General features: G+C 57.4%; 116 protein-coding genes and 2 pseudogenes (1 of these 118 only partly in view). 65 read left to right on the forward strand and 53 right to left on the reverse strand.

Annotated elements, in window-relative coordinates:
* Positions 1-130, forward strand: a pseudogene (locus EKL29_RS23340) (GNAT family N-acetyltransferase); the annotation flags it as partial.
* 252 nt (positions 131-382) lie between these two features.
* On the opposite strand, the gene EKL29_RS15765 reads toward EKL29_RS23340, so the two are convergent.
* Entirely contained in the window at positions 383-856 is a 474-nt protein-coding gene (locus tag EKL29_RS15765; protein ID WP_126690154.1) for an NUDIX hydrolase, read from the reverse strand.
* 564 nt (positions 857-1420) lie between these two features.
* Here EKL29_RS15765 and EKL29_RS15770 point away from each other — a divergent pair.
* Positions 1421-2197, forward strand: coding sequence for a hypothetical protein (locus tag EKL29_RS15770; protein ID WP_126690155.1), 777 nt, complete (start codon positions 1421-1423; stop codon positions 2195-2197).
* Between the two features lie 89 nt (positions 2198-2286).
* Here the strand turns inward: EKL29_RS15770 and EKL29_RS15775 are convergent, their stop codons facing one another.
* Complete coding sequence (locus EKL29_RS15775; protein WP_126690156.1) at positions 2287-2805, reverse strand: GNAT family N-acetyltransferase; 519 nt, start codon at positions 2803-2805, stop codon at positions 2287-2289.
* 88 nt (positions 2806-2893) lie between these two features.
* Positions 2894-3439 carry a helix-turn-helix domain-containing protein gene (locus EKL29_RS15780; RefSeq protein ID WP_376785402.1) on the reverse strand — a complete coding sequence of 182 codons (546 nt, stop codon included), beginning with the start codon at positions 3437-3439 and terminating at the stop codon, positions 2894-2896.
* Positions 3440-3541: 102 nt separating this feature from the next.
* Between EKL29_RS15780 and EKL29_RS15785 the strand changes: the two genes are divergently transcribed.
* Both EKL29_RS15785 and EKL29_RS15790 read left to right on the forward strand, forming a co-directional pair.
* Entirely contained in the window at positions 3542-4207 is a 666-nt protein-coding gene (locus EKL29_RS15785) for an AzlC family ABC transporter permease (RefSeq protein ID WP_126690158.1), read from the forward strand.
* Positions 4204-4527, forward strand: a complete 324-nt coding sequence (locus tag EKL29_RS15790; protein WP_120455929.1) for an AzlD domain-containing protein — start codon at positions 4204-4206, stop codon at positions 4525-4527. The genes EKL29_RS15785 and EKL29_RS15790 overlap by 4 nt, the downstream gene beginning before the upstream one ends.
* On the opposite strand, the gene EKL29_RS15795 is transcribed toward EKL29_RS15790, so the two are convergent.
* The 3 genes from EKL29_RS15795 to EKL29_RS15805 all read right to left on the reverse strand — a co-directional run bounded on the left by EKL29_RS15795 (position 4509) and on the right by EKL29_RS15805 (position 7054).
* Complete coding sequence (locus EKL29_RS15795; protein WP_120455932.1) at positions 4509-5054, reverse strand: GNAT family N-acetyltransferase; 546 nt, start codon at positions 5052-5054, stop codon at positions 4509-4511. The genes EKL29_RS15790 and EKL29_RS15795 overlap by 19 nt on opposite strands.
* Positions 5055-5124: 70 nt before the next feature.
* Positions 5125-5961, reverse strand: a complete 837-nt coding sequence (locus EKL29_RS15800; RefSeq protein ID WP_158618937.1) for a capsular polysaccharide synthesis protein — start codon at positions 5959-5961, stop codon at positions 5125-5127.
* Between the two features lie 139 nt (positions 5962-6100).
* Positions 6101-7054 carry a glycosyltransferase family 32 protein gene (locus EKL29_RS15805; RefSeq protein ID WP_126690160.1) on the reverse strand — a complete coding sequence of 318 codons (954 nt, stop codon included), beginning with the start codon at positions 7052-7054 and terminating at the stop codon, positions 6101-6103.
* Positions 7055-7342: 288 nt separating this feature from the next.
* Between EKL29_RS15805 and EKL29_RS15810 the strand changes: the two genes are divergently transcribed.
* The 9 genes from EKL29_RS15810 (at position 7343) to EKL29_RS15850 (ending at position 17135) form a co-directional block, all read left to right on the forward strand.
* Positions 7343-8239 carry an alpha/beta hydrolase-fold protein gene (locus EKL29_RS15810; protein ID WP_311779034.1) on the forward strand — a complete coding sequence of 299 codons (897 nt, stop codon included), beginning with the start codon at positions 7343-7345 and terminating at the stop codon, positions 8237-8239.
* A 46-nt stretch (positions 8240-8285) separates the two neighbouring features.
* Positions 8286-8978: a DJ-1/PfpI family protein gene (locus EKL29_RS15815; RefSeq protein WP_120455941.1), complete on the forward strand. Its 693-nt coding sequence runs from the start codon at positions 8286-8288 to the stop codon at positions 8976-8978.
* Between the two features lie 476 nt (positions 8979-9454).
* Positions 9455-12166: a cation-transporting P-type ATPase gene (locus EKL29_RS15820; RefSeq protein ID WP_126690162.1), complete on the forward strand. Its 2712-nt coding sequence runs from the start codon at positions 9455-9457 to the stop codon at positions 12164-12166.
* Between the two features lie 107 nt (positions 12167-12273).
* Entirely contained in the window at positions 12274-12552 is a 279-nt protein-coding gene (locus EKL29_RS15825; protein ID WP_126690163.1) for a cupin domain-containing protein, read from the forward strand.
* 320 nt (positions 12553-12872) lie between these two features.
* Positions 12873-14072: a M20 family metallopeptidase gene (locus EKL29_RS15830; RefSeq protein ID WP_126690164.1), complete on the forward strand. Its 1200-nt coding sequence runs from the start codon at positions 12873-12875 to the stop codon at positions 14070-14072.
* Between the two features lie 10 nt (positions 14073-14082).
* Positions 14083-14931, forward strand: a complete 849-nt coding sequence (locus EKL29_RS15835) for a transporter substrate-binding domain-containing protein (protein ID WP_269950472.1) — start codon at positions 14083-14085, stop codon at positions 14929-14931.
* Positions 14932-14937: 6 nt separating this feature from the next.
* Positions 14938-15663: an ABC transporter permease gene (locus EKL29_RS15840; protein ID WP_269950471.1), complete on the forward strand. Its 726-nt coding sequence runs from the start codon at positions 14938-14940 to the stop codon at positions 15661-15663.
* Positions 15664-15672: 9 nt separating this feature from the next.
* Positions 15673-16356 (forward strand): ABC transporter permease, encoded by a 684-nt coding sequence (locus EKL29_RS15845; protein WP_120455949.1) that lies wholly within the window; start codon positions 15673-15675, stop codon positions 16354-16356.
* Positions 16356-17135 (forward strand): ABC transporter ATP-binding protein, encoded by a 780-nt coding sequence (locus tag EKL29_RS15850; RefSeq protein WP_126690165.1) that lies wholly within the window; start codon positions 16356-16358, stop codon positions 17133-17135. Before EKL29_RS15845 ends, EKL29_RS15850 begins: the two co-directional genes overlap by 1 nt.
* 99 nt (positions 17136-17234) lie before the next feature.
* Here the strand turns inward: EKL29_RS15850 and EKL29_RS15855 are convergent, their stop codons facing one another.
* Genes EKL29_RS15855 through EKL29_RS15865 form a run of 3 tightly spaced genes read right to left on the reverse strand, consistent with a single transcriptional unit; the run spans position 17235 to position 19362 of the window.
* Positions 17235-17648 (reverse strand): ASCH domain-containing protein, encoded by a 414-nt coding sequence (locus tag EKL29_RS15855; protein WP_120455954.1) that lies wholly within the window; start codon positions 17646-17648, stop codon positions 17235-17237.
* Positions 17648-18445, reverse strand: coding sequence for a molybdenum ABC transporter permease (locus EKL29_RS15860; RefSeq protein WP_120455956.1), 798 nt, complete (start codon positions 18443-18445; stop codon positions 17648-17650). The genes EKL29_RS15855 and EKL29_RS15860 overlap by 1 nt, the downstream gene beginning before the upstream one ends.
* A complete protein-coding gene (locus tag EKL29_RS15865; RefSeq protein WP_126690166.1) occupies positions 18445-19362 on the reverse strand; it encodes an extracellular solute-binding protein in 918 nt (305 codons plus the stop codon). Before EKL29_RS15865 ends, EKL29_RS15860 begins: the two co-directional genes overlap by 1 nt.
* Before the next feature lie 302 nt (positions 19363-19664).
* Between EKL29_RS15865 and EKL29_RS15870 the strand changes: the two genes are divergently transcribed.
* From EKL29_RS15870 to EKL29_RS15880, 3 genes are all read left to right on the forward strand, one after another.
* Positions 19665-20189, forward strand: a complete 525-nt coding sequence (locus tag EKL29_RS15870) for a phenolic acid decarboxylase (protein ID WP_120455961.1) — start codon at positions 19665-19667, stop codon at positions 20187-20189.
* Positions 20190-20785: 596 nt separating this feature from the next.
* A complete protein-coding gene (locus EKL29_RS15875) occupies positions 20786-21193 on the forward strand; it encodes a DUF2382 domain-containing protein (protein WP_120455963.1) in 408 nt (135 codons plus the stop codon).
* A 23-nt stretch (positions 21194-21216) separates the two neighbouring features.
* Positions 21217-22215, forward strand: a complete 999-nt coding sequence (locus EKL29_RS15880) for a YsnF/AvaK domain-containing protein (protein WP_126690167.1) — start codon at positions 21217-21219, stop codon at positions 22213-22215.
* Positions 22216-22699: 484 nt separating this feature from the next.
* Here EKL29_RS15880 and EKL29_RS23345 read toward each other — a convergent pair.
* Positions 22700-22813 (reverse strand): annotated as a pseudogene (locus EKL29_RS23345) (thioredoxin); the annotation flags it as partial.
* A 276-nt stretch (positions 22814-23089) separates the two neighbouring features.
* Between EKL29_RS23345 and EKL29_RS15890 the strand changes: the two are divergent.
* The 3 genes from EKL29_RS15890 (at position 23090) to EKL29_RS15900 (ending at position 25100) form a co-directional block, all read left to right on the forward strand.
* On the forward strand, positions 23090-23359 hold the full coding sequence (locus EKL29_RS15890) for a hypothetical protein (RefSeq protein ID WP_120456570.1): 270 nt from the start codon (positions 23090-23092) through the stop codon (positions 23357-23359).
* Between the two features lie 114 nt (positions 23360-23473).
* On the forward strand, positions 23474-24055 hold the full coding sequence (locus EKL29_RS15895; protein WP_126690168.1) for a flavin reductase family protein: 582 nt from the start codon (positions 23474-23476) through the stop codon (positions 24053-24055).
* A 28-nt stretch (positions 24056-24083) separates the two neighbouring features.
* Positions 24084-25100 (forward strand): NAD(P)-dependent alcohol dehydrogenase, encoded by a 1017-nt coding sequence (locus EKL29_RS15900; protein WP_120455969.1) that lies wholly within the window; start codon positions 24084-24086, stop codon positions 25098-25100.
* A 33-nt stretch (positions 25101-25133) separates the two neighbouring features.
* Here the strand turns inward: EKL29_RS15900 and gstA are convergent, their stop codons facing one another.
* Complete coding sequence (gene gstA / locus EKL29_RS15905; protein WP_126690169.1) at positions 25134-25736, reverse strand: glutathione transferase GstA; 603 nt, start codon at positions 25734-25736, stop codon at positions 25134-25136.
* A 247-nt stretch (positions 25737-25983) separates the two neighbouring features.
* Here gstA and EKL29_RS15910 point away from each other — a divergent pair, with 247 nt between their 5' ends.
* Positions 25984-26517, forward strand: coding sequence for a sterol desaturase family protein (locus EKL29_RS15910; RefSeq protein ID WP_120455973.1), 534 nt, complete (start codon positions 25984-25986; stop codon positions 26515-26517).
* On the opposite strand, the gene crtB is transcribed toward EKL29_RS15910, so the two are convergent.
* The 7 genes from crtB to EKL29_RS15945 form a co-directional block, all read right to left on the reverse strand.
* Positions 26456-27385 carry a 15-cis-phytoene synthase CrtB gene (crtB, locus tag EKL29_RS15915; RefSeq protein WP_120455975.1) on the reverse strand — a complete coding sequence of 310 codons (930 nt, stop codon included), beginning with the start codon at positions 27383-27385 and terminating at the stop codon, positions 26456-26458. The two genes, EKL29_RS15910 and crtB, sit on opposite strands and share 62 nt — an antisense overlap.
* A complete protein-coding gene (locus EKL29_RS15920) occupies positions 27378-28859 on the reverse strand; it encodes a phytoene desaturase (RefSeq protein WP_126690170.1) in 1482 nt (493 codons plus the stop codon). Before EKL29_RS15920 ends, crtB begins: the two co-directional genes overlap by 8 nt.
* Complete coding sequence (gene crtY / locus EKL29_RS15925; RefSeq protein WP_120455979.1) at positions 28856-30019, reverse strand: lycopene beta-cyclase CrtY; 1164 nt, start codon at positions 30017-30019, stop codon at positions 28856-28858. The genes EKL29_RS15920 and crtY overlap by 4 nt, the downstream gene beginning before the upstream one ends.
* A complete protein-coding gene (locus tag EKL29_RS15930; RefSeq protein WP_126690171.1) occupies positions 30003-31292 on the reverse strand; it encodes a glycosyltransferase in 1290 nt (429 codons plus the stop codon). Before EKL29_RS15930 ends, crtY begins: the two co-directional genes overlap by 17 nt.
* The gene (gene fni / locus EKL29_RS15935) at positions 31289-32323 is read right to left on the reverse strand and encodes a type 2 isopentenyl-diphosphate Delta-isomerase (RefSeq protein WP_120455983.1); all 1035 of its coding nucleotides are present in this window, start codon (positions 32321-32323) and stop codon (positions 31289-31291) included. The genes EKL29_RS15930 and fni overlap by 4 nt, the downstream gene beginning before the upstream one ends.
* A 34-nt stretch (positions 32324-32357) precedes the next feature.
* Positions 32358-33266 carry a polyprenyl synthetase family protein gene (locus EKL29_RS15940; protein ID WP_120455985.1) on the reverse strand — a complete coding sequence of 303 codons (909 nt, stop codon included), beginning with the start codon at positions 33264-33266 and terminating at the stop codon, positions 32358-32360.
* 223 nt (positions 33267-33489) lie between these two features.
* Entirely contained in the window at positions 33490-34074 is a 585-nt protein-coding gene (locus EKL29_RS15945; protein ID WP_126690172.1) for a YtfJ family protein, read from the reverse strand.
* A 184-nt stretch (positions 34075-34258) separates the two neighbouring features.
* On the opposite strand from EKL29_RS15945, the gene EKL29_RS15950 reads away from it, so the two are divergent.
* Positions 34259-34471 carry a hypothetical protein gene (locus EKL29_RS15950; protein ID WP_120455988.1) on the forward strand — a complete coding sequence of 71 codons (213 nt, stop codon included), beginning with the start codon at positions 34259-34261 and terminating at the stop codon, positions 34469-34471.
* A 147-nt stretch (positions 34472-34618) separates the two neighbouring features.
* Here the strand turns inward: EKL29_RS15950 and EKL29_RS15955 are convergent, their stop codons facing one another.
* The 5 genes from EKL29_RS15955 to EKL29_RS15975 all read right to left on the reverse strand — a co-directional run bounded on the left by EKL29_RS15955 (position 34619) and on the right by EKL29_RS15975 (position 40094).
* Positions 34619-35326 (reverse strand): pirin family protein, encoded by a 708-nt coding sequence (locus tag EKL29_RS15955; protein WP_376749689.1) that lies wholly within the window; start codon positions 35324-35326, stop codon positions 34619-34621.
* 129 nt (positions 35327-35455) lie between these two features.
* The gene (locus EKL29_RS15960) at positions 35456-37183 is read right to left on the reverse strand and encodes a DUF2534 family protein (protein WP_126690173.1); all 1728 of its coding nucleotides are present in this window, start codon (positions 37181-37183) and stop codon (positions 35456-35458) included.
* A 47-nt stretch (positions 37184-37230) separates the two neighbouring features.
* Positions 37231-37680: a DUF2946 domain-containing protein gene (locus tag EKL29_RS15965; RefSeq protein WP_126690174.1), complete on the reverse strand. Its 450-nt coding sequence runs from the start codon at positions 37678-37680 to the stop codon at positions 37231-37233.
* 122 nt (positions 37681-37802) lie between these two features.
* On the reverse strand, positions 37803-38723 hold the full coding sequence (glsB, locus tag EKL29_RS15970) for a glutaminase B (protein ID WP_126690175.1): 921 nt from the start codon (positions 38721-38723) through the stop codon (positions 37803-37805).
* 165 nt (positions 38724-38888) lie between these two features.
* Positions 38889-40094 carry an MFS transporter gene (locus tag EKL29_RS15975; protein ID WP_126690176.1) on the reverse strand — a complete coding sequence of 402 codons (1206 nt, stop codon included), beginning with the start codon at positions 40092-40094 and terminating at the stop codon, positions 38889-38891.
* 454 nt (positions 40095-40548) lie between these two features.
* On the opposite strand from EKL29_RS15975, the gene EKL29_RS15980 reads away from it, so the two are divergent.
* The 3 genes from EKL29_RS15980 to EKL29_RS15990 are packed head-to-tail and all read left to right on the forward strand — an operon-like array spanning position 40549 to position 42560.
* On the forward strand, positions 40549-41025 hold the full coding sequence (locus EKL29_RS15980; protein ID WP_120456000.1) for a ferritin-like domain-containing protein: 477 nt from the start codon (positions 40549-40551) through the stop codon (positions 41023-41025).
* A 59-nt stretch (positions 41026-41084) separates the two neighbouring features.
* Positions 41085-41591, forward strand: coding sequence for a ferritin-like domain-containing protein (locus EKL29_RS15985; protein ID WP_179256409.1), 507 nt, complete (start codon positions 41085-41087; stop codon positions 41589-41591).
* 60 nt (positions 41592-41651) lie between these two features.
* Positions 41652-42560 (forward strand): manganese catalase family protein, encoded by a 909-nt coding sequence (locus EKL29_RS15990; RefSeq protein ID WP_120456004.1) that lies wholly within the window; start codon positions 41652-41654, stop codon positions 42558-42560.
* A gap of 94 nt (positions 42561-42654) precedes the next feature.
* On the opposite strand, the gene EKL29_RS23350 is transcribed toward EKL29_RS15990, so the two are convergent.
* From EKL29_RS23350 to fucO, 4 genes are all read right to left on the reverse strand, one after another.
* Positions 42655-42828, reverse strand: coding sequence for a hypothetical protein (locus EKL29_RS23350; protein ID WP_167456974.1), 174 nt, complete (start codon positions 42826-42828; stop codon positions 42655-42657).
* A 138-nt stretch (positions 42829-42966) separates the two neighbouring features.
* A complete protein-coding gene (locus EKL29_RS15995; RefSeq protein ID WP_120456006.1) occupies positions 42967-43140 on the reverse strand; it encodes a GhoT/OrtT family toxin in 174 nt (57 codons plus the stop codon).
* Positions 43141-43358: 218 nt separating this feature from the next.
* Entirely contained in the window at positions 43359-43871 is a 513-nt protein-coding gene (locus EKL29_RS16000; protein ID WP_120456007.1) for a 5' nucleotidase, NT5C type, read from the reverse strand.
* Between the two features lie 198 nt (positions 43872-44069).
* Positions 44070-45218 carry a lactaldehyde reductase gene (fucO, locus tag EKL29_RS16005; protein ID WP_126690177.1) on the reverse strand — a complete coding sequence of 383 codons (1149 nt, stop codon included), beginning with the start codon at positions 45216-45218 and terminating at the stop codon, positions 44070-44072.
* A gap of 244 nt (positions 45219-45462) precedes the next feature.
* Here fucO and EKL29_RS16010 point away from each other — a divergent pair, with 244 nt between their 5' ends.
* The gene (locus EKL29_RS16010) at positions 45463-46497 is read left to right on the forward strand and encodes an NADP-dependent oxidoreductase (RefSeq protein WP_240629465.1); all 1035 of its coding nucleotides are present in this window, start codon (positions 45463-45465) and stop codon (positions 46495-46497) included.
* A 35-nt stretch (positions 46498-46532) separates the two neighbouring features.
* Here EKL29_RS16010 and EKL29_RS16015 read toward each other — a convergent pair whose 3' ends face one another.
* Both EKL29_RS16015 and EKL29_RS16020 read right to left on the reverse strand, forming a co-directional pair.
* On the reverse strand, positions 46533-47600 hold the full coding sequence (locus EKL29_RS16015; RefSeq protein WP_126690178.1) for an SDR family oxidoreductase: 1068 nt from the start codon (positions 47598-47600) through the stop codon (positions 46533-46535).
* 80 nt (positions 47601-47680) lie between these two features.
* Entirely contained in the window at positions 47681-52276 is a 4596-nt protein-coding gene (locus EKL29_RS16020; protein WP_126690179.1) for an ATP-dependent helicase, read from the reverse strand.
* Between the two features lie 280 nt (positions 52277-52556).
* On the opposite strand from EKL29_RS16020, the gene EKL29_RS16025 reads away from it, so the two are divergent.
* Positions 52557-53114 carry a YbhB/YbcL family Raf kinase inhibitor-like protein gene (locus tag EKL29_RS16025; RefSeq protein WP_120456017.1) on the forward strand — a complete coding sequence of 186 codons (558 nt, stop codon included), beginning with the start codon at positions 52557-52559 and terminating at the stop codon, positions 53112-53114.
* Between the two features lie 146 nt (positions 53115-53260).
* Here the strand turns inward: EKL29_RS16025 and EKL29_RS23125 are convergent, their stop codons facing one another.
* Positions 53261-53500, reverse strand: coding sequence for a biofilm development regulator YmgB/AriR family protein (locus EKL29_RS23125; protein ID WP_158591261.1), 240 nt, complete (start codon positions 53498-53500; stop codon positions 53261-53263).
* Positions 53501-54211: 711 nt separating this feature from the next.
* On the opposite strand from EKL29_RS23125, the gene EKL29_RS23130 reads away from it, so the two are divergent.
* The 3 genes from EKL29_RS23130 (at position 54212) to gap (ending at position 56331) form a co-directional block, all read left to right on the forward strand.
* On the forward strand, positions 54212-54373 hold the full coding sequence (locus tag EKL29_RS23130; RefSeq protein ID WP_158618938.1) for a hypothetical protein: 162 nt from the start codon (positions 54212-54214) through the stop codon (positions 54371-54373).
* Between the two features lie 450 nt (positions 54374-54823).
* A complete protein-coding gene (locus EKL29_RS16035; RefSeq protein ID WP_120456021.1) occupies positions 54824-55135 on the forward strand; it encodes a hypothetical protein in 312 nt (103 codons plus the stop codon).
* A 194-nt stretch (positions 55136-55329) separates the two neighbouring features.
* Entirely contained in the window at positions 55330-56331 is a 1002-nt protein-coding gene (gene gap, locus EKL29_RS16040) for a type I glyceraldehyde-3-phosphate dehydrogenase (RefSeq protein ID WP_126690180.1), read from the forward strand.
* Positions 56332-56346: 15 nt separating this feature from the next.
* Here gap and EKL29_RS16045 read toward each other — a convergent pair whose 3' ends face one another.
* Positions 56347-57234: a LysR family transcriptional regulator gene (locus EKL29_RS16045; protein WP_120456025.1), complete on the reverse strand. Its 888-nt coding sequence runs from the start codon at positions 57232-57234 to the stop codon at positions 56347-56349.
* A 124-nt stretch (positions 57235-57358) separates the two neighbouring features.
* Here EKL29_RS16045 and EKL29_RS16050 point away from each other — a divergent pair, with 124 nt between their 5' ends.
* Complete coding sequence (locus EKL29_RS16050) at positions 57359-58084, forward strand: pirin family protein (RefSeq protein ID WP_120456027.1); 726 nt, start codon at positions 57359-57361, stop codon at positions 58082-58084.
* A 102-nt stretch (positions 58085-58186) separates the two neighbouring features.
* On the opposite strand, the gene EKL29_RS16055 is transcribed toward EKL29_RS16050, so the two are convergent.
* Positions 58187-58891: a hypothetical protein gene (locus tag EKL29_RS16055; protein WP_126690181.1), complete on the reverse strand. Its 705-nt coding sequence runs from the start codon at positions 58889-58891 to the stop codon at positions 58187-58189.
* Between the two features lie 387 nt (positions 58892-59278).
* On the opposite strand from EKL29_RS16055, the gene purB reads away from it, so the two are divergent.
* From purB to EKL29_RS16090, 7 genes are all read left to right on the forward strand, one after another.
* Positions 59279-60649: an adenylosuccinate lyase gene (purB, locus tag EKL29_RS16060; RefSeq protein WP_126690182.1), complete on the forward strand. Its 1371-nt coding sequence runs from the start codon at positions 59279-59281 to the stop codon at positions 60647-60649.
* Positions 60646-61149 (forward strand): GNAT family N-acetyltransferase, encoded by a 504-nt coding sequence (locus tag EKL29_RS16065; protein WP_120456035.1) that lies wholly within the window; start codon positions 60646-60648, stop codon positions 61147-61149. Before purB ends, EKL29_RS16065 begins: the two co-directional genes overlap by 4 nt.
* A gap of 28 nt (positions 61150-61177) precedes the next feature.
* Entirely contained in the window at positions 61178-61981 is an 804-nt protein-coding gene (locus EKL29_RS16070; RefSeq protein WP_311779037.1) for an amino acid ABC transporter substrate-binding protein, read from the forward strand.
* Between the two features lie 62 nt (positions 61982-62043).
* Positions 62044-62715: an amino acid ABC transporter permease gene (locus tag EKL29_RS16075; protein ID WP_120456040.1), complete on the forward strand. Its 672-nt coding sequence runs from the start codon at positions 62044-62046 to the stop codon at positions 62713-62715.
* Between the two features lie 7 nt (positions 62716-62722).
* Positions 62723-63484 (forward strand): amino acid ABC transporter ATP-binding protein, encoded by a 762-nt coding sequence (locus EKL29_RS16080; protein ID WP_120456042.1) that lies wholly within the window; start codon positions 62723-62725, stop codon positions 63482-63484.
* 50 nt (positions 63485-63534) lie between these two features.
* Positions 63535-64686, forward strand: a complete 1152-nt coding sequence (locus EKL29_RS16085; RefSeq protein WP_120456044.1) for an amidohydrolase — start codon at positions 63535-63537, stop codon at positions 64684-64686.
* Between the two features lie 164 nt (positions 64687-64850).
* Complete coding sequence (locus tag EKL29_RS16090; RefSeq protein ID WP_120456046.1) at positions 64851-66803, forward strand: methyl-accepting chemotaxis protein; 1953 nt, start codon at positions 64851-64853, stop codon at positions 66801-66803.
* 51 nt (positions 66804-66854) lie between these two features.
* Here the strand turns inward: EKL29_RS16090 and EKL29_RS16095 are convergent, their stop codons facing one another.
* Positions 66855-67496: an HD domain-containing protein gene (locus EKL29_RS16095; RefSeq protein WP_126690184.1), complete on the reverse strand. Its 642-nt coding sequence runs from the start codon at positions 67494-67496 to the stop codon at positions 66855-66857.
* Positions 67497-67609: 113 nt separating this feature from the next.
* Between EKL29_RS16095 and EKL29_RS16100 the strand changes: the two genes are divergently transcribed.
* Positions 67610-68581, forward strand: a complete 972-nt coding sequence (locus EKL29_RS16100) for a GlxA family transcriptional regulator (RefSeq protein WP_126690185.1) — start codon at positions 67610-67612, stop codon at positions 68579-68581.
* A gap of 9 nt (positions 68582-68590) precedes the next feature.
* Here the strand turns inward: EKL29_RS16100 and EKL29_RS16105 are convergent, their stop codons facing one another.
* The gene (locus tag EKL29_RS16105; RefSeq protein ID WP_120456052.1) at positions 68591-69799 is read right to left on the reverse strand and encodes a zinc-dependent alcohol dehydrogenase; all 1209 of its coding nucleotides are present in this window, start codon (positions 69797-69799) and stop codon (positions 68591-68593) included.
* A 342-nt stretch (positions 69800-70141) separates the two neighbouring features.
* Between EKL29_RS16105 and fdhF the strand changes: the two genes are divergently transcribed.
* Genes fdhF through EKL29_RS16125 form a run of 4 tightly spaced genes read left to right on the forward strand, consistent with a single transcriptional unit; the run spans position 70142 to position 75903 of the window.
* Positions 70142-73114 carry a formate dehydrogenase subunit alpha gene (fdhF, locus tag EKL29_RS16110; protein ID WP_126690186.1) on the forward strand — a complete coding sequence of 991 codons (2973 nt, stop codon included), beginning with the start codon at positions 70142-70144 and terminating at the stop codon, positions 73112-73114.
* Complete coding sequence (locus EKL29_RS16115; protein WP_126690187.1) at positions 73114-73602, forward strand: DUF1641 domain-containing protein; 489 nt, start codon at positions 73114-73116, stop codon at positions 73600-73602. Before fdhF ends, EKL29_RS16115 begins: the two co-directional genes overlap by 1 nt.
* A complete protein-coding gene (locus EKL29_RS16120) occupies positions 73595-74962 on the forward strand; it encodes a cytochrome ubiquinol oxidase subunit I (protein ID WP_126690188.1) in 1368 nt (455 codons plus the stop codon). The genes EKL29_RS16115 and EKL29_RS16120 overlap by 8 nt, the downstream gene beginning before the upstream one ends.
* The gene (locus tag EKL29_RS16125; RefSeq protein WP_126690189.1) at positions 74959-75903 is read left to right on the forward strand and encodes a cytochrome d ubiquinol oxidase subunit II; all 945 of its coding nucleotides are present in this window, start codon (positions 74959-74961) and stop codon (positions 75901-75903) included. Before EKL29_RS16120 ends, EKL29_RS16125 begins: the two co-directional genes overlap by 4 nt.
* On the opposite strand, the gene clcA is transcribed toward EKL29_RS16125, so the two are convergent.
* Complete coding sequence (gene clcA / locus EKL29_RS16130) at positions 75900-77291, reverse strand: H(+)/Cl(-) exchange transporter ClcA (protein WP_126690190.1); 1392 nt, start codon at positions 77289-77291, stop codon at positions 75900-75902. The genes EKL29_RS16125 and clcA overlap by 4 nt on opposite strands.
* Before the next feature lie 103 nt (positions 77292-77394).
* Positions 77395-78072, reverse strand: coding sequence for an SOS response-associated peptidase family protein (locus tag EKL29_RS16135; protein ID WP_126690223.1), 678 nt, complete (start codon positions 78070-78072; stop codon positions 77395-77397).
* Positions 78073-78378: 306 nt separating this feature from the next.
* On the opposite strand from EKL29_RS16135, the gene EKL29_RS23355 reads away from it, so the two are divergent.
* Both EKL29_RS23355 and EKL29_RS16140 read left to right on the forward strand, forming a co-directional pair.
* A complete protein-coding gene (locus EKL29_RS23355) occupies positions 78379-78552 on the forward strand; it encodes a hypothetical protein (RefSeq protein WP_167456975.1) in 174 nt (57 codons plus the stop codon).
* A 30-nt stretch (positions 78553-78582) separates the two neighbouring features.
* Complete coding sequence (locus EKL29_RS16140) at positions 78583-78930, forward strand: hypothetical protein (RefSeq protein WP_120456064.1); 348 nt, start codon at positions 78583-78585, stop codon at positions 78928-78930.
* A 38-nt stretch (positions 78931-78968) separates the two neighbouring features.
* Here EKL29_RS16140 and EKL29_RS16145 read toward each other — a convergent pair whose 3' ends face one another.
* Positions 78969-80162: a zinc-dependent alcohol dehydrogenase gene (locus tag EKL29_RS16145; protein WP_120456067.1), complete on the reverse strand. Its 1194-nt coding sequence runs from the start codon at positions 80160-80162 to the stop codon at positions 78969-78971.
* A gap of 288 nt (positions 80163-80450) precedes the next feature.
* Between EKL29_RS16145 and EKL29_RS16150 the strand changes: the two genes are divergently transcribed.
* Complete coding sequence (locus EKL29_RS16150; RefSeq protein ID WP_167456976.1) at positions 80451-81158, forward strand: phage antirepressor KilAC domain-containing protein; 708 nt, start codon at positions 80451-80453, stop codon at positions 81156-81158.
* Between the two features lie 70 nt (positions 81159-81228).
* On the opposite strand, the gene EKL29_RS16155 is transcribed toward EKL29_RS16150, so the two are convergent.
* Positions 81229-81513, reverse strand: a complete 285-nt coding sequence (locus tag EKL29_RS16155; protein WP_120456069.1) for a DUF1330 domain-containing protein — start codon at positions 81511-81513, stop codon at positions 81229-81231.
* Positions 81514-81516: 3 nt separating this feature from the next.
* Entirely contained in the window at positions 81517-82194 is a 678-nt protein-coding gene (locus EKL29_RS16160) for a GntR family transcriptional regulator (RefSeq protein WP_120456071.1), read from the reverse strand.
* Positions 82195-82651: 457 nt separating this feature from the next.
* Here EKL29_RS16160 and EKL29_RS16165 point away from each other — a divergent pair, with 457 nt between their 5' ends.
* The 8 genes from EKL29_RS16165 to aroD all read left to right on the forward strand — a co-directional run bounded on the left by EKL29_RS16165 (position 82652) and on the right by aroD (position 90044).
* A complete protein-coding gene (locus EKL29_RS16165; RefSeq protein ID WP_120456075.1) occupies positions 82652-83254 on the forward strand; it encodes an amino acid synthesis family protein in 603 nt (200 codons plus the stop codon).
* Positions 83226-84071 carry an alpha/beta fold hydrolase gene (locus EKL29_RS16170; protein WP_126690191.1) on the forward strand — a complete coding sequence of 282 codons (846 nt, stop codon included), beginning with the start codon at positions 83226-83228 and terminating at the stop codon, positions 84069-84071. The genes EKL29_RS16165 and EKL29_RS16170 overlap by 29 nt, the downstream gene beginning before the upstream one ends.
* Positions 84058-84543 (forward strand): flavin reductase family protein, encoded by a 486-nt coding sequence (locus tag EKL29_RS23360; RefSeq protein ID WP_311779035.1) that lies wholly within the window; start codon positions 84058-84060, stop codon positions 84541-84543. Before EKL29_RS16170 ends, EKL29_RS23360 begins: the two co-directional genes overlap by 14 nt.
* A 63-nt stretch (positions 84544-84606) precedes the next feature.
* The gene (locus EKL29_RS23365) at positions 84607-84978 is read left to right on the forward strand and encodes a hypothetical protein (protein ID WP_311779036.1); all 372 of its coding nucleotides are present in this window, start codon (positions 84607-84609) and stop codon (positions 84976-84978) included.
* A 20-nt stretch (positions 84979-84998) separates the two neighbouring features.
* Positions 84999-86036, forward strand: a complete 1038-nt coding sequence (locus EKL29_RS16180; protein ID WP_120456081.1) for an LLM class flavin-dependent oxidoreductase — start codon at positions 84999-85001, stop codon at positions 86034-86036.
* Between the two features lie 11 nt (positions 86037-86047).
* Positions 86048-87514 (forward strand): aldehyde dehydrogenase, encoded by a 1467-nt coding sequence (locus tag EKL29_RS16185; protein ID WP_126690192.1) that lies wholly within the window; start codon positions 86048-86050, stop codon positions 87512-87514.
* A gap of 208 nt (positions 87515-87722) precedes the next feature.
* Positions 87723-89111: a cytosine permease gene (locus EKL29_RS16190; protein ID WP_126690193.1), complete on the forward strand. Its 1389-nt coding sequence runs from the start codon at positions 87723-87725 to the stop codon at positions 89109-89111.
* Between the two features lie 90 nt (positions 89112-89201).
* A complete protein-coding gene (gene aroD / locus EKL29_RS16195; protein ID WP_205685233.1) occupies positions 89202-90044 on the forward strand; it encodes a type I 3-dehydroquinate dehydratase in 843 nt (280 codons plus the stop codon).
* A 189-nt stretch (positions 90045-90233) separates the two neighbouring features.
* Here the strand turns inward: aroD and EKL29_RS16200 are convergent, their stop codons facing one another.
* Positions 90234-90656, reverse strand: coding sequence for a DUF2000 domain-containing protein (locus EKL29_RS16200; RefSeq protein ID WP_120456086.1), 423 nt, complete (start codon positions 90654-90656; stop codon positions 90234-90236).
* A gap of 146 nt (positions 90657-90802) precedes the next feature.
* On the opposite strand from EKL29_RS16200, the gene EKL29_RS16205 reads away from it, so the two are divergent.
* Positions 90803-91276 carry an Lrp/AsnC family transcriptional regulator gene (locus tag EKL29_RS16205; RefSeq protein ID WP_126690194.1) on the forward strand — a complete coding sequence of 158 codons (474 nt, stop codon included), beginning with the start codon at positions 90803-90805 and terminating at the stop codon, positions 91274-91276.
* 38 nt (positions 91277-91314) lie between these two features.
* Here EKL29_RS16205 and EKL29_RS16210 read toward each other — a convergent pair whose 3' ends face one another.
* Positions 91315-91905, reverse strand: a complete 591-nt coding sequence (locus tag EKL29_RS16210) for an ABATE domain-containing protein (RefSeq protein WP_126690195.1) — start codon at positions 91903-91905, stop codon at positions 91315-91317.
* A 208-nt stretch (positions 91906-92113) separates the two neighbouring features.
* Here EKL29_RS16210 and EKL29_RS16215 point away from each other — a divergent pair, with 208 nt between their 5' ends.
* Entirely contained in the window at positions 92114-92995 is an 882-nt protein-coding gene (locus tag EKL29_RS16215; protein WP_126690196.1) for an alpha/beta fold hydrolase, read from the forward strand.
* Positions 92996-93067: 72 nt separating this feature from the next.
* A complete protein-coding gene (locus tag EKL29_RS16220) occupies positions 93068-93283 on the forward strand; it encodes a hypothetical protein (RefSeq protein ID WP_120456093.1) in 216 nt (71 codons plus the stop codon).
* Positions 93284-93335: 52 nt separating this feature from the next.
* Here the strand turns inward: EKL29_RS16220 and EKL29_RS16225 are convergent, their stop codons facing one another.
* Positions 93336-94541 carry a diguanylate phosphodiesterase gene (locus tag EKL29_RS16225; RefSeq protein ID WP_126690197.1) on the reverse strand — a complete coding sequence of 402 codons (1206 nt, stop codon included), beginning with the start codon at positions 94539-94541 and terminating at the stop codon, positions 93336-93338.
* Between the two features lie 508 nt (positions 94542-95049).
* Positions 95050-96000 (reverse strand): LysR family transcriptional regulator, encoded by a 951-nt coding sequence (locus tag EKL29_RS16230; protein ID WP_126690198.1) that lies wholly within the window; start codon positions 95998-96000, stop codon positions 95050-95052.
* A gap of 96 nt (positions 96001-96096) precedes the next feature.
* On the opposite strand from EKL29_RS16230, the gene EKL29_RS16235 reads away from it, so the two are divergent.
* The 3 genes from EKL29_RS16235 (at position 96097) to EKL29_RS16245 (ending at position 98086) form a co-directional block, all read left to right on the forward strand.
* On the forward strand, positions 96097-96531 hold the full coding sequence (locus EKL29_RS16235; protein WP_120456100.1) for a DMT family transporter: 435 nt from the start codon (positions 96097-96099) through the stop codon (positions 96529-96531).
* A 1-nt stretch (position 96532) separates the two neighbouring features.
* Positions 96533-96991: a DMT family transporter gene (locus tag EKL29_RS16240; protein WP_120456101.1), complete on the forward strand. Its 459-nt coding sequence runs from the start codon at positions 96533-96535 to the stop codon at positions 96989-96991.
* 108 nt (positions 96992-97099) lie between these two features.
* Entirely contained in the window at positions 97100-98086 is a 987-nt protein-coding gene (locus EKL29_RS16245; protein WP_126690199.1) for a UV damage endonuclease UvsE, read from the forward strand.
* Here the strand turns inward: EKL29_RS16245 and EKL29_RS16250 are convergent.
* The 7 genes from EKL29_RS16250 to EKL29_RS16280 form a co-directional block, all read right to left on the reverse strand.
* Entirely contained in the window at positions 98058-98591 is a 534-nt protein-coding gene (locus tag EKL29_RS16250; RefSeq protein ID WP_120456105.1) for a hypothetical protein, read from the reverse strand. The two genes, EKL29_RS16245 and EKL29_RS16250, sit on opposite strands and share 29 nt — an antisense overlap.
* Before the next feature lie 33 nt (positions 98592-98624).
* Entirely contained in the window at positions 98625-98918 is a 294-nt protein-coding gene (locus EKL29_RS16255; protein ID WP_120456106.1) for a hypothetical protein, read from the reverse strand.
* Between the two features lie 170 nt (positions 98919-99088).
* Complete coding sequence (ycgZ, locus tag EKL29_RS16260; RefSeq protein WP_033791039.1) at positions 99089-99328, reverse strand: regulatory protein YcgZ; 240 nt, start codon at positions 99326-99328, stop codon at positions 99089-99091.
* Between the two features lie 263 nt (positions 99329-99591).
* Positions 99592-99921, reverse strand: coding sequence for a multidrug/spermidine efflux SMR transporter subunit MdtI (mdtI, locus tag EKL29_RS16265; RefSeq protein WP_126690200.1), 330 nt, complete (start codon positions 99919-99921; stop codon positions 99592-99594).
* Positions 99908-100258 (reverse strand): multidrug/spermidine efflux SMR transporter subunit MdtJ, encoded by a 351-nt coding sequence (mdtJ, locus tag EKL29_RS16270; RefSeq protein ID WP_120456110.1) that lies wholly within the window; start codon positions 100256-100258, stop codon positions 99908-99910. The genes mdtI and mdtJ overlap by 14 nt, the downstream gene beginning before the upstream one ends.
* Positions 100259-100760: 502 nt before the next feature.
* Entirely contained in the window at positions 100761-101090 is a 330-nt protein-coding gene (locus EKL29_RS16275) for a DUF1471 domain-containing protein (RefSeq protein WP_120456112.1), read from the reverse strand.
* Between the two features lie 291 nt (positions 101091-101381).
* Positions 101382-102182 carry a MetQ/NlpA family ABC transporter substrate-binding protein gene (locus EKL29_RS16280; protein ID WP_120456114.1) on the reverse strand — a complete coding sequence of 267 codons (801 nt, stop codon included), beginning with the start codon at positions 102180-102182 and terminating at the stop codon, positions 101382-101384.
* A 263-nt stretch (positions 102183-102445) separates the two neighbouring features.
* On the opposite strand from EKL29_RS16280, the gene EKL29_RS16285 reads away from it, so the two are divergent.
* The 4 genes from EKL29_RS16285 to EKL29_RS16300 all read left to right on the forward strand — a co-directional run bounded on the left by EKL29_RS16285 (position 102446) and on the right by EKL29_RS16300 (position 106642).
* Positions 102446-103447 (forward strand): zinc-binding alcohol dehydrogenase family protein, encoded by a 1002-nt coding sequence (locus tag EKL29_RS16285; protein ID WP_120456116.1) that lies wholly within the window; start codon positions 102446-102448, stop codon positions 103445-103447.
* Between the two features lie 35 nt (positions 103448-103482).
* Positions 103483-104136: an oxygen-insensitive NAD(P)H nitroreductase gene (nfsB, locus tag EKL29_RS16290; RefSeq protein ID WP_126690201.1), complete on the forward strand. Its 654-nt coding sequence runs from the start codon at positions 103483-103485 to the stop codon at positions 104134-104136.
* A 719-nt stretch (positions 104137-104855) separates the two neighbouring features.
* On the forward strand, positions 104856-105308 hold the full coding sequence (locus EKL29_RS16295; RefSeq protein WP_126690202.1) for an acyltransferase: 453 nt from the start codon (positions 104856-104858) through the stop codon (positions 105306-105308).
* Positions 105309-105526: 218 nt separating this feature from the next.
* Positions 105527-106642 carry a metallophosphoesterase gene (locus tag EKL29_RS16300; protein ID WP_126690203.1) on the forward strand — a complete coding sequence of 372 codons (1116 nt, stop codon included), beginning with the start codon at positions 105527-105529 and terminating at the stop codon, positions 106640-106642.
* An 89-nt stretch (positions 106643-106731) separates the two neighbouring features.
* On the opposite strand, the gene EKL29_RS16305 is transcribed toward EKL29_RS16300, so the two are convergent.
* The 3 genes from EKL29_RS16305 to EKL29_RS16315 form a co-directional block, all read right to left on the reverse strand.
* Positions 106732-107712 (reverse strand): VOC family protein, encoded by a 981-nt coding sequence (locus tag EKL29_RS16305; RefSeq protein ID WP_126690204.1) that lies wholly within the window; start codon positions 107710-107712, stop codon positions 106732-106734.
* A gap of 43 nt (positions 107713-107755) precedes the next feature.
* Entirely contained in the window at positions 107756-109135 is a 1380-nt protein-coding gene (locus EKL29_RS16310; RefSeq protein WP_126690205.1) for an aromatic acid/H+ symport family MFS transporter, read from the reverse strand.
* Positions 109136-109370: 235 nt separating this feature from the next.
* Positions 109371-110600 carry a LysR family transcriptional regulator gene (locus EKL29_RS16315; RefSeq protein ID WP_126690206.1) on the reverse strand — a complete coding sequence of 410 codons (1230 nt, stop codon included), beginning with the start codon at positions 110598-110600 and terminating at the stop codon, positions 109371-109373.
* 126 nt (positions 110601-110726) lie between these two features.
* On the opposite strand from EKL29_RS16315, the gene galB reads away from it, so the two are divergent.
* Together galB and EKL29_RS16325 are read left to right on the forward strand one after the other, a co-directional pair.
* On the forward strand, positions 110727-111467 hold the full coding sequence (galB, locus tag EKL29_RS16320) for a 4-oxalmesaconate hydratase (RefSeq protein WP_120456577.1): 741 nt from the start codon (positions 110727-110729) through the stop codon (positions 111465-111467).
* Positions 111464-111981: the 5' portion of a 4-carboxy-4-hydroxy-2-oxoadipate aldolase/oxaloacetate decarboxylase gene (locus EKL29_RS16325; protein ID WP_120456133.1), read on the forward strand. 199 nt of this gene lie beyond the right edge of the window; the window shows 518 of its 717 coding nt (coding positions 1-518); the start codon lies at positions 111464-111466; the stop codon falls past the right edge of the window. Before galB ends, EKL29_RS16325 begins: the two co-directional genes overlap by 4 nt.

Consider the following 111981-nt stretch of genomic DNA (forward strand, 5'->3'; position numbering starts at 1 on the left):
TTCTCCAGTGTGCTGTATTATTGATGAAGATAACAAACGTTCAAATTATCTGGCTGAGCGTTTTGGTTTCCAGTTCCAGGAGTACGTTAACTATCGTGGCAAGCAGGTACGAATGCTTGTACGGCAGTAAGCTAACAAACTATCCTTTTCGCTCATAGCAGACTAAGTGCACCACGGTTCCTGTCGCTCTTACCCACCTCGGAACCGCCCTTGAATCGCATAGCCTGTATCAGGTATCGCGTTTACACCACCCTGTGGCGCTCTGCTCAGCTTGCTCTTATGTCCCTCATCAAGCCGCAGAGCCAGTTTTCGGTCTCACTGTGCCTGCATGCTTAAAGGAACGGCGAAGTCCGCTTTGTGCCAAAAGTGGACGTTCAGGATATCATGATGCAGTTAACCTCGAGGATCCGGCTGACTTGCTTTCAAGTATGTTAATGATTAAATCGCGTGGGAAAATTGTCTCATTGGTGTGTATGAGCTCTTCTATTGTCCACCAACGATGATCGCGAATGACTTCCTTTTCATTGCTACTCCACCCAGAGCGGTCGAGATCTACTGTATTTGCATTAATCATAAAAAAACGCTCTTCAGCAAGCACGGTCTCCCCACCTGGTAGCATCATTGTGAAGGTTCGGGACGCTATTTGTGGTCCTGCTAAAGTTCTTGTCAAACCCGTTTCTTCAAATAATTCGCGTATAGCGGCCTGTTCGAAAGATTCATTTTTTTCAAGCCCACCACCCGGCGTTGCCCAGTATGTTTTTCCTCTCAAAGCATCATCTTTATGACAGAACTTAAAGAGCAAGACGTGATTTTCAGGCGAAAGAATGATCAATCGAGATGATGGCCGAATGCGCATATATCCCCCTTATACAAGCTTAAATACTCATCCTCGATATTTATATAAACATAAGTTGCAGCCTGAATCGCCCTATAGGTCTGCATTTTCTTACACTTCTAATCTCACTCAACGTCCGCTTTTCGCTTAAAGCGGACTGTTCATTAGTGTCATACTGACGAGTACATGAAGCGGACATCGCAAATATAGAGTGCTTCAATAAGCATGCAGCGGTTCATAACATTTATCGGCTACGCCTTAAAAGTGGAGCATCCGCGCTCAACGGCGGAGCATACCCGCTCCGCCTACGAATGACAGAGGGCCGCCAGGACATTAAGTCTTTAAATGCTGATTAGCGCATTTTTAATACAGCGCCAGGCTCTCTGTTCTTTTCATACGGTTTCAGGGCAACACAGCGCCCGTCGCTCATGTTTATTACTTACCTTTCCGCTGACCCACAAATAACGGGCAGAGCCAGAACGCAATTTTTTCAATACATTCATCCTGCTTAATCTTTGCTTAAGAATATTCCGATAATGTGCAATCTGCGTTAGCCCATTTCGGGCTTTTCCGGAGCCTACCACTATGCAAAATAAGAGCACAGACTCGCTGTCCCTGAGTAAAGTCCCGGCTGTTACCCTTACGTTCTGGTTAATCAAAATCGCTGCAACTACGCTGGGTGAAACCGGCGGCGATGCGGTGACCATGTCGATGAATCTGGGATACCTAACCGGCACACTGATTTTCGCCATTATCTTTTTAGCCGCTGTCGTAGTGCAGATTAAAAGCCATAACTTTAATAAATGGATCTACTGGTTTACTGTGGTTGCCACTACCACCGTCGGCACCACGCTGGCGGATTTTGCCGATCGCTCATTAGGGGTAGGTTATCTGGGCGGTACGCTGCTGCTGAGCACGCTACTGATGCTCTCTCTGTTTATCTGGCGCATTGCCTGCGGCACCATCGCGGTGAGTTCTGTGAACAATGGCGTAACGGAAATCTTTTACTGGGTCACCATTATGTTCTCACAAACGCTGGGTACTGCATTAGGTGACTGGACCGCAGACAGCGAAGGACTGGGCTATGACGGCGGAATTTTGCTGTTTGTTGGCGCCCTGACTATTATCTGGGCCGTCAGCCGCTTTACTTCATTTTCGCGTACTGCGCTCTTCTGGGCCGCCTTTATTTTAACCCGCCCACTGGGCGCGGTAGTCGGCGATTTTCTGGACAAGCCCATTGCAGCAGGCGGACTTGCGCTGAGCCGCTACAGCGCCTCACTGACTCTGGCGCTGGCTATCATTGCTTTTCTCTGGCTGCTGCCACAGCGTCCGGCAATGAAAACCGCGACGGCAGATTCATAAAAAGCGCCAGCGGCAGATGTGCAGCTATAAAAGAATTTAAAGGCCGCCAGCGATGGCGGCTTTTATTTTAGTCTTCGGTTAAAGCAGGATTACTCCGGCGACGTGCTGTCGCCTTCACCAAGCTCACGCTGCATAAAGTGAGTATCCAGCCAGCGGCCATGCTTAAATCCTACTGCTTTCAGCACGCCGGTTTCGTGAAAGCCGAGCGCGCGATGCAGCCCAATCGACGCCTGGTTGCTGTTACCTGCGATCACGGCAACGATCTGACGAAACCCGCGCGCTTCGGCGAGACGGATCGCTTCCGTTAAAAGCGCACGGCCTGCGCCGCGACCGATGCATTCAGGATCGAGATAAATAGAATCTTCCAGCGTAAAACGGTAGGCGTAACGCGGTCGATAGGGCGCAAGATAGCAGTACCCAATCACTTCATTCTCTTCCAGCGCCACTAGCCAGATCCCGCCTTTTTCCAGCAGCGCGCTTAACCGGTTTTGCATCTCTTCGACGTCGGGCGGCTCGGTTTCAAAGGTGGCGCTGCCGTGAAGAACATGCCAGGCGTAAATATGCTGAATAGCGGGAACATGGTGGGCTGTGGCGGGAATGATGTGCATAGCACCCTCGAAATCGACCTTGATTGCGCCATATTACACCTGCGACAGCTTGCTGGCAGCAGAGCGGGTCAGAGGAAAAAGTAATGGCTCAGCTGTGCTCCATCACCAGCACCGCCAGCGTATCCGGCTCCAGCGCGCGAAAGATATGTTCTTCATCGCCGGCGTAACAGATGTAATCGCCCGGGTGCAGCTCGACAGGCGACGTTTTTGGTCCGACCAGCGCGCGGCCCTGCGTAACGATCAGGTGTTCGATGGTGCCGGGCGAGTGCGGCTGTGAGCTACGCTCGCTGCCAGGCTGCGTATTGAGCAGATAGATATCGCGCCGCGCGCCAGGCGGGCAGGTCGCCAGCAGTACGGCCTGGTAGTCCGCCAGCTCCGCCGTAACGGTCGGCCCTTCGCCGCGGCGGATAATCTGCATCCGCTTCTCTTCCGGCTCCATCAGGCGCGCAAACGGAATATTCAACGCGACGCACAGCGCCCAGAGCGTTTCTATGCCGGGATTGCCATTGCCTGCTTCCAGCTGTGAGAGCGTAGACTTTGCAATACCGGCGCGTCGGGCGACTTCAGCCAGTGAAAGTCCGGCGCGCTGACGCTCACGCACCAGGCTATTGGCAATAATTGTGATCGGGGTCACGTTCACTCCTGTTTTCTTAATCGAACGAATCGTTCGCATTGTAAAACGATCCTGCAGCGTTCATTATAATGGAAAACTCGTTCGTTATAAGAAGGATTTGTTATGCAGAAGCGTCGCATCCCCTTAAGCCGGGAAGTGATTAAAGCCATTATTCTGGTCTGTCTGGCCGATGGCATTGTCGGCTTATCCTACGGCTCGCTGGCCAGTGCTGACGGGTTCCCGCTCTGGGTGCCGGTGGCGCTGTCGACGCTGGTCATGGCGGGCGCTTCGGAATTTCTCTTTATCGGCATTGTGGCGGGCGGCGGCAGCCCCATCACCGCAGCGCTGGCGGGGTTGCTGGTGAATGCGCGCCACCTGCCGTTCGGCATAGCGGTCAAAGATCTGGTGGGGTCAGGCGCGCGCGGTCTGTTCGGCTGCCACATTATGAATGACGAAAGCGTGGTATTTGGCATTTCTCAGTCAACGCTGGCGCAGCGCCGGACCGCATTCTGGCTGTGCGGTCTTGGTATTGCATTGATCTGGCCGTTTACGGTTATTACTGGCGCCGCCATCGGTCAGTTGATTCCCAATGTCTCTGCCATCGGCCTTGACGCCGTTTTTCCAGCTATTTTGATTGCGCTGATCTTCCCGGCGCTGCGTCAACGCCGGACGCTGATCCCGGCGACAGGCGGCGCGCTGCTGTCGATAGCGGCGACGCCCTTTGTTCCGGCGGGCATGCCGGTGCTCTTTTCACTGCTGGGATTACTGACGTGGAGGATGCGCAAATGAGTCATCAGGCGCTGATTATTGCGGGTATCGCGCTGCTGGCGTCGGGGACTTATCTGATCCGACTGGCAGGCGTTAAGCTCGGCAATCGGTTGCCGATCGCCGAACGGACGCAAACCATGCTGTCGGATGCGGCGACGATACTGTTGCTGGCGGTCGCGTCGACCAGCACGCTGTTTGAAGGCCCCCATTTTGCCGGCATGGCACGCGTGCTGGGCGTGGCTTTCGCTGTTTTTCTCGCCTGGCGTAAAGCCCCGCTTATCGCCGTTATCATCGGCGCGGCCCTGATGACAGCCGCGTTACGCTACTTCGGCGTGCCCTGAGCGGCGCGCCATTGCGCCAGCGTGATTTGAAAGGTCAGGCTGGCGGGGGCATCGGGCACATCGTAAACGTGCCCGTTTACCGCAAACCCCGCTTTTTCCAGTACGCGCTGCGAGGCGAGATGGTCTGGCCGCACCGCGGCGTCTATCACTTCTAAACCGCACTCTTCAAAGCCATAACGCACCATAGTGCGCGTAAACTCCGTTGCCAGGCCTTGCCCCCAGGCGTGCGTCGCCAGCCGATAACCCAGATTATTAACCGGTTTGCCGCCAAATTCGCGCAAGCTAAAACCGCCAAAGCCGATAGTCTCATACGGCGCATACCGCAGCGTCAGTGCCATATTGCCAAAGCCGTGCTGCTGCCAGTGCATAATCCAGCGCGCCAGCAGCTGCTGCGCCTCGTCCAGGTTAGCCAGCGGCCCGGCGGGATTAAAGGTATTGGTGGCCGGATCGCCATAAATACGCATCAGCATATCCCTGTCCTGCACGCTAACAGGGCGCAGGACTAATCGTTCGGAAATTAACTGCATTTTTTAACCCTGTAACGGCGATGACCGGCTGTCATCCGCACATCAGCATAGCCTGTTATAACGCGCTGCGTTAAGGGGTGCTGCGCTGCAGCAGCAGTTTGCCCATCACGCTGTCGCGCTCAAGAATATTCAGCCTGCGCACCAGAGGCAAAAAGCGACGATCGTCGTTGGTGAGTTTGATCAGTCTGGGATGCGTAGCCGGTTCGCGAACGCAAAGCAAAAACAGCGACATCTTCAGGCTATCCCACTGGAAAACGTCCTGATAGAAGAAGGCGGAACTTTCGCACTTTTTCAGGTAGCAGCTGAAGCCGGGCTGCTCGCGCATCACGATCTGACAGAGAAAATTAATAATGATATAGCTGCCGCGATTGATGCCCTGGCGGATTTGCGCAAAATCGCTGCGCCGGGTGATTTGCGTATAGTACTCATCAATGCCAATCTGCGTAAGCGGCATAATCAGCTCCAGCCAGCGGGTGATAAAAGCATTGCCCGGCGGGGAGGCGAGGAACCAGGCTTCCACCACGGGAAAGGCTTTATCCACTGTAGTGCCGTCGCTGTAATAGCCGACGATATCGTAACCGCCGCGCTGATGCACCCATGAGAAATCCTGATAAACCAGCGTCGAGCTGTCTACCCAGATGCCGCCATACTCCTTCAGCAGGGCGAGGCGGATGACATCGCCTTTATGAGACATGCCAATCTGCGCGTAGTCAAAGCGCAGCCACGGCAGAAAATCTTTTACGGATTCACGGTTCAGCAGATGAATCTGGTGGTCAGGGTTCATCTGCGCCATCCTGGCGTGAAACGCCTGGATAAAGTCAGGCGGGGTAATGTCGTCCCAGTACATCCAGATCACTTTCGGAACAGACGGAGCATTCACGTTGTTCTGCCGACCAATATCCTTCACGTCGTTTTCATGCGCCTCTGAATAGGCGAGATCGGGAAAACGAAAAAGGTGAAGTTTATATAAAACATAAAGCAGAAGAAATTTCGCTGTCCTGAGATGTCGTTTCAGCTTTTCCATTTTTTATTATCCTGCTTATGGATTAAGAATTTTGCTGTTCCAGCATTAATTTCCCCAGGATGCTTTCCGCATCCAGGATACGCAGTTTACGAGCCAGCGGTAAAAACTGGCGATCGCTGTTGGTCAGCTTAATCAGTTTTGGATGCGTCGTCGGCTGGCGCGTACAGAGTAAAAACAATGACATCTTCAGGCAGTTCCACTTAAAGACGTTCTGATAATAGAAGGCCGAGGTTTCACACTTTTTCAGATAAAGGTTAACGCTTTCCGTTTCACGCATGGCTATCTGACAGAGATAATTTGTCGTCAAATAGCTGCCGCGCGGGATGCCCTGTTTAATGCGCTCAAAGTCTGGGCGATCTTTAATACGATTGTAATAGTCATCGACGCTGATTTTCGTCAGCGGCATGATCAGCTCCAGCCAGCGGCTGACAAAGCCATTTTCAGGCGGGGCGCACATAAACCAGGTTTCGATCACCGGGAAACGCGCATCCTGCGTGTTCGCCTCGCTGTAGTAGCCCACCATATCGTAGCCGCTGCGTTCATGCACCCAGCTAAAATCCTGATAGACCAGCGTCGAGCAGTCGACCCAGATGCCGCCGTAGCGTTTAAGCAAAGCAAGACGAATAACGTCGCTTTTATGCGCCAGCCCGATACCCTGAAAATCAAAGTGCAGCTCAGGAAGATATTTTCTCAGGCTGTGACGGTCGAGCAGAATTATTTCATGCGCCTGATTTATCGCCTTCATTTTTTTATGGAAGGCCATGATATGGTCAGGCGGATTTGGACTGTCCCAGAACATCCAGATTATTTTTGGGATAATGGTTTTATCGCTGTCATGTCTGGTGAGAATATCTAATGCCTCATTCTCATCCCTGTCTGAGTAGGCGAAGTCGCTGAATTTGAATAATCTCAGGCGAAACAACGCGTAAAGACATAAAAAGCGCACAACCCTTATCTGGTATTTAAGGCGATCCATTTCACAACCTCTGATTAATGGCCTTGCTGGTGTCGGTTGAAAGGAACGTCGGCGCACGCGTGCTGACAAACGTCCGGCATCAAAATAAATAAAACTCTGGTCGAATGCTGAAATTTAACGATCTGTGAAGTCGATTCGCAATCCCCGACCCGGTAAATCAGAGTTTAGCTATCGGCTCTTATAAGCAGGGATAAAGCAATGCTGCGCGGGTTATTGAGAAAGTTTCTCATTAGCATAGTTGATTTGTTAGTATGGCGAATCATTTTAACCGCTCAGGAAGGCATTTACTTGAATATCCCCTCGACGTTTTTCTCTGCTGCGCTACTGGCGATCGGCGTCAGCTTAATCCCGGCGATGCAGGCGAACGGCAGACCGCTGATGGAACCTCTGGGCGACAATATTGCCGATCGCGGCTCGGCGTTTTACCGGTTCAGCATAAAGACTTTTAGCTCTGCCGACGGTCTGCGCCACTATAAAGTGTGGCTCGGCGTGCCAAAACAGACGCCACCGCCGAAAGGCTTTCCGGTACTGTTTATGCTGGATGGCAACGCGGCAATGGCGCGCCTGAGTGAGGATCGCCTGAAGCAGTTAGCGGGCAACAGGCCGCCGATGCTGGTCGCAGTAGGCTATGACACCAGGCTGCCGTTCGACGTGCGGGCGCGGGCGCTGGACTACACGCCGCCCGGCGGGCAGCCGGGCGATCCAGGGCAGGAACGCTATCCCGGCGGCGGAAGTCATGCTTTTCGCAATCTGCTGCTGAACCAGATTATCCCCTGGACAGAGAAACAGGCGCCAGGCGATCCGCAGCGACGCGCGCTTTGGGGCCACTCTTATGGCGGCCTGTTCGTACTGGATACGCTTTATCACGCCAGCGGATTCACCCACTATTTCAGCGCGGCGCCGTCGCTCGGCTGGCGGCATCAGCGCATTGTCGAACTGGCGCAGCAGGTGCCGCCTGGCGCTTTAAACGGCAAAATCCTCTACCTGATTGAGGGTGACGGGCAGAGCGATCGCGGCAAGGAGCGTAACGCTGCACAGATTGACAAGGCTCACCGCACGCTTATCGCCAGGCTACAGAAGAGCGGCGTCAGGCTGCATCAAATACGTTATCCTGGTCAGACGCACGGCGAGTTGTTGCCGTCATCGCTGGATGCGACGCTGAATATTATCTCCGGCGCGGAATAAATCGCGCATTGTTCTTATCATCCGCTCTCTGCTAAGGATCGCGATCATGACAACGCCTCTGCATATCGGTTTACTGCTTTTCCCGGACGTGACGCAGCTTGACCTCACGGGTCCTTTCGAAGTTTTCGCCCGCACGCCTGGCGTGGTGTGCCATCTGATCTGGAAAGAGATAAAGCCGGTGCGATCCGATCGCGGTCTGATGCTGGTGCCTGACTGCACGTTTGACAACTGCCCGCCACTTGATGTGATCTGCGTACCGGGCGGACCGGGGCAAATCGCGCTGATGTCTGATGAGGAAACGCTGAGCTTTTTGCGGCGGCAGGCACAGCACGCGCAGTTTATTACGTCTGTTTGCACAGGATCGCTGGTACTGGGCGCCGCAGGTTTGCTGCATGGTTATCGCGCGACTTCGCACTGGAGTTCACGCGATCAGCTGGCGCTGTTAGGTGCCGAACCGGTCGAGGCGCGCGTCGTGCGCGACCGCAACCGGCTGACCGGCGCGGGCGTCACCTCCGGCATCGATTTTGCCCTGACGCTGGTGGCGGAGATACGCGGAAACGACGTCGCTCAGGCGATTCAGCTGCAAATGGAGTACGACCCCGAGCCGCCGTTTCATGCCGGATCGCCGCAGTCAGCCACGCCTGAGCAACTCACGACCGCCCGCTCGCAGATGGCGGATTTCATCGCCACCCGACGTCGCGCAACGGAACGCGCGGCACAACATCTCTCACGGGATTAGCAAATAAAAAGAGGAGGGTTAGCCAGCTGGCTGGCCCTTCTGTAAATAAAACGCTGAGTTTTAAAGGTTGTTTATCTGCTGTTTATCCGGCAATAAATTCCCGCCCGTTTAAATACACAAAAGCAGTGTGGTTATTTTCCCAATAGTCTTTGCGCCGGTAAAATAAACGGCGATCAGAAATAAAATATCTGGCTCACAAAAAATGATCAACGACGTAATACGTCAGCCATCTTTCGTCGACGTTGACGACATCTTTTAATATTAAAAAATTGATTTTTAAGTAATTTATCAAATTAAACGCGAATGAATTTCTGTGTGAACCGGATGTGGTTGAAAAATTAATTCGCCACCCGTGTCACGACATTAAAACTACAAAAATATGACCTGAATCAGTATCAGATTATTTAACCTGTCGCACTATGCTGGCCCATTAATTTAACTGCGCCCATATCGCCGGTTTCCTGTACGGAGTGAAAATGAATAACGACCGCAAGACATTGCAAAATGCCGCTGCAAAAGCGCGGCCGTGGTATCAGCATCAAAGCGAAGACGTTTTCGCCGAGTTTCAGAGTTCTCCGCAGGGGCTTTCCACAGACGAGGCACAGGCGCGTCTGGCGACGCACGGCCCTAACACGCTGCCGCTAAAGAAAACGCAGCCGGCCTGGCTGAAGTTTCTGGCTCACTTCAACGATATGCTGATCTATATTCTGCTCGCCGCGGCGGTGATTACGGCGTTGATGGGCCACTGGGTCGATACCTTTGTCATTCTCGGCGTTGCTGTCATTAATGCTTTTATTGGCTTCATTCAGGAAAGCAACGCCGAGAAGTCATTGAAGGGCATCCAGAATATGCTCTCGAACGACGCCGTGGTGATGCGAAGCGGCGAGATTATGCGGGTGCAGGGCGAGGCAATCGTCCCTGGTGATGTGGTTATGCTGCGGCCCGGCGATCGCATTCCTGCGGATCTCCGGCTGTTTGAGGTCCATAACCTGCGCGTGGAGGAGGCGATTCTGACCGGTGAATCCACCGTGGTCGCGAAAAGCAGCGATGCGCTTGAGGGCGAAAAAGCGCTGGGCGATCGGCTGAACCTGGCTTTTTCCGGCACCACCGTTAGCTCGGGCACTGCCGCCGGCGTGGTTATTGCCACCGGACGCGACACCGAGCTGGGGCACATTAACGATATGATGAGCCATATCGAAACGGCAAAAACGCCGCTGCTGCAGCAAATCGATAAGCTGGGCAAAGCGATTTTTGCGGTAATTCTGCTGATGATGGCCGGACTCTTTATCTTCGGTTACCTGCTGCGCGATATTCCGCTGGCCTCGCTGGCGCTGTCAGTTATCAGCCTCGCGGTCGCGGCGGTGCCGGAAGGGCTGCCCGCCATTATCTCCATTATCCTTTCGCTGGGCGTGCAGTCGATGGCGCGCAAACAGGCGATCATTCGCAAGCTACCGACGGTCGAAACCCTGGGCGCAATGTCGGTGATCTGTTCTGATAAAACTGGCACGCTCACCATGAATGAGATGACGGTGAAAGCGGTCGTGCTGGCGGAAAGCCAGTGGCGCGTCAGCGGCGACAGCTATGAGCCTGCGGGGGAGATCCTGGCCGAAGCACCGCACAGCGCGCTTTCCGCAGCGCAGCATCCGGTTATGGCGCGCTTTCTCGCTACTATCGACATCTGCAACGAGAGCCAAATCCAGCAGGATGCGGCAGGACGCTGGCGCATCGTCGGCGGGCCGACCGAGGGAGCGTTGAAGGTGCTGGCGGCGAAAGGGGGCGTGGCGGCGCAGGGGCAACAGCTCGTCAGCAAGCTACCCTTCGACTCACTCTATAAATATATGGCGGTAAGCGGCGAAGCGGACGGGGAGGCCTGGGTATTGATGACGGGTGCGCCGGACGTGCTGCTGTCGCTCTGTGCGCATCAGCAGACTTTAAGCGGTCCCGAGCCGCTGGATCGTGCTTACTGGGATGCCGCCATTACCCGCTACGCCAGCGAAGGGCTGCGCACCGTGGCGGCGGCCTGGAAGCGCGTGCCGAAAGCGATCGCCTCGCTGGATCACAACGATCTGCGTCAGGACATGGTGCTGCTGGGCCTCGCCTGCATGATGGATCCGCCGCGACCGGAAGCCGTTGCGGCAATTGATGAGTGCCAGCAGGCGGGCATCCGCGTCAAGATGATCACCGGCGATCATCAGGAAACCGCGATGGCGATAGGGAAGATGCTGGGCATCAGCAACAGCGACAAAGCCCTGACGGGTCACGATCTGGAACATATGAGTGACGGCGAGCTCTCCGAGGCAGCGCGCCAGTACGACATTTTCGCGCGTACCAGCCCGGAGCATAAGCTGCGCCTGGTAAGGGCGCTGGCCGCCAGCGGCGAAGTGGTCGGCATGACCGGCGATGGCGTAAACGATGCGCCTGCGCTGAAACAGGCCAGCGTCGGTATCGCGATGGGCATTAAAGGGACCGAGGTGACCAAAGAGGCCGCCGATATGATCCTTGCCGACGACAACTTCGCCACTATCGCGGCCGCGGTAAAAGAGGGACGCCGGGTCTACGATAACCTGATAAAAACGATCTTGTTTATTATGCCGACCTGCCTGGCGCAGGGACTGCTCATTATTATCGCTATCCTGATGGGGAATTTGCTGCCGCTGACGCCCGTCCAGATCCTGTGGATGAATATGGCGACCTCCGCCACGCTCTCTTTTGGTCTGGCGTTCGAAGCGGCGGAAGCGAATGTTATGCGGCGACCGCCGCGCGACGTTAGCGCGCCGGTAATGGACGGGTATGCTATCTGGCGCATGGTCTTTGTCGGGCTGCTGATTTCAGTTAGCGCTTTTCTACTCGAAGCCTGGCTGCAGGTGCGCGGCTATGAGCCGGAATTTATCCGTACCGTTTTATTACAGACGATGGTGACCGCGCAGTGGGTCTATATGTTGAACTGTCGCAGCAACGACAGCTTCTCGCTTGATTGCGGCGTGCTGAAAAACCGCGGCATCTGGCTGGTAAGCGGCGTGCTGGTAGCGTTACAGGCGCTGATTATCTATCTGCCGCTGATGAATACGCTGTTCGGTACGCGTCCGCTGCCGTTTAAATACTGGCTAATCGCCTTTATTGTCGGCGCAGCGATCTTTGCTGTCGTCGAAACCGAAAAGCAGCTTACCCGCCGCTGGCGTCGCGGCTGAACCTCGCTGGAAACGCCCTGGAAACAGGGCGTTTTACCGACTGGCCTGAGCGGGATGCCGCAGTTATGCTTGTTTCAGCGCATTTTCACTACCTTAAGGGTGATCCCATGCAAGAACAAATATTCCGTGAGCAGCTTAAAGCGGCGGGCTTTACCGAGCTGATTATCGTGAAGCGTGAGCCGCACGGCGTGCTGGAACGTCATTGCCATCCGTTCGAAGCCAGGGCGCTGGTGCTTGACGGCGAACTGACCATCCATACTGATGCAGGTGAGCAACGTTATCAGCAGGGCGACGTTTTTCATCTTGCGCTGAATCAGCCCCATTCCGAGATCTTTGGCGCGCAAGGCGTACGTTATCTGGTGGGCCGCAAACCGGTCATTCTTTGAGGCTACACTGCTATCGCACCGTGCCGCGTTCGTCAGCAGAGCACTGTTGGCTGGAAATCAGCGGCTTTGTGCAGTAACAACATCAGGCATTGTGATGACCGGCGAGGGATTATTAATAATCTTTCTGATCCGCTGCATTCACATCCATATTTGCCACTTTTTGTTTTAAGTTATTGAAAGTAAATCGTTTTTCATAAAAAGCCGCGCGTTGCTTTCTGCTTTGTGCTGTGAATAAATAAAGCCAGCAAACACAACAACATAGCCAGCGGCCCGATCCGCTGAGCCCACAGCCCGCCAAAAGGGCACTCTGCAGGCGAATCATGACTGATAAAAAAGCAATGCTGGCCGGGGACATTAGCGCCAGAGTGGCAGATATTGAGCCGCACCTGATCGCCATACGGCGTGATATTCATGCCCATCCAGAGCTCGGCTTCGACACGGTGCGTACCGCTGACATCGTCACGGCCTGGCTGCGGGAGCACGGATTAACGCCGCAAACGGGCGTCGGACGAACCGGCGTGGTGGCCGATATTATCGGCGCGCAGCCGGGTAAAACGCTGCTGCTGCGTGCCGATATGGACGCGCTGCCGATCCAGGAGCAGACCGGCCTGCCTTTCAGCAGCACTATTCCAGGTAAAATGCACGCCTGCGGACACGATCTGCATACCGCGACGCTGCTTGGCGTCGCCGCCATCCTGCCACATTACCGCCAGCAGTTAGCAGGCAGGGTGCGGCTGATCTTCCAGCCGGCTGAGGAAACGCCGGAAAGCGGCGCGGAAGCGATGATCGCCGACGGCGCCGCTGAGGGCGTTGACTGGGCCGTCACGCTGCATAACAAACCGGAACTGATGACCGGGGAAGTGGCCCTGACGCGCGGCGGCAGTACCGCGTCGAGTGACGAGTTCGACGTGCGGGTGTATGGCGTCTCTACGCATGCCGCGCGGCCCCATATGGGCGTCGATCCTGTCGTTGCTACGGCGTATCTGATCGGCCAGCTGCAAACGCTGATCTCGCGTGAACGCGATCCCGCTCACTCTGCCGTGCTGACTATCGGCCATATTCAGGGCGGCACCACCCATAACATTATTCCTGACAGCTGCCTGTTTCAGGGCACCATTCGCACCAAATCGCCGCAGGTGCGCGCTGATATGGAAGCCTCCTTCCGACGCGTATGTGAAGGGGTCGCGCTGGCGATGAACGTGCGCATTGAGGTTGACTATCTGCGCGGCGTGCCGCCGCTGATGAATGACGATCGACTGATTGATGCACTGGAAAACATCCTTTCCCATCAGTTTGGCAAACCCATTGTCGCGAAACCGAGCGACAGCTTCGGCGCGGAAGACTTTTCACTCTTTACCGAGCGCGCGCCGGGCTGCCAGATCCATATCGGTTCTGCCACGCCGGGCCGTAACGATCATCTGCATAACTCCGACTATCAGCCGGATGAGCGCAGCATTGCCGTCGGTACGCAGGCGCTGGTGCGCCTGGCCGTCGATCTGCTTACTAACAATAACAATTGAGGATCTCACTATGATGATGCGCAAAGGCCTGTTCGCGGCCACGCTGGCGCTGGGTTTACTGGCGGTGCCGGCGCTCAGCCAGGCAAAAGATTTCGGTACCCTGAAGTTCGCCACCGAAGGCAGCTATCCTCCGTTTAACCAGACCACGCCGAACGGCAAGATCGTCGGTTATGAACCTGACATCGTGGCTGAGCTGGCGAAGCGCGTCGGCTTTAAATATGAAATCAGCGCCCAGAAGTGGTCAGGTCTGATCCCTGGCCTTATTGACGGCAAATATGACGCCGTTATCGACGCGGTGACGGTCACGCCGAAACGTGCCGATGCCATCGACTTTACTCAGCAATACACCGTCAGCATCTCCAGCTTCGTTACGGCCAAAAGCTCGCCGCTGGCGACGCTGCCCGGCAGCGGCGTCGTGGTGAAGGCTGATGACGCGGCGGGAATGCAGAAAGCGATCGATGAACTGAAAACTACGTTTAAAGGCAAGACCATTGCGGTGCAGGTCGCCACTATTCAGGCGGATTTCCTGCAAAAGTATCTGGGCGACGTCGCTACTATTCGTACCTATCAGGCGGGGCCAGAAACGTTTGCCGACCTGATGAATGGCCGCGTAGACGCGGTGATGGCGTCACGCACCAACCTCAACGCCTTTGTGAAGAAGCATACGGATGCGATCAGCAGCAGCGGTTATGGTTTTAGCGGCGGCCTGCTGGGCGCGGGATCGGCAATTGGTCTGCGCAAAGGCAATGCTGAACTGAAGGGGGCGCTGGACGAAGCGCTCTCTGCGATGATCAAAGACGGCACGCTGAGCAAGCTCTCCGTGAAGTGGTTCGGCGAAGACGTCGCGCCGAAAGCCTGATAGCCCATGTTTATGCAAATAGACTGGCAGCTGATTGGCTTCGGCGACGAGGGCTGGGGCGGCGTGCTGCTGAGCGCCGCCACGGTGACGGTGACCGTTTCGCTCTGCGCCTGGCTACTGGGCGCGGTATTGGGCAGCCTGCTGTGCTGGATGCAGATTGCCGGTTCGCGCTGGCAGCAGCGTCTTGCGGCAGGCTATATCACGGTGTTTCGCGGCGTACCGGAGCTGCTGGTGATCTACCTGTTTTACTTCGGCGGTCGGCAGGTCATCTCCTCAGTCGGTACGGCGCTGGGCATGCAGGGGCCTTTTGATATCAACGGCTTTATCGCCGGCGCTATCGCCATTGGCCTGATCTCAGGCGCCTATCAGAGCGGCGTGTTTCGCGGCGCGTTTTACGCCATTCCCGGCGGCACGCTGGAGGCGGCAACGGTGACGGGCATGGGGCGGCTAATGCTGTTCCGCCGCATGATTGTGCCACAGGCGCTGCGCACCGCGCTGCCGGGAATGGGCAATCAATGGCAGTCGGTGATCAAGGAGTCGGCACTGGTGTCGGTGACCGGGCTGGTGGAAACCATGAATCAGATCACCACGGCCGCCAACTCCACGCAGATGTCTTTTTTCTTCTACAGCGTCGGCGCCGTGATCTATCTGATTATTACTACCTGTTCCGACTGGGTCTTCCGCGCCGTCGAGAAATTCGCTATGCGCGGCCAGCAGCGCGCCAGTGTGTAAGGAAAGCCAATGGATATCCCTTTTTTGCAGGAAACCCTGCTGGCGCTGCTCAAAGGCTTGCCGCTGACCATTAACCTGGCGGTGCTGTCGCTGCTTGGCGGCGGCCTGCTGGCGCTGGGGCTGAACCTGCTGCGTCAGACGCGCGTCGGCAGCTACTTCGCCCGACTTTACGTCTGGCTGTTTCGCGGCACGCCGCTGCTGATTCAGATTTTTATGATTTATTACGGGCTGGGCAGCCTGCCAGCGGTGCGGGAAAGCGTGCTGTGGCCGTTGCTGCGCGATCCTTACTGGTGCGGGTTGCTGGCTCTCATCCTCAACGATGCGGCCTATACCTCGGAGATCCTGCGCGGCGGCCTGAATGCAGTCAGTCGCCAGTCGCTGGAAGCGGCCAGAGTATGCGGCATGCCTTCGCATAAGATTTTTACCCGCATTACGCTGCCCATCGCCATCCGTCAGGCGCTGCCCGCTTACAGTAATGAAATGATCTCTATGCTTAAGTCTACCTCTCTGGTCAGCACCATCAGCCTGATGGAGATGACCGGCATCGCCGATTCCATTGTCTCCTCTACCTTTCGCGCGCTGGAAGTATTCCTCAGCGCTGCGGCGATCTATCTGCTGCTCAGCATGCTGGTGAGCAAAGGCGTCTCGGTGCTGGAGCGACGCCTCTCCCCCTATTATTTCGGAGCACGTTAATGAGCCAACCAACCATCATGCTGAGCCATCTCAGAAAGAGCTATGCGGGACATGAAGTGCTGCACGACATCAGCCTGACGGCGCAGGATGGCGATGTTATCTCTCTGATCGGCGCCAGCGGATCGGGCAAAAGCACGCTGCTGCGCTGTATTCCTTTTCTGGAAGTGCCGCAGGCGGGCGTTATCGCCGTGGGCGAGAACAGCGTAACGCTGGATAATCCCGACGAAAAACTTAATCGCGCGCAGCGCCAGCGTATCAAGCTGATGCGCATGCAGCTCGGCTTTGTGTTTCAGAGCTTTAACCTCTGGCCGCATAAGACGGTGATGCAGAACATTATTGAAGCGCCGGTGCATGTACAGAAGCGAAACCTGAAAGAGGCGACGGAAGAGGCCGAGGCGCTGCTGCATAAGGTCGGACTTTATGCCAGACGCGACGCCTGGCCGTCGCAGCTGTCGGGCGGCCAGCAGCAGCGCGTGGCGATTGCGCGCGCGCTGGCGCAGCAGCCGAAGGCAATTCTGTTTGATGAACCGACCTCGGCGCTCGATCCAGAACTGGTAGGCGAAGTGCTGCGCGTGATCCGCGGGCTGGCGGAAGAGGGCCGCACCATGATTATTGTGACCCATGAAATGGGCTTTGCCCGCGACGTGTCAAACAAAGCGGTGTTTCTGCATCAGGGGATGATTGAAGAAGAGGGCGCGCCGGAGCAGGTTTTTCTTGATCCCGTTTCGCCGCGCTGCCGTGCCTTTGTTAACAGCCATTTCCAGCGCAATGCAGGGTAGTCGTTGCGATCGGTTATAGCAAAAGAGACATAGCAGGCGAGGTCCGGTTATGTCTCTTCCGCTTTTATTTATCGGACTGCGCCGCAGGCGCTGTAACGACTACATCACCTCGATCAGCTGAAAAGTTTCAAACACCAGCTCCATCTCAGGATGAAAGGTTCCTTCGCTTTGGAAAAAGCGCTGATGCTCGCGACGCCAGCTTTCCAGGCTGAGATCGTCCTCCCCTTCCAGCATCGCCATTTCCGGCGTCACGCGGTCAAAGCGAGTTAAGAACAGGCCCGTCGTGCGGATGACGCAGCGCGGCTGACCCGCGCCATCCAGCACAATGCTGTAGCCGCCAGGCTGCGGCTTCGCCTCGTCCTCACTCCACGACTGCAGCGAGCCACAGCTCGCCACTTTTTTACCGGCAATCACCAGCGTAACCAGACGATCGGCCAGTTCGGACGAGTCGCCGAACGCCCATGCGTGCGCCTCAGGATATTTATCGGTTAACTGCTCCAGCGAAACGGACATCAGATCACTCCCGATCGGGTGCGCCGCGGTTGCCTGTCGCGCGCGTAACGGCGTACAAGCGCAAAGCAGGCCAGCGGCAAAGGTAAGGTAAACAACAACAGCAGCCACAGCAGCACGTAAACTGCATCGACGCCATCATTCTGCAAATTGTTGTAGAGCTTAACCGGAATGCCCTGCGGGAAATAGGCAAAGATCATCACAATGCCGAATTCGCCGATAGCGCGCACCCAGGCCAGCGCCACCGCCGACGCCAGACCTGGCGCGGCGAGGGGCAGAGAGAGCCGACGAAACCGCTGCCACGGCGACGCGCCCAGCGTACGGCCCGCTTCCAGAATGGCAACAGGCACGGCGGCAAAAGCCGAGCGCGCCGCCGTTATAAAGTAGGGCAGTGCGCCATACCACTGTGCCAGTACAAAGGCGGCAGGATTATTGACCAGTTCAATGCCCATACGGGCCAGCAGAGAACCAGCCGGCCCGTATGGGCCATAAGCGCTAACCAGAAGGATGCCCATCGCCAGCGGCGGCGTCAGCAGCGGGATCAGCACCAGAAGTTCTACCACTGCCCGCGCTTTACCTCGCGCCTGCGACAGCCACCAGGCGACAGGCAGGCCGCTCACGACAATCAGCAGCAGGGCAATAAGTCCCAGCCCGGTCGACGTTGCGATAGCGTCGCCGTCGCCCCAGGCCAGATGGAAATGTCGCCAGTGCGTGATGGCAATCAGCGTCAGAAAAGGCACTGCCAGCATCAGCAGTGCTGGCAGCGATAACCATAACGCTGAAGAAGGAGAGCGCTTCATTAGGGGTAAATCGCATCCCCTTTAGGCGCGGCGTAGCCATTCTGCTGGAAAAGCGCCTGACCCGGTTTGCTCAGCATAAAATCCACAAAGGCTTTACCCGCTGTTTCCCCGTGAGGCGCGTTTTTCAGCACCGCCGCATAGTAAACCAGCGGCTGAGTATGCAGGGTTTTCTCCTCGCCTTTGCTGTCTTTGATAGCAAAGCTGACGGTGTCGTACCATTTTTTGGCTTGCGCCGGATTGTACAGGTTGATCTCGTCCGGCAGCGCGACATAGGGCAGATGCGCAGAGATAACTTCGCTTTCGTAACCCGCGGCGGCATCTACCTGACCGCTCTCCAGCCGCGCCAGCAGGCCGCCTTCCAGATGCGTTTGCGCCGGATTCTGTACGCCGCCCATAATTTTGTCAGCCGCGCCCGGCTTGTTGTAGTACTTCTCCGCCAGCAGCAGGGTGAAGACGATATTCTGACCTTTAGGATCGTTGACCGGATCGGTGCGGCCAAACTTCAGGCCCGGCGTCGCCAGCACATCAAGCCAGCTGGCATCGCCCGCTTTCGCCGCGGCGGAAAATTTTTGCGCATAGAGACCTTTCGGGCTGTAGGCGATCACCATGCTGGTGCTGGCGACCGGCACGGCGTTGTCGATCAGGCCTGCATCCTTCAGGATCTGCATCGGTCCCGGCGTAATGGAGACAAAGACGTCAGCGGTCATTTTTTTGCTCGCCAGCAGGCGCGCCATACCGTAGGCGCCCTGGCCTTGCCCCTGATAGCTGCCGTTGTTCGCTTTGGCGAACGCCGGGCCTAAGCTCTCATCCATCACCTTACCCATAGAGCCCGCGTAGGTGACGCGGATATCGGTTGCCATCGCCGAGGCGCTACAGACCACGCCGCTAACCAGCGCTAAAAGCGCGAACTTTTTCATTTGCCTACTCGTTATAAAGAAAAATAGATAGCGATTATGGTAAGCCTGCCGCTGTCAGGCAAGCATCTGCCGTGCGGAAAGAGCGAAAAGGAGCAGGGCCTGAAGATAAAGTTGCGCTGCGTTGAGGGGCGGTTGAGTCTTTTTGCTGGCTGACCCCGCCTCCTTACGTGTGCTGAAGTGGTGAAGAGCTGATCCTCATCAATAATAAGTGAGCCGGTTAAATATTAGCATCCAGTGTTTCACGAGAACGCAGCTCTGCGTGCCGGGCCAGCGTTCTCCTTACTGATAACATGAGGTAAGCCATGACCATTGCTTCGATTAACGAGTCATCCCGCGATCTTTCGCAGTTTGTCGGTACGCATTTTGTCTACACCTACGATAACGGCTGGAAATATGAGTGGTATGCACGCAACGAAACGACCTGCGATTACCGTATCCATAAGGGGCTGGTAGGTGGACGCTGGGTGACGCATCAGAAGATGAATGCCGTACAGTTTGCTCCCGGCATCTTTAAGGTTGACTGGCATGAACCAACCGGCACCTGCGTCAGCCTGCTTTTTGATTTGAACCGCAAATTGCTGCACGGCACTATTTTCTTCCCGCAGTGGATTGCCGGTGAAGGTCAGCACCCTGAAAAAACCATCTGCTATCAAAATGAATTTATAGAAGATATGCATCGCTTCAGAGACGAAGGGCCCGCCTATCCTTATGTCATCATCCCTGAGTTCGCCGAAGTAACCTATATGAAAAATGAAGGGCCGGATAATGACAGCGTAATTGATCAGGCGCCAGGCCAGTTGCCAGAGAATTTCTTTGACGGTAAATAATTAATCCGCTCTGCCGCATACCGCCCTCCGGCGGCAGAGCATTTTGCTTTTTCTTTAAGCCGCTTTTATCTGCTGGATAGAAATCTGTACCGCAACGTATTCCGCACTTTATCCTTGAGCCCTGGCACTATTTCGGCCAGGAAAAATCACCCAGTCATTAATAAAGCCCCCGGAACAAGCGCAATATTCGCCTGCAGACGTAATTACTAACGCGCTGACATATTTTTACATCTTCTTTATTCGACTTATTTTACTTTAAATATAAATCATATAAATATCAGGTAGTTATATTGGGCTTGTTAGCAGCGTAGCTAAGTTATCTGTTTTAGGGGGTAGGAATTATCCTGAATTATCAGGGCGTACTCAAGAGAGTTAATCAGGCAATAAGTCGTTGGCTGGGCAGGATAAATTTTAACTGACGACAATTTTGCTTTTATATCCTCTGGTTCGAATTTTTAATTATTTTAATTTTTTTTGCCGTCTGGCTTGCAACGGCTGGGTTTTGATTCACACTTAAATTTCTTTAGTTGTAAATGCTTTTGATTTGATTATATCAGGGTGTTTATTTCAACCGGGCATTTCATAAAGGGTGAAATATGGCTTCTTCTTCAAACAATGACGAACATCCACATGCAAAAGAGGAAGTATTGCATCTGGCTGAAGAAAAGCTGACCGTATCGCGGGAAGAAGTTCTGGATGGTTATGTCACCGTTAAACGCCAGACTTCTACCCACAGCGAGCCAGTAAGTCTGATGTTACGCCGGGAAAACGTTGAGGTCACGCATGTGCCGAAAAACGAGCGCATTGTGACTATGCCCGATATCAGGGAAGAAGAGGGCGTCCTTATCGTTCCGGTGGTGGAAGAAGAAGTTGAAGTGATTCGCAGGCTGGTTTTGAAAGAGGAGTTGCATATCCGGCGAACGCATGAAGAGGTTCCCTGGGAAGAGACCGTTTCATTACGTAAACAGCATGTCGAGATTGACCGGAAAAAAGACGACACCTAAGCCATCATCACGCAGGAGGAATCATGGCACACGAAAAGATCGTAACGATGTTCAGTACCCTGGCTCAGGCAGAAGGGGCGAAGCGTAGCCTGATTAAAGCGGGTTTCGCAGAGCACGATATTGATGTGATTTCTGGCGAACGTCTGAAATCGGAAGGACACGAGGCCCGTCATCCTGGCTTCTGGCAGCGCCTGTTCGGCAGCACGGTGGATGAAGAGCAAAGCGGCGTGTATGAAGATGCGATTAATTCAGGCAGCGTGGTACTGACGCTGCGCGCTAATGAAGATCAGCTGCCGCGCGCTTATAGCGTTCTGGATGCGCATGACACAGGCGAACTGCCAACAGGCAATGGTCTGGGGCAGGATGACGGTTATACCGTTTCTGCCGCGCATAGCGCGCCTGGCGTAAACAGCGTTGGCGACAGCGGCGTGACTGAGCCGGTTCGCACCTCTCTGACTGGCGATGAAAGTGAAGAAGAAGTGCTGCGCCTTGCTGAGGAACGTCTGGAAGTGGGTAAGCGTCTGGTCAGTGAAGGGACCACGCGCGTACGCCGCTATACCGTAACCGATCAGGTATCGGAAGACATTTCGCTGCAGGAACAGCATGCTGATATTTTCCGCCGTTCAACTGGCGATCTGGCTGCAGCAGATAATGTCGACTGGGAAGAGAAAACCATCGAAGTTGCAGAAACGCATGAGCAGCCGGTCATTAACAAAACGGCGCATATCAAAGAGGAAGTGGTGGTTCGCAAAGATCAGAGCGAGCGCGTAGAAAACATCACTGATTCTGTCCGCCGCCAGGAAGTGGATATTGATCACGCGGATACCAACCTCTCAGCAGACGCGCCTTTAACAGGCGGTGCAACTGCCAGAACTGCGGGTACCCCTGGCACCCTGAACCAAACCGCGGGTACTTCTGGTGCCCTGAACGAAACGGATGCTGATGGCCGTATCGTCGAAAGAAGCGGCGTAGCAGGGGTTGAGGAAAAAGATAACGTTGATCCGCTCCTGAAACGTCCGTAACGCGTTTTTATTCAGCCTGTCGGGAGACCGTCAGGCCTGAATATGACAAGCTGCAGCGGGGAAGTCGACGCATTTGCCCTGGTGTTGGCTCGCTGCCGACCTCCCCGTCTGCACATATCAATTTATCGACATCTCAGCTAGTTTCAGTAGTTTATTATATTGCCAGATGTAACCGAAAACCCGCCGCGCGCTCCGTTGTTTATTTAATCTGGATAATTCCATGATCGGACAACAATTTCAGCAGACGAACGAAACGGCATAACGGCGAATTCCTGTGGTCTGACGCGAATTGTTTAAAAAGCGTCTGAAAGAAGCAGTGATGTAGCGATATGTTAAGTTTTTCAGCGGCGACAGCAGGAGGTAAAAAATGTCAGAACGCCCCGATACAGAACCCTTACCGGATGATGTAGAAATACCTGCTTACGAAGATGACGACACCGACCAGTCTTTTAATTCGCCTGCAGAATAAGCAGGCGACGCTCCCTCATGCCAGTAAGCGTCTGGCCCACGCGTTGACCTCATCGGCGCTGCCCATATCGGGTTGAATAAGCCCGTTAATCATAAAGCCAGGCGAGACGTGCACGCCGTTCCCTCTCGCATCAATGTCTGTGCGAAAACCGTTTAACCGCAGCTGACCAACGCGACGTTACAACAGCGGTATAAAGAAGCGCAATATGCCGCTGTTTACAGCGTAAACGCCCGCCTCTCTGAAAACGCTTTCACTGTGATAATCCCCCTATGTAAAAGTCGCCGAAAGCCCGGCGATACGACTATAGTTAATGCCAGATTAACATTAACTCATCCGTGGACGTTTTGTCTGCGCAGTAAAAGTTATAACAGCTCCCGAGCCGGAAAGGGCTAGAAGAGGTTGATTTTGCTTACTAATCTTTCCTGGAAGATAATCCACGACGTCATAAACAAGACTATCGAAGAGATGCTGGACGAGCAGCAAACGCTGAACGTACTCTCGCTGCGCTCGCGGCTGAGAGAGCTGGCAGAAAGCGAAACGGACGAAGTCATGGTGTTGTGTTACTGGCAGGCCAGTAAAGTCCTGATGCGGCTGCCTCCCACCGTGACGGCCGATCAGCTGATGACCGCAGCGCGCCACGCTTTTCGCACGCCGTTGAACCACGATCTCTTATAAAAATGGCCCGGCACGCAGCGGTAAACCTCGAAGAGCGAAAACGCGTAAAGTAAAACGTTTACAGTAATTTATGATGTGCAAAGCAGTGTGCGTCAATTTCAGTAAGGAACCGATATGTCGCATTTCCGCCCGGTGGCGCTTCAGCACGCCAGCCGCCTGCTCAATCATGGTCCCACCATTCTCATTACCAGCCAGCATCCGCAAACGCAACGCCGCAATGTGATGGCCGCCGCCTGGTCGACCCCGGTGGAGTTTACCCCGCCGCGCGTGGCTATTGTGGTGGATAAAGCGACCTGGTCGCGCGAGCTGATCGAGTCGAACAGCGCCTTTGGCGTCTGCGTCCCGGCAGCCGCCTTTGCCGATCTGACCTATGCAGTCGGCAATACCTCAGGACGCGATAACGATAAATTCGCCGCGTATAACATTCAGGCCATCAGTGGTCCGGAGCTGGGCGTGCCGCTGCTGGAAGAGAGCTGCGTCGCCTGGCTGGAGTGTCGGCTGTTGCCGGCGACAGAAGCGCAGCAAAACTATGACACGCTGTTCGGCGAGGTTGTGGCAGCGGCGGCTGACAGCCGCGTTTTTTATGAGGGTCGCTGGCATTTCAGCGCCGAAAACCGCGCGCTGCACACTCTGCATCATCTGGGCGGCGGGCAGTTCGTGACCGTAGCGGACACCTTTAGCGCCAAAATGCCCTGAGCGCATTCACTATATTAGCGAGGAAAGCATGAAATTTAAAAGTTACGCAGTGATGAAGGCTGGAGAAGCGCTTCAACCCTATGAGTACGATCCCGGCCCGCTGGCGGCGGAAGATGTCGAAGTAGAAGTCGATTACTGCGGCGTGTGCCACTCCGATCTGTCGATGATCGATAACGAGTGGGGCGGCTCGACCTATCCGCTGATCGCGGGTCATGAGGTGATTGGCCGCGTGGTCGCGCTGGGCGACAGCGCCAAAAATAAAGGGCTGAGCATTGGCCAGCGCGTGGGCATTGGCTGGACGGCCAAGAGCTGTCAGCACTGCGACGCCTGCATCAACGGCGAGCAGGTTAACTGCGTGAACAACAAAGTCTCTACCATCAACAATCATGGCGGTTTCGCCAGCCATCTACGCGCCAACTGGCAATGGGCGATCCCGCTGCCGGAAAACCTGGACCCTGCGACTGCAGGCCCGCTGCTGTGCGGCGGCATCACCGTCTTTAAACCGCTGCTGATGCACAACATTACCGCCACCAGCCGCGTCGGCGTGATCGGCATCGGCGGGCTCGGCCATATGGCGATTAAACTGCTGCGCGCGCTCGGCGCGGAAGTGACGGCGTTCAGCTCGTCGCCTTCTAAAACTGACACCATTAAGCAGATGGGTGCGGATTACGTTGTTAACAGCCGCGATCCGGAAGCGCTGAAAAAGCTGGCGGGTCAGTTTGACCTGATCATCAGCACCGTCGCGGTCGATCTCGACTGGCAGCCCTATTTCCAGGCGCTGGCGGCGAAAGGCAAGTTCCATACCGTCGGCGCGGTGATGAAACCCTTTGAAGTGCCGGCGTTTACGCTTATCACGGGCGATCGCGCGGTTACTGGCTCGTCCACCGGCTCGCCGGGGCAGCTGCGTTCGCTGCTTCGTCTGGCGTCGCGCGCAGATATCGCGCCAACCGTGGAATACTTTCCGATGTCGAAAATCAACGACGCGCTCGATCACCTGCGCGCCGGTAAGGCGCACTATCGCATCGTGTTGAAAGCGGATTTCTGATTGAAGAGCGCGCCCGTCGGGCGCGCTATTTTATTACAGCAGACCTTCCGACTTCATGGCGGCAATCACAGACGGGCGCTGCGCATGGGTCGCGGCAAAACGTTGCAGCGCTGGCCAGCGATCCAGGCTGAAGTCAACCACGCGGAACCAGCTCAGCACGTTGAAGAGATACGCATCGGCAATGGTGAAATGATTAGCGTAAAGGAAGCTGTTATCGCCCAGCGCTTCTGCCAGCCAGTCAAGGCGTTTGGTCAGCGTAGCGGTTGCCGCCGCCTTCCACTCTGGCGTTATGGCCGGATTGAAGAAAGCGCCGATGCCCTTGTGCAGTTCGGTTGAAATAAAGTTCATCCACTCCAGCACCGCATAGCGCGCTTCGCCGCTTGCCGCCAGCAAATTGCTCTCCGGCTTCAGGTCCGCCAGGTACTGCGCGATTACGGCGCCTTCGGTCAGTACGTGACCATTATCCAGCTGCAACGCCGGCACATAGCCCTTGCTGTTGATCGCCAGGAAATCTTCGCCTTCTGCGGTACGTTTGGTTTTCAAATCCACCGCGACGGAGGTATGCGGCAAACCGGTTTCGTGCAGAACGATATGGGTAGTCAGCGAACAGGCGCCCGCTTTGTAGAAAAGTTTCATCTCGTTGTAATCCCTGTTTTGTTTTTTTGCCGCCGCAGTCTACGGCAGCGCAGGCCGCTCGCGCCATTGCCTTTTGTGCTAATGCCGGGAATTCACCGATTTTCCGTCGCGCGGCAGAGCGGATAACGCGGTTAAACCCTGCGGCGAATTACAGGCCATAGCCTAGACTTAAGGTTCGCCTGCGGGATGCCGCAGCTGATGAGGGCCAGCCGGCGCTGGCTTGCAGGATGCACTGACGGGAGAGACTATGCTGTGGTTGTGGAATACTTTGATCGTGTTGCTGACCGTCGTCGCGATGGAAATTACTGCCGCGCTGTCGCACAAATATATTATGCATGGATGGGGATGGGGCTGGCATCGGTCGCACCATGAGCCGCACACCGGCTGGTTTGAAATCAACGATCTTTACGCGGTGGTATTCGCCTTACTGGCGATTGCGTTGATCTACCTGGGCAGCCGAGGCGTCTGGCCGCTGCAGTGGATAGGCGCAGGTATGACGCTTTACGGGCTGCTCTATTTTATCGTGCATGACGGCCTGGTCCATCAGCGCTGGCCCTTTAAGTACATTCCGCGCCGCGGCTACTTTAAACGACTCTATATGGCGCATCGTATGCACCATGCGGTGCGCGGCCGGGAAGACTGCGTCTCGTTCGGCTTCCTTTATGCGCCGCCGCTGTCAAAATTGCAGGCGACGCTGCGTCAGCGACACGGGCGCCAGACTAACGCGGACGCTGCCAAAGCTCAGCCGGACGCGACGGCGAAGCGGCCGCCCGAGATTTGACCGCCTGCGCCGCGCCAGCCGCCAGCAGCAGGAGCTTCTCCTGTTTGCTGGTGGACTGACGGCAATCCCAGGCGGTTTCCCCCGCGCGATAGACCTTCACCCCGATGCGCCGATAGACCTCTTTCGCCGTGGCGATCGCCCAGGCGGAGCGCAGCGGCAGCCCGGCCAGGCCCGCCGAGGCGGAGGCGTAGTAGGGTTCCGCCTCGCTTACCAGCCGACGCGCCAGCCCCGCCAGCGCTGGGCGATGGTGGCGATCGGCGAAGTGGAGCCGATCCAGTCCGGCCTCCTCCAGCCAGCTTTCCGGCAGATAACAGCGCCCGACCCGGGCATCCTCGACAATATCGCGCGCAATGTTGGTCAGCTGAAAGGCGATGCCGAGATCGCAGGCGCGATCCAGGATGGCCGCGTCGCGCACGCCCATAATTTGCGCCATCATCAGTCCTACCACGCCTGCGACGTGGTAGCAGTAGCGCAGCGTATCCTGAAAGGTTTCATAGCGTGCGCCACGCACGTCCATGGCGAACCCCTCCAGATGATCGAAGGCGTAAGCCGGGGAGATATCATGGGCGAGCGCCACCTCCTGAAAGGCGGCGAAGGCTGGTTCATGCATTTGCGCGCCCGCATAAGCCTGGCGGGTTTTTAGTTCCAGATGAGCCAGCCGCTGCTGCGGCGTTTGCGTTGAGGGGAGGTCGCCAGGAAACCCCAGCTGCTGATCGTCGATCACGTCGTCGCAGTGGCGGCACCAGGCGTAGAGCATCAGCACGCTGCGGCGCGTTTTCGCGTCAAACAGCTTAGACGCGGTGGCGAAGCTCTTTGAGCCCACCTCCATTGTCTCTACCGCATGGTGCAGCAGTGTCGGATTATTCATGCAGATCCTCCAGCATCAGGCTTGCGGTCGCTTTGGCTGAGCCGATCACGCCGGGAATGCCTGCTCCCGGATGCGTGCCTGCGCCGACCAGATAGAGGTTGTGAATGTGGCTGTCGCGGTTATGCGGCCGGAACCAGGCGCTCTGCCGCAAAATTGGCTCAACGGAAAAAGCGGAGCCCTGATAGGCATTAAGCTCGTCGCGAAAATCGAACGGCGTAAACATGCGGTGCGTCACCAGCTGGCTGCGCAAGCCGGGCATATAGTGCTCTTCCAGATAGGCGAAAATGCGATCGCGCAGACGCGGCCCCTCTACGTTCCAGTCAAGGTCGGCGGTGCCAAGATGAGGAACCGGCGCCAGCACGTAATAGCTGCCGCAGCCTGGCGGCGCAAGCGAAGGGTCGGTGACGCAGGGCGCATGCAGATAGAGGGAAAAATCCTCCGCCAGCCCGTCGTGGTTAAAGATTTCGTCAATCAGCTCGCGGTAGCGCGGGCCGAAGCAGACGGTGTGGTGCGCCAGCTGATCGTGATGATGATTCAGGCCGAAATAGAGCACGAACAGCGAGTTGCTCATGCGCTTGCCTTTCAGTTTTCTGCCCTGGGCCGCAGCGGCGGGATGCTGATCGAGCAGGTCGCTGTAGGTATGCACCACATCAGCATTGGAGGCAACCGCGCGGGTCTCAAATACCCGGCCATCTTCCAGATGCACGGCGGAAATCGCGGCATCCTTCGCTTCGATATGGCTGACGCGCGCATTCAATTCCAGCGTGCCGCCTAAATCCTGAAACAGTCGCAGCATGCCCTGTACCAGCGCGCCGGTGCCGCCGCGCGGAAACCAGACGCCCCATTCCCGCTCCAGCGCATGGATCAGCGTATAGATTGAAGAGGTAGCGAAGGGGTTGCCGCCAACCAGCAGAGAGTGAAAAGAGAAAGCCTGCCGCAGCTTTTCATCCTCAATAAAACTCGCCACCTTGCTGTAGACGCTGCGCCACGCCTGCAGACGCGCCAGCTGAGGGGCGGCGCGCAGCATATCGCGAAACGAAAGAAAGGGTACGGTGCCGAGCTTAAGATAGCCTTCGGCGAACACCGCGCGCGAGTAATCGAGAAAGCGCTGATAGCCTGCTACGTCGCGCGGATTGAATTTACGGATCTCCGCCTCCAGCCGCGCCTGATCGTTGTCATAGCTAAACACCTCGCCCGACTCCCAACAGAGCCGGTAGAAGGGTGTGACCGGCAGCAGCTCAACGTAGTCGCGCATCGATTTGCCCGCCAGCGTGAACAGCTCTTCGATGGCGCTGGGGTCGGTAATAACCGTGGGGCCCGCATCAAACGTAAAGCCCTGGTCCTGATAAACATAAGCGCGGCCGCCTGGCTTGTCGCGCTGCTCCAGCAGTCGCGTTGGAATGCCTGCCGCCTGCAGGCGAATCGCCAGCGCCAGTCCGCCAAATCCTGCGCCAATTACCGTGGTCTGCTTCATCGTGATGTTCTTCGTCCAGAAGGTTGAGTGAGAATAGCCTGTATCGCCGCCAGCACCGGCACCGGCGGTTTGCCGCTAAGAATGCGCGCCCGGTCGGCCCAGGTTAGCCGCCCGGCGTAAAATCGGGCAATCAACCCCTCCGGCAGACCATAAAAACGCTGCATGACGCGCCAGCGTTGATCCGCATCAGCGGCCAGAAACAGCATGCGGTTAAGCATGCGAAAGAAGCCCTGTTCCCGCCACGCCGCCTGGGCGAAGCGGTGAATACGCGGGGCAAGCGCGTCAGGCGAAAAATTCTGCTCCGTCGCCAGCGCGTCCGCCAGCGACGCCGCCAGCGGTAACGAATAGCCGGTGGTGGGATGGAAAAGCCCGGCGCGCAGGCCGACACAGGGCTGACGATGATGCCAGAAACGTTCGAAGTCGCCCGCCAGCGTAATCGGCAGCGCGCCGCGCTCTTCACGTATCAGCGTCGCCAGCTGCCAGCCCTGTCGGGCGGCGTAATCGCAGATATTCTGACGCGCCTGCGCCGCCGCCAGCGAGGCGTCGTCAATGTAGTGCGTATCTTCGATCAGCAGACGCGTCGGCGAGAGCGGCAGCGTATAGACGAAACGATAGCCGCCCTGCTGGTCGACGGTAGCGTCCATCAGAATCGGCCCTTCAAGCTGATGAGGCTGGCTCAGCGTCCACTCCTGACCCACAAAGGCCTGAAAGCCGATCTGCAGAGCGGCGTCGGGCTGATAGCCGCGACCGTCAATCACGGCGCGGGCGCGCAGCACTTCGCCGCTGGCGAGCTGAACGTGGTCAGGCCCGCAGCAGGCGACGGTCTGATTAAGCCGCAGCGCGTCGCCGAGCGCTGCGCGCAGCACCTCGTCAAAGCGCGATGAGGTTACGCAAAAATAGCCGCTGTCGAGCTGGCGCGTCAGCTGTGGAAAGCGCACTTCGTAGTGCGGCCAGTGGTGCGCCACCAGCGGCGCAATCCACTGATGCTGCTGGTCGCTGAGGTCGTCTGCGTGAAAGCACCAGGTATGATTGCCGCCCGCTCTGGCGTCGGCATCCAGTACCAGCACGCGCAGATCTGGCTGCTGCTGTTTAAGGCGCAGCGCCAGCAGACCATTCGCCAGCCCCGCCCCCAGCAACAGCAGATCATACTGCGATGTCATAATTTTTCTCCGCGCGAACTGGCTGGCGCGTCAGCAGCGCGCGCTCAGTGATATCGGCCGCGCGTTCAACGCCGCCGCAGGCTGCCAGCTGCGGCTGCAGCAGCGACATACGCTGTTTAATCGCCTGGTCTTCCAGCAAGCGACTCAGGCGGCGCGCAATCTGATGGCTGGTGGCGAAGCGCGAGGCGCGAATGCCCAGCCCATGGTGCGTCAGGCGCGCGGCGATGCCGGGCTGGTCAAAGGCGAGCGGGATCGCCAGCAGCGGCGTTCCCTGTGCTACAGCGTCCAGCACCGTATTCAGGCCGCCATGGGTGATCGCCACGTCCGCCTGCGCCAGCGCGGCGCGCTGATCGACAAAAGCGGCGACCTGTGCCGCCCCTGCGCGCACTAATTTGCGCGCCTGGAAATCGCTCAGGCCGCCGCAGTGGGCGATCAACAGCTCTGCCTGCAGTTCGCGGCAGGCTTTCGTCAGGGTTTTAAACAGCCCATAGCGGCCACCCTGCAGCGTGCCGAGAGAGGCGAAAATGCGCGGCTGTTTGCCGTCGCTAAACAGCGGCGTCGCGGTTGATGCCGCAGGATCGCGCAGCGGGCCGGTCGCATGAAAGTGCGCGGGCAGCTCACGGCGCGGAAAGTCGAGCGCGTGCGGCAGCTGGCTAATCTGCGCCAGCGGCGACAAACATTGATGCGGCTGGCGTTCGCCTGCGAGGCCAAAGGCGCGGGCATAGTGCGCCAGCACGCGATCGTGGCTGCGCATCAGCCAGTCATAGATTTTTTCGCTGGAGGCGAATCGCTCCCGCGCGGCGCTGCTGGTCCCCCACAGAAAAGGCATCACCGGCAGCGGGAAATGCGCTTCGCGGTTCACGGGCAGGGCGCAGGCGACCGACACGAAGGGCAGCTGCATCGCCTCCGCCACCAGCCCGCCGGCGGGTGCCATCTGGTCGACAATCAGGCCATCCACCGCCAGCGAACGCAGCGCGTCGGGCAGTTCGCGGCACAGCATATCGGTGCTGCTGGCCATATCGCCGATCAGACGCAGAATACCTAAACCGCCAGGGTGCGCTGCCAGCTGCAGCGTGCGATCGAGCGTGCCAACAGGGTGCGTTTCCAGCCCGACGGCGTGAAAATTGATGGCCGTATTGTTAAGCAGCGCGGCGGCATCCGCCTGCTGGATAAAGGTGACGCGATGGCCCCGCGCTATCAGCGTTTGCGCCAGCGCCTGCAGCGCGCGCATATGGCTGTAAAAGGGCGGCACGATCGCCGCGAAATGGCTCATTGCCTCTCTCCGCTGCGCTGCAGCGGCGCGAGGCGCAGCTCACGCAGGTTTGCGCTGCCGGTACAGAAGCAGACGACCCGCAGCTGTTCGATCAGCGTCTGAAAGTGCGTAATAACCGCGTCGGCAGAGTGCAGGGCGCTGCTGAGCACCGCCGCAGCCTGGCCGACGATATCCGCGCCCAGCCGCAGCGCTTTCGCCGCATCGATGCCGTCGCGAATGCCGCCGGAGGCGATAAGCGGCATAGCGGGCAGCCTGTCGCGCACTGCGCGCAGCGCTTCGTCGGTCGGGATGCCCCAGTCGGCGAAGGCCATCGCCACCGCGCGCTGCTGCGCGTTGCTGGCTCGCTCGCCCTCAACCGCCGCCCAGCTGGTGCCGCCTGCGCCCGCTACATCGATCATGCTGACGCCCGCTTCGGCGAGCCGCTGTGCGACCTGCGGCGAGATGCCCGCTCCCACTTCTTTCACCACCACCGGCACGGGCAGCGACTTCACCAGCTGCGCAATCGCCTCGAGCACGCCGCGCCAGTCGCGATCGCCGCCGCGCTGCAAGGCCTCCTGCAGGGGATTCAGATGGACGATCAGCGCATCCGCTTCAATCATGCTTACCGCGTTGAGCGCCAGTCGGCGGCCCTGTTCGCCCAGGATCTGCGCCGCGCCAAGGTTCGCCAGCAGCGGGATATCGGGAGCGATACGGCGCAGATCGCGCGTCAGGCCAAAGTTGTTTTCGCTTTCCAGCGCCACGCGCTGCGAGCCTACCCCGAGCGCCAGGCCAAGCGTCTGCGCCGCCTCGGCGAGATGGTGATTGATCGCGCGCGCACGCGTTGCGCCGCCGGTCATCGAACTGATAAGAAAAGGGGCCTGCATGCTGCGGTTGAACAGACGGGTGCGCAGATCGATCTGATCCAGATGCAGCTCCGGCAGGGCGCAGTGGGTGAAATGCCAGCGGGCGAAGCTGCCCGGTGCCGGCGTGGTGTTACGCAGAACAATGTCCAGATGATCGTTTTTGCGTTTCGTCAGGTCCGTGTCCTTCATTGCTGCTCCATATACTCAGACGGGAAACGCGCGGTCAGCCGACCATAGCGAGTTTTTTTTCGAACCAGGCCTGCACAAAATGCCGGGTGGAGTAGCCGCTGCTGCAGGCGGAGGCGAGATGGCGGTCGGCGCGCCGCAGATGATCGCGCAGGCGTTTTTCGACCACTTTGCTGCCCAGCATATTGACCAGCGTTGATTTCCCCACGTCCTGATGCGCATCTTTTCCGGTGTCGCTCTGTCCGTCGCTCAGATCGTCCAGCAGCTGAAACGCCTGGCCAAGATCCCGCGCGAAGCGGTGCAGCTTTTCACGCGACTCCAGCGGCGCGCCAGCAACAACGGAGGCCATCTGCATCGCCGCGCTAAACAGCGCGCTGGTTTTAAAATGATTGGTGAGCTGAATAGCGTCAGCGCTGCGCGGCTGTGCGCCTTCGGTCAGATCGCGGAACTGTCCCTGCACCAGGCCCTGAATGCCGACAGAGTGGGAGAGTTCAGCCACGGCCTGCGTCTTCGCCTGGCTGCTGATGCCGTCGGCCAGCGCAATCACGCCAAAGGCGCGGCTCAGCAGGGCGACGGCCGCAAGGATCGCGACCGGTTCGCCGAACTGACGATGAATTGTCGGACGACCGCGCCGCAGTTCGGCATCGTCCATACAGGGAATATCGTCGAGTATCAGTGAGGCGGCATGCACCATTTCAATGGCGCAGGCGAGGTCCAGCAGACCGCTGAGTTCATCGCGGTAGCCAAGGTCGTGAGCAGCCAGCATCAGCAGCACCGGCCGAATACGTTTACCCGGCGCCAGCGCGCCTTCGCGCATGGCGAGACCCACGCAGTCGCGTTCGCTTTCCACAGGCAGCAGCCGATCGAGACGCTGCTCGATACTGGTCAGTAATATCAGGGGATCGCTGGGGATGAGGGTAAGATCTCTTTCAGCAAAAATGGTCATGATGGCAGTCCTTACTTGCAGGTGAGCGTCGGCCTGTCGTGATTGCAATGAACAAAGTGGCGCTAAAGGAGCCATCATTAAAAAGCAGTGCGATTATTTTTAGAGCCGCCGCGAACTTAGCGTGGTTGTTTTGTTTTGACGCGGCGGTGAAATAAAGCGTAGTCGAGAATTTTCGGGCTGAAAGGCAAAACGGGAATAAGTGGCAATAAAACAATAATTTTACTCACGAACTAAGTGCGGTCTCGGAGGGTGACGGCTCGCTGGTAAGCAGCTGATTAAGCAAAGCGACAGCCTGTTGAACCTCCTGCGGCGTCAGGGCGCCATCTTTGGCAAAGCGAACGATTCCTTGCCTGTCCAGCAGAACGACGGCGGAGCCGTGCGGCGTCAGTTGCCAGCTGTTTTGCGCTACGCCGCTGCTGTCGATAACAAAGTGTTGCCAGGGCGCGTCACGTTTACTCGATTTGATGCTGCGCTCGACGAAAATGGCGCTGCCGGGGATCGCGTCGTCGGTATTGACGATGGTGGTGGTCTGAAAGCGGCTGCGCGGAAAGTTTGCCTGCTGGATCGCAGCGATCAGCGGCGCGTTTTGCTCTTTGGCCGAAAGCCGTCCCGCAACGTGAATGACCATGCGCACTTTGCCGGTCAGCGACTGGCTGCTCCAGCGCTGATAGCCCAGCATTTCATGCTGCAGCACCAGTTCGCCTTCGTTAGCGATAAAAACCGGGGGAAGGGGTTTTCCCGTTTCAAAAGTATGCGCGCCGGCAAGGCAGGGGAAAAGCAAGGGGATAAGCAGCAGGAAGGGTTTCACGTATCCTCGCAAGCAGAAGAGAAGAGCCTCAAGCCTGGGCGAAGAAGCGCCGCTTCGCCAGTCAGGAAAATATGAATTTTTACGCCTGGGTCAAAAATTAATCACTTGTTCACTGCGCCAGATCAAACAACTCGCTCTAAAAGGAATCGAAGATGCAGATATACATTCGCAAAAGGAGACGGATATGAAAAGTGAGTTAATGACGCTTTCAGAATTTGCACGTTACCTTGGCGTATCGCCGCTGAGGCTGGTTCGTGCCTACTGTAATCGGGGATCGCTGGAGGGTGTGCCGCTGCCGGAACCAATGGAAAATGTGGCGTTCAGGGAACGCTGCTGGTCGCGTGAGGAGGTGCGCCAGTTCAGACACCGGCTGCAGCGAGTTCAACACCATACATAACAAAAAACAGATAGCGCTGAGGTTGATCCGCGCGGTAATACGGGCAGCACAGCCGGTTGCAAAAAGGCGCAGGGCCTTTCGGCGCGACCGGCCATGCTGCCCGTATTTTATCAAGGTGCCACAGGCTGTAGAAACGGCCGCGCGGTTTCAACTGCCGCTGATGGTGCCGCTCATCACGCCGGTCGCTTGCGCATCCACCAGGAAACAGATTAGCGTGGCGTCGCGCTCGGCGGTCACAGCGGGTAGCGCTTCGGTATCGCCAGCCACATCCCCTTTATGCAGACGCTGACCATCCAGGTTCACCACGCCGTTCAGCACTGCCAGCCAGGGCGCGAAGCCCGGGATAGCGGGCACATCAAGGGTTTTACCCCGTTCCAGACGAATATCGTAAATATGAATCGCCTGGCGCAGCGTCAGCGGCGCGGCGCTGCCTTCCGGGCCCGCCAGCCATGTCCAGGCATTGTGGGTGATGCCGTCAGCACGTTCCAGCAGCTGAGTTTTCGCTGCGCCGCCAGCACGGGCCGGGCGGATAAACGCCTGCAACACTTCCGCTTCAATCAGCGGCGCAGACTCCTCGTGTCGCAGTCCTTCACCCGCATTCACCACCATGACGCGTTTCGCCGACAGCGGCGTACGTTCGCCGCTGGGGTCGGTATGCTGCACCGATCCGCGCCAGACGTAGCTCAGGATGTCGTCATTAACGTGCTCATGCATCGGGATGCGTGCCCCGAGTTTTAGCGTCGTCATATCGACAATCGCCAGCGGCCCGAAGCGTTCACCCGGACGCAGGCGGCGAATGGTAAAAGGACCATATTCAAATAGCTGGCCGCGATGGGCACGTACGACGTTCATCATCTTCTCCCGTTATAAGGTTACAGAGGGATAATAAACCCGCTGGAAAAGATGAGAAGGGGGGAGATTTGCCGAGAGAGTTCAACTTTTTTGAACAAGCTGCCCGCCCTTGCGGACGGGCAGCCTGCGGTTTTATTTGCCCTGCTCGTCGCTTTCGCCGAGGAAGAAATACCACAGCGGAATCGACATCAGACCGGTAAAGACCGAGGTATAGAGGAGCACCATCAGCGCCTGAGTAACGTACATCATCAGCGACCAGTCGCTAAAGGCGATATGGTACTGATCGACCACGCCGCTGATAATGGCTTTACCCATCACCGTGCCGACAATCAGCCACAAAATCACCACGCTGCGCAGGAAATAACGCATCTCTTTCTGTTTGGCGGCAAAGCGACCGCGCACGATACCGAGCGGGGATTGTTGATCCAGCGGCGTCTCCGGCTGCGGCAACGCGGCGCGCTGCGCCCGCCGCCAGCGCAGCAGATCGAGCCCGATAAAGACCAGCAGGCTGGCACCCATCACCGGCAGCGCCCAGCCCAGCGCCAGGGCCAGGATCAGCGACGCGCCCTGCGCATAGCGCGGCATCGCCAGCCAGGCGGTGAAGAGCGTCTGCGCGGGATTCTGCACGGGCAGTGCCGGACGGCGAATCCACCACATGCGGTAGCCCAGCGCGATCATGGCGCACAGCCCAAAGCCGAACAAGGCCAGCAGCAGCTGATTTGGCAAGCCGAACAGCACGCCCATATGCGCATCGACACCCCAGCGCGTCAGCTTCGCCACCAGCGGGAAGTGCGCGAATTCAACGCGATCGACGATAGCGAAACTGGCAGGGTCTACGGAAACGGCATCAACCTGACTCGGCCAGCTGCGATCGATCTCGCTGACCGTCCAGGCCTGGCCGCTCTCTTTCGGCTGGCGCATTTCGACTCTGGCGGCATGAATATCATTGCGGCGCGCGGCGTTTAGCACGCTGTCCCAGTCGGCGTCAGGGGCGTTCGCCGCTTTGGCCGGCATGGCGGGCATCGCCATATTGCTCATATCCATACCGTCCATCTGCGGCATTGCATGATGATCGGCATGCGGATCGGCGGTGGCAGCGGGCGCGCTATCGTCCAGCGCGGTGCGTACCTGCGGCGTCAGCCAGCCGAAATCGCTGCGCATTTTATCAATATTGCCGCCCGCCCACTGCGACCAGGTCAGGCCCGTGACGGAGAAGAACACCAGGCCCAGCGCCAGCACGAGGCCGAGCGTGATATGCCAGTGACGAGCAAAGGCAAAACTGGAAGCGCGTTTTTTCGCCTGCCGGCGCGGTCGCGTGCCGAGCCACAGCACCAGTCCCCCCAGCGCGGCGACCCAGAGCCAGGAGGCGGCCAGCTCGCTGTAGAGGCGGCCAAAGTCGCCCAGCAGCAGGCCCCGATGCAGCTCATCCAGCCACATCCGCAGCGGCAGCACACCGCTGGTGCCGTAAACCGTCATATCGCCCTTAACCTGTAAGGTATAGGGATCGATAAACACCGATCGCGACTCTGACGGGCCGAGATCGCTCTGGCTGAACTGCACGCGCGTGGTGTCCTGCGCGCCGGGGGCCGGACGCACCGCATAAATACGCGCGCCCTCGCCAATATAGCGACGCGCCGCCGTAATCTGCGCCGAAAGCGGCTTCGCCACGCCCTGCGCCTCGGTGGTCAGCGCGGAAGAGTAGAGGACATTCTCAATCTGCGGGGTCAGTACATACAGCGTGCCGGTTAGCGCCGCGATAAAAATAAAAGGGGCGATAAACAGCCCGATGTAAAAGTGCAGGCGGCGTAGCAAATTAAACAGCGAGCCGTGCGGCCGTGCCGTTTCCCGAATTGATGACATAGCACATCCATTTTTATTCAGTTAAAGACGAACCCGTTTCCGCCGCGTCACACAGCAGAAAAGCAGGCATTCTGATTAAAAAAAGCGCAGCGGGAAGGCGGGGCGCGAGGCCGGTAAACGCGGCGTTCTCGTCGGCGTAGCGGCGGCTCTGCGCGCCGCGTCGGTGGCGGCGCACGCGAGATCAGCATCATGAGCCAGAGCAGGGGAACCGCGTTCCAGATCATCAGCGGCACATGCACCAGCAGATCGCAGTAGCCGCAGGCGAAACCCTCGTCGGTGGAAATCATATGTCCTGAGGGCATCATCATGTCGCCGTCCATGTGATGCATCATGGGCATAGCATCGTCGCTGTGCGACATCATCATCTGGGCGGGCATCGCGCTGTTGTGGCGCGCCATCAGATCCTTAGACACCACAGGCGCGACGAACAGCAGCAGCACCGCCAGGATAGCCAGGCAGGCGCTGAGTCGCTGTTGCAACGGGGTGAAAAAGGTCATGAAAACATCACTGGCTGGTAAACGTCAGGCGCTATTTTACCGCGTTACGGCCCTGAACGGGGCTAAATCTGTAAAAAATCTTACGGCTGCTGTTTACACCTGTAACATCCGCGCCGGCTGCGTCAGAAAACCGAGCTGCCGAGACGCTCGCTGAGCAGCTCCAGCGCGGCCGTTCCCGTCAGAGAGTTGCCGATGGCATCCAGCCCTGGCGACCAGACCGCAATGCTCATTTTGTGGGGAATAATCGCGATAATGCCGCCGCCGACGCCCGATTTGGCTGGCATGCCGACGCGCCAGGCGAATTCGCCCGCGCCGTCATACATACCGCTGGTGATCATCAGCGCGTTAATCTGTCTCGCCTGTCGCGGGGTAATAAACGGCGAGCCATCCGCTGCTTTGCCCTGATTCGCCAGATAAACAAAGCTGCGCGCCAGCTCGACGCAGCTCATAGAGAGCGAGCAGTAGTGAAAATAGGTCTGCATCACCTCGCTGACGTTGTTATGGAAGTTGCCGAATGACTTCATCAGCCAAGAAATAGCGGCGTTGCGCGCCGAATGTTCATACTCAGAGCGGGCCACCTGTCGGTCATAGTTGATATCGGGCTGACCGCTCAGCCGGCGCACAATCTCCAGCATCCGCTGGCGCGGCGCGGTCAGGCGCGTTTCCAGCATATCGCACACCACCAGCGCGCCCGCATTGATAAAAGGATTACGCGGCTTGCCCTGTTCCAGCTCCAGCTGCACCAGCGAGTTAAACGGCTGACCGGAAGGCTCTTTGCCGACGCGCTGCCAGATTTCGTCGTCGCTATAGCGCGTGAGCGCGACGCTTAGCGACAGCACTTTGGAGATGGACTGAATAGAGAAGCGGGTCTGCGCGTCGCCCGCCTGCCAGGTCTGACCGTCGGGGGTAGCGATGGCGATCCCCAGCGCGTGCGCAGGCACCTCGGCCAGCGCCGGAATATAGCTGGCGACCTTGCCGCGTGCGGTAAGCGGACGAACCTGCTCCAGAATCTCTTCCAGTAGCGCATTGCTGAGTTCGGGCACGAGTGAATCTCCTTTTCTGAGGCGTCTGGCGCCGGATAATGAACGCGTGCCGACGCCGAATCAATGCAGCGGATGCAAATTTTGTGAAATCTTCCACGCAATCCTGCGGCCGCGACGTTAACTCACCTGCTCAACGCCGGTCCGCAAGCCATCGGACGCGGCGACTCACTGCATTTGCCTGGCGCTGCCAGCCAGCGGCGCGAGCAGCATTTGCATAAAACTCAGGGCCGCCAGAAGCGTGAGCGGTAGCGTCCAGTCACCGCTCTGCTCATGCACGATGCCAAAGAACAGCGGGCCAAGCGCCGCCAGCGCATAGCCTACGCACTGCGCCATACCCGAAAGCTGCGACGCCTGGCGATGATCGCGCGCGCGCAGGTTAAACAGCGACAGGCAGAGCACCAGTGAGGCACCTGCGCCCAGACCGGCAATAATCAGCCACAGCGCGGCTAAACGCGGCAGAAGCAACAGCCCCAGCACGCCGCAGAAAATAGCGGCTGAGGCGACGAACGCCGTCAGACGCGCATCGCGCAGACGCTTCAGCGCCACCATACAGCCGAGGTTGGCAAGGATCGCAATCGCCTGATAGAGAAACAGCAGCCAGCCAGCTTCCGCCTGGCTGTAACCTTTCGCCTGCGCGTAGGGGGTAAACCAGTCGATCAGGGTATAAAACGCCAGCGACTGCAGCGCCATAAACAGCGATACCTGCCAGCCGATGCCTGAGCGCCAGGGCGTCGCGCCGACAGCGGAGAGGGCGTGCGTCGCACCTGACCGATGCGCCGCGCGCGGCGTCAACAGCGGCAGCCAGGCGAGCAGCGCCACCAGACCTGGCACCGCCCAGACGCCGAGCGAAAGCCGCCAGCCCGCTTCAGACCAGGTCGCGAGCGGTACGGCAACGCCCGACGCCAGGCTGGCGGTCAGCGACATGGTGGCGGCATAAAGCCCGATATATTTTGCGGTATGGTGCGTAAAGTCGCGTTTGATCAGCGGCGGCAACAGCACGTTAGCAGCAGCGATCCCGGCGCTGAGCATAAACGTGCCGGTCCAGAGCGCGGCCTCATCAGGGAGCCAGCGCACAAGCGATCCCAGCGTCGTCAGCAGCAACGCCACCCACAGACTGCGCTCCAGCCCGTAGCGATTGCCCAGCACGGCGGCAACCGGCGCCAGCGCGGCGAACATCATTAAAGGAATAAAATTGAAAAAGCCCGCTGCCGCGGCGCTCAGGCCAAAAGCGGAGCGAATGTTTTCCAGCACCGGGCCAACGGCGGTTATGGGCGCACGCAGGTTTGCAGCGGTCAGTAGTATAACCAGCAGGAAAAAGCCAGGTTGGGAAAAGCGCGAAGCGCATACAGCAGAGATTTGTCGCAGGGTCATAAGATCCGCATCACAAAATGCGGCCAGGCCGCTGTGGTGCGTTGGTTGACGTTAACGCTTACGCACCGGCGAAGAGGGCCGGTGTCTGCGCGCTACTCTAATCACTGATGTCGCACCTGTAAAGTCGCTCCCGCCTGGCTATTCACGCCTGGCTGCGCCTGCATAGCGCAACGGCGGCAGGCGCGTCAGATTATTTGCTTCCCCCTGACGCCGCGCGGCGTAATAAGCGAGGCGATAATCCATTCGTGTTTTTTATAATGCTCAGGTCGTTTGTTCGCTATTTAACAGCGGCGGCCGTTCCGCCAAAATTAAGATTAATCCTTATTAATCAAACCATTTTTGCTCCGCGCTTCGTTTTTATTAAATTTGCGCAATTGTACTTAGCAACTATTATTAATTTCTGTAGCGTCCTGGCCAGGAAAACAATCATCTGATTTGATAAGAGGAACCTGTAATGGCGATTAAAACACTGGTAGATCTTTTTATTCACGATCTTTCCGATGTCTATAGTGCAGAAAAACAGATCACTCGTGCCCTGCCGAAAATGGCGCGCGCTGCATCAGACGAATCATTGAAAGCGGCGTTTGAAGCGCACCTGGAAGAGACGCGCGGACAAATTGAACGTCTGGACCAAATTGTTGAAAAAACTGAAGAACTGCGCATTCGCCGTATGAAATGCCACGCTCTGGAAGGCCTTGTTGAAGAGGCTCAGGAGATCATCGATTCCGTCGAGGCTGGCCCGGTTCGCGATGCCGGTCTGATTGGTGCCGCGCAGAAAGTTGAACACTACGAAATTGCTACATACGGCACGCTGGCCGCAATGGCGAAAAGACTGGGCTTTGACGAAGCGGCTAAATTGCTGGCCGAAACGCTGCAGGAAGAAAAAGCTACGGATGAAAAACTGAATATGATCGCTGAGAAAACCAGCTAATTATCTGACGTGATGAAATCCGTCTTTTGCAGCATTCTCATTTTTCAAAGAGGTGAATCATGACACACGAAGAGAATTATCTGGCCTGGCTGAAAGATGCTCACGCTATGGAAAAGCAAGCTGAAAGCATGCTGGAAAAAATGGCGTCTCGTCTTGAACACTATCCCGATTTAAAAGCGCGGATTCAGCAGCATATTGAAGAAACGCGCCAGCAGCAGACGTTGCTACAGTCCGTTATCGACCGTAATGATACCTCCCATTCCGCCTTTAAGGACGCCATGGGCAAACTTTCCGCGATGGGTCAGGCGATGGGCGGCATGCTCGCCGACGACGAAGTGGTGAAAGGCGCTATCAGCGGTTATGTATTCGAGCAGTTTGAAATCGCAAACTACACCTCGCTAATCGCCGCGGCGCAGCTGGTAGGCGACCAGGAAGGCGTGCGCATTTTTGAGCAGATTCGTGAACAAGAGATTGCGATGGCGGAATGGTGCCTGACGCATCTGCCAGACGTGACGCAGCAGTTTATGACGCGTGACGCGGCTGAAGGCGTTGAAGCAAAAAAATAACGCTAAAGCCAGGCCCTCTCCAGTCAGAGGGGGCTACATCCAACTGGAAAGGAATGAGCAATGTTCAGACACGTAAAGAAACTGCAATATACAGTCCGTGTTGAAAAGCCCAATCCAGGACTCGCCAATTTGCTGCTTGAGCAGTTTGGCGGTCCGCAGGGCGAACTCGCTGCGGCATGTCGCTATTTTACTCAGGGCCTTGGCGATGACGATCCAGGCCGTAAAGATATGCTGATGGATATCGCGACGGAAGAGTTGAGCCACCTGGAGATCATCGGCTCGCTGGTGGGGATGCTGAACAAAGGCGCGAAAGGTCAGCTGGCTGAAGGCACAGAGGAAGAGGGCGAGATTTATCGCAACATCACCGGTGCCGGTAACGACAGCCATTTGACCTCGCTGCTTTACGGCGGTGGTCCGCCGCTGACCAACTCTGGCGGTGTGCCATGGACTGCGGCTTATATCGATACCATCGGCGAAGTGACCGCTGACCTGCGTTCGAATATCGCTGCTGAAGCGCGCGCAAAAATCCTTTACGAGCGTCTTATCAATATGACCGACGACGTCGGCGTAAAAGATGCCCTGGGCTTTTTGATGACGCGTGAAGTCGCGCACCAGATCTCGTTTGAAAAAGCGCTCTACTCAATTCGCAACAATTTCCCACCGGGTAAATTGCCGCCAATCGAGCAGTATTCCAATGTCTACTACAACATGTCGGCGGGTGAAGGCGATATTCGCGGTAGCTGGAATTCTGACGAGAACTTTGAGTATGTGGCCGATCCGGCGCCAGCGGTTGATGGCGGCGACGGCGAGGCGACAGTGGTCACCTTGCCATCCGATCAGAAGACCGACCTGCTTAATATGGCTAGCCGTACCGCATCCGATCGCAGCCTGAACCCGACTACGGGCGCTGAACTGGGCTCGACGCTGGGTGAAGCAAACCAGATTAACCCGGATAAACCGCGTTCGTAATCCCCCTCGCGTCAGTCAGGCTGCTGACTGACGCGATTTCCCTCTCTTTATTGATTCTTCTGGACGGGCGTTACGCCGCTTCCACTATCTCGTATCAATGAAATTCCGGTTCAGGAAAATGACCACAGTCGTTCTGGCTAGGGGTGGTGCCTGGCTGGCAGGTTTGCTGTCGCGTTTCAGCGGAAGGCACCGGTTTTTCCGGCGCCATGGGGCCTGACCGACAGGCGCTAAGCAGGGTAACAAACAGGGCTAAAGCAACAAAACGCATATCCGCTCCTTGTGATGACATGAAGTAAGCAAACAAACGTCGGTGGTCAGCTACGGGACCAGAGGCGTACAGATAAGTGTAGCTGGCGGCAGGAAAAGGTCTATAAATCAGCATGAAGCCGCACGGCGGCTTGCAGGATCAGAACAGGGCGAACATCAGGGCAACGGGAAAGCTCATCGGCCAGGTGGCGCCGACCAGGAAGGCGCTCAGCGCCCGAATCGACAGCTTATCCTTTGCGATAAAAAAGGTGATTAGCGTGGCGATCGTTGCCATAACCGCATAGAACACCAGCATATGTTGATAGAGGCTCATAAATACTCCGCATCGTTATAGTGGTTTTGCTGCGCACTATGCGGAAAATAGTGATCCAGATCAAGCAAAAAGCCGTGACTTTCTTAAAGAAATTGATGGGGTTGCTCACAGCGGCTAAGCGCGAGCGATTTCAGGCTGAAATTTGGCAGGAAAAACGCGCCGGTTCCTTCAGGCGCGGGGGTTATAGACGCGAACGCGCGTGGCGAATTTAGCTTAAATCAGAGAAAGCGTTGCTCAATATCACGCCAGCTATCGACACGCGCGTAGCCAGTTTCCTGCTGATTTTGCGCAGTGGTGAACAGCACGCCTTCGCCCGTGAACTGCGCGAAGTGTTGCGGGTCAGCATCAATCAAATAATCCGCGTTCAGAATGCCTTTGCTGCTGCAACAAACGATATTCATTGGGTTGATAAACGGAAAGTTCGCTTTAAGCCACTCCAGCTTTGCGGCCAGCGAGCGCGGAAACTCCACCGCCGCGGTGGTGATAAAAATTTCATACTCCTGCGACAGGCGTTCTATTACCCGCTGCGCGTCAGGCAAGGCAGGCAGTCCGGCATAAAAACTCTCTTCGCCGATCAGTTCTTCAATCTCCTGAAACAGCGCCGGGCGCGACTGTTGTGGTTTTGCTGCGTCCAGTGAATCTGCCTGTGCCTCTTGTGAAGCGGCGTCAGGCGTAAATTTGTGGTTCAAGTCGATAATGACTTCATCCATCTCGATGGCGATACGTTTCATGGTTTCCTCTGGTCAATCGTCAAGCCAAGGCGGCTAGAATAACAGCAGTGCGGCTCCGCTTGTAGTCTCAGCAGAAATGCTGATCAGGCAGGTGGTTTAATCACCAATTGAAGCCTGTTATATCGCCAGTTACTGTGAGATGCGCCAGAAGCAGGAAAAAGAAAAGAGAAATGCCGCCCTGACAGGCGGCATTGCGGCTTAGCTTTGCAGATAAAGGGCTTTGATCGCCTCCAGGGTCGCTTCGCGCGGGTTACCGCCGGTACAGACATCGTCCAGCGCCGCCTGCGCCAGCGCCGGTACGTCATCCTGCTTAAGGCCGACGTCGCGCAGCGAAGCCGGAATGCCTACGTCGCGGCAAAGCTGTTTTACCGCCGCGACCGCTGCCTGGCGCGCCTGCGCGAGCGATAGCGTCTCCACGTCGGATACGCCCATCGCGCGCGCAATATGGCGATATTTCTCGCCGGTATAGTCTGCGTTCCACGCCATTACCTGAGGCAGCAGGATGGCGTTAGCGACGCCGTGCGGCACGTTATAAAACGCGCCCAGCGGGTGCGCCATACCGTGCACCAGCCCCAGCCCGACATTGGAAAAGCCCATGCCTGCCACGTACTGACCCAGCGCCATCTGCTCTACTGCTTCTATATCGCCTTTTACGGCATCGCGCAGCGACTGGCTGATGATTTCAATGGCGTTGAGATGCAGCATATCGGTCAGCTTCCATGCGCCGCGCGTAATATAACCTTCAATGGCATGCGTCAGCGCATCGATGCCGGTTGCCGCTTTGAGCGAGGGCGGCATGCTGGCCATCATTTCCGCGTCGATGATAGCTACCACGGGAATATCGTGCGGATCGATGCAGACAAATTTACGGCGCTTTTCTTCATCGGTAATGACGTAGTTAATGGTGACTTCCGCCGCGGTGCCGGCGGTGGTTGGAATAGCGATCAGCGGAACGCTGGGATTACGCGTCGGCGCGAAACCTTCCAGGCTGCGCACATCCGCGAACTCAGGGTTATTAATAATAATACCGATCGCTTTGCTGGTATCCTGCGGCGAACCGCCGCCAATGGCGATAAGATAGTCCGCTTCAGCGCGTTTAAATATCTCAACGCCGCGCTGCACGACGGCGATGGTGGGGTTCGGCACGACCTCGTCATAGAGCGCCCAGTGAAGCTGGTGCGCATCCATCAGCTCGGTCACGCGCTTCACGGCACCAGCGGCGACCAGCGCCTTATCGGTCACGATCAGCGCCTTCATCAGGCCGCGTCGTTTGACCTCCTCCGGCAGATGACGGATCGCGCCTGCGCCAAAAAAGGCGGTCTCATTCAGAATCATACGTTGTGTCATAGTCACATCCTTATTAGCAAAATTCCTCCTACCTTCCCGCTTAAGCGCGCTGCGATTCTGCCAGATACGTCACATTCCTGCCGGGATACAATTGATAAAAATCAACAAATTAGCAGTTGGCAGCCCGCGTCAGCGACGAGGCCGTGCTTTTACGATGCGACGTAAAGCCATTCCTGCCAGGCAACTTTCTCATCCTCTGTTAGCCTCAATGGGAGCATTAAGGATTTAACCAACGGAGGAAATGATGGCGAAACCGCAAAATCATGGCTGGAGACTGGCCTCGCGCCCGCACGGTAAACCTGTTCTGGAGAACTTCGAGTTCGGCGAATTACCTTTGCCGTCGCTGGAGGAGGGCGATCTGCTGCTGCGTACCATCTATCTGTCGCTCGATCCCTATATGCGTGGCCGGATGAGCGATGCGAAATCCTATGCTGAACCGGTGAAGCTGGGCGATGTGATGGTCGGCGGCACGGTCAGCCGCGTAGTAGAGTCGCGCCATGCTGATTTCCAGCCCGGCGACTGGGTGCTTTCCAGCGGCGGCTGGCAGGCTTATTCCGTTTCGCCCGCCTCGGCGGTAAGAAAGCTGGGCAACGATCTGGCGAACCCTTCCTGGGCGCTTGGCGTACTGGGCATGCCCGGTTTTACCGCCTATATGGGCCTGCTGGACATTGGCGAACCGCAACCGGGCGAAACTCTGGTGGTGGCCGCAGCGACCGGGCCGGTAGGCGCCACGGTAGGGCAGATCGGCAAGAAAAAAGGGTGCCGTGTGGTGGGCATCGCCGGTGGCGAAGAGAAGTGCCGACACGCGGTCGAGGTGCTGGGCTTCGATCTCTGCCTGGATCACCATCAGGCGGATCTGGCGGCGCAGCTGGAGCAGGCCTGCCCGGACGGCATTGACATCTATTATGAAAACGTCGGCGGCAAAGTGTTCGATGCGGTGTTGCCGCTGCTGAACACCAAAGCGCGTATCCCGGTTTGCGGTCTGGTGTCGGGCTACAGCGCGACCGATCTGCCTGACGGCCCGGATCGTCTGTCGCTACTGATGGGCGATATCCTGAAAAAACGTCTGCGCGTGCAGGGCTTTATCATTTTTGATGATTACGGCCATCGCTATGGCGAGTTTCTTGAGGCAATGGAACCCTGGGTAGAACAGGGAGAGATTCGCTATCGCGAACATATTATCGACGGGTTGCAGAACGCGCCGGAAGCGTTCTTCGACATGCTTGAGGGGAAAAACTTCGGCAAAACCGTGGTGCGCGTGGCGCAGGACGACGAGTAACAGGTTCAGGTCCCGCCCGCAGGCGGGACCGCTGTTTATGCCGGGATCAGCTTCTCCTGCTTCAGGCGATCGAACAGCGCGAAAAGGTCGTCGCGCGTGCTGTGATAGCCGGTAAAGCCCGCTTTGCGGCTCTTGCTCATATCCGTAAACACTTCCATCGGGCGGCCCAGGTCGGCGTCGGTGTGCCACCAGGAGACCAGGCGGTTAATATCCGCCTCGCGCAGCTGATAGTGCTGCGCTAACGCTTTCCACTGTGCTTCCGCATTCACCATGCGCTGTTCCAGCGGCTGGGTTTCTTCCGGCAGCGGCTGTGCGTCAATACCGAAGTAGCTGGCGATCTCGCCCCACATCCATTTCCAGCGGAACACGTCGCCGTTCACGGTGTTGAAGTCTTCATTCTGCGCGCCCGGCGCGCTGGTGGCCCATTCCAGCTGCTCCGCCACCAGCGTCGCGCTGCTCATATCGGTCACGCCGTGCCACTGCGCCGCCGAGCCGGGGAAGATAAACGGCAGGTTATGGAATTTGCACAGCGAGGCGTAAACCGCCAGCGTCTGCCCCATATTCATCGCGTTGCCCAGCGCATAGCCGATAACGGTATGGGGGCGATGCACGCTCCAGCGATAGCCATATTTTTCCGCGCCGGCGAACAGCGCATCTTCCTGGGCGTAATAGAAGTTATCGACCGGCTGACGACCCTGCTCTTCGCGGAACGGCGTCATCGGCACCGCGCCTTTGCCATAGGCGTCGAAGGGGCCAAGATAGTGCTTGAGGCCCGTGACCAGCGCGACATGGCTGCCGTTAAGCCGATCGCCCAGCGCATCCGTCACGTTGCGCACCATCGCGCCGTTAACGCGGATATTCTCTTTTTCCGTTTCCTGGCGCGCCCAGACGCTGAAGAAAAGAGCGTCTGGCCGCAAATCTTTCAGCGCTTCCTTTACCGATTCTGGCGCGGTCAAATCGGCGGTGAGCGCGTGGCAGCCTTGCGGCACCGGCGTGCGTCCTCGCGACAGGCCATAGACTTCCCAGCCGTTCGCCAGCAGACGCTCCGCCGTCGCGCTGCCGATCACGCCGCTAATCCCGGCAATAAGAGCTTTCTTCGACATGCTTTTCTCCCTTGAGCCTTACAACAATGCAAAAGGGGAGTGTAGTCCGTGATCGGCAGTTAAGCGCAGCTCCAGGGCGATCAGCCATACCAGCTATACCCTTTCGGCTCGCGGGAAAACCCGGCGCGGCGCAGCGCGTCGATAAGCGGCGACTGGCCTGCGGGCTTGCCGTCGATGGTTTCCAGCGTAAAGCCAGAGGCTCTTTCGCGGCGCAGCGCGACGGCCAGCGCAGCGACCGCGGCGTCGCGCCAGCTCTCCTCGCCATAGCTCAGCAGCTCTTTGCCGCCCTGCGCCAGATAGAGCGCCAGCTGCCCGTGGCAGATCACTACCCGCGCGCCGCTGCGGCGTACCGGACGCGTGGCCGCAGCGTGCGCAGGCCAGCGTAGCGTGACGCCGAAGGGAGAGGCGGGATCGATGGCGGAAAGCGCCACCGCCAGCGGCTCGCCTGCCGTCCGCTCGGCAATCACCCGCAGCCGCTCAATGGTGGCGTTTTCGGCAAACTGCGCGCCGCCCAGCCCGGCGACGAAGCGGCCGCGCAGTACGCGTCCGGCATCTTCCAGCCCGCGCATCACCGGCTGCAGCGCCGGAAACCCGCCCGGCACCTGTTCCGCTATCGCCGCGCCGCGCGTTACCACGCCCCAGCGGTCCAGCATATTCTCGGCAATCGCCAGCGCCAGCTGGGCAGGCGGCGTGGACGGGCGACAGAGGCGTGACCAGCGTCCGGGGAGAGCGGGCGTAGCAGGACGCCCCGTCGGAAGGCTAATCCGGCCGCGTCGCGTGCGCAGCGAACGTGTCGCTTTTGCGCGCGCGCTGCTCGCCATGCCGGTCAGCTGGCGCAGCGCCGCCCAGGTATCGGAAGTGATATAGCCAGCCCACGCCAGCTCCCACAGGGCGCTGTGGATCGCAGCGTCATCGACCGGTTGCGCTGCTGCGACAGCGGCGGCAATCTGATGCGCAAACCATGCGCCTCCTTCATCCAGCAGCGCCAGAATGGCGTTATGCAGCGGCGACAGGCGCAGCGCATCGCTGCCCTGTGCCAGCGGCAGCAAGGTTTCGGCGGTAAACTCGCGCAGATGCAGCGACACCAGACCGTCGTTATGCCCCAGCGAACGCTCGCCAACCCAGATCACCTCGCCTGCGGAAAGCAGCTCATCCAGCATGGCGGGCTGATAGTCATGCACGCGCGGCGGCAGAATTTGCGTCTGCCAGACTGAGGCCGGAAGTGCCAGCCCGGCGAGCTGCTCCACCACGCGCGCCACGCCGTTGACGCCTTCGTAGCTTCCCTGCGCCACCGGTGATGACGGCGCCTCGCCGGTTAAGCCTTGCCGCTCCAGCAGCAGCGAGACCCAGGCTTCCGGCGGTACGGGACGCGTCGCCTCACGCGCGGCCTGCAATGAGCGAATGCGCAGGCGCTTAAAGACCTCTTCGGCGACCCACTGGTCGCGCCAGGCGGCGGCATCATCTTCTTCAGACAGGCCAAAATCGCCTTTAAGCAGTTTGCCCTGCGCGCGCATACGCTCCAGCGTTTCGCTGACGACCGCCGGGCCAAGGCCGAAATGACGCGCCAGCTGGCCAGTGGTAAAAGGGGGGTGAGTGCGGGCGTAGCGGCTGAGCAGATCGCGCAGCGGATCGGCGACCGGCTGTAAAAAAGCGGCGGGAATAGCCTGCGGCAGCGCGATGCCGAGCGCATCGCGCAGGCGCGCGGCATCTTCAATTGCCGCCCAACGCCGCTCGCCGGCGATGGTCACCTCAACGGCGCGATGCGCCTCCGTCAGCTCAGCGACCGCGCGCGCTGGCGCATCGCCGTGAAATCGCGCCGCAAGCGCCTCTGCGTTCAATGGCCCCAGTTCGCGCAGCAGATCGGCAACGCCCTCTTTATCAGTAACCTTGTAGCGCGCGGTGAGGCGCTGCAGTTCTCTGCCCACGGTTGCCACCACTCCGGCGTCGAGCAGTTCGCGCATATCGACCTGGCCGAGCAGTTCGCTCAGCAGGCCGCTGTCGAGCGCCAGCAGCGATGCGCGGCGCTCAGCCAGCGGCGCATCGGTGGCGTAGATAAATTCCGCCACGTAACCAAAGAGCAAAGGCGCGGCGAAAGGTGACGGCACGTCGGTCGTGACCTCGGCAAACTGCACGCTGCCGTTCTGTATGCGCGTCATCAGCTGGTGCAGCGCAGGCAGATCGTAAACATCCTGCAGACACTCGCGCGCGGTCTCAATCAGGACAGGAAAATCGGCATACTCGCGCGCCACCGCCAGCAGTTCTCCGGCGCGCAGCCGCTGCTGCCAGAGCGGCGAGCGCTTGCCGGGGTTACGGCGCGGAAGCAGCAGGGCGCGCGCCGCGCATTCGCGAAAGCGGGCGGCAAACAGCGCCGAGTGGCCAATAGCGTCAGCGACCGTGCGCTGCAGGGTATCGGCATCGAACTGAAACAGCTCGGCGCCTGGCACGCGGCCTTCCATATCGGGAAAGCGCGCGACGATGCCGTCATCGCTCGCCACGATAGCGGGATCCAGCCCCATTCGGTGGCGGATGCGATCCGCGACCGCCAGCGCCCAGGGCGCATTCACCCGCTGGCCCCACGGCGAGTGCAGGATCACGCGCCAGTCGCCGGTCTCATCGCGGCAGCGTTCAATCAGAAGTGTACGATCGGTCGGCAGCAGCCCTGTCGCCTCGCGCTGTTCCGCTATCAGCGCCTGAATATTATGCTGTGCGCTGGCATCAAGCCCTGTCGCCTGACTCACGACGCCGGAACGCTGTTCAGCTTCCGTTTCGCGTAGAAAGCGGCCAATGCGTTCACCCAGCAGCGCCGATCGCCCCAGCCCGTCGCCGCGCCAGAAGGGCAGTCGGGCCGAACGGCCTGGCGCGGGCACCACCACCACCTGATCGTGGGTAATCTGCTGGATGCGCCAGGAAGTCGCGCCAAGCGTAATGATGTCGTTTACCCGTGATTCATAGACCATCTCTTCATCCAGCTCGCCAACCCGGCGCGATCCCGCCTGCTCTTCGCCTTCCGGCAGCATCACGCTGAAAGCGCCGCGATCGGGGATAGTGCCGCCGCTGGTAACGGCGAGATGCTGCGCGCCAGGGCGCGGGCTTAACAGGTTCGTTTCGCGATCCCATATCAGGCGCGGACGAAACTGGGCGAACGCATCGGAGGGATATTTACCCGACAGCATATCCAGCGTGGCGTCAAACAGGCTGCGCGGCAGGGTACGAAAGGGATCGGCGCGGCGTATGGTGGCGAACCACGCATCCGCAGAGAGGGTATCCATCGCCACGGCGGCTACCGTCTGCTGCGCCAGCACGTCAAGCGGATTGTGCGGCGGCGCGACAGGTTCCAGTTCGCCGCTCAGCATGCACTGCACAATGACGGCGGCGTCAACCAGGTCGCGCCGCGTGCGCGGAAAAACGATGCCGCTTGAAACGCCACCTACCTGATGACTGGCGCGGCCGACGCGCTGCAGTGCACTGGCGACCGAAGGCGGCGCGCCGATCTGGATCACCAGATCGACCGTTCCCATATCAATACCCAGTTCCAGACTCGAGGTGGCGACAACGCAGCGCAACTCGCCCGCTTTTAACGCATCTTCGATTTCCCGCCGCTGCTCTTTAGAGACCGAGCCGTGATGCGAGCGGGCGAGGGTGACCGGCGCGCCGCCGTCGCTGCGTTTCTCCGTACCGCCGCTGAAAGAACCCCTGGCATGAGCCGGTTCCTCAACGGCTTCTTCCGCGCTAAGACCTGCGGCGTAACGTTCGTTGAGCCTGGCGGTCAGCTTCTCCGCCAGGCCGCGCGAGTTGGCGAACACGATAGTAGCGCGCCGCGCCAGCACCAGCTCAAGGACGCGCTGTTCGATATGCGGCCAGAGCGATCCCGCCGCGCCGCCCGCTTCCGGCGCGCCGCTGGCGTCCGGGCGTCCCGGTATATCGGTCATATCCTCGACCGGAACGGCGATGCGCATCGCCAGCGCGCGCGAGGCGGGCGGATTGACGACCAACGTATCCTGTATCCCGCCGAGGAACTGCGCGACGCGCGCGACCGGCTGCACCGTGGCGGAAAGGCCGATGCGCTGCGCCGGTTGCGGCAACAGCGCATCGAGTCGTTCCAGGCTGACCGCCAGCTGCGAGCCGCGTTTGCTGCCCGCTACCGCGTGCACCTCATCCAGGATCAGGGTGGTGACGCCGCGCAGCGCCTCGCGGGCGCGAGAGGTCAGCATCAGAAACAGCGATTCCGGCGTCGTGATCAGGATATCGGGCGGCGTGCGCTGCAGCTTCGCCCGTTCGCCGCTGGGGGTATCGCCTGAACGCATGCCGACCGTTAGCGTGATTGGTTTTTCGCCGTGCTGGCGGCGCTGCTGGTAAACCCCCTCCAGCGGGAGCTGTAAATTGCGCTGCACGTCCGCAACCAGGGCTTTAACCGGCGAGATATAGAGGATACGTGTGCGGGTGGCTTTATCCGGCGGCTCCTGCTGCTCACGTTCGCGGAACAGCGCGTCGATCGCGTGCAAAAATGCCGCCAGCGTTTTGCCCGATCCGGTCGGGGCAATCACTAAAGCATGTTTACCGCTGGCGATGGCATCCCAGGCCGCCGATTGCACCGGCGTAGGCGCAGCGAAGGTCGACTGGAACCAGCGTTGGGTCGCGGGAGAAAAGCGTGCAAGCGCAGCAGCTTTGGCGGGCATAAGAGATTGAAATCACCATAGTTGCAGGGAATGCCTAAGCGTAGACCTTTGTGCTAAGCGCTGCGCGGTAAAAAGGGGTGCGCGGCGCAGAAATCCGCAGGTTTCGATCGCTTTCCATTCAGCGATGCCGTGGCGGGCCAGCTTTGTCGGCGCGGCCCTCTCTGCCTGCTGCTGCAACATCGTTTACGCCTCGGGCAATAAACTTATGCACTGTTTTCATGCTTATTCTCGCTCCGCCTTCCATACTCAGCTATCAGCCACCTGAACGGAGACAGAGGTTATGAGATTAGCAAGCGCCATTCTGCTGGCGATACTGCCCGCGGCCAGTTTTGCGGCTGCGCCGCTCTTTACGCTGCAGTCGCAGGATTTTACCGATAACGCTTTTTTAGCGAAATCGTTCGCAGGCAATAATAAAAGCAGCCCCGCCTGTACCGGCGATAACGTTTCTCCGGCGCTGAGCTGGTCGAACGCGCCGCAGGGGACAAAGAGCTTCGCGCTACTGGTCACCGATCCTGTCGGTGGCAAAGGGCTCGGCGTTACCCATATGGTCGCCTATAACATTCCTGCCGCGACGACCGCTTTCGCACAGGGCGATTTAACGAAAGGCAAAGGCTATACCGGCGGCAAAAACTCTCCCGGCACCACCGCCTGGTATGGGCCTTGTCCACCGGTCGGCAGCGGAATGCATCACTACAACTTTGTGATGATCGCCACCGATCTGCCGCCTGAACAGCTCAAAGCGGGATTAACGCATGATGAGTTGCTGAAGCAGCTTAAAGGCCATGCGCTGGGTGCTGCCTCGCTGGTAGGGCGGTTCAGCAACGATCCGCAGGAGTAAAGCGAAAAGGGCGCAGGCCTGACACGGCCTGCGCAACGGCCGTTTCAGCGCAGACGATAAAATCCATTAACAGCTGGTCCCGCTCGATGAAAAGCGGAACCGGGTAGGGTAGGGTAAAAAAGACGCAGGCTATATAAGGAAAACAGTTATTGTCGGCCAAAGAGCATGCGAAAAAGCCGGTAATAGATCCGTTCTTCCTCTTTATCTTGCGTCTGCTCCAGTCGCTTCAGTAATTTGCAGCATATTGACTTGCGACTCACCGGTTTTTCAGCGCGGATTAATTCACACACGATCATTCCGATAGTAAGGTAGCGGACCGCGGCTTCGTCGCTGAGCGCTTTCTCTTTCAGCGTGCAGAGGAGCATTTCGCTACTTTTATCTGACATTGGACCTCCCGGGACATAATGGCAATAAATAGCGTTGCTACATAAACGTTTCGCTTGTGATCCGGCGATGAAGGAGAAAGCCAGATAAAGCCAGCGGCACAGTATATAAAAGCATTGATGGAAATTGACCGGTTGTGCTGTACCCGCTTCCCCGGATAAAGAGCCAGGGCCGATTATCAGCCGTACTGTCTGCTTCAACTGCATGTTCACGCTTTTTTCAAAGCTGCCCGACTGAGCGCTTTGCGTTTCTCTTTCCGCGCTTTCAGCACCCTATCCGAAACGCCGCGTGATCCCGTTAGAGAAAAAACCTCAGAGACGACTGAACTATGAAATCAGAACGGCAATATATCAATAATAAATTTCATAACCTGCTTTTAATTCCTGTTGCGAATTAAGCGTAAAAGAGAAAGCCGCGCGCCTAATATATTCATATTAAATAGATAAAACATATTTTTTATACAAATTTCAACCTGGTGTACTGATTTGCCAAAAGTGCTGATTCGTGAAAGAAGTCACATTACATTTGGCAGGATTTCCAGCAGGTTGCGTTCATGTCAGTATTTATCCCTGCTGGCTATTCTGGTTAAACAGGCGAGTAAAACGCCCGCTTCTTTAGTAGGGCGTGAGCAGGCCGCGGAGCGCAACAGGCTGTTTTAGTCGCCTATACTTTTTATTAACCGAAGCGCGAAAGAGAGACGAGAAGACCTGAAGATGAATGAAGAGTTTGAGCGCCAGCAGTTTGAACGCTGGATCCGCAGCGATGAATTTTTTGAGGAGCGCTGGCTGAGACGAGACAGTTTCAGAGGCTATCGTTACCATCTGGTGGAGAATCGCTGGAAGGCGTGGCTTGCCCGTAGCAAACTGAGCCAGTAGCGCTTAGCCTTATTTAAGCCTTAGTAACCCCCTGCGCTGATGCAGACATCAGGTGTCCGGGAAGATTATTTGCGCTTTTATCTGCTTAAGAAAAACAGCTGGCCTTATAAGTGGGTCGGCTTATTAAAAAACGCGTCATAGCGCAGCAAAATTCATCAGTAAAAACTGACTTAATTAAGCGCTCACTCAATGCGTAAATTGCGCCGGGCAGCTGCGTCACAGGGTGGCGGTGTTCCGTACGGCCTGAGCCGGTAACAGCAGGACCTTTGCGGCCCTTTATCCTGCCTGATCACTGTATCACCCTGTCAGCGCGTTCGCCCCTGAAGAAACGGCGGGCTTAGCGGATCGTGTCATCGCTTAAGCGGCCGTTTGTTTACTGCTGCTTTCGTGCAACGCAGGCGTTTTTAAACGCTATGCTTATGGGTCAGGCCAGAAAGAGCAGAGGTAGGTTTGTACATAACAGAGATCGATATTGATCATTACGCGCTTGAGTTAAGGCGTATTGCAGCAGGGTATCAGACAGGCGAAAAACTACAGGATGTTAAAAAGCGAGTCGACGGGCTGATTGATACGCTTAAAATGACGCTGGCCAGCGATGCGCAGCTGCAGGTGCAAAAATGGAGCGAACTGGCGGAGGCGTTGAGCCACTATATGAAAAATACCGCCGATCCCGACTGGACCACCATCATGGCTTACGCCAAAAGAAAGGTAAACCGAAGTAAACAGAACGCCATGTTCCGGCGTAAACGCTTTAAGAATTAAACCGCCAGCGGCGGTTTTTTTCTGCCTGCCGCTTACCGCCCGCACGCCTCTTGCTGACAAGTTTCCCCAGGCCGCACAGGCTATACTCTCTCACTTCACCGCAGTGCAACGTTGTTATGCAGTAATGGTTCCATGCGCAGATTCACCCGTCATTAACCCTCAACACGCAGTGTTACCGGATTTGGGAGATCACCATGAAGAAAATTGGCATCAACGGTTTTGGACGTATTGGCCGTCTGGTTTTACGACGCATTCTGGAGCAGCAGGAGGCGGTGGAGGTGGTCGCGATTAACGATCTCACCTCGCCGGAAATGCTGGCCTATCTGCTGAAGTATGACTCCAACTACGGCGCCTTCCATGGCGACGTCAGCGTGGACGGCAATACGCTGCTGGTCAACGGTAAAAAAATTACGGTCTTTGCAGAGAAAGAGGCGAAGAATATTCCGTGGGGATCGCTGGGCGTCGACGTCGTCATTGAATGTACCGGTTTCTATACCTCAGCGGAAAAAGCGCAGGCGCATCTGGACGCTGGCGCAGGCAAAGTGCTGATCTCTGCGCCAGCAGGCGAGATGAAAACCATCGTTTATAACGTCAACCACGACACCATCAGCGCGGAGGACAAGATCATTTCCGTTGCCTCCTGCACCACCAACTGCCTTGCGCCGATGGCGAAAGCCCTGCACGACAGCTTTGGCATTAAAGTTGGTACCATGACCACCATTCACGCCTATACCGGCACCCAGGCGCTGGTGGATGGGCCGCGCGGCAAAGATTTCCGCTCATCGCGCGCCGCTGCGGAAAATATTATCCCGCACAGCACCGGCGCGGCGAAGGCGATCGGGCTGGTGATCCCGGCGCTGACCGGCAAACTGAAAGGCCACGCGCAGCGCGTGCCGACCAAAACGGGTTCGGTCACCGAGCTGGTGTCGATTCTGGAGAAAAAAGTCACGGTCGACGAGGTTAACGCGGCGCTGAAGCGCGCCTGCGAGAACAATGAGTCGTTTAAATATACCGAAGACCAGATTGTCTCCACCGACGTGATCGGCGTGCCTTACGGCTCTGTCTTTGATGCGACCCAGACAGAAATCAGCGAAGCGGGCGATCTGCAATTGGTTAAAACCGTCTCCTGGTACGACAACGAATATGGTTTTGTCACCCAGCTGGTGCGCGTGCTGCATCTCTACGTCACCCTCTGAGTACGGGCGGGCTGTTCAGCCCGCTCTGTTTCCCAGCTGTTCCTGCAAAAAATTCAGCAGCACGCGGTTTACTTCGCTGCGCTGGCGATGCTGCGGATAGACTGCATTCAGGCAGAGCGGCGCGGGTTGAAACGGCTCCAGCACGCTGACCAGTTCGCCGCGCTTCAGCGCCGGCCCGACAATAAACTCCGGCAGCAGTACCAGCCCCAGCCCGGCAATCGCCGCATCGCGCAGCACTTCGCCGTTATTGCTCAGCATCGGACCCTGGACAATCACGCTTCGGCGTTTGCCCGACTGCTGCAGTTCCCAGCCGCTTAGGGCTTCACGTCCGTAGCGCAGACAGGCATGCTGTGCCAGATCGTCCGGCGTGTCGGGTTCGCCCGCGCGCGCCAGATAAGCAGGGCTGGCGCAAATCAGACGCCGTTGTTCGCCGAGACGGCGTGCAATTAACGTCGAATCGGCCAGCGCGCCGATTCGAATAGCCATATCGAAACCTTCGCCGATCATATCGACGTAACGATCCGCCAGTTCAATATGAAACTGCAGGGCAGGATGCTGCGCCAGGAACTGCGCGATAAGCGGTGAAAGATGGCTCATGCCGAACGACATCGGCATGCTGATACGGAAGGTGCCGTGAAGCTCCTGCCGACGCGTCGACATCGCCTGCTCTGCTTCGCGGACATCGTCGAGAATACGCTGCGCGTGCGGCAGGAAAAGCATGCCCGCCTCCGTCACCGAGAGTTTGCGCGTATTGCGGCTCAGCAGCTGCGACCCCAGCGAGGCCTCCAGCGCGGCCATGCGGCGGCTGACGTACTGCTTGGAGAGCATGAGCTGCTCCGCTGCGGCGGTGAAGTTGCCTGCATGAATAACGGCGACATAGATACGAAGGTCTTCTATCAGCATATTGTCCACTTATTTGTGACAGTGATTGCCATTCCAGCCTGTTTTTATGGAAATTAGTTTACGGTATTGTCTGTTCCATCGGAAGGGCAAAGGCGCTTCCCCTTTTACATAACAGGAGCAGACCATGATTGAGCAACGACTGTCAGAGCAACGCGGCCTCGGTGACCACGGCTGGCTGCATTCACGGCACACTTTCTCGTTCGCGAATTACTGGGATCCAAAACAGAGCGGCTTTTCCGACCTGCTGGTGATCAACGACGATCGGGTTGCTGCTGCACGCGGTTTCGGCGCCCATCCGCACTCCAATATGGAGATCCTCTCTTATGTACTGGAGGGCGCGCTGGAGCATAAGGACTCCATGGGCACCGGTTCGGTTATCGTCCCCGGCGACGTTCAGCTGATGAGCGCAGGTAGCGGCGTGACGCACAGCGAATTCAACCATTCGAAAAGCGATGGCGTGCACTTTCTGCAAATCTGGATTGTACCGGCGGAAAAAGGAACGCAGCCTGGCTATCAGCAGATTTCGGTGCCGGAAAGCGAAAAACGCGGTCAGCTGCGCCTGATTGTCTCGCCGGAAGGCGAAGATAACGCGCTGTCGGTGCGTCAGGATATGCGTCTCTATGCCGGTTTGTTCGATGGCGATGAGCAGCAGACCTTTACGCTCAATGAAGCGCGCTACGCCTATATTCATGTCGCACGCGGCAGTGTGACGGTGAATGGCATCAGCTTTAAGGCGGGCGACGGGGCGCGGGTGCGCAATGAGAAAAGCCTGACCTTTAGCGAGGGTGACAATGCCGAAGTGCTGCTGTTTGATCTGCGCCCGGTTGAAGTGAACCATCCGAGCCGTTAATGCCTGATAAAAGCCCGACGCCAGCGCGTCGGGCTTTTCCGTTATGTACTGTGCAAAAGAGAGACCGCTTGACGACGTTGGTCGCTCTCTGTAACCGAGCCTTTATCTGCCGGGCTTTTCCTCTGACGATCCTTTATTTTCCTCTTTTTCCAGCCCGACCGGTTCCTCATGGTCCAGCCGGTGCGGCTTCAGCAGCTGAATATCCAGGATCACATAGGTCATGGTGGTAATAAACAGCGAGATAACGCTGCCGATAACGCCGCTGGTGGTAAAGGTAAAGAAGTTATACATCACTACCCATGTGACGCAGATAAACAGCGCCAGCGCGACATTGATGGCGGAAAACGAGTAGTGAGTGGTGCGCGCGCCCAGATCCATGATCTGCTTATACAGGTTGCCGCCGGTATATTTCTCCAGCAGCACAATGGCGCGCTCCCAGTTTTGCAGACGGCGAGCGCTGCTGCGGGTGACAAACAGAAACAGCAGCGAGAGAAAAAAGCCGGAGAAGGCGATCAGCACCGGCACTGCCTGCAGCGCATAGTCGAGGCTTTTATGGCCGGTGCTGCGCGTTGAGAGATCCAGCGTCAGGAATGCGCCGAGTGCGGCATAAAGAAACACAAACAGCGCGAGGAAAAGCGCGTTGCGTTTCCAGTCGCTCTCCACTTCAACATTCCGCTGGGCACGGGCGTTCTGTAAAGCCAGGCGCATCGTCTCCGCCTGCGCAGAGCCAAATTCGACCGTCTCGACCGGCTCGCCTAAAAGAGTGTGCAGAAACTGTTCATCCGCCTTTTCAATCATCATCTTTATTATCCATAAACGTTATACGCGATGGGCACAGTGTAATAGAGCCGCCGCGCGTGGCAAAGCACGGGCCTGAAACAGCGGCGCGCAAAATGCAAAGTGGGAATGAAGAGAGTGGCACTGTTCTGAAAAAAGAGGCGGCAGCCGCTGCTTAATAACAAAAACGCAAAAAGAAAGGCGATATTTATTTACAACCTTACGCTTAACGCTCTGTGCTTTCCTTATCTGGCAAGGCCTGCGGCCGTTTAACCGCTTTCGCCAGACAATCGCGAAGAGACGGGCTTTTGCCATACAGTTATAACTTAGCGCTATAAGATATGTTTTTCCATTATCAGTAAGGCGGGTTGAAGATGTTATTTTAGGGCTTCGTAAAACAACACAAGTGACATTTATATGGCGTCACATATTATTGATTTTCTTTTAATTGGCAACAATTTTGGTACACCAGAAATGCGCACTGTCTGGTCGGAGCAGAACCGGCTAAAACAGCAGGTCCAGGTCGAAGTCGCGCTGGCTCAGGCAGAAGGCGAACTCGGCGTGATCCCGGCGCAGGCGGCAAAGATCATTGTTGAACGCGCCGATCCATCACAGCTGGATATCGACGACATCGCTCAGCAGGGCGCGCAGATGAAACACTCGCTGATGCCGACGCTGATAGCCTTGCAAAAACAGTGCGGCGAGGCGGGCGAGTTTATTCACTATGGCGCAACCACGCAGGATATCGTTGATACCGCTACCGTGCTGCAACTGCGCGACGCTTTCGCCATTATTCAGCGCGACGCAACCGTGCTGGCTAATGAGCTTTCTGGCGTCGCCAGGCGCTATCAGCATACCCCGATGGTGGGCCGTACGCATGGCATGCAGGCGCTGCCCACCACCTTCGGCTTTAAAGTCGCCGTCTGGCTGGACGAATTTCTGCGCCATCTGACGCGTCTTAACGACATCAAACCCCGTACGCTTACCGGCAATATCAACGGCGCTATCTCTACTTACGCTTCCTTCGGCCCACAGGGCCCGGAAGTGGAAAAGCGCACCCTGGATATTCTGGGGCTGGCAACGCCGAATATCGGCTGGCAGTCGGCGCGCGACCGCTTCTCGGAGTTCGCCTCCGTTGCGGTGCTGATCAGCGGTACGCTGGGCAAAATCGGCAACGAGCTTTATAACCTGATGCGCACTGAAATCAACGAGATTGAAGAGCCCTTCTCCGCCGGAAAGATCGGGTCAACCACCATGCCGCACAAGCGCAATCCCGCTGCGCTGGAGGGGCTGGCCAGCCTGACCGCGCCGGTGCTGAAAAGCGCCGCGCTGATCTATGAATCGATGCACGTCGAACACGAGCGTGACGCCATGAGCTGGCGCGCCGAGTGGATCGCCCTGCCGGAGATCTGTATTTACCTCTCGGCGCAGCTGCAAAACGCCATCGCTATTTTGCGCGGCATGACGGTGAATGAAGCGCGCATGCGCCGCAACCTGGATATGCAGGGCGGTCTGCTGCTGTCGGAAAAGGTGATGTTCGAACTGGGCAAAAAGCTGGGCAAGCAGACCGCGCACCATGTGGTGTACGAGTGCGCCATGCAGGCCTACGAACAGCAGCGCGACTTCAAAGAGACGCTGCGTGCCCATCCGCAGATGGACAACAGCATTAGCGACGACGAACTCAACGGCTGGCTCAATCCGGTGAACTATCTCGGCTCGGCGCCGCGTAAGGTGGATGAGGTGATCGCCGCCGCGCAGGCGTCGGGACTGCTGGAGATACGGGCATGAGCGACAGTTTCCGCCAGTTGACTGAGGCTGATACCGCGGCCTATTACACGCTGGTGCACGCGGCCTACGCTTCCGCGCGCGATCTGGGCATTAAATTCGATGCGGCCACGGCCGACGCAGAGCAGATGCAGCGCCATATCGCCGCGCACGGGGTTTACGGCATGTTCCGCGAGGGTGAACTGGTCGCCTCGGTGACGCTGCGTTACCCCTGGGGCCCGCTGCCGGGCCCCTTCGGTCTGCCGCATATCGGCTGGTTCGCCACCGCGCCGCACTATCGCGGTCAGCGGCTGGGAGTGAAGATGCTCGACTGGCTGGAGCAGGCCGTGCTGCACGATCAGCTGCGCGCGCCAGCCTACTCGCTCGGCACCGCCGAAAACCATCCGTGGCTGATTCAGCTTTATGAGGCGATGGGCTTTGAGAAGGTCAGCAAAAAAGACCTCGGCAAAGGCCACATCACCGTTTATATGAAAAAAACGATTCATACACAGCACGCCCGCTAAGCGCGGCTGCACAGAAAAGACGAGGGAAATCACCATGAAAAAAGGGTTAATCGCACTGTCCGTCGTGATGGCGGCCTCACTGCTTAGCGCCTGTGACAACAATGATAAAAACGCGCAGGGCGGTTCCGACGGCACGACCATTCGCGTCGGCGCGACCGGCCTGAGCTTTCCCGGCGCCTTTAAAAAAGATGGCAAGCTGACCGGATTCGACGTTGAGGTTACCGAAGCGATCGCCAAAGACCTGAACTACAAAATCGACTGGGTCACCTCGGATTTCAGCGGCCTGATGGGCCAGCTGGAGGGCGGCAAGCTGGATACCGTGGCGAACGTGGTCGCTATCACGCCAGCGCGTCAGGATAAATATAATTTCTCCACCCCTTACAGCTATTACGGCAGCCAGATCGTTACCAATAAAGGCAACGCCGATATCAACACGCTGGACGATCTGCGCGGCAAGACGATTGCCGGCGTGCTCGGTTCCAACCATCTGGCTAACCTGAAAAAAGCCTTTGGCGATAACGGCGTGACGATCCGCACTTACGAGAGCCGCGACGGCGCAATGAACGACGCCATCAACAATCGTGTGCAGGGCTACGTCAACTCTGGACCGATTTTGATGGCCGAGATTAACCAGAAAGGTCTGCCGCTGAAGTTTGTCGGCCAGCCGCTGGTCATCGAGTCTGTCGGTTTTCCGTTCCACAAAGATGAGAAGGGCGACAAGCTGCGCGCCGCGTTTGACAAAGAGATCGACGCAATGCGTAAGGATGGTCGCCTGAAAGCGATTTCGGAAAAATACTTCGGCGAAGATATTACCGTACAGCCGTCTCACTAAACCCTGCGTTTACTTGTCAACGTTTGCCACCGCCGGGTGGCAAACGTCGTTAAGGGCTTTTTATGAATTTTGATTTTAATTATCTGCTGAAGATTTCGCCGCAAATTCTTAGCTATCTGCCGGTCACGCTGATGCTGGCCGTGGTGTCGATGGCGTGCGCCATGGTGATTGGTCTTGGGCTGTCGCTGCTGCGCAACAGCAAATCGATGGTGGTGAGCAAGCTGGTCGAGCTTTATATCTCGCTGTTCCGCGGCATGCCGTCGCTGGTGCAGCTCTTTATCATCTACTTCGGCCTGCCGCAGCTGTTCCCGGCGCTGACCGGCATGTCCGCCACCACCGCCGCGATTATCGGCTTCAGCCTGAAGACGTCAGCCTATATGGCGGAGATCTACCGCGCCGGTCTGGCGTCAGTCGATCCCACGCAGATGGAAGCGGGGCTCTCTATCGGCATGCGTCGGGCGCAGATCTATCGCCGTATCATTCTGCCGCAGGCGCTGCTGAATGCGCTGCCCGCCACCGGCAATACCTTTATTTCGCTGATCAAAGACACCTCCGTCGCTTTTGCGCTGGGCGTCTCCGAAATGTTTGCCGAAGGCAAAATGATTGCGGCGGAGTCGCTGCGCTACTTCGAAACTTTCCTCGTAGTAGGTCTGATTTACTGGCTGGTGATTATCGGTTACGCCCGCCTGCAGGCGCTGCTGGAGAAAAAACTCAGTCACTCACTGCAACGCTAAGGCTCATATGATCAGTGTAAAACAGCTTAATAAACGTTTCGGCGATAAGGTCGTGCTGAACGATATCAGTCTGACGATCGGTGAAGGCGAAGTCGTGGCGATTATCGGTCCCTCCGGCTCCGGCAAATCGACCCTGCTGCGCTGCCTTAACCTGCTGGAAAAACCGGAGTCCGGCGTTATCCAGATCGGCGAGGTTTCGCTCGATACCGCGAACTACAACGCCAAAGAAGAGCATGCGCTGCGCGGTCAGACGGCCATGGTGTTTCAGAACTACAGCCTGTTTCGCAACAAAACCGCGCTGGAGAACATTACCGAAGGCCTGATCATGGTGAAGAAGATGCCGAAAGCGCAGGCCAGCGAGACCGGCATGCAGCTGCTGGAGCTGGTCGGCATGGCGCCGCAGGCGCATCAGTATCCGGTTACGCTCTCCGGTGGACAGCAGCAGCGCGTCAGCATTGCGCGCGCGCTGGCGGTCAAACCGCGCGCCATTCTGTTCGATGAACCAACCTCCGCGCTCGATCCTGAACGCGTGCATGAAGTGCTGCAGGTGATGAAGAGCCTGGCGCAGCAGAAGACCACCATGGTAATCGTCACGCATGAAATGCAATTCGCGAAAGAGGTGGCCGATCGCGTCATCTTTATGGCGGACGGCCATATTGTCGAGCAGGGTCCGGCGGAGCAGGTGATCAGCTTCTCCGACAACCCGGTGACGCGCCGCTTTTTGCGCCAGATGACTAACATCGAAACCAATGATGATTTCAATATTTAAGCGCGCCGCCGCATACTTTGCCGCAGGCCACCGCACGGGAAGGAGATAAGATGAAAGAGATCCGCGAACAGGACAGGGCGCTTGCCAGCCAGATCCAGGCGTTTCGCCACGATATGCACCGTTTTCCGGAGCTGTCGAACCAGGAGTTCGAAACCACGGAAAAAATTCGCGCCGCGCTCACCGACGCGGGCATACGCATTCTCGATCTGCCGCTGAAAACCGGCCTGGTCGCTGAGGTGGGCGAGGCGTCAGGCCCGCTGGTTGTGGTGCGTTCCGATATCGACGCCCTGCCGATCGAAGAGGAGTCCGGCGTAGAGTTTACCTCTGAGCGTGCGGGCGTTATGCACGCCTGCGGCCACGACTTCCATACCTCTGCCGCGCTGGGCGCCGCCATCTTGCTGCAACAGCAGGCGGCGTCGCTGAAAGGTCGCGTGCGCATTCTGTTCCAGGCCGCCGAAGAGACCGGTCTGGGCGCGCCCGATCTGATCGCCACAGGCGCGCTGGATGAGGCCGCTGTAATTTTCGGCATCCATAACGATCCGACCCTGCCGGTCGGCGTGGTGGGCGGCAAAGAGGGCGCGCTGACGGCGGGCGTGGATCGCTTTGAGATCAAGATCGCCGCGAAGGGCGCGCACGCGGCGAAACCGCATGAGGGCAACGACCCGATCGTTATTGTGGGCCAGATTATCAGCGCGGTGCAGACGCTGATCAGCCGCAACGTGCCGTCGGATCAGAACGCCGTTGTTTCCATTACGCAGATCCACAGCGGCAGCACCTGGAACGTTATCCCGGATACCGCCTATATGGAAGGCACGGTGCGTACCTTTAGCGCCGAGGCGCGTGCGCTGATCGAACAGCGTTTTCGGGCGCTGCTCGACGGGCTTGCCGCCGCGTTCGGCGCGAATATTGAGTTCCTGTGGCATGCCGGCCCGCCATCGGTGGTGAATACGCCGGAGTGGGTGGATTTTGCGCTGGAGCAGGCGAGCGACGTCGGTTTTGAGGCGCGCCGCATTGAGGCCAGCCCAATCGGCGAAGACTTCGCCTTCTATCAGCAGAAGATCCCGGGTACTTTTATGATGGTAGGCTCAGGCGGCCCCTGGGCGCTGCACCATCCGAAATTCCGCGTCGACGATAAAGCGCTTTTTCCAACGGCGCAGTATCTGGCGCAGCTGGCGGTTAACGCCTTGAATAAACTGGCCTGATCATCCTGTTTTCGGGGCGAACGCTTGCACGTTCGCCCCTTTTCTCTCTTTCCCTCTTTATTCCTTACTTAAGTTTCAAAACCCCACGCCGATAAGCTCTGTAACAGCATTGCTGTTTTATTCGCCAGCACCAGAAAAATGAAAGAGTGGGGAGAAAACCAATAATGAAAGCCGATCGCGCCACAAAAAAAAGAATAAGCACCCGCGCCATGATGCTGCTGACCGGCGCGTTAACTATCACTACCGGCTTCGCCGTCACCATCGGTGTGCTGAGCTGGCAGTCAGGCCAGGCGCAACGCACCCTGGCGGAGGAGTATCTGCAGCAGATTGCGCACAGTAAGGCGATGGAAGTGGAAAAGAGCCTTAACCATGCGCGTGATGTGGCGCAGAGCCTGGGGCAGAGCCTGATAGCGATGCCGGATGCCGGCATTCATGACCGTCACGCCCTGGATAAGCTGACCGAATATACGCTCCGCAGCAATCCCGATTACCTTTCCATTTCGGTGATCCTGGAGAAAGATGTCTTCGACGGGCGCGACGCAGAGTTCGCCACGCAGAGCGGGCAGCCGCCGGAAGGGCGCTACGCCTGGTTTGTCGATAGCGATAAGGCGGGTCATTACATGATGCATCCGCTGACCTCCTTTCTGACGCCGGGTCAGGGCGACTACTATCTGGTGGCGCAGCGCACGCGCAAAGATTTTCCTACCGAACCTTACAGCTACGCCTATAACGGCGTGCCGACCCTGCTCACCTCTATCGCTACGCCGATTATCGATCGTGGCAAACTCTGGGGCGTTGTTACCTCCGACATTTCGCTGGCGGCGCTGCAGCAGCGGGTCAATGAGATTAAACCCTGGCAGGGCACCGGCTACGCCATGCTGCTCTCCAGCGGCGGAAAAATCGTCTCCTCGCCTGACAAAGAGCAGAATAACCAGATGTGGAAAGGCGACAAGAGCCGCCTGAAATCAGAGGTGACGGAGCAGGATGACGCTATTCTCGGCGAAAAATCCCTCATCACCTGGCAGCCGGTTGTTATCGGCAACAGCAGCAACGTCTGGTATCTGGGCGTCGCCGCGCCGGTGAGCGTCGTCATGAGCGGCGCGCGTCAGCAGCTGCACAACGCGCTCTGGATGATGCTGGCGAGCATTGTGCTGGTGAGCCTGCTGCTTGGAGTCGTATTTAGCCGCATCGTGCTGCGTCCGCTGGGCGGCGAACCTGCCGACGCGGCGGCCTTTGCGCTGGCGGTGGCGGATGGGCAACTCCATACCCGTATTCCGCTGAAAGCGGGCGACCAGAGCAGCCTGTTCTATGCGCTGCATACTATGCAGGCGCGGCTGATCGCCATGGTGAGCCATATCAAAGAGACCAGCGCATCGGTACGCGACGGCGCAGAGGAGATCGCTAAAGGTAATATCAACCTGGCGTCACGCACTGAACAGCAGGCCGCCGCGCTGGAGGAGACCGCAGCCAGCATGGAACAGCTTACGGCGACGGTGAAACACAACGCTGCCAATGCGCATCAGGCGACGACGCTGACGGAAAATGCCTCGCTGACCGCGCGCAAAGGCGAGGCGCTGGTGGGTGAAGTGGTGCAGACCATGGCGCAAATCAACGACAGCGCGCGCAAGATCGGGGATATCACCGCCATCATCAACAGCATTGCGTTTCAGACCAACATCCTGGCGCTTAACGCAGCGGTAGAGGCGGCGCGCGCAGGCGAGCAAGGGCGCGGTTTCGCCGTGGTCGCTTCAGAAGTGCGGAATCTGGCGCAGCGCAGCGCCTCGGCGGTAAAAGATATCGCCTCGCTGATTGAAGAATCAACGCAGCGCGTCGACAGCGGCGTCAGCCTGGTACGCACAGCGGGTAGCACCATGCAGGAGATTACCCAGGCGGTGACCTCGGTGCAGGCGATTATCGACGAGATCGCTACCGCATCGGATGAGCAGAGCCGCGGTATCAGCCAGGTTTCCATCGCGGTCAACGAGATGGACAGCGTCACGCAGCAGAACGCCGCGCTGGTGCAGGAGATCTCCACCGCCGCCAGCGCTATGGAGGATCACTCCGCCATGCTGGCGCAGTCGGTCGAGCAGTTCCGGCTGGAGGGAGAGCCAGCGTAACGCGATACGGAAGAAAGCAGCCGCCAGGCTGCTTTCTTTACCTTTGCCCGTTTAACCTTTCCAGCGCGACTGCCGAATGACGCTGCAGAAATTGAGCGGCGCGAAGTCAGGCTGTTTATCCGCAATCACATCGGCTTTTACATTACCGAAGGTGGTCTGCGGCTTGTGCCGGATACCCTCGTAAAAAGCCTGGATAATCTCCTCTTTAAAGGAGGCGCTGCGCGGATGCTGCTGCACCACCGCTTCGCGCTCTTCATCGCTGAACCCATCGTAACGGATACCCAGCACGTCCATTTCAACGCCAGCGGTCACCAGCGCAATTTCCGCCGCCATAAACTCAGGAATGCCGGGCGTAGTGTGCAGCGCAATCGCCGTCCAGACCTTGTCGATATCGCTTTGCGCAATGCCGTAGCTGGCCAGAAACGCTTGCGCCGCGTTCGCGCCATCCACTTCAAAACGTTTGTCGCAGCTACAGTGCTCGTGCGTCAGGCCAATATCGTGAAACATGCAGCCAACGTACAACAGCTCGCGATCGACTTTCAGCCCGCGCTGCTGGCCTGCTAAGGCACCCCAGTAGTAGACGCGGCTGGAGTGGTGAAACAGCAAATCGGATTCGCGGTCGCGAATAAACGCGGTGGCGTCGCGGGCGAGTTGCGTATCAGGAATGGTGACGCCGTTTATATGAAAGCTCATCAGGATTCTCCAGTGGATTAACTGACTGTGAGCATAAAACGCATGACGCTTGTCTCAAATTGTCTTATAACGACGTTTAAGGTCATAACGACAGTTCAGGACGCCCATAAAGCATGTCTCACTCAGTTACCCTGTTCGCGCTGCCCGGCGTGCAACTGCTCGACGTTTCCGGCCCGCTTGATGTCTTTGCCGAGGCGAACCGCGCGCTGCGCCGTCAGTTCTATATTCTGCGCGTCATGGCGGCGGACGCCAGCGCCATTACCGCCTCGTCCGGCGTCCGGCTCAGCGCCGACTTTCTGCTGGGCGATGCGGTGCGCCACCCAATCGACACGCTGCTGGTGGCGGGCGCGCCGGATGCGGAACAGCAGATGCTGAGCCAGGCGCAGTGCGCGCAGCTCCGGGCGATCTGCGCGCGCAGCCAGCGCTATGGATCTGTCTGCAGCGGCGCGCTGCTGCTGGCACAAACCGGGCTGCTGCATCAGCGGCGCGTCACGACGCACTGGGCCTGCGCCGATCTGCTGGCGCTGCGCTGTCCGCAGGCGCTGGTGGAGCCAGACGCCCTGTATGTCGCCGACGGGCCGCTGCGCACCTCGGCGGGCGTGACCGCCGGACTGGATCTGGCGCTGCGGCTGGTAGAGGAAGATTTGGGACGCGAGGTGGCCCAGGAGGTGGCGGCGAGCCTGGTGATGTTTTTTCGACGCCCGGTCAGCCAGGGGCACTTCGCCCGGCGCGACAGCGTGTCGCTGACAGGCCGCGCCGCGCTGCAGGATTTGCAGCGCTGGGCGCTGGCGCATCTGCAGGAGATTGGCGGCGTGCAGGATCTGGCGGCGCATATCGACCTTAGCGTGCGTCATCTGGGGCGTCTTTTCCGTCAGGAGCTGGATATGCAGCCGGGAAGCTGGCTGGAAAATGCGCGCATAGAGAAAGTGCGCGCGCTGCTGGAGGAGGGGCAACTGCCGCTGAAGGCGATCCCTGCCGCCAGCGGCTATCGCAGCGGCGATGTAATGCGCCGCGCCTTTGTAAAACACACCGGCATGACGCCGGCGGTTTATCGCAGGGTATTTTTACAGCAGGGGCCAGAGTAGCTGCGCTGCTCAGGTCTCCAGTTCTACTTTTATCCAGCCCGGCTCGCGCTTGTCGAAAGCCTTGTAGGCCTCAATGACATTCTCGATCGGTTCCTCGTTGGTCAGGACTTTGGTGGGATCGATTGCGCCGGTACGCGTCAGTTCCAGCAGATAAGGGATATGGGTGTGATGGTTGCAGTTGCCCATTTTGATGGTGAGATTTTTGTTCATCGCCTTGCCGATGGGGAAGGTCTCCGCGGTCGGCGGGTAGACGCCGATGATGCTGAGACGGCCCGCTTTTTTCAGGCCGGCGATCGCCCACTCCAGCGCCTGCGTCGGGGCATCGCCGGGGATCCAGTTGCCGTGTTGCGGATGGGTTTCAGGCGCGACCTGCGCAACCTCCTGCGCGAATTTATCCGCTTTCTGCTCCGCCTCGGCGCTGGCTGGACCGTGATGGGCATGCTGACTGTCAACGCCAACGGCGTCGATGGCGCAGTCCGCGCCGGTGCCGCCGGTCAGCTTTTTAATCACCTCAACCGGATCTTCCCGCTCGAAGTTCACCGGGAAAGCGCCCTGACGGCGCGCCATCGCCAGCCGGTCTTCGTGGCTATCCACCGCAATGACCCGCGCCGCGCCCATCAGCAGCGCGCTGGCAATGGCGAACTGGCCGACCGGCCCGCAGCCGAACACCACCACAATATCGCCGCGCGTGATATCAGCCAGTTCGGCACCAAACCAGGCGGTAGGAAAAATGTCGCTGATTAAAATGGCCTGCTCATCCGTTACGTCGTCGGGGATTTTCACCAGCGTATTAGCGGCGAAGGGGATGCGCGCTTTTTCAGCCTGAAGCCCGTTTACCGGGCCGGTCGCTTTGGGGCCGCCAAAAAAGCAGGTGCCTGCCTCCGGGCCATTGGGGTTGGCGTTATCGCACTGCGCGGTATGGCCAGCGCGGCAGGGCGGACAAACGCCGCAGGATACCGTCGAACAGACCACCACCCGATCCCCCGGGCTGAAGTTACGCACCTCGTCGCCGACCTGCTCTACGATGCCGACCGCCTCATGCCCCAGGATAGTACCGGGCTGCATATCGCTAAAGGTGCCGCGAATAAAATGCAGATCCGTTCCGCAAATCGCCGAGGCGGTAATTCGAATAACGGCATCGCCCGGTTGTTCAATTTGCGGATCGGGAACGTTATCTAACTGGATATTTCCCACGCCGTGCCAGACTAATGCTTTCATTATTTACCTCCGCCTCTTGAGTATCGTTTGCTGGAAACCTGTCGAATTAAAAAGTATAGAAAGCGTCAGAAATCCTGCCCGGCGCATAAATAAACGCAGCGGGTAGCAATGATTAACAATTTTTGAGATCTGCCTCTTAAATTATTTTTTTCCGTTGAAATTACTGGGTTTTTTATGATTAAACCTCAGCGGAGCGCTGAGGTTTCAGACGTGTTGAGATGTATAAACGAAGCCGTTTTATTGCAGGCCATATAATTGCCGCTAAGCTGAAAACATAACTTTACATAACAATCAAAGCACGCTGGCAAGATGCCAATTGCAATGTCGATAACGAGGCGTTAAATGTCAGAGAAAACCTGTACCATTATTTATAATGGCGAACCCCTGGTAGGCGCCGTTAATCAGCCGTTGATCGACTTTCTCACCGAGCAGGGTAAAAAACTGCCTCATGTTTGTTACCACCCGGCGTTACAGCCGCTGGAAAGCTGCGATGTTTGCTGGGTGGAAGCCAACGGCGAAAAAGTACGCGGCTGTACGCTACGTACTTTTCAGGGGCTGGAAATCAACAGCGAAGGGGAATGGTCACGCGCTGCACAGCAGGAAGGGATGGATCGGATCCTGAATCGGCATGAGCTCTACTGCACGGTTTGCGAACACAACACCGGCGACTGTACGCTGCATAACACCGTTGCGGATATGCATATCCCAATCCAGTACTACCCCTACCAGCGCAAACCCACCAGCAAAGACCACTCCAATCCGTTCTATACCTACGATCCTGACCAGTGCATTCTGTGCGGACGTTGCGTAGAAGCCTGTCAGAACGTTGAAGTGAATGAGACGCTCAGCATCGATTACACCCAGGAGCATCCCCGCGTGCTGTGGGACGGCGGCACGCAGATTGCGGGATCGAGCTGCGTCAGCTGCGGCCACTGCGTCACGGTTTGCCCCTGCAACGCGCTGCTGGAGAAAACCATGCAGCCTGACGCGGGACCTTTTACCGCCATGGATGAAGGTCTGAAGCGCCCGATGATCGATTTCGTCAAGTCGCTGGAGAACAGCATCGGCATGGAGCCGATTACCGGCATATCCCTGATCGACGACGCGCTGCGCCAGGCGGAGATCAAACGTACCAAAACGGTCTGCACCTATTGCGGCGTGGGCTGCAGTTTCGAAATCTGGACGCGCGATCGCCATATTCTGAAGGTGCAGCCGGTGGCGGAAGCGCCCGCGAACGGCATCTCCACCTGCGTGAAAGGCAAGTTCGGCTGGGATTTCGTCAACAGCCCGGAACGCCTGACCACGCCGCTGATCCGCGAAAATGGCCGTTTCCGCCCAGCCAGCTGGGACGAAGCGCTGGATCGCGTGGCCCAGGGGCTGCGCGACGTGGCGCGCCAGTATGGCGGTGACGCCATCGGTTTTATCGGGTCCAGCAAGGCCAGCAACGAAGAGGCCTACCTTTCTCAAAAAATCGCTCGTCTGATATTTGGCACCAACAACGTCGATAACTCATCACGCTACTGTCAGAACCCGGCAACCGAAGGGCTGTTCCGCACGGTGGGCTACGGCGGCGATGCGGGCACCATTCGCGATTTGCAAAAAACCGATCTGATTATCACCGTCGGCAGCAACCTGGCGGAGAACCATCCGGTGATCGCCTCGCATATTAAACAGAGCCATAAGCATCGCGGGCAGAAACTGCTGGTGGTGGATCCGCGCCGACATGAAATGGCGGACCGCGCCGACCAGTTCCTGCGCATCAAGCCCGGCACCGATATGGTGTGGGCGTCCGCCATGGCGAAATATATGTTCGATCACGGCTACGCTGACGAGGCGTTTCTGGCGGAGCGTGTCAACCAGGTGGAGGAGTACCGCGCCTCGCTGGAACCCTTTACCCTGGCGTTCGCCAGCGAGATTACCGGTCTGAGCGTGGAAGAGCTCACGGCCGCGGCGGAGATGATTGGCCAGGCGCAGAGCGTTTGCCTGCTGTGGGCGATGGGCATTACCCAGCACAGCCACGGCGCGGACGCCAGTACGGCGCTCTCTAACCTGCTGCTGGTGACCGGCAACTACGGGCGCCCGGGTACCGGCGGCTATCCGATGCGCGGTCATAACAACGTGCAGGGCGCGAGCGACTTCGGCTGCCTCAGTAACGTCTACCCCGGCTATGAAAAAGTCTCCGATCCCGCGATACGCGAAAAATGGGCGCGCGCCTGGGGCGTCGCGCCGGAGGCGCTCTCCGATCAGCCCGGCGCCGATAATTTTATGATGGTGCAGCATGCGCATGAGGGAAAACTGCGCGCTATGTATATCACCGGCGAAGAGACGGCTTTTTCCGACGCGGACTCCACAAAAGTGCATGAAGCCTTCAGCCGCCTCGATTTTATGGTGGTGCAGGATATTTTTATGAGCCGCACCGCCGAGTTCGCCGACGTGGTGTTGCCAGGCTGCCCAAGCGTAGAGAAAGAGGGCACCTTCGTTAATACCGAACGCCGCATCCAGCACTTCTCGTCAGCGATGCCACCGCTGGGCGACAGCCGCCCGGACTGGCAGATTTTCACTGAGCTGGCCGCGCGTCTGGGTCATCACTGGAACTACCCCAATCCTGGCGCGATTATGGCGGAAGCGGCGAGCATCGCGGAAATTTTCGCGGGCGTCAGCTATGAACGGCTGGTGGGCTGGCAGTCGCAAATCTGGCCGGTCAAGCCTGATGGCGAGAGCACGCCGCTGCTCTATACCGACAAATTCAAGTTCCCGGACGGCAAGGCGCGCCTCTACCCGCTGAGCTGGCAGCCGCCGATGGAAGAGGCGGACGCGGAATACGATCTGATGCTGGATAACGGCCGCATGCTGGAACATTTCCAGTCCACTAATCAGACTGGCAGAGGCGGCCGCATGATGTCGCTGTCGCCTAACTGGTTTGTGGAGATTTCGCCGCAGCTGGCGCAGGCGCGCGGCCTGCAAGAGGGCGAATGGGTCGCGCTTAAGTCCAGGCGCGGAACGGTAGAGGTGCCGGTCGTGGTCACCGATCGCGTAGCGGGTAACGTGCTGTTTATTCCTATTCACCACGGCAAACCTGGCGTCAACGGCCTGACCGGCGAACATCACGATCCCGACGTCAACACCCCGGCTTATAAAGAGATCGCCGTCAGCATGACGAAACTGACGCGTACGCCGCAGCCGAATCCTATTCCGCGACATAATTTCCGCCACGGCCAGCGCACGCCGCTGGATCATTTGCCTGTTGAGCAGAAGTGGCAGCAGGAAGGCTATCTTCAGCCGCCTGAACATGTAGAACACCCGGAGAAATTCTGATGGCCGAACGACTTTCCTATTCCGTACCGCCGACGCGCACCGAGAAAACCGCTCAGGAAGCGATGGATGAGCTGGTGGAAAACCTGCACCAGCACGGTTTTCTGCGCCTGGCTAACGACGCGATCAAAGCCAATAACGATATCGGCAAAATTCTGGTTTCCGGGCTAAACCGACCGGGCACGCAGAGCGCGATTCAAAATCTTTCGCTGATAATGATGACGCTGAGCACCATTCCGCCGGAGCGGCTTAACCATATTTTGCTGGCGGTACGCGACGCGGCGATGGCGATGAAGCCCGCCAGCGACGAAACGCAGCAGCAGTCTCACGCCGCGCCCGGCATTCGCGGCGTGCTGCATCTGCTGAATGATGAAAAATTGTGGCAGGGGTTGCGGCCGTTGTTCGCCGCGCTGGAGGCGTTCTCAGCAGGTATGCAGCGCGAGGAGGAGAAGCCGATCACCCGCTATAGCGGAAAGCCGAGCAATGAGTAACGCTGAGTGGGTGCTGCTGCTGTCGCGCGGCCAGTTCGCGCTCACAATGGGGATGCATATTACGCTGGCTGCGCTGACGCTCGGGCTGTCGCCCTTTTTGCTCTGGTTCGAGGCGCGCTGGCTGTGGGGAAAGCAGCCGGGCGCGCGTGAGGCGCTGCACTTCTGGCTAAAGGTCTTTGCGCTGACGGTGGCGGTCGGCGCGGTGTCCGGCGTGGTGATGGAAGTGCAGTTCGGCACCCACTGGTCAGGACTGTCGCAAAAAGTCGGCGGCGTGATTGGCCCGCTGCTGTTCTATGAAGTGCTGGTGGCGTTTTTTCTTGAATCGGGGCTGACCGGCGTAATGCTGTTCGGGATGGGAAAAATCAGGCCGGGCATACATTTTATCGTTACCTGCTTCGTGACCCTCGGCGCGCTACTGAGCGCTTTCTGGATCCTGGCCGCCAACTCCTGGCTTCAGACGCCGACCGGCTTTACGCGTGACGAGAGCGGGCGGTTTTTGCCGGAGAGCTGGACGATGGTGCTCTCCGCGCCTTCGTTCCCTTTTCGCTTCAGCCATATGCTGCTGGCCTCGCTAATCGCGGTGGCTTTTATGATAGCGGGCGTCGCCGCGCGCCGTTTGCTGCTCAACGTGCAGGAGCAGGCGGCGCGTCGCATGCTGACTGCCGCGCTTTCCTTTACGCTGGTGGCGGTGCCGTTACAAATTGTTGTCGGCGATCTGCACGGTGAGAATACACTGGCGCATCAGCCTGCCAAGCTGGCGGCGATTGAGGGCAGCTGGCATCAGCCTGCGGCTAACGACGGCGAGCCGCTGCGGCTGTTCGCCTGGCCCGATCAGCAGGCGCAGCGCAACCGGCTCGAGCTGGCGATCCCCGATATCGCTTCGCTCTATCTGCGGCATAACCTCTCCGGCCATATCAAAAGCCTGAGCGAATTTGATCCCCAGACGATACCGCCGGTCGCGCCGGTGTTTTTCGCCTTTCGCCTGATGGTGGGGCTCGGCGTGGTGATGCTGCTCGCCAGCATCGTGGCAAACGTGCAGCACTGGCGCGGGCGGCTGACCCGCTCGCGGCGCTTGTTGAACATGCTGGTATGGCTGTCGCCAGCGGGCTTTATCGCTATGCTGGCCGGCTGGCTGGTGACGGAAATCGGCCGTCAGCCCTGGACGGTCTATGGCATGTTGCGCACCGCGGACAGCATTTCACCGCTGTCGCTCTCAACGACCGTAGCGATACTCGCCGCTATTATCGTGATTTACGCTCTCAGTTTTGCACTGGGGCTGCGCTATCTGCTGCGGCTGATCTCTTCACCACTGCAGCCGAAGGGTGACGTTGTCACGCAGGAGATCAGGACTTCGCCATGACTATCGCTGACTTCGCTGCGCTGGCGCTGCTGCTTTCCATGCTGATCTACGTGCTGCTCGACGGCACCGATCTCGGCGTCGGCATACTCTTTCTCTGGTTTCGCGAAGAGTCGCAGCGTAAGCGCATGGTGGACAGCATTCTGCCCATCTGGGACGCCAACGAAACCTGGCTGGTGCTGCTGGCGGGCGGCATGTTCGCGCTTTTTCCCACGGTTTATAGCCTGCTGTTCAACACGCTGTGCGGGCCGGTTTTCGCGATGGTGCTGGCGCTGTTTCTGCGCGGGCTGGCGCTGGAATATCGGGCGCAGGCGCAGGAAGCGTTTCGCCACTGGCTGGATCGGCTGATGTGCGCCAGCTCGGCGCTGGCGGCTTTTCTTCAGGGCTGGTGCGCAGGCGTGGTGTTCGGCGCAGAGCCGCATCGCGGGCTGGAGATCGGTTTCTCGCTAACGCCGTTGCTGTGCGGCCTGGGGCTGGTGGTGATCTATGTGTTGCTCGGCTGCTGCTGGATCCGCTGGCGCATCGGCGAGGATGTCGAGGAGAAAGCCAGCCCGCTGGCCTGGCTGTGCTGGGTGCTTTCGCTGGTGCTGTTTCTGTCGGTGATGCTGCTTAACCAGGATATCTGGATAACCGCCTGGCAGCGCTGGCCCGGCAAGATCGCCGTCGCGCTGATTTTGCTTCTGTGGCTGGCCCAGCTGGTCGCGCTGTGGCGCGGTCGGGCGACCTGGCAGCTGGCGCTGACGCTGGGCCTGATCGCCGCGGTGTTCGCTGGCGTCGCCTGCGGTTTTTATCCCTGGCTCATTCCCTGGCAGCAGGATCTGCATCACAGCGCCGCTCCAGCGGCTACACAACTTTTTGTGCTGATCGGCACTCTCATTATTATGCCGCTGACGCTGCTCTATCACAGCTGGGCTTTTTGGGTGTTTCGCGGCAAGGTGCGCTAAGCCTTGCCGCTCTCCGCCTGCTGGCGCGCCAGGGTTCGTGCCAGAATAGAGGAGTAGAGCGGTTTGCCGCCGAGAAACTGCGCCAGCAGCGTCGCGCCCAGCCCGGTGACGATCATCGGCAAGATCAGCTGATAGTTATCGGTCATCTCCAGCACCAGCACGATGCCGGTCAGCGGCGCGCGCACCGAGGCGGCGAGCAGCGCGCCCATTCCGGCAATAGCGAAGGTGGCGGGTTGCAGATGGTAGAGCGGAAAAATGTCCGCCATCAGCACGCCGAACGCGGTGCCCAGCACGGTGCCGAGTGCCAGCATCGGCGCGAAAATACCGCCTGGCGCGCCAGAGCTGAAGCAGAGCAGTGTGGTAAACAGTCTCACCGCAAAAATTACCAGCAGCACGCCAAACGTGTAGTGGCCGCCCGTCGCCTGTGGAATAAGTTCGAATCCGCCGCCGGTGCCCGGCGCGAACCACAGCGCCAGCAGACCACAGCCGCCGCCCAGCAGGCCGCCCGTCGCGACCGCGCGCCAGATGCGCCCGGCATAGAGGCGGGCAAACGTATCCTGAAAGAGAAAAATCAACCGGTTAAGCAGTACACCCACCATGCCGAACAACATACCCAGCACCAGATAAAGCCACAGCGTCTCGACCGGCGCGTCCGCCAGTTTCCCTACGGAGATAACCGGATGCGCGCCGTTGAACAGGCGAAACACGATGCTCGCCATAATGACGCCGGTGAAGACCGCTTTGATTGAGATAAGGTTGTAGCGAAACTGCGGGCGCATCTCTTCAATAATAAAGAGTATGCCCGCCAGCGGCGCGTTAAAAGCCGCCGCCAGCCCGGCCGCCGCGCCGGTCGCCAGCAGGGAGTGACGCGCTTCGTCGCTGCGAATGCGCAGCATATCGAGCACCATACGGCCGATATTGCCGCCAAGCTGCACCGTCGGCCCTTCGCGCCCCAGCACCATACCCGCGCCGAGCGTTCCCATCCCGCCAAAGAACTTTACCGGGATGACGCGCCACCAGCGCACCGGGCGCAGCTCTTCCAGCGCGCCTTCAATTTCGGGAATGCCGGAGCCTGCTGCTTCCGGGGCGAAACGCCGCACGAGGAAATAACCAGCCATCGCCAGCAGCGCGGAGAGCGAGAACGCCAGCGCCCAGAGCGTCCAGCCGGAGTGCAGCGCCGGAGCAGCCACCGATATTCGCCAGTGCTGCACCCAGCTGACCGCTTTAGCGAACGCGCTGCCGACCAGCCCGACGATGATGCCGACCAGCGCGGCGGAAATAAGCACCGCGACAGGCGTTTTATCGCGATTGAGCAACGCCCGGAACATACGATTGCGTGCCGGGATCGACTGGGGAACATTAACTGAGGAGTGTGCTTCGTTGTTCACAATCATTCACTGCTGCGAAAAAAAGGGGCTTAAGTGTACTGCAATCCCCTTTTTCCGTCCCGCGTTGAGATCATCTGATTCTTAACGAAGCGTGACAAGGCGGCTATCCCGCTTCGGCCGTCTCCTCAATCATCTCCTCGCCCTGATTATGGATATTCCCCACCTTTTTCGTCACCGGATGCCAGCGAAACGCCTTCTCAGGCAGCGCCGCTTCTTCCGCGACTTGTTGCGCACGCTCCGGGGAGGTGTCCGCGCTCAGCCACTCTTCTACCGCATCAGGGCGCAGCACCAGCGGGCGGCGGTCGTGAATATCCACCATGCCTTTGTTGCTGGCCGCGGTAACGATGACAAAGCCCTCATGGCCGTGATCTTTATCGAAGGGCGCTTTACCAATGGCGGCGAAGAAAAGCGGCTCTTGCTGCTGGTGATAGATAAAATAGGGCTGTTTGCGGTCACCCTCTTTTTTCCATTCAAACCAGCCGTCGGCCGGTACAACCGCGCGGCCATGGTGCCACAGCGGCTTAAACATGCGCCCGGTCGGCGCGGTTTCGCTGCGCGCATTAATCAGCGGCTGTTTATGCCACCATTCCGGGCCGTAACCCCAGAAAACCGGATCGAGATGGAGATGTTCGTCACGCATATTAAGCAACAGCACGCGGGTGCCTGGCGCGACGTTGTAGCGAGCGACAGGTTCGGGGTCGTAAATCAGTTCGTCGTCTTCAATGCCGAGTGCGTCAAAATAGGCGTTCCGGCTGCGATATTGCGCAAAGCGTCCACACATAGTCATTACCTCCGCTGTTAAGCATAGCTCTATCTCCGGCCGCGTTTTAATTCCGCATAAAAAGTAACAGGTATCGCCGCGATGGATAAAAGCGTGGTCGTAAAGGTGGATGGCGACAGGTTAAAACTCTCAGTAAAGCGATGTCGTAAAAATAAGCTGAATCGCGATTTACCCTTTATTTGTGATGCGATCGGCTGTTAAACGAAGCGCAGGGCGGCTGGCTAAAATCTATTTCTCCTCTTCGCCAGGAATTACCCCTGAAAAGTGACTATCCTTCTATTAAATAAATGACTTTCAGGAGGGAAGATGAAGTTTTTCTATTTCGTTTCGCTTATCGCCGCTGCTGGTTACCTGCTGGCTTTCTTGCCCAAACTTCGTACCAAACGTGAACCTGTCGCTTATTGGGGATGCTGGGCTTATCTGGCCGCAAACGCCGTTTACTGGGCGATCTATGCGCTACGTTATTATTTCCATTTTTAACTGCAGAAATAGTCTGCCGCAGGAGAAGAAATGCCTGAAAATAAGCGTGACCTGATGCCTTACTTACTTTATTACTGCCAGTCTCGCCTGCTGGTAGAGAATATTGACGGCCATGTGGTCGATATCGGCGGCGCGGAGCAGGTTGGCGGTAAGCTTCGCTGGCAGCTTGACGGCAAGGATGCGAAGGGCACCACAGAGAATGAAGCTGACGAAATGCTAGAAGATGTTGCGCAGCATCTGAGCTTTTTGTTTGTTGACGGGCAGTTCACCAGCCTGCCGGATGTGCGCGGCGAATATGGCGACCGTCTGGATAATGCGCCGTCGCGCGAGATTTCGCTGCCGGAGCTAAACGACAGCGATGAAGGTATCGTGCGTTAACTGCCGCCAGGCTGCCTGTGGCAGCCTGGACGACCTGTTTAGCTGGCGGCGCGCTGCGACGCCATGCCCGGCACCAGAATAACCTTGCGGCAATCATCCTTGCGCTTCTCAAAGATCTCATAGCCGTGCGCCGCGTCTTCAAGCGGCATATGGTGCGTGACAATCTCTTCCGGCGTCAGCAGACCCTGTTCGATCAGCGATAGCAGGCGCGGCAGATAAGCCTGCACGTGCGTTTGTCCCATCTTGAAGGTCAGCCCTTTATCAAAGGCGTCGCCAAACATAAAGCCATGAATAAAGCCAGCATAGACGCCCGGCACGCTCACCACGCCGCCGCGTCTGACCGCAGCGATACACTGGCGCAAGGCTTTGCCGCTGCTGCCTTCCAGCTTCAGGTTGCTTAGCACCGTTTCGGTCAGGCTGCCTTTGGCTTCAAAGCCGACGGCGTCGATTACCGCGTCTACGCCGCGATGATTTTTGGTGTGTTCGATGATCCACGCGGCCGGATCGTCGATATCGTCAAAGTTAATAGGCGTGACGCCGTAACGCTGACGGGCGAACTCCAGCCGGTAGTTGTTATGGTCGATCATAAAAATCTCTTCCGCGCCGACCAGGCGCGCGCAGGCGGCGCTCAACAGCCCGACCGGCCCCGCGCCGAAAATTGCGACGCTGGAGCCTTTGTCCAGGCCAGCGTTCTGCACCGCCTGCCAGGCGGTCGGGAGGATGTCGGAAAGAAACAGCACTTTATCATCCGGCAGCGCCAGCGGCACTTTAAACGGGCCGACGTTAGCTTTCGGCACCCGCACATACTCCGCCTGACCGCCAGGCACGCCGCCGTATAGATTGCTGAAGCCGAACAGCGCCGCTGGCGGCGTAATATTCTTTTTATTCAGGATGGCGCCGCGACCGCTGTTGGTGGTTTCGCAGGCGGCATACTGATGCAGATGGCAGTAAAAACAGTCGCCGCAGGCGATAACGAAAGGCACGACGACGCGATCGCCAACGGCGACGCTGGTCACTGCCGCCCCCGCCTCAACCACTTCGCCCATAAATTCATGGCCGAAAATATCGCCATGATCGGTGCCGGGAATTTTGCCGCGATAGAGGTGCAGGTCAGAGCCGCAAATCGCTGTGGCCGTAACGCGCAAAATAATATCGTCTGGCTCCTGCAGGACAGGATCGGGAACGGTTTCAACGCGAACCTGGTGCGGGCCATGATAGGTCAGTGCTCTCATAACAACGTCCTTTCTTGATGAGTGTGCCGGTCGCCATGACGCAACACGGGACTCCACGCCAGCGGCGCACGCTTCCCCGACATTACAGGCGCGCCTGGCGTGGCAGGCGGGGATGTTTTAAGCCTGGCCGCAGATACGGGTTAAGCAAGCGCGGCGGCTGTTGCGCAATCAGGCGAGACGGCAAACCGTTAGAAAAACGCTTAAAAAAAATACTGGATATAACAACAGTATCCTGTATACTTATTCAACAGCCCGAACGGCTGGGTACGTTTGCATGAGGTGACGCTGATGATGTTCTCTACTGAAAATCTTTCTGCTCTCAACGCTTCTGTCCTGATGAGCAGCCGTGAAATCGCCAGACTGACAGGCATCACGCACGGCGAAGTAAAACGTTTGATCAAAAGCCTGGAAACCGCGCAGCGGCTTTCACAGCCGGTGACGATCAACCTTTACGAGCATGAAGGAGAGATGCGTCAGGAGTTTTGCCTGAACAAGCGCGACTCGCTGTTAGCCGTAGCGCGCCTGTCGCCGGGCTTTACCGCCGATCTGCTGGACAAATGGCAGGAGCGAGAAAAAGTGGCGCATCTGCCTGACTTTACCAATCCTGCCGAGGCGGCACGCGCCTGGGCGGAGCAGTTCGAGCAGCGCCGCGCCGCGGAAGAGCAACTGGCGCTCTCAGCCCCAAAGGCGGAATTTTTTGATCGGTTTGTCGAGGTGACCGATTCGCTCGGCTTTCGCCAGCTGTGCAAAATGCTGAAAGTGAAAGAGCCGGAGTTTCGCCAGTTCCTGCTGGAGCGCAATATCATGTACCGCGACAAAGGCACGCTGACGCCGCAGCACCATCATATGCAGGCGGGTTACTTTACGCTGCGCTCAGGCGTTGGGGAAAACCAGCATGCGTTTTCGCAGGCGCGCTTTACCGCGAAAGGGGTGAAATGGGTCGCCAGCCTGTGGGCGGGACATATCGCCACGCAGCCGAAAGGCGTTGCCGCCTGATCGTTGCCGCTGTAAACAAAAAAACCGGTCGCTGACCGGTTTTTTTATGCCTGGCCGCCAGCGGCGCGCGCTAAAGTCCATCGACAATAGTGATCATCGCCTCCGCCACGCTGGCGCGTTCAGCGCGGGCGCGCTGGTAGGCTTCGGAGTGGTAGCAGGCGAGCGCGCTCTGATAGTCATCGAACTCGATTAACACATGCTTCTGAAAGGTTGCGCCTTCCAGCGCCGTCGCTTCGCCGCCGCGCGCCAGGAAACGCGCATTGAACTGCTGAAATGCGGCGGGTGCCAGCGCCATGTAGTGCTGATATTGCGTTGGATCGTGAATAGTAACGTGCGCAATCCAGTATGCGGCCATGTTTTACTCCGGTTGAGAAAGGATCTGCTTCGCCAGGCTGGCGGCTTCGGTGAGATGCTCATAGACCGCCTGTTTGGCACGCGGCGCATCGTTCTGCTCGATCGCCTGACAGATGCGCGACATGCGCTCAAAACCCGCCATTTCGCGCTCCGGCCAGGCAAGCGTCAGGGCGCGAAGGCGGCTGATCCGGCTGTTCATGCGCTGCACGATCTCCCAGGCGATGGTGTGGTTCGCCACGCTAAACAGGGTTTCGTAAAAGGCCTGCGACGCCTCGACGCGTTTGATATCGTCATGCTCCCGTGACGCCTGCGCAATCTGCTGCAGCTGCTGGCGTAACAGCGCCTTATCGGCGTCCGTGGCGCGCTGCGCGCAGTCAAAAGCCGCTTCCTGTTCCAGCAGCAGACGAATGTTGTAAATCTGTTCGGCGATCTCCCACGTCAACAGCGCCACTATCGGCCCTTTTTTCGGCAGGATCTCTATCAGGCCTTCTGCTTCCAGATAGCGGATAACCTCCCGCACCACGCTGCGGCTGACGCCGAGCTGCTCGGTAAGCTGACGCTCCACCAGCCGATCGCCGGCCTTGAAATAACCGGCGATAATCGCCTGACGCACTTTTTTCAGCGCCAGTTCGCGCAGTGTGACCGGCGCGTTTTCAATTCTCAGAGAATGGTTATCAACCATCAAATCCCTCTGTATTCAATTAAATAATGAAACCTGACGCGGGTCCGGCTGCGCCCTGATGTGACTTACTATTAACACTGAACAATCGGGATGCGCAATGACCGCGCCGCGCTTGCGGATAAGCCCCGACATCCTTAATTCGGCCTGCCTCACACTTTTGCACTCTGCTTAAAAATAGTGCCTCGCTGTGGTTGCCAGCGTGCAATGCCTTGAAGCGCTGGGCTTTTTCGCGTTCCCACTTCGCCTGTGCTGACGAGCAGGCTGCAAAAGCGGCAAAAACATCCCCTCTAAAAATATATTTGAAAATCAACACAATGAAAGGGTTAACCCTGATACTGATGGCACAATTTCGATATGTCGTATGATGGTATACCATATTTTGACATGTTGTTTTCTCCAGTGCTATACCACTCCCGAAACATTCATTTAGCAATTCGTTAACTTTCAGGAGAGGACTATGCATCCCGCCATTCGTAAAACGCTGGTGACCACCGAAACGCTGTACGTTGACGGCGGCAAAGCCGCCGCTAAGCCGCTGGTCATGATCGCCGCCGCCGCTGTGGTGAAAAACCCCTGGGCCGGTCAGGGCTACGTTGAAGATCTCGCCCCGCAAATCCGTGAGTTTGCGCCGGTGTTGGGCGAGCTGCTTACCCGTCTGATCCTGAAAGAAGCGGGCAGCGGCGAAAACGTGGAGGCCTTCGGCAAAAGCGCCGTGGTGGGGTTGGACGGCGAACTGGAGCACGCTTCCGCGCTGATCCATACGCTGCATTTCGGCAACCACTATCGCAGCGCGGTGCAGAGCAAAAGCTACCTGGCTTTCAATAATACGCGCGGTCCGGCCAATACCCCCGTGCTGATCCCAATGATGCACAAAAACGACGAAGGCAGCCGCGAACACTACCTGACCATGCAGTTCAATATCGGCGACGCGCCGCGCTACGACGAGATCGTTATCGCGCTGGGCGCAGCGCTGGGAGGCCGCCCGCATCATCGTATCGGCAACCGTTACTCCGACCTGAAAGAGTTAGGCCATGATGCGCAAAACCCAGCTGCTGTGTAACAGCCAGATGCGCGTCAGCTATCTCGAAGCTGGAAAAGGCGCGCCGCTGGTGCTGATCCACGGCGTCGGCATGAATGCTGAATCCTGGTTTCCGCAGATTGAGACGCTGAGCGCGCACTTCCGGGTGATTGCGGTCGATATGCCTGGCCACGGCGAGAGCGAGGCGTTCAGCCGACCTGTCGCGCTGCCGGACTATGTTGCCTGGCTGGCCGAATTCCTGAACCAGCGCCCGGAGTCGCACTTTGCAGTCGCGGGGCATTCGATGGGCGCGCTGATTACCGCCGGGCTGGCGATCGATCATCCGGAACAAGTGAGCCACGCCATCGTTATGAGCGGCGTCTATCGCCGCAGCGACGCGGCGCGCCAGGCGGTATTGCAGCGCGCTCAGGAACTGGCGGCGGGCGATGCCCAGCTTGACTCGCCGCTGGCGCGCTGGTTCGGCGACGACGAGCGCGAGATGGCGCTGCGCGAGCGCGTCGGCGAGTGGCTGCAGCAGGTCAATCTTCAGGGCTATGCCGCCGCCTATCAGGCGTTCGCCAGCGGCGACGAGGTGTACGCCGATCGCTGGGATGAAATGCAGTGTCCGGTGCTGGTGCTGACCGGCGAACTGGATGCGAATTCGAATCCGCAGATGGCGCGCGCTATGGCTGACGCAGCTCCGTTTGGGCAGGCGGTGATTATCGCCAACGCGCGCCATATGGTGAATCTGACGGACGCGGATCGTGTCAGTCAGGAGATGATGGCCTTTTTAACCGCGCCCGTCGCGGCGGGAAAACAGATCAACACAGTGGCAGGAGTTTCTCATGCAGACAGATAAACGCAGACAGCTGCGCGACGCGTTCGGCGCCTTTATGACGGGCGTCACCGTTGTGACCAGCCGTGACAAAGCGGGTCAGCCGATAGGCTTTACCGCTAACTCTTTTACCTCGGTGTCGCTCGATCCAGCGCTGCTGCTGGTCAGCATCGACAAGCGTTCGGCAAACTTCGCCAACTTCACCGAGTGCGCTCATTTCGCGGTGAATATCCTGGCGGAGCAGCAGAAAGAGACCTCGAATATCTTCGCTTCAAAGGTAGAGGATCGCTTCGCGCTGGTGGAGTGGCGCGCCAGTGAAAACGGCACGCCGCTGCTGGACGGCAGCTCCGCCTGGTTCGACTGCTCGCTGCATCAGGTGGTGGACGCGGGCGACCATGCGCTGTTGATCGGTAAGGTAGAGGGCTTCGACTCTCAGGCGACTGCGGGGCTGGGCTACTATCGCGGCGCCTATTTCACGCCGTATCAGAACGCGTAAACACTGATTAACCGCCTGAGCGTCGAGGTCAGCGCCCTGATCGAATGCAACGGCCACGCGATTATGATGCAAAAAGAGGGAGCGGCCAGCCTGCCTTCACGCCACGTCGCCGACGGCAGCGTCAGCGATACCCTGAATGCGCTGATTGCCGATCTGGGCGTCAACGCCAGCCCTGGCTTCGTCTATTCGGTTTACGAAGATCGCCAGAGTAATAAGCAGCACATTGTTTTCCTCTGCGCGCTGCCTACCGACAGCACGCCAGTCGCGCTTAACAAAGGCGAATGGCTGGATCTGGAAAAAATTTCTGCGCTTTCCATCAAGGATTCGGCACTGAAATCGCTGATGAATCGCTTCGTCAGAGAGAATAGCGTCGGCAATTACAGCATCTATTACGGCGATGAAATCAACGGTTCAATAAAACAATTCGCCAGCTGAAACTCGTACCGGGGTACCCTATGAAACTGTCACTCTTTATCCATATGGAACGCATCTCGCCCGATGAGCCGCAGGATAAGCTTTACCAGGAAATGATGGAGCTGTGCGAAATGGCGGACAGCGCCCGCATGCACGCCATCTGGACCGGCGAACATCACGGCATGAACTTCACCATCGCGCCGAACCCGTTAATCAACCTGGCGGATCTGGCGAACCGTACCAAAAACGTCCGGCTCGGCACCGGCACGGTGATCGCGCCCTTTAACCATCCGCTGCGCCTGGCGGGCGAGGCGGCGATGACCGATATCATTACCGGCGGCCGTCTGGAGCTGGGTATCGCACGCGGCGCTTACAGCTACGAGTATGAGCGCATGATGCCGGGCCTGACCGCATGGGATGCCGGCCAGCGCATGCGAGAACTGGTGCCTGCGGTGAAAAAACTGTGGGAAGGGGATTACGCCCATGATGGCGAGTTCTGGCAGTTCCCGCTCTCTACCTCGTCGCCGAAGCCGAAACAGCAGCCGCATCCGCCCATCTGGATCGCCGCGCGCGATCCCAACAGCCATGAGTTCGCCGTGACCCACGGCTGCAACGTGCAGGTCACGCCGCTGCATCAGGGTGAAGAGGAGATTGTGCGTCTGGCGCAGTGCTTCCATGAAACGCGCCAGCGCCTGGCACCGGAAAAGCCGCTGAAAATCATGCTGCTCCAGCACGGCTATGTTGCAGAGAACGAAGCGGATGCGCAGCAGGCAGCCGAAGAGCTTAACCGCTTCTACAACTACTTCGGTGCCTGGTTCAAAAATGAACGCCCGGTCAGTCAGGGGCTGATTCAGCCGCTGAGCGATGCCGAAATCCGTGCCAACACCTACTACTCCGCCGAAGCGATGCGCAAGAACCTGGCTATCGGCAGCGCCAATGAGGTGATAACGCGCCTCAAGCATTACGAAGCGCTGGGATATGACGAGTTTGCGCTCTGGATCGACAGCGGTATGACGTTCGAACGCAAAAAAGCGTCGCTGACGCGCTTTATCAACCAGGTCATGCCCGAATTTCATTAACAGGTGCCGAGATGGAATCGTTCAAACTCTTTATAAATGGCCAGTTTGAGTCGGGGGCCGCCACGTTCGACTCGCTGGATCCCGCCACCGGGCAGCCGTGGGCGACTATCGCCGAAGCGCGAGCGGAAGAGGTCAACCGCGCCGTTGAGGCGGCGCAGCGGGCGTTTAACGCGCCGGAATGGCGCGACCTGACCGCCTCGGCGCGCGGCAAACTGCTGATGCGGCTCGCGGATCTTGTCGAGCGAAACGCGGAGGAGCTGGCGCGGCTGGAGACGCTGGATACCGGGAAAATTATCCGCGAAACCCGCGCGCAGATCGCCTACGTCGCCGAGTATTACCGCTACTACGCGGGACTGGCCGACAAGATGGAAGGGCGCGTGCTCAGCATTGATAAAGCTGACACGGAAACCTGGACGCGTCGCGAGCCGGTCGGTGTTGTGGCGGCGATTGTTCCCTGGAACAGCCAGCTGTTTCTTTCCGCCGTAAAGATCGGCCCGGCGCTGGCGGCGGGCTGTACGCTGGTGGTCAAAGCCGCCGAAAGCGCGCCAACGCCGCTGCTGGCTTTTGCCCGCCTGATTGCGGAAGCCGGTTTTCCACCCGGCGTCTGTAACGTCATCACCGGCTTCGGCGACAGTTGCGGCACGGTACTGACGACCCATCCCGACGTGGCGCATATCGCCTTTACCGGTGGCCCGGAAACGGCGCGCCATATCGTGCGCAACAGCGCGGAAAACCTCAGTAAAACGACGCTGGAGCTGGGCGGCAAGTCGCCGTTTATCGTCTTTGACGACGCCGATCTGGAGAGCGCGGCCAATGCGCAGGTGGCGGCGATCTTCGCTGCGTCTGGTCAGAGCTGCGTCGCCGGTTCGCGTCTGCTGGTGGCAGAAAGCATTAAAGAACGCTTTCTGGCAACGCTGGTTGAGCGCGTCCAGCGCATCGTGATCGGCGCGCCGCAGGAGATGGCGACGCAGTTCGGCCCGCTCTGCACCCAACAGCAGAAAACCCGTATTCAGACGCTGGTCGCCCGATCGCTGGAGCAGGGCGCGCGGCTGCTGACCGGCCACTATGACATCGACCGTCCCGGTTACTACTACCCGCCGACCATACTTGACTGCTCCGATACGCCGCACGCGGACAGCGTGGTGAACGAGCTGTTCGGCCCGGTGCTTTCGGTGGTGAGTTTCCGCGACGAGGCGGACGCTATCCGTCTCGCCAACGATACCGCCTACGGCCTGGCGGCGGGCGTCTTCACGCAGAACCTGGCGCGCGCGCATCGCGTCACCAGGGCGCTGCGCAGCGGCGTCGTCTGGATCAATACCTACCGCATGGTGTCACCGCTGGCCCCGTTTGGCGGCTACCGCCTCTCCGGCCACGGTCGTGAAGGAGGCATGGAGGCGGCGCTGGAGTTTACCACCACCAAAACGGTATGGCTGCGCACCAGCGATGAGCCAATCGGCGATCCTTTCGTTATGCGTTAACCCCTTTTTCACACCAGGAAAAGACGTCACGGAAGGCGTTACCCGCAGGCGCGCGCCGCACGGATATCGGCCTCGCGCCTGACGTAAAGGATTAACCCAAAAGCCCGTTTGTTGCCGGGGCCATGATGGCCTCCGGCCAGGCTTTGCCGCTGTTCACGTAAAGAACCCTACAAATCACAAAATAAAAATCCCCAGTGCGGAGGATAAAATGTCTCAAAACAACGTGATAGAAAATAAATCGGTGGACTATGTGCCGGAAAACGAGCGGCACGGTCAGGCGCGGAGCCTGTTCACCCTGTGGTTCTGCACCAATATTGCGCCGCTGGCGGTCGTGACCGGCGCAATCTCTACGCAGACGTATCATCTTAATATTCTGTCGGCACTCTCGGCGATAATTGCCGGTCATCTGTTCGGCGGGCTGTTTCTGGCGCTTACCTCGGCGCAGGGACCGCGCGTCGGGATCCCTCAGATGGTGCAGAGCCGCGCGCAGTTCGGTCGCTACGGCTCGCTGCTGGTGATCTGCTTCACCACGGCGATCTATCTCGGCTTTTTTATCTCCAACGTGACGCTCTCCGGCAAGGTCATCAATAATGTTATTCCGGCGCTGCCGATCCACAGCGCCACGATCCTTGGCGCGGTAGCGGCGACGCTGATCGGTATCGTCGGCTACCGCTTTATTCACCATATCAACAAGGTGGGTGCCTGGGTGATGGGCATAGCGCTGGTCACTGGTCTGTTCGTAATGCTCGGTCATCCTTTACCAGCAGATTTCTGGCAGCGCGGCAGCTTCAGTCTGAATGGCTGGTTCGCCACCTTTTGTATCTGTGCGGTGTGGCAGATCAGCTTTTCGCCCTATACCTCCGACTATTCCCGCTATCTGCCCGCCAATATTGGCGTATTCAGACCCTTTATCTGTACCTGGCTTGGCGCATGCTGCGGCACGATCCTGGCGTTTTTGTTCGGCGTAGTGGCGGTGAATCTGGTCGGCGGGGAGGGCGATGCGATGGCGGCGGTGCGTCAGGCGACCGGCTGGCTCGGCCCGATACTGATGGTGCTGTTCTTAATGAATATCATCTGCCACAACTCGATGAATCTCTACGGTTCGGTACTGTCGCTGATTACCGCGGTGCAGACCTTCCGTCCGGCCTGGCTGCCGGCGGCGCGCGTGCGCGTTATGTTCTCGGCGGTGGTGCTGGTAGGCGGCGTGCTGGTGTCGCTGGCGGCTTCGGCTAACTTCGTCTCCTTCTTCCTGAACCTGATATGGGCGCTGATTGGCGTGCTGATCCCGTGGAGCGTCATCAACCTGCTCGACTTCTACGTGGTGAAGCAGCAGCGCTATGATATTCCCTCGATTTTCCAGGCGGACGGCGGTCGCTATGGGCTGGTGAACGTTAACGCGCTGCTGGTCTACTTCGGGGGCGTGGTGGTGCAGATCCCCTTCGTAGAGAACGCCTTTTTTACCGGACCCTATGCGCATCTGATCCCCGGCGCAGATATCTCCTGGGTGATAAGCCTGGTCGTGACCAGCGTCGCCTATCTGCTGTTCCATAAAAAGGGGGCGCTGCTGACGGCGCCGCAGCAGCAGCGCGCGCAGTAGATCATCAATAAACGCGTGCTCTCTTGCTGCGGGTAAACGTGTGAGCTAGATCTTAAACCCTGGGTTTTATTCAGGACAGGGAGACGTTTTATGCTCAAAGCACCTTTAGCGCTACTGATGATGATGGCGGTTTCCGCAACGGCCGCGGAACCGTCATCTTCGCCGATACGGCCTCTACAGGTCGGTAATCTCACCATTCAGCAAGGCAAACCGGCAATCATTGTCTCTACCACCGGCAACGATGAGGAGGGCGCGCTGAAGCTGGCGCGTCAGGCAGCGCAAACGCCACAGGTTCAGGTGGTCGAACTGCGCGTCGATAAGCTCGATTTTGCTACTCATGTCGATAAGGTCACGCAGCTCGGTCAGGCAATGCGGCGCGAGCTAAAGGGTAAACCGCTGCTGCTGACGCTGCGCACCAAAGGCGAAGGGGGCAGCCTGTCGCCAGATGACGCCAGCTATATCGCACTCTATCAGCAGTGGCTTGAGGCAGGTTTCGCCGATCTTATCGATATCGAAATGCGCATTGGCGCGCAGGCGGTGGATCAGCTGGTGGCGCAGGCGCACCAGCATCATGTCGCGGTCATCCTCTCTTATCACGATTTTCAGGCTACGCCGGATAACGCCGATATGCTGCGGCGTCTGTCATGGCAGGCGGCCCACGGCGCGGACATCCTTAAAATTGCGGTGATGCCGAAGACGCCGCAAGATGTCAGCCGCCTGACCGACGTCACCTGGCAGATGCGCCAGCGCAGCGACAAGCCGCTGCTGACGATGGCAATGGGCGGGCTGGGGGCGGTGACACGTGTGTCGGGCGAGGTGTTTGGCAGCAACCTGACTTTTGGCACACTGGGCGAGGCGTCCGCACCGGGACAGCTCGACGTGCAGGCGCTGGACCAGGTGCTGACGACGCTGCATAAGGCGAACGCGTCGTGATGTAAACCACTACCGGGCAGAATGTTATCGCGTGCAGGATGGCGTCGACACCACGAAAAGCGGGTCTGCAACACCCCTCCTGACAGCCTGCTGATCGCGCCGCGCTTTATATCACCCTGAAGCAGGATTTCACCAGAGACAACGCAATCGCACAGCAGGACGCGTATTGCGCTGCGGTCATCATCCGGCTCAGCGATAGAGCTTAAGATTGCCCGTAAGGCGGGTAATCGCTTTTTTCGGCCCTGCCAGTCCCAGCGCCACCAGTTCGATCTGCGGACTGGCGGCGTCGCGCATGCGCGCTTCATATTCGTCATAAGTTTTACACGACTGCGCCAGCGCGCTAAAGGGCATGGCGAACAGCGTCTCGTCTGCCGCGCTGCGCTGGTGCAACTCGCGTAAATAGTCTCCTGAAGCCAGCAAAACCGGCAGCGGGGCGGTGATGACGCCGGGAAAGGTCACGCCATCCTGGCTCTGCAGCGCCGCGCCGACCAGGTTATCAATGGCGCGGCCAAAGCTAATGCCAACGACGCTGGCGGCATTCATCGCCAGCCCAGGCGGGAGATCTTTGTCGATGATAAGGGTGCAACGGTGAAGATCGGCATCGAATCGCATAGGTTCCTCTGAAAAAAGCCGTTCGGACAAGAGGTAAAATTATGCGCGTTTATTGCGGGTGAGTGCTTGCGAATAGGCCAGGTAAAAGGAATGATTTGGGCAGACTCTTTCTTACCATCAGATAAAAAAGGCAAAGGCTACCCTCAATGGCGTTAAGTAAGGCAGAAATCAAAATTCTCACGCAGCTGCAACAGGAGGGCCGCATAACCAATCAGGAGCTGGCGGAAAAAGTCAATATGTCGGCCTCACCCTGCTGGCGAATGGTGCGCAAGCTGGAGAGCGACGAGGTAATACAGGGCTATCGCGCCGTGCTCAACCGTAAAAAAATCGGTCTCAACGTGATGGTATTTGTGCGCGTCATTATCGACAGCCACAGCGAGGCGCAGGCGCGAAAGTTTGAACAAGAGGTGAGCGCGCTGGAAAATGTGGTGGCCTGTTACAGTATCGGCGGCGATACCGATTTTTTGCTGCAGGTGGTCGCCGCCGATCTCGACAGCTACGCCGATTTCGCCATGGGCGTAGTGCGTCGGCTTCCGGGCATAAAAGAGATGCAAAGCATGTTCGTGCTCAAAGAGATAAAGGGGCTAAGCGCCTGGCCGCTGGGCAATACGGCAAGCTGAACAGCTCTTGCCGCAACAGGAACCCGCTCTTCGGCGCGTCAGCCCTGGCTCATCTGACGGAAGCGCGCCGCTTTGGCCCGGTTGCCGCATACCGCCATGCTGCACCAGCGGCGGCGATGCGCTTTGGTGCGATCGTAAAACCACAGCGTGCAGTCGGGATGCTCGCACTCACGCACCAGGGAAAAATCGCCGTTAACCAGCAGATCGGCGGCCAGCTCTGCGACGGGGCCCAGCTGCTGTTCCGGCGTTGCGGCAGCGTATATGCGCCGGTATTCAGGGCTGCCCTCGCTGCTCAGCGCCAGTTCAATATGGCTGGCGGCGCTGCGCAGAAAGCGGTTGAGCTCGTCCGGCTGCCACGTTTCTCCTCTTTTCCGCTGCTGTACTGCGTGCAGAATGACGTCGCGTAGCTGACGTGCCGCCACCAGCAATGCGCCCTTATGCCGCTCTGGCTCAGCACTCCCTGTGGACCATCCCGCTGCGCTCAGCCAGCGAATGACATCTTCATCGGTTTGAAAGAAATCGTGCGGCTGACCATTGACCTGCGCCACGGTGTTAAGAAAATCCAGCGCTATATGATCGCCAATGTGCAATGGAGCCGAAGGCAAATCCTCTCTGTCTTTTTCTTTCATCTCTCGATCCAATAAGTAACCACTAAATTGCATCTTAACAGGTTATTTTAAGCTGTCCAGCGCTGGAGCGGCTCGTATGGTATTAACCGCGCGGTGATGGGAGAAGAAAAAAGTAACTGGTATAAAAAACTTTTAAAGGTTATCAGTTTGTGTCAGGGTAAATAAGTAACTCGTAAAATTGTTCTTTAACGGTTAAGAGGAGTTCCTTATGATCAGCAATCCGCAATACCCTGTGCATTACCGCTATGTCGAAGCCGATGGCGTGCGCGTTTTCTACCGCGAGGCGGGCAATCCTGAGCGACCTACGCTGCTGCTGCTGCACGGCTACCCAAGCGCTTCGTATCAGTTCCGCGATCTTATTCCCTTACTGAGCGATACATTCCATCTGGTGGCGCCCGATCTGCCCGGCTTCGGTTTCACCGAGGTGCCGGATGAGCGACATTATGTTTACAGCTTCGATGCGCTGGGCGAGACGCTGACCGCTTTTGTTGATGCGCTTAAGCTGGAACGTTATGCGCTCTACGTGTTTGATTACGGCGCACCGAGCGGGCTGCGGCTGGCGCTGGCCCGTCCTGAGCGGGTCACCGGGCTGATTTCTCAGAACGGCAACGCCTATCTGGAAGGACTAGGCGATGCGTGGCAGCCGATCCGTCGCTACTGGGCGCAGCCGACAGCGGAGAACCGCCAGGTTGTGCGCGATAACGTGCTGAATCTGGCAGGAACCCGCTGGCAATATCTGCATGGCGTCAGCGATGAGACGCTGGTCGCGCCGGAAGGTTATATGCTTGATTCGTTACTTATGGAGCGACCCGGCAACAAAGAGATTCAGCTGGATCTCTTTCTGGATTACGCCAGCAACCTGACGCGCTATCCAGATTTTCAGCGATTCTTCCGCGAGAGGCAGCTGCCGACGCTGGTGATTTGGGGCAAAAACGATCCCTTTTTTATTCCGCCGGGCGCACAGGCTTACCTGCGGGATAACCCCAACGCGCAGGTGGAACTACTGGATACGGGCCACTTCGCGCTGGAGACCCATGCGGTTTATATCGCGCAGCGCATCAGGGAGGTTATCGGAGGCGAAGCGGTTTAGATGGCGGATTTGCCCGGATAGCGTATGGTTAAACTTTGGCAGCACTGTTGAAATTAACCACCAGGGGGAAATATGGAATACGCTATCGCCAGTAATCTGGATGAGCTGAATGAACTGCTCAGCAGCGGCAAACACAAAGCGGTTGTTATTGGCTATGAGCTCTCCGCCGATGAGTTTTTCGGCATCGCAATGTACTGGGGCGACCGCGGCGCGAAAATCAAACGCGTTGACGGGAGTTTTCTGGTTAAGCTAGGGAAAAATGTCATTCCGCCGAACGACGACATTTAACTTTTTTTGGGGATAACCGGCTGGCCGCACTGATGGCGGCCAGCTGAAAGGATTACTGAATTTCTGGCCACGCAATCGCGGGAATGCCGTTCAGCTGCGGCCTGGCGAACAGATATCCCTGGAAGTTGCTGATGCCTGCAGCTTCCAGCCACATCCACTCTTCCGGCTTCTCGACGCCTTCTGCGATAACGCTGATCTCCAGCGAGGAGCAGCATTTAAGAATCGCATGAACGATCGCCTGTTTCGGCCCGCTCTTGTGCACGTCAATGATCAGATTGCGGTCGATTTTGATCTTGTCCGGCTGAAAGCGCGACAGCAGCGAGAGTCCGGCAAAGCCCGCACCGAAGTCGTCCAGCGCAATACTGATGCCGGCTGCTCTCAGCTGCTTAACGGCAATAGTGAATTCATCGAGGCGCGAAATCACCTCGTTTTCCGTCACCTCTACGACAACCTGCTCCGGCACCAGCCCGTTCTGTCTGATTTGATCCAGCAAAATTTCCACCGCATTCGGCACCATCACCAGCGACATAGGCAGCAGATTGACGGATAACGTCTGGCCCTGAATATCGAGCTTTTTCGCCAGCGCAAAGGCGACGCCCTTCGCTTTTATATCGGCGGCATAAATTTTGTCGCCGGGAAACTGCGCGAAATAGTCAGCGGGCGCGCTGCCGTCCGGCGTGCGAATAAGCGCTTCCAGCGAGACAATCTGTTGCATCAGCGGATCGATGATCGGCTGAAAAGCGAAGCTACAGTCTGCGGCGTCAGGCGGCGCAATCGCTTTTTCCAGCGTTTCCTCTACGACAAAATGCAGGGTGTCGGTTGAAGGGATTTCAAAGTAGTTGGCTTTTTCTCGCGCCTCGACAAAGGTACGCAGGAATTGTAAGGCGCGATCGTCATAGGTGAGCTGATACTTTGAGGTGCCTTTATCCAGCACCGCCTGCAGCACCGTCTCTTTGTCATACTTGCGTAGATCGAAGAGTTCCATGCCGACGTTGCCGAAGCGGCGCGAAGGAGAGTAGTCATACATTAATTCAACTAAATTGTGGTGACGCGTATCTGCGCAGATTCGGGCATAAATGGCGCGCACCGCCTCATCAGAACCTTCCAGAAGCTGGAAAAAGTGGGTGCCGTCAAACAGCAGAATACCTGTGACGTCAAAAGTTTCATTAATCTTATTCGCGTTTACCGCTAAATTATCCAGCGTTTTTACAGGCACGTCGTCTGAAAGATGGCTGCGATAGATTATGGTTGTCAGCATGGATAATTCCGGTCTTAGTTTTTGTGAGCCACACATTACCAGAAGTCGCGCTGGTATTGTCTAGCGCTTTTTTTGAGAAGTAAAAAAATAGTTCGTGCGTCGCTGCCAGCTAATAAGCAGCGAAATTCGACAGCCGTTTCGCTTTATATTCCCGCCGGGTTGACGTTGCATTTTTATTTAAAGTTTAAAATCCCTAACCTTTTGAATGTGCAAAATTTCTTCAAATGGCAAAACCACAAATTTTTTGTGCAATCAGTGCGGCTTAAAGTTGCATTTTGAATGCATTTTATCTATAACTGCAGAGGTGAGGCGCTGATGTCTGAAATCCACTTATGACATCGCTTTATAGCCGCTTCGCTTCAAATAACAGCCATCGGACAGGATGGCTGTTTTTTTTTGCCTTTCAGACGAGACGTTATATGCAGAGCGAACCCGATTTTATTGAAAAAACGTTATGCATTGCCGCCGTCACTTTTCTGACAATGGCGCTTGTAACCCTCTACTGTTTTTAGAAGCCGACAGGCGCGTCGCGCTGCCAGTAAAGCGGTGCGCCATAAACGTCAACAAAGTAATCAATGACCGCACGCACATTGAGCGGAGGATGCCGCGTATGGGGATAGATTGCTGCAATCTGCTGCGGTACAGGATTGATGCCAGCCTCATACTCTTCCAGCAGCCTGACTAAATTGCCCTTTCGTAGATGATCGCCTGTCAGCCAGTCGGGAAAGAGCACCATCCCCATGCCATCCAGCGCGGCGGTCAGTAAGGTTTCAGCGTTATTCGATGAAAGCAGCGCCTTCACGGGATACTGTATCCAGGACTCGTCGCGACGTCTGAAAAGCCAGCGGTTCGCGCCGGTGGAGCCACGGTAGACCAGACAGTGATGCTCGCTCAACGCCTCCGGGGTGGCGATCGCGCCATGTTTAGCAAGGTATGCCGGCGCAGCGGCCAGATAATAACGCTGGCTGCCCAGCACGCGCGCGTGAAACGAGGAGTCCGTAAGGGGGCCGATGCGAAAGATCAGATCGGTAGCGGTACGGTGTGGATCGACATAATCATCCGTCAGCGTCAGCTCAATTTCCAGCAGCGGATAGCGCGCCGACAGCTGCGCCAGCCAGGGCGCAATATGCCGCTGGCCGAAAAAAACCGGCGCGTTGAGCCGCACCAGGCCGGACGGCTCCAGAGATCGCGCCTGCAGCGCCTGCCGCGCTTCGCTGAACTGATTATCGATAGCGCGCGCATAATCAACAAACAGCCGACCCGCTTCGGTCGGCATCACCGCGCGCGTATTGCGATAAAAAAGCTGCTGACCGAGTGCATCTTCCAGCTGGAGAATGGTGCGCGAGACGACGGAAGCAGAAACGCCTTCGCGCCGCGCCACCACTGAAAAGTTCTGCGTATCAAAAACGCTCAGGAAAAAGCGCAGCGCGCGCAAATCTATTGAGCCGGTACTGTCCATTAATGCGTTTCCTGCAAAAGTGTTTGCCACACTATAGCGTTTTTCAACTTGATCGACTCCACTATGCTGTTGCGCTTCGATTTAAAGGAAGCGGTTATGCAACTCATTTTTATTTTACTGGTTATTGCCGGCGGGATGGGGCTGTCGGTAGAGGCAGGGCTGCTCGGGCCGCTGGGCCAGCAGGTAGGCGATCTCTGGGCGACGTTCAGCATCTTTGGCGTCGGCGCAGCGCTCACTTTCTTACTGATGCTCTTTTTTAGTCCGCGCAACAGCCCGTCATTTTTCGCACAGCCGGGCTGGCAGCTGCTGGGCGGCATTTTAGGCCCCGGCTATGTGGTGATCCTGACGCTGGCGACGCCGGTGATCGGCATTGCCATGACCATGATCGGCATTCTTGCCGGGCAGGTTTTCAAAAGCCTGGTGATTGACCATTTTGGTCTGTTGGGAACGCCGCATCGCAGAATCGATGGCAAACGCATTATTGCGCTGGTGTTTATTATTATCGCGCTGGCGCTGGTAGCCCGAGGGTAGTATGACGATTTTTATGATCTGTTTAGCCGTAGTGGGCGGCGCGCTGTTAAGCATTCAGGCCGCCATCAACGGGCAGCTCGGCGGCAAAGTCGGCGTATTCCGCTGCGCCTTTTTGACCTTTGCGCTGGGCGCAGTGGTAACCGCGCTGCTGATTTTCTTTTTTGCGCCGCCGCAGACGCATACGCTGCTGGATGTGCCGAAGTGGCAGCTGCTGGGGGCGCTCTGTGGCGTTCCCTATATCGTGATTATGGTGCTGGCAGTGCAGCGCATCGGCGCGGCTGTCGCCACCGTCGCGGTGATCTTCGGCCAGCTCGCTATGAGCATGCTGATTGATAATTTCGGTTGGTTAGGCAATGCGGCAATCGCATTTTCGCCGAGCCGCCTGGCGGCGGTTGTCTGCCTGGCGATTGCGCTCTGCTTTATCTACAGCAGCAATAAGCCGAAAAAAGCGCGCGGTTAAAGGCTATGCCTGCGCACGTTGCGCAGGCAGGCTTGTTCGCAGCTCCTCGTATCCGGCCGGTTTTCAAATAACTGTTAAACTTACTGTTTGTGTTTAACAGGGGGAAATATGAAATTAGGCTTCGCGTGTAAGTATCTGGATGCAGACTGCAAACAACATTTCCCGTTTAAGAGCACAACCCGCACGCGCTTTTTGCGTTTACAGCGAGATGAGCAGATTGCGCTGATCGCTAACCTTGCCCGTCTGAACCTGACCAACCTTGCCGGCCTGCTGGAAACGCTCGCTACCCAGCCGGAGACCCTGCGCATGATGCGTATCGGCAGCGATCTGTTGCCGCTCTATACCGTGCCTGAAGCCATGCCGTTATACCGTGAGTTTTTGCCCGATCTCTACCCGCTGTTTGAACGCTGCGGCGCGCTGGCGCGTCAGCATGACATACGGCTCTCTTTCCATCCCGGACAGTATTCGGTGCTGGCGTCCGATAACCCCGACGTTGTGCAACGTGCGATTGAGGACGTGGAGTATCATGCGTTGTGCGCCACTCTGATGGGCTTCGGTAAAGCGTTTCAGGATTTTAAGATCAACATTCATATGAATGGCAAAAAAGGATTTGAAGGCTTTAGTCAGGCCTTCGCCCGGCTCAGCCCGGAAGCGCGCAATATGCTGACGGTGGAAAACGATGAGATTTCCTGTTCGCTGGATGAGGTGTTGCAGGCGAGGGCGCTGTGCCCCATCGTGCTGGATATTCATCATCACTGGGTAAAAGAGAACGCTTTTATCCAGCCTGACGACTCCCGTATCCCTTTGATTATGGAATCCTGGCGCGGCGTGCAGCCGGTGCTGCACTACTCGATTTCCCAGGAAGGGTTAATACCGGAGCGCGGCTATCCCGATCAGCAGAATCTGGGCGTGGCGAAAACCAAACTGCGCGCGCACTCGGACTACTACTTTAATGAGACGCTAAATGACTGGGCGCTGTCGTTTAACGCCTTCGATATTATGTGCGAGGTTAAAATGAAGAATCTCGCCAGCCAGCGCCTCTATGACTATGCGCTGGCGACGAAAATTATTGATCCCAGCCAAAACGGGCGGTAATGGCGCGGCGGTAAGGGGTATCGATCTGCGCGGGAACCTGCATGATGTAGGCGCGCGCATGCTCTGCCTCTTCGCCTTCCAGCTGCTGCAGATAATCAATCGCCTGCGGCAGCGTTGGGATCAAGCCCTCCTTGCTGCCCAGTTTAGGCGGCAGACCGGTCCAGATCACCGCATCCAGATCGCGCTTGCGCGCCCATTCGGCCAGCGTGCCGGGCGAATCCGCCGTCACGGAAAGAATGCCGATGCCGTCGACACGCTCATCGGGGATGCCTTCGCGTTCGCGCAGCTGAGTAACGGCCTGACGCAAATCCTGCGTCGTCATCCTGGCCCAGAGCACCGCTACCGGTGGCGCGTTCATGCAAATAGCGGTCGCCAGTTCGCCGCCGTCGCTGGTGCGTGAAAATTCAATGGGAAAGAGCGGGCCATCCTGATGCCACTCTCCCTCAACGGGAAGATTGCCCGGTTTCCAGATCAGCGAACCCCATCCAAGACAGGCAATATTCATAGCGCGCTCCTGAGCGTAAACCGGGGAAGAAGGTCAGTGTTTGCGTTTGTCGCCCGGCATCGCTTCGCCTTTAAAGTGATGTTCCGTATTATTGCGGTCGCGCAGCGTGACGCGCGACTGCGCTGACTGAGTAGAAAGGTTTTGCTGCACTTCCTGAATGGCGCGGGCAATGACCTGCTGCCTCTCTTCATCAGCCTCGTCTTCAGCCATGCGCTGCAAAACGTCCATCAGCGCCCGGCTGGATATCGCTTTATCCGACAGCAGTAGCTCCAGCGTTGCCTCGCCGATAACAATGTCGGTCAATCTTTCTTCATTACTTTTATACATAACATATGCTCTGTGTCCCGCTGCACGCCCCTGATAGCGGGGCAGGATTGAGGTGCGGTTGACTACAGAAAGAACCAGCGCACCTGGCTGGTGCTGGCGTGAGCCAGCTAATGCCTGCTTAAATCTTAAGGCCGTGCCGGAAAAACGGAAATCGTCAAGACAATCGGGAATTAACGGCCTAACAGCAGGCCGATCAGACGCTGATAATGTTTCTCTTCTTCGGCCGTAGAGGCTACTTCCAGTCGTCTTACCAGCTTAGTGCAAATACCTTTACGGTTGACGTTTTTGCCTGCGCGAAGAAGTTCAACAACAATCTGACCCAGCGTCTCCTGTTGGGAAGGCAGGCTGGCTTCACGAAAATAACGCGCGATATCTTCAGATGAAGAGAGAAGGCTGCTGCTCTGACGCATGATTTTACCCCAAATGAGTTAAACGATGATCAGTCAAAAAAATGACAAGTTGTACATCGAAAGAAAAGATGTACAAGAATATGCAAGATAATTGCGTTAACTTTTTTGCAAAAAATGCTACCAAATGGGGATGATTCTGGTTAAGTCTTTGTATTGTGGCGCAAGCGAAGCATACGTCAAGAGTTTTGAGACGCTTCTAAGTCTGTACAACTTTTGTTTTTGTATCGCCCTGCCGCTCAACAGCAGCAGGGCGATCCAGGGCATCAGGCGAGTTTGATAAGGATCATCCCTGCCAGCAGCAGGCTAAGTCCTGCCCAGCCTCTGGCGTTAAGACGTTGCCCAAAGAGCACCCAGCCCGCGGCGACGGTAGCGGCAATGCCGAACCCGCCCCACAGCGCATAGGCTACTGAAAGATCGATGCCTTTAACCGCCTGAGAGAGCGCGCTGAACGCCAGCAATACCGAGACCAGCGAGGCGAGGCCCAGCAAGGGCTTTTTAAAGCCGTCAGAATATTTCAGGAAAATATTGCCCGCTATTTCCAGCAGGATCGCCAGCGCCAGCCAGAGCATATGCGTGATATCAGCGGAGGACATGGGGCTGCTCCTTTTTCTGCGTGGTGCCGGTTTTGATCAGCATAATGCCGACGATCAGCACCGTCAGGCCGGCGATCTTCATCAGTGATAGCGGTTCATCAAACATCTGCACGCTGAATATCGTAATCAATACAATGCCGATGCCTTCCCACAATGCGTAGGCGACGCCGAGCGCGATCTTTTTGACGGCGAAACTCAGGAAAATATAGGAGCAGGCGATCATCACCAGCATGATCAAATAACCTGTCCCGCTCTCATCAACGCTGGACCACTTCATCGCCAGCGTGCCGATAATTTCGCTAAAAATGGCGAGTAATAATAAAACCCATGGAAACATAACTGACTCCTGTCGCAACTATTTAACCGACCTGCGCCATACAGACGCACGTTATTTTTGGCAAATGGAAACGAGCAGGGGGCTACAGGGCGCTACGCCAGTGTCGATCGTCACTATTCCAGAAAGGAAGGGGGCAAGAAAAAAGAGAAGGATGAACAAATGCTACGCGCATAATTTAAACAAGACATCCACGCTGTTGCTTCTCGTCGGTGGACGGATTGTGCTCCGGTAATAAACGTATCGCAGTTATAGCATCTGCTTATGGCTTATTCAATAGCAGCAATTTTCGCTATTGATCTATAACAAAGTTTATTCTGTGGTTATCTCCAGCATAACGGTTTTAAAACAACCCGCCTGTAGTTACAACATACTAAAAGATTGTTAAAATCTCTCAGCATTGAGCGCGATTCACAGAAACTTGTCAGGGAACACTGTCAAAACCGGGTAACACTCAGGTCCGGGCCAGCGGGCCGCCTTATGCAGCTCGCTGGCCCGGGATTAATTACAATATAAATCCTGCCGTCAGCTGTTCATTACCGCTCGCATCGGGGATGTTGTAAAGCGTGGCTTTCGCAGCCAGCAGGGGCTGGTCGTCGCTACCAGATTTGTGCGATTCAACATCCGTAATGTGATATCCGACCGCGCCAGCCTCGTGCGCTTTGCGTGCGACAGCCGCATTAAGCTCTTCCATTGAAGTCACCCAGCTTACAGAGGTGACGGCAAAGGGTTGAACGGAGGCGATTTCATGCTGAGACAGGCCCGAACGAATCAATACGGGATTTACGCTCTGCGGAGAAAAGATAGATAAAACATCCTGCACTAATTCTTTCATTAGCAGCTCCTTCAGGGTTGAATGCACGGTTATCAGATTTATTATCGGTTATGACAAGAGTAATAAACGCCAGTAAATGTTATGCGTTTTAGCTTTAGTTGCTAATGAGATGTTATAGAAATAATGCCTGATAACTTAATGAAGGTTTAATGAGGATATTTTCATTTGTTTACATTCTGGCTGTTTTTGTCATGAAGGAGTGAAGCAGCACAGAGTGCGAAAAGAAGCGACGCTGGGAACCGCCTCCGCAACCGATCAGGATTGCAGAGGCGAGGGCGTAAAAAGGGAGAATTACCAGCCTTTAATAATATCGCCTTTATAAATTTCGTTGGCTTTATCCAGCACTTCCTGCGAGCGGAACGCCTCTTTCAGCTTCTGGATATTGGGGCTGTCCTTATTATCTTCGCGCGCCACGATGGCATTTACGTAAGGCGACGCTTTGCCTTCCATAAACATGCCGTCGCGCGAGGCGGACAGGTTAGCCAGCGCGGCGAAGTTGTTATTAATGATAGAGACATAAACCTGCGGATCGTCGAGAGTACGCGCCAGCTGCGGAGTATCGACCTCAACGAACTTCAGTTTTTTCGGGTTATCGGTGATATCCAGCGTGGTCGGCAGCAGGCCCGCTTCCGGTTTCACCTTAATCAGACCTTGCGCCTGCAGCAGCAGCAGGCTGCGACCCAGCGTAGTCGCTTCGTTAGATATGGTGATCGTTGCTCCGTCCGGCAGCGCATCCAGCGACTTAATTTTGCGTGAATAGCCCGCAATCGGGAAAACGAAGGTATTGGTAATCACGGCAAAGTGGTAGCCGCGCTCTTTAGACTGCATCTCCAGATAAGGCAGGCTCTGGAAGGCGTTTGCATCGACGTCTTTATTGAACAGCGCTTCATTGGGCTGCACGTAGTCGTTGAATGCCACGACATCGACATCGAGATGATATTTATCATGCGCCACCTGTTTCACGGTGTCCCATAACGTCTGGTCCGGGCCGGTATTGATAGCTACTTTAATTTTGCTGTCGTCATCTTTGTTGCAGGCGCTGAGCAGCGTGACTGACGCGGCCAGCAGAATAGAAAGCACTTTTTTGTTCATAAGCCAGATCCCTTTTCTTGTAGGGAAGCGACTATAATCTACATCTAGACGTCTGTACATCCATAACGATGCGTTTGACTGTTATTTATCCGCTTCCGCTGCCGCCGTTCAGCCAGATTCTCTACGCCAGAAGCCTTAATACCCCGGGATTTTCACTCCAGCAGTGAAACTGCTGCTGCCGCCAACGGGTTTTTCTCCTTGCGCAGGCGTCCTATCCTGTTACTAAGCACCAGCAAAACTCATTACTGATAAAAGGAAACGAGATGAAAGCTATCGTCTACAGCCAGAATGGATTGCCGATCGCCGATCCGCAATCGCTCTACGACACCGCACTGCCGCAGCCCCAGCCGGGTGCGCACGATCTGCTGGTGAAAATCGCCGCGATTGCCGTTAATCCGGTCGATACTAAAGTGCGCAATGGCGCGCCGACAACGCAGCCGCGCATCCTGGGCTGGGATGCTGTCGGGACGGTTGAAGCGGTCGGCGATAGCGTAACGCTGTTTAAGCCCGGCGATGAAGTCTACTATGCTGGCGCCATTGACCGTCCCGGCTCTTATGCCGAATATGGCCTGGTTGATGAACGCATCGCCGGACATAAGCCCGCCTCGCTGAGCAATGCGGATGCCGCCGCGCTGCCGCTGACCTCGCTAACCGCCTGGGAACTGCTGTTCGATCGGCTTGAAGTCAAAGAGAATGAAGACGAGGCGCTGTTGATTATCGGCGCGGGCGGCGGCGTCGGCTCGATTCTGACGCAGCTGGCAAGCAAGCTGACCGGCCTGCGCGTTATCGCAACCGCGTCACGCCCGGAAACCGCCGACTGGGTACGCGGACTTGGCGCGCATGACGTTATCGACCATAGCCGTCCGCTGACGGAAGGGCTGCGCGAAATTGGCGTCGAGAGCGTACGCTACGTCGCCAGCCTGACTCATACCGACAAGCACTATCAGCAGATCGTAGAAGTGCTGGCGCCGCAGGGCCGCCTGGCGGTCATTGACGATCCTGAAACGCTTGACGCGATGCCGCTGAAGCGTAAAGCCATTTCGCTGCACTGGGAGCTGATGTTTACCCGTTCGCTGTTCCAGACGCCGGATATGGCACGCCAGAATGAGATTCTGGAAAACGTGCGCCGTCTGATCGACGACGGCACGCTGCGCACCACGAAAGGCGAACACTATGGCACCATCAATGCAGAGAATCTGCGTCGCGCCCATGCGCTCATCGAGAGCAACCGGGCGCGCGGCAAAATTGTACTGGAAGGGTTTTAACCTGACCGCGAATAACCCTGATTAAGGAAAGAGTAATGACGCTTCTTGAAGCCGTGGCGAAACGCCATACCGTAAAAGCCTTTGACGACTCTCGTTCGCTACCGGACGCGCAGATCGAAACGCTGCTTAATGTGCTGCGCAATACGCCTTCGTCGGTCAATTCGCAGCCCTGGCATTTCGTGGTGGCGTCAACCCCTGAGGGGCGCGAGGCGATCGCCCGCGCCACTGCCGGCGCGTTTATCTATAATCAGCCAAAAGTGCTGCACGCCTCGCACGTTATCGCGCTCTGTATGCGGGCCGACCTGGACGAAAGCCATCTGCAAACCGTACTGGAGCAGGAGGAGAAAGACGGGCGTTTCCGCGATGCGGCGGCAAAAGCGGGACAGGATAAAAGTCGTCGCGGCTATGTTGATATGCATCGCTACGTTCAGCGCGATCTACCGCAGTGGATGGAGAAACAGGTCTATCTGGCGCTGGGCGGTCTGTTGCTGAGCGCGGCTTTACTGGATATCGACGCTACGCCAATGGAAGGGTTTGATACCGCCGTGCTGGATGAGGCGCTCGGCCTGCGTGAAAAAGGGCTGACCAGCGTGGTGCTGGTATCGCTGGGATACCGCAGTGAGCAGGATTTCAACGCCGCGCTGCCAAAATCTCGTCTGCCGCAGGAAGATATTTTTACATTCATCTGATTTGTGGTTTCAACGCGACGCAATAACCCGGCCCTGTGGCCGGGTTTTTTATTTACGGCAAGAGGGCAAAAAGCGATGCCTGCGCCCGCAGGAACGCATATTTGAGGATAATTCGCATTGCCAGTTATGCAGCTCTGCCCGTAATTTGGAACAACAGGCCAGACTGCAAAATATGACGGAACAGAGACGCGCCAGTTATTTATGGAGCACGTGACAGTCTGCAATAGAGACGCAGTGAGACATTCAGGCGACAATCGCTTTGCTGGCCGCTGGCGAACGCCTCAGACAATAAGGAATTTATGGGAGCTTACTGTAAGCACTGTCGCGCGCTTTTAAGCCGGGACGAATATTTCTGGTTTTATGACAGCTGTATCCACTGTGAAAAATACGCGCAACTCCGTGCTGAAGAGCGTGAAATTTTCATCAAGTCGCCGTTATACGTCTGGACTGAAATGAATTTTCAGACGCGTCGGCTAAAGCATCGACTTGCGGCCTACCTGAAAAGTCAGAATCTTGTCTGAACAGGCGTTTGTATTAATGAGAAACCGCAAACGAGTGATGGCGGCTGCCGTCGCTCTTCTTTTATCCTTTCTGGTTGCAGCCTATGAGGCGTAAAGTTAAAGAGTTTGATCTCAAAGTACAAAATCACGCCGTGGATTTTACTTTTCGCTCAGGCCTGATTAACTGTGGTTAACTTATTCTTTTAAGGCCAGAGCGTCATGCAGATTATGGAAAGCGGCATTCATCACGTTAAAGAAGGGAACAACGTTAAGATCGTCACGCCAGTCAATATTTATGGCTGCGAACTGGGCGAGGACGTTTTTATCGGTCCCTTTGTCGAGATACAGAAAGGATGCGTTATCGGCAGCCGAACCCGTATTCAGTCACACACCTTTATCTGTGAAAACGTCAGGACGGGCAGCGATTGCTTTATCGGACATGGCGTAATGTTCGCAAACGATCTGTTCAAAAACGGCGCGCCCGATCCTTCCCCTGACCGCTGGATAACGATCGTGCTGGGGGACGGCGTCTCTATTGGCAGCGGAGCAACGATCCTGACGTCGGAAATTTGCAGCGGCGCAGTGATTGGCGCTGGAAGCGTAGTAACGAAACCAGTGCTTATCAAAGGGATCTATGCTGGAAACCCGGCGAAACTCCTGAGGCCGCTCTAACGCTGGCTATCTCTCCCGCCTGACAACATCAATCCTGCGATGACAGTGGCAAACCCTGGCTCATCATGATCCTGACGCGCCGTTTTGTGCCGGAAACCAGGCGGCGCAGGCGGCGACTGGCCGCGTTCGTGCTACGCTTCAAATCTTGATCAAGCTTAACCCGGCTATTTCAGGCTAATTTTTTGCGCTAAATAAGCGCATACCAACAGGGAAGAGAGATGTTTCATCTGATTTTTAGTATACCGAGCTGGTACGTTATCGCGCGTTTCGTTTTCCCATTAGCGATGCCGCTAATGTTAAAAATTATCCTGTCTGTGCTGGTTATGCTGGCCTCGCAATACCTGCTGATAAGCCGGTTTACCGCAGGCGGCATTTTTTCACCCGAAATGCCTCGCGCGCTTACCATTCTCTTTAACTGGGCGTTTGGCGCCGTATTATTTCTGGCGCTGTTGCAGCTGCTGATCGACGCTGTGGCGCTGTTTTCGCTGCTGATAAGGCATCCGTTAGAGATTACGCCAGCAGTGCGTTATCTGGCGGCACTTATTGCCATGGTGCTGGCAACCACTGGCGTGCATCAGGCAATACGCGTGCCGCCGGTAAAGGATGTCACCATCAGAATCAAAAACCTGCCCCGCGAGTTTGAAGGCTATCAGTTACTCCAGCTTACGGACCTGCATATCACCAAACTTTTTAACGCCGCCTGGGCCGCAAAGATGGTAGAGAGGGCGATCTCCCTTAACGCCGATCTTATCGTTGTTACGGGTGACGTTATTGATGGCACCGTGCAGAACCGCAGGGAGGATGTGGAGCCGTTACGTCATTTGCATGCGCCGGATGGCGTTTTCGCCATCACCGGTAATCACGAATATTTTTTTGAACAGCAGCGATGGACCGAATACCTGGCCTCACTGGGACTGCAGCCTTTACTCAACAGCCACGTCATTATCAAACGCGGCGACGCCGGATTGGTCATTGCTGGCCTGCCTGATGCCTCGGCATCACGAAGGCATGCCGTCGGCCCCGATCTGGCAAAAGCGCTGGAGGGCGCGCCAGAAAATGCGCCTGTCATTTTGCTCGATCACCAGCCGCGCAACGCGCGTAGCAATGCGCTGCAAAAGGTTGATTTACAGCTGTCAGGCCATACGCATGGCGGGCTTATCGTTGGGCTGGATCGGCTGTTCGCCAAACCCAACGGCGGCTTTGTCTCGGGGTTATACCCTGTGGATGGCATGCAGCTCTACGTCAATAACGGAACCGCTCTCTGGCCTGGCATGGCGGTGAGGTTGGGGCGTCCATCAGAATTGACGCGTATTACGCTAAAACGGCAGGAGTAAGACTTTCAGAGAGCAATAGCTCGCGAGCGGTCGGCGACGCGAGCAGCCAGAAACAAAAAAGGCCGCGCAAAGACGGCCGGTTAACTGCGTTAATCCTTAAGCTGCTTCGGCGTCGGCGGCGTGCCGTGGGTATGGAAGGTTTCGATGGTTTTAAGGCCCCAGGCCTGTCCTTTTTTCCGTTCCGTCTCTGTCCAGATAATGGTTTGCCAGTCCGGCGCCAGGATCAGGCGGGCGCCGGAGTTCGCCAGCTCGATGCGGTTGCCGGCAGGCTCCCAGACGTAAAGGAAAAAAGTGCCCTGGATCGCGTGCTTATGCGGGCCTGTCTCGATGTGAATGCCATTCTCCAGGAAGATGTCCGCCGCACGCAGAATATCTTCCCGCGAGTCGGTGGCGTAGGTCACATGATGCAGACGCCCGTTGCCGCCGCCGTGCTCTTCGGTGCAGGCCAGATCGTAAGTTTTATTATTAATAGTGAACCAGCAACCGCCAATACGACCGTTATCCAGCTGTATCATCTCGGTTACCCGTGAGCCGAGGCAGGTCTCCATAAAGTTCTTAAACTCGCTTACGTCCGCCGCCAGCAGATTGAGGTGATCAAGGCGACGCGGGCAGGCACCACGCCCGTGATAGCGCTGCGCCAGGTTTTTCAGCGAAGGGCGCTCATTCTCTTCAGCCTGGTAGCGAACGGTGTCGTAATAGATTTCAAACACATGGCCAAAGGGATCGGCAAAGCGAAAAGCGCGCCCATGTCCGCGATCCTCATCCACCCAGCCCAGCACCTCATACTGGCTGGCCTCTATCGCCGCCACGCGTCGCATCAGCGCGGCTTCCGAACTGGCGCGATAAGCTATATGCCCCACGCCCGTCGTATCATGGCGGGTAAGCTTTAAGCTGTGGAATTCGTAATCATCCCAGGCGCGCAGCCATGCATGATTTTCATCCTGGGCCGAGATGGTAAGACCATAAACGTTAACGAAGAAATCGAGGCTCTCTTCGAATTTATCGCTATAAATCTCAACGTGAGCCAGATGGGCGATATCGAAACAGGGTTCCGCCATATGATTTGTCATAATAATATTCCTGTTAATGTATTCAGGCTGTGCAAGCCAGATTTCATCTGTTATTTAAAGTTTGTGACAGCGAAGGAATGTCATTTAAATCCGCTCCTTTAATTTTTAAAGAGAGCGCGACATTCCGGTGCAGCACGATACTTATCGCTGCGAATAGCGCAGGGGCGGCCAGAATATAGAAAATGGCCGACTGGGCTGGAAACGCCCCCATCAGCAGCCCGCCGACGGATGAGCTTAAAATCGCGCCGGTGCGGCCAATGCCATGCATCCAGCTCACGCCAGTTGCGCGAATTTCGGTGGGATAATAGGCGGGCGAGTAAACCTGCAAACCATTTTGCGCGCCGTTAATACACATGCCGATAACGAAGATAAACACGCCCAGAGCCACGCCGGAAAAGCCGAAGAGCCCTTGTGCCAGCAGGTAGAGGCTGCCCAGCAGGTAAACCACGCCGATAACATATCTGGCGTTAAGCTTATCCATCAGCGCGCCGACCATTATTCCTCCCAGCGGCCCGCCGAGCTGGAACAGACCCGCCAGAATGGCAGCCTGCTCCAGCGAGATGCCGCCGGAACGCATAATCGTAGGCAGCCAGCCGTTCAGCAGATAGATCACAAACAGCCCCATAAAGTAGGTTACCCACAAGATGATGGTGCCGCGGGCGAAACCATGCCGGAACAGCTGAGAAATGGTGCTGTTGCGGTTAATGCGCGGTGAATTAAGCACAAAGGACGCATCCTGAGTGAAGTGGCCGCCCATGCGGTTCAGAAGCGCGGCGATTTTCTTCCGCGGCGCCCTGCGCACCAGCAAATTAAACGCCGATTCAGGCAACAGCAGGCTCAGGAAGGGCAGCAGCACCAGCGGCACGGCGCCGCCAAAAATCAGTACGGCCGTCCAGTTGTAGTGGACCAGCAGCGCGGCGGCGATAAATCCGCCCAGCCCCGAGCCAATATTGAAACCGCTAAACATCAGCGTAATCATGACGCCCTTGCGGCGTTCGGGCATATATTCCGCCAGCAGCGTCACGCAGTTAGGCATAACGGCGCCTAGGCCAAGCCCGGCGACAAAGCGCATCAGCGCCATCTGCACGGGCGTTGTGGCGAAGGCGCACACCAGGCTGAAAACAGAGAACATCAGCACCGAGAGCAAAATAATCTTTTTACGGCCAAAGCGATCGGATAACGGCCCTGCGATAAGCGCGCCGATGGCGACGCCAAACATGGCCGCACCCAGGATCGGCCCCATAGCCGCGCGGGATATGTGCCACTCTTCAATAAGTGCAGGCGCGATAAATCCCATGACGGCCGCATCGTAGCCATCAAACATAATGATGATCAGACAGAGGATCAGTACGCGCCACTGAAAGGCTGAAATGGGTCGCGAATCAATCCAGGCCTTGATATCGACCAGCTTGTTTGTGTTCATGGTTAGCTCTCTTGTCAGGCACGGAGGGTCGTTTTTGTCGTAGTAAGAGTTTTAACAATCCAGTTACACGGTAAGCAGAGTGGCGCATGGTGTCTGTCAAAAAAGGCTTTTAGAGGTATGAGTTGCGTTTATATTGTGAGCGAGTTGGCATACTCCCGAACGCAAATAACGGCCCTGCAGATGCCGTAAGCGGGCCTGTAACGCAGGACGGAAGCGGGTAGCGTATGAATTTCGTTTAGGAAGCGTATGGCGCGGCTTCAGCGTTAATAGAGTCAATTAACGCCAGCGTAGCGGGAGAGTGAAGTGCGGTATGCCGCAGGGTGATGCCAATTTCACGTCGCGTGTCCGATAGCGGTAAAGTCAGCGGCAACAAAGCGCCGGCGCGCAATTCATATTCCAGCTGATGGCGAGAGACCGCCGCCACCATATCGGAATTCATCAGAAGCCCGCGCACTATCGCCAGATCGCCGCTCTCCACGACCGGCAGTGGAGCAGGCATTCCCAGCGTTCTGAAAGCGCGATCCAGCAAATGCCGCGCCGGCGTATTATCGCGCGGCAAGATCCACTGGGCGCTGGCAAGATCGTCAGGCGCCAGCGGTTTGCCCGCTAAAGGGTGCTGCGGCCGAACCACCAGCACTAACTCCTCGGTAAACAGCACCTGACTGGCGATATCGTTGACCTCCTCATCGTGGCGCAGCGCGCCCAGAATCAGATCCACCTCGCCGGCGCGTAATTCCGTGACAAGAGCGCTATAGGCGCTCTCGTTAGTAACCACCTTAACCGCCGGGTGCGTCGTCACAAGGCGCGCAATGGCGCGAGGCAAAATGGTACTGCGGCACAAGGGCAGTGCGCCCACGTTGACCGTGCCCTGCAATACGCCCGCCTGCGCCGCCAGATCTTCCGGTATGTGACGAATCTCATTCAGCGCGCGGCTGATATGCGGCGCCATTTCCCGCGCGGCTGCGGAGGGGATCATGCCTTTGGGCGAACGCTGGAACAGGGCGACGCCCGCGCCTTTCTCCAGCACTTTTAACGCGGCGCTGACGGCAGGCTGGCTGATATTCAACAGGCTGGCCACGCTCTGCGTATGGTGCAGATGGTAAAGCCGTAAAAAAATTTGCAGCCGCCTGACGTTAAACAGCCAGACGGGCTCGGCGTCATCACGCAGGCTTTCCCGCTGCTTAAACCGCGCCAGCAGGGCTGGGATCTGATTCAGCTCCTGAATGGCGCGCTGCGCGCGAGGCAACACGCATTTGCCATGCTCGGTTAATAGCATGCCGCTGGCGTGCCGCTCAAAAAGCGGGACGGCTAATGTGTGTTCCAGATCACGTATAGAACGCGTAATTGCAGACTGGGTCCGAAATAAATTTTCTGCAGCGCTGGAGACGGTACCCCTTTCGGCAACCATGCAAAGAGAGCGTAGCTGCATGATTTTAATATCATTATCTTCCTGTTTTCTTTTCATGATTACCTGGGGTTAAGACGGGATCGTAATCACAACATAAATAAAAATCATAGCTGACGCAATGAAAGGCATTATTCGCCTGAAAAGCCGCGTGCCAGGATGAAAAAAACGCAACAGCAGGGAAACATGATGGAAAACTCAGTGAAAAAAAGTGCCTTAGTGGTAAGTGCGCATTCTGCTGATTTTGTCTGGCGCGCGGGCGGGGCGATTGCCCTGCATCATTCTCGCGGTTATGACGTGCACGTAGTGTGCCTCTCCTTTGGCGAGCGCGGAGAGTCAGCGAAGTTATGGCGCAAAGGCGATATGACGGAGGAGAAAGTAAAGCAGCACCGTCGTACTGAAGCGGAAGCCGCGGCTAAGGTGCTGGGCGCCAGCATCGAATTTTTTGACTTAGGCGATTATCCGCTGCGTGCCGATAAAGAGACGCTGTTCCGCCTGGCGGATGTGTTTCGTCGCGTACAGCCGCACTTCGTGCTGACACACTCGGTTGCCGACCCCTACAACTACGATCACCCTCTGGCGGCCCACCTGACGCAGGAGGCGCGCATTATCGCCCAGGCTGAAGGCTATCGTCCGGGCGAACCCATCGTAGGCGCGCCGCCGGTTTACTGTTTTGAACCTCATCAGCCGGAACAGTGCCAGTGGAAGCCGGATGTGCTGCTCGATATTACGTCCGTCTGGGACAAAAAATATGAAGCCATTCAGTGCATGGCCGGTCAGGAACATCTGTGGGAATACTATACGCGCGTGGCGTTGCAGCGCGGCGTACAGGCGAAACGCAATACCGGCATCACTTCTACCCGCGTTATCACCCACGGCGAAGGGTATCAGAGTCTGTTCCCGCGCGTAACTGAGGATCTGGCATGAGTCTGGTGAATAAAAAGGGCGTCGTGGTTCGCCATATTGAGCGGGCCAGCAGCGAGTTAGTAAAACAGTTTGCCCGGTATGGCGTGGCGACGGTTCATGAAGCGCAGCAGCGTCAGGGGCTGCTCGACGTGCGGGTGCGGCCTGTTCAGCAGAACGTTACCGTTTCAGGTAGCGCCGTAACCGTACTGGTCTCTCCCGGCGACAACTGGATGTTTCATGTCGCGGTAGAGCAGTGCCAGCCCGGCGATCTGCTGCTCGTTGCCCCCACGTCTGATTGTTATGACGGCTTCTTTGGCGATCTGCTCGCAACCTCCTTAAAAGCGCGCGGCGTCGTGGCGCTGGTAGGGGATATCGGTATCCGCGACAGCCAGACGCTGCGTGAGATGAACTTTCCCGTCTGGTCACGCGCCGTCTATGCGCAGGGCACCGTTAAAGCGACGGTGGGCTCGGTGAATGTTCCGCTGATCTGCGCCGGCCAGCTGGTTTATCCGGGCGATATCGTCGTCGCGGATGA

The sequence above is a fragment of the Pantoea sp. YU22 genome, assembly GCF_003970755.1.
Lineage (GTDB): Bacteria > Pseudomonadota > Gammaproteobacteria > Enterobacterales > Enterobacteriaceae > Pantoea > Pantoea piersonii.

Coding starts and splice junctions, on each gene's coding strand:
- EKL29_RS16105 (WP_120456052.1), bottom strand. CDS start 69,799: ATGAAAGCATTAGTCTGGCACGGCGTGGGAAATATCCAGTTAGATAAC.
- EKL29_RS16120 (WP_126690188.1), top strand. CDS start 73,595: ATGAGTAACGCTGAGTGGGTGCTGCTGCTGTCGCGCGGCCAGTTCGCG.
- EKL29_RS16140 (WP_120456064.1), top strand. CDS start 78,583: ATGCCTGAAAATAAGCGTGACCTGATGCCTTACTTACTTTATTACTGC.
- EKL29_RS16095 (WP_126690184.1), bottom strand. CDS start 67,496: ATGAGCTTTCATATAAACGGCGTCACCATTCCTGATACGCAACTCGCC.
- EKL29_RS15875 (WP_120455963.1), top strand. CDS start 20,786: ATGGCTTCTTCTTCAAACAATGACGAACATCCACATGCAAAAGAGGAA.
- EKL29_RS15820 (WP_126690162.1), top strand. CDS start 9,455: ATGAATAACGACCGCAAGACATTGCAAAATGCCGCTGCAAAAGCGCGG.
- aroD (WP_205685233.1), top strand. CDS start 89,202: ATGCTCAAAGCACCTTTAGCGCTACTGATGATGATGGCGGTTTCCGCA.
- EKL29_RS16145 (WP_120456067.1), bottom strand. CDS start 80,162: ATGAGAGCACTGACCTATCATGGCCCGCACCAGGTTCGCGTTGAAACC.
- EKL29_RS16115 (WP_126690187.1), top strand. CDS start 73,114: ATGGCCGAACGACTTTCCTATTCCGTACCGCCGACGCGCACCGAGAAA.
- EKL29_RS16275 (WP_120456112.1), bottom strand. CDS start 101,090: ATGAAAGAATTAGTGCAGGATGTTTTATCTATCTTTTCTCCGCAGAGC.
- EKL29_RS15990 (WP_120456004.1), top strand. CDS start 41,652: ATGTTCAGACACGTAAAGAAACTGCAATATACAGTCCGTGTTGAAAAG.
- EKL29_RS15880 (WP_126690167.1), top strand. CDS start 21,217: ATGGCACACGAAAAGATCGTAACGATGTTCAGTACCCTGGCTCAGGCA.
- EKL29_RS16050 (WP_120456027.1), top strand. CDS start 57,359: ATGATTGAGCAACGACTGTCAGAGCAACGCGGCCTCGGTGACCACGGC.
- EKL29_RS15775 (WP_126690156.1), bottom strand. CDS start 2,805: ATGCACATCATTCCCGCCACAGCCCACCATGTTCCCGCTATTCAGCAT.
- crtY (WP_120455979.1), bottom strand. CDS start 30,019: ATGACATCGCAGTATGATCTGCTGTTGCTGGGGGCGGGGCTGGCGAAT.
- gstA (WP_126690169.1), bottom strand. CDS start 25,736: ATGAAACTTTTCTACAAAGCGGGCGCCTGTTCGCTGACTACCCATATC.
- EKL29_RS16080 (WP_120456042.1), top strand. CDS start 62,723: ATGATCAGTGTAAAACAGCTTAATAAACGTTTCGGCGATAAGGTCGTG.
- EKL29_RS23350 (WP_167456974.1), bottom strand. CDS start 42,828: ATGCGTTTTGTTGCTTTAGCCCTGTTTGTTACCCTGCTTAGCGCCTGT.
- EKL29_RS16000 (WP_120456007.1), bottom strand. CDS start 43,871: ATGAAACGTATCGCCATCGAGATGGATGAAGTCATTATCGACTTGAAC.
- crtB (WP_120455975.1), bottom strand. CDS start 27,385: ATGAATAATCCGACACTGCTGCACCATGCGGTAGAGACAATGGAGGTG.
- EKL29_RS16015 (WP_126690178.1), bottom strand. CDS start 47,600: ATGTCGAAGAAAGCTCTTATTGCCGGGATTAGCGGCGTGATCGGCAGC.
- EKL29_RS15930 (WP_126690171.1), bottom strand. CDS start 31,292: ATGAGCCATTTCGCGGCGATCGTGCCGCCCTTTTACAGCCATATGCGC.
- EKL29_RS16305 (WP_126690204.1), bottom strand. CDS start 107,712: ATGACAAATCATATGGCGGAACCCTGTTTCGATATCGCCCATCTGGCT.
- EKL29_RS15805 (WP_126690160.1), bottom strand. CDS start 7,054: ATGGATCGCCTTAAATACCAGATAAGGGTTGTGCGCTTTTTATGTCTT.
- EKL29_RS16165 (WP_120456075.1), top strand. CDS start 82,652: ATGCATCCCGCCATTCGTAAAACGCTGGTGACCACCGAAACGCTGTAC.
- EKL29_RS16135 (WP_126690223.1), bottom strand. CDS start 78,072: ATGTGTGGACGCTTTGCGCAATATCGCAGCCGGAACGCCTATTTTGAC.
- EKL29_RS23360 (WP_311779035.1), top strand. CDS start 84,058: ATGCAGACAGATAAACGCAGACAGCTGCGCGACGCGTTCGGCGCCTTT.
- EKL29_RS16245 (WP_126690199.1), top strand. CDS start 97,100: ATGAAATTAGGCTTCGCGTGTAAGTATCTGGATGCAGACTGCAAACAA.
- EKL29_RS16200 (WP_120456086.1), bottom strand. CDS start 90,656: ATGCGATTCGATGCCGATCTTCACCGTTGCACCCTTATCATCGACAAA.
- EKL29_RS15790 (WP_120455929.1), top strand. CDS start 4,204: ATGAGTCATCAGGCGCTGATTATTGCGGGTATCGCGCTGCTGGCGTCG.
- EKL29_RS16215 (WP_126690196.1), top strand. CDS start 92,114: ATGATCAGCAATCCGCAATACCCTGTGCATTACCGCTATGTCGAAGCC.
- EKL29_RS16255 (WP_120456106.1), bottom strand. CDS start 98,918: ATGTATAAAAGTAATGAAGAAAGATTGACCGACATTGTTATCGGCGAG.
- EKL29_RS16100 (WP_126690185.1), top strand. CDS start 67,610: ATGTCTCACTCAGTTACCCTGTTCGCGCTGCCCGGCGTGCAACTGCTC.
- EKL29_RS16225 (WP_126690197.1), bottom strand. CDS start 94,541: ATGCTGACAACCATAATCTATCGCAGCCATCTTTCAGACGACGTGCCT.
- EKL29_RS15920 (WP_126690170.1), bottom strand. CDS start 28,859: ATGAAGCAGACCACGGTAATTGGCGCAGGATTTGGCGGACTGGCGCTG.
- EKL29_RS23355 (WP_167456975.1), top strand. CDS start 78,379: ATGAAGTTTTTCTATTTCGTTTCGCTTATCGCCGCTGCTGGTTACCTG.
- purB (WP_126690182.1), top strand. CDS start 59,279: ATGGCGTCACATATTATTGATTTTCTTTTAATTGGCAACAATTTTGGT.
- EKL29_RS15955 (WP_376749689.1), bottom strand. CDS start 35,326: ATGATGAACGTCGTACGTGCCCATCGCGGCCAGCTATTTGAATATGGT.
- EKL29_RS16180 (WP_120456081.1), top strand. CDS start 84,999: ATGAAACTGTCACTCTTTATCCATATGGAACGCATCTCGCCCGATGAG.
- EKL29_RS16250 (WP_120456105.1), bottom strand. CDS start 98,591: ATGAATATTGCCTGTCTTGGATGGGGTTCGCTGATCTGGAAACCGGGC.
- EKL29_RS15855 (WP_120455954.1), bottom strand. CDS start 17,648: ATGTCCGTTTCGCTGGAGCAGTTAACCGATAAATATCCTGAGGCGCAC.
- EKL29_RS16280 (WP_120456114.1), bottom strand. CDS start 102,182: ATGAACAAAAAAGTGCTTTCTATTCTGCTGGCCGCGTCAGTCACGCTG.
- EKL29_RS16160 (WP_120456071.1), bottom strand. CDS start 82,194: ATGGTTGATAACCATTCTCTGAGAATTGAAAACGCGCCGGTCACACTG.
- EKL29_RS15865 (WP_126690166.1), bottom strand. CDS start 19,362: ATGAAAAAGTTCGCGCTTTTAGCGCTGGTTAGCGGCGTGGTCTGTAGC.
- EKL29_RS15910 (WP_120455973.1), top strand. CDS start 25,984: ATGCTGTGGTTGTGGAATACTTTGATCGTGTTGCTGACCGTCGTCGCG.
- EKL29_RS15940 (WP_120455985.1), bottom strand. CDS start 33,266: ATGACCATTTTTGCTGAAAGAGATCTTACCCTCATCCCCAGCGATCCC.
- EKL29_RS16075 (WP_120456040.1), top strand. CDS start 62,044: ATGAATTTTGATTTTAATTATCTGCTGAAGATTTCGCCGCAAATTCTT.
- fucO (WP_126690177.1), bottom strand. CDS start 45,218: ATGACACAACGTATGATTCTGAATGAGACCGCCTTTTTTGGCGCAGGC.
- fdhF (WP_126690186.1), top strand. CDS start 70,142: ATGTCAGAGAAAACCTGTACCATTATTTATAATGGCGAACCCCTGGTA.
- EKL29_RS16220 (WP_120456093.1), top strand. CDS start 93,068: ATGGAATACGCTATCGCCAGTAATCTGGATGAGCTGAATGAACTGCTC.
- EKL29_RS16020 (WP_126690179.1), bottom strand. CDS start 52,276: ATGCCCGCCAAAGCTGCTGCGCTTGCACGCTTTTCTCCCGCGACCCAA.
- mdtI (WP_126690200.1), bottom strand. CDS start 99,921: ATGTCCTCCGCTGATATCACGCATATGCTCTGGCTGGCGCTGGCGATC.
- ycgZ (WP_033791039.1), bottom strand. CDS start 99,328: ATGCGTCAGAGCAGCAGCCTTCTCTCTTCATCTGAAGATATCGCGCGT.
- EKL29_RS16125 (WP_126690189.1), top strand. CDS start 74,959: ATGACTATCGCTGACTTCGCTGCGCTGGCGCTGCTGCTTTCCATGCTG.
- EKL29_RS15785 (WP_126690158.1), top strand. CDS start 3,542: ATGCAGAAGCGTCGCATCCCCTTAAGCCGGGAAGTGATTAAAGCCATT.
- EKL29_RS23130 (WP_158618938.1), top strand. CDS start 54,212: ATGAATGAAGAGTTTGAGCGCCAGCAGTTTGAACGCTGGATCCGCAGC.
- EKL29_RS23365 (WP_311779036.1), top strand. CDS start 84,607: ATGATGCAAAAAGAGGGAGCGGCCAGCCTGCCTTCACGCCACGTCGCC.
- EKL29_RS15870 (WP_120455961.1), top strand. CDS start 19,665: ATGACCATTGCTTCGATTAACGAGTCATCCCGCGATCTTTCGCAGTTT.
- galB (WP_120456577.1), top strand. CDS start 110,727: ATGATGGAAAACTCAGTGAAAAAAAGTGCCTTAGTGGTAAGTGCGCAT.
- EKL29_RS16315 (WP_126690206.1), bottom strand. CDS start 110,600: ATGAAAAGAAAACAGGAAGATAATGATATTAAAATCATGCAGCTACGC.
- mdtJ (WP_120456110.1), bottom strand. CDS start 100,258: ATGTTTCCATGGGTTTTATTATTACTCGCCATTTTTAGCGAAATTATC.
- EKL29_RS23125 (WP_158591261.1), bottom strand. CDS start 53,500: ATGTCAGATAAAAGTAGCGAAATGCTCCTCTGCACGCTGAAAGAGAAA.
- EKL29_RS16090 (WP_120456046.1), top strand. CDS start 64,851: ATGAAAGCCGATCGCGCCACAAAAAAAAGAATAAGCACCCGCGCCATG.
- EKL29_RS16285 (WP_120456116.1), top strand. CDS start 102,446: ATGAAAGCTATCGTCTACAGCCAGAATGGATTGCCGATCGCCGATCCG.
- nfsB (WP_126690201.1), top strand. CDS start 103,483: ATGACGCTTCTTGAAGCCGTGGCGAAACGCCATACCGTAAAAGCCTTT.
- EKL29_RS15900 (WP_120455969.1), top strand. CDS start 24,084: ATGAAATTTAAAAGTTACGCAGTGATGAAGGCTGGAGAAGCGCTTCAA.
- EKL29_RS15980 (WP_120456000.1), top strand. CDS start 40,549: ATGGCGATTAAAACACTGGTAGATCTTTTTATTCACGATCTTTCCGAT.
- EKL29_RS15825 (WP_126690163.1), top strand. CDS start 12,274: ATGCAAGAACAAATATTCCGTGAGCAGCTTAAAGCGGCGGGCTTTACC.
- EKL29_RS16065 (WP_120456035.1), top strand. CDS start 60,646: ATGAGCGACAGTTTCCGCCAGTTGACTGAGGCTGATACCGCGGCCTAT.
- EKL29_RS15795 (WP_120455932.1), bottom strand. CDS start 5,054: ATGCAGTTAATTTCCGAACGATTAGTCCTGCGCCCTGTTAGCGTGCAG.
- EKL29_RS15835 (WP_269950472.1), top strand. CDS start 14,083: ATGATGATGCGCAAAGGCCTGTTCGCGGCCACGCTGGCGCTGGGTTTA.
- EKL29_RS16155 (WP_120456069.1), bottom strand. CDS start 81,513: ATGGCCGCATACTGGATTGCGCACGTTACTATTCACGATCCAACGCAA.
- EKL29_RS16010 (WP_240629465.1), top strand. CDS start 45,463: ATGGCGAAACCGCAAAATCATGGCTGGAGACTGGCCTCGCGCCCGCAC.
- EKL29_RS15815 (WP_120455941.1), top strand. CDS start 8,286: ATGACAACGCCTCTGCATATCGGTTTACTGCTTTTCCCGGACGTGACG.
- EKL29_RS16210 (WP_126690195.1), bottom strand. CDS start 91,905: ATGAAAGAAAAAGACAGAGAGGATTTGCCTTCGGCTCCATTGCACATT.
- EKL29_RS15895 (WP_126690168.1), top strand. CDS start 23,474: ATGTCGCATTTCCGCCCGGTGGCGCTTCAGCACGCCAGCCGCCTGCTC.
- EKL29_RS16045 (WP_120456025.1), bottom strand. CDS start 57,234: ATGCTGATAGAAGACCTTCGTATCTATGTCGCCGTTATTCATGCAGGC.
- fni (WP_120455983.1), bottom strand. CDS start 32,323: ATGAAGGACACGGACCTGACGAAACGCAAAAACGATCATCTGGACATT.
- EKL29_RS16310 (WP_126690205.1), bottom strand. CDS start 109,135: ATGAACACAAACAAGCTGGTCGATATCAAGGCCTGGATTGATTCGCGA.
- EKL29_RS15840 (WP_269950471.1), top strand. CDS start 14,938: ATGTTTATGCAAATAGACTGGCAGCTGATTGGCTTCGGCGACGAGGGC.
- EKL29_RS16205 (WP_126690194.1), top strand. CDS start 90,803: ATGGCGTTAAGTAAGGCAGAAATCAAAATTCTCACGCAGCTGCAACAG.
- EKL29_RS16295 (WP_126690202.1), top strand. CDS start 104,856: ATGCAGATTATGGAAAGCGGCATTCATCACGTTAAAGAAGGGAACAAC.
- EKL29_RS16170 (WP_126690191.1), top strand. CDS start 83,226: ATGATGCGCAAAACCCAGCTGCTGTGTAACAGCCAGATGCGCGTCAGC.
- EKL29_RS15845 (WP_120455949.1), top strand. CDS start 15,673: ATGGATATCCCTTTTTTGCAGGAAACCCTGCTGGCGCTGCTCAAAGGC.
- EKL29_RS16240 (WP_120456101.1), top strand. CDS start 96,533: ATGACGATTTTTATGATCTGTTTAGCCGTAGTGGGCGGCGCGCTGTTA.
- EKL29_RS15950 (WP_120455988.1), top strand. CDS start 34,259: ATGAAAAGTGAGTTAATGACGCTTTCAGAATTTGCACGTTACCTTGGC.
- EKL29_RS15995 (WP_120456006.1), bottom strand. CDS start 43,140: ATGAGCCTCTATCAACATATGCTGGTGTTCTATGCGGTTATGGCAACG.
- EKL29_RS15965 (WP_126690174.1), bottom strand. CDS start 37,680: ATGACCTTTTTCACCCCGTTGCAACAGCGACTCAGCGCCTGCCTGGCT.
- EKL29_RS16025 (WP_120456017.1), top strand. CDS start 52,557: ATGAGATTAGCAAGCGCCATTCTGCTGGCGATACTGCCCGCGGCCAGT.
- EKL29_RS16150 (WP_167456976.1), top strand. CDS start 80,451: ATGATGTTCTCTACTGAAAATCTTTCTGCTCTCAACGCTTCTGTCCTG.
- EKL29_RS16085 (WP_120456044.1), top strand. CDS start 63,535: ATGAAAGAGATCCGCGAACAGGACAGGGCGCTTGCCAGCCAGATCCAG.
- gap (WP_126690180.1), top strand. CDS start 55,330: ATGAAGAAAATTGGCATCAACGGTTTTGGACGTATTGGCCGTCTGGTT.
- EKL29_RS16300 (WP_126690203.1), top strand. CDS start 105,527: ATGTTTCATCTGATTTTTAGTATACCGAGCTGGTACGTTATCGCGCGT.
- EKL29_RS16235 (WP_120456100.1), top strand. CDS start 96,097: ATGCAACTCATTTTTATTTTACTGGTTATTGCCGGCGGGATGGGGCTG.
- EKL29_RS16230 (WP_126690198.1), bottom strand. CDS start 96,000: ATGGACAGTACCGGCTCAATAGATTTGCGCGCGCTGCGCTTTTTCCTG.
- EKL29_RS15765 (WP_126690154.1), bottom strand. CDS start 856: ATGCGCATTCGGCCATCATCTCGATTGATCATTCTTTCGCCTGAAAAT.
- EKL29_RS16185 (WP_126690192.1), top strand. CDS start 86,048: ATGGAATCGTTCAAACTCTTTATAAATGGCCAGTTTGAGTCGGGGGCC.
- EKL29_RS15830 (WP_126690164.1), top strand. CDS start 12,873: ATGACTGATAAAAAAGCAATGCTGGCCGGGGACATTAGCGCCAGAGTG.
- EKL29_RS15850 (WP_126690165.1), top strand. CDS start 16,356: ATGAGCCAACCAACCATCATGCTGAGCCATCTCAGAAAGAGCTATGCG.
- EKL29_RS15985 (WP_179256409.1), top strand. CDS start 41,085: ATGACACACGAAGAGAATTATCTGGCCTGGCTGAAAGATGCTCACGCT.
- EKL29_RS15960 (WP_126690173.1), bottom strand. CDS start 37,183: ATGTCATCAATTCGGGAAACGGCACGGCCGCACGGCTCGCTGTTTAAT.
- EKL29_RS15975 (WP_126690176.1), bottom strand. CDS start 40,094: ATGACCCTGCGACAAATCTCTGCTGTATGCGCTTCGCGCTTTTCCCAA.
- EKL29_RS15860 (WP_120455956.1), bottom strand. CDS start 18,445: ATGAAGCGCTCTCCTTCTTCAGCGTTATGGTTATCGCTGCCAGCACTG.
- EKL29_RS16190 (WP_126690193.1), top strand. CDS start 87,723: ATGTCTCAAAACAACGTGATAGAAAATAAATCGGTGGACTATGTGCCG.
- EKL29_RS15770 (WP_126690155.1), top strand. CDS start 1,421: ATGCAAAATAAGAGCACAGACTCGCTGTCCCTGAGTAAAGTCCCGGCT.